Below are 114,207 nucleotides of genomic sequence, written 5' to 3'. Positions count from 1 at the left end.
CTGTAAATCCCAGCGATAGCAACAAGGAAGCCCATATGCCGAAGCCAAGCGGGACGTATTCAACCAGTGACCTCTCACGTAAATCCGGCGACATCATCGCCGAGGCGCTGCGTCATCCGGTGACGATCACCCAGCGGAACAAACCCCGGCTGGTTCTCCTCAATATCGAAGATTATCAGCAACTGATCAGGCAGGCAGACCGACGCACCGTCGGCACTATCGAAACGATGCCCGACGAGCTTTTTGCCGAACTCGAAAACACCGTCGACGCCTATGCCGGCGAGGACGAGGTGGGCCGCTCATAAAACCACGATCATAGCACCGGTTTGACGAAACGATTGACCTTCGCTGCCTGATCCATCTCCTTTCGCCGGAAGTAGATCGCCCGGCCGCAGCGGATCGGACTATGCCCCTGGACGATGATGATCTGCTCGTCCTTCCTCATCGACTGGGTGATCTCGTGCGGCATGATCAGCGGCCGGCGCTGCAAGTTGACGTTCTCGGATCTCCTGGATGCATTGTTCTTCGTGTCCCAGCCGATGTTGCGGGAACTGCCCTTCACCTCCACCGTCATCTCGCCACATTGCGCAGAGACGTTGCGCGCCGTGTCGAGCGCCTTGATCGCTGCGTAGGAGGCGAAAGCGCAGCCATCGATCCATGACGTCGCGCCATCCTTCCCGAAATGCCGCTCCAACTGCCCGACCGACTGGTACATCAACATCATCGAGATGCCGTACTTGCGGCCGCGGTCGCGCGCCTCCTCGAGCACCCTCATGTAGCCAAGAAGATCGACCTCATCGAGCATGAACAGCGCCCGGCGCTGGAAGGCGCCGTCGGCCTGCACCATGGCGTTGATGAGCGAGCCGATGATCACACGAGCGATGCCCGGATAGGAGCGCAGGATCGATGCGGAGATGTTGAGGAAGACGTCCTTCTTGCCCGAAACGATATCACTCGATTTGAAGGCATTGCCGCAGACGAGCGCGGCATAGCTGTCGAGCGACAGCCACTGGGTATCCTTCGATGCTGTGGAATAGACGCCCGAAAACGTCTGCTCCGTCATGTTGGTGAAGACGCCGAGCGTTTCGCGGATGAAGGCCGAACCGGAATGCTCCTGAATGTCGCGCAGCATAGCGAGCACCGAGGGCTCCGGTTCGGAAACGATCTGGCGGAGACTGCGCAAGCTTCGCCGGCCCTCATATTCGGGCGAGAGCATCACATGGGCGAGCAGACCGGTCAGGAGGTTGTGCGCCTGGTTCTGGAAGTAGGATCCCGTCGAGCTTTCGAAGCGAAGGCTTTCCGACAGCAGCATATGGGCAATGCCGACGATGTCCTCTTCCTTTTGCTTGGATGCTTCGATCCCGTCGAGCACGTTGAAGCCCATGATCGGGTTCGTCGGATCGAGCACCATGACCTCGCGCTTGAGGGCGCGGGCTCGGTGTTCGGCCACCATTGGTGCGACCTCGGTGGAGGGATCGAGGCAGATCAACGGCCCGCTATAGCGCAGCGCCGTCGGGACGACGTTGCTGGTGGTCTTGTATCCGCCCGATCCCGCGAAAAACAGCATATGGGTGGAATCGAAGTCCTGTCTGTAGGTGAGCAATGGCGCCTTCCCGCCCTGTCCCCAGGTGCTACGATCGTTTGCATCGAAGGGAAGCGCATGGACGATTTCCTTGTCGACCCGATAGCGCTCACCGACGACGATTTCCCCTTCCGGCGGAAACAGTTTTCCTGCTGCCGTCATGGGCAGCCAATCGGCATCTCCAAATATTCCACGCCGGGCACGTTTTATTTCATCTGGGACGACGACGGAGATGCGGGCCGACATCGCCACTGCCATGAAGCCGGCGACGGCGGCGATGACTGCGACCATATCAAGATAGGACAGCGCTCGATCCCATGTGATCACTTCGGCCTGGACAGCAGGTGCAAGCCGGCCGAATTCGCGCAGCGCATAGAACGCGGCAACACCGAGAAAACACAAAAGGCTTGCCATGGCGACCGGCCTTCGCCGATGCAGCGGCAAGGCCCAAACTGTCAGAAGTCCGGCAAGAGGTCCGAACAGTAGAGGCGGCACAGGTGCTGCGCGCAGGAACCAGTGTTCTATCTTCCCGGACATGCCGGCGGCGAGTCCCGGCCATCGCCAGCCAACAATGTAGATTGTGATCGTGGTGACGGCGATCGGTACCAAAACGAGTAACAGGCTCGGATGCGGTTTCCCTCTTAGGCCCATCTTACTTTCTCCTCGAGATGCGATGAACCGTTCCTCAGCGAGGGGACCTTGAAAGCCTCTTCGCCGATATCGCGCAGCCGCCGATGCTCGATGGAGCCTGGGACGAGCCTTGCCATTTCTATGAGGCCGCCGAGCAGGAACGCCCGATCCGCCTTCGATAGCCCGGCTTTGACGACGATCCCGCCGAGCAGGATCTTTTCGCGCGTGTCGCGCTTGCGGTCAGCCGTCATTTGGAACCTGCCCCTGCGCTCCAGCGCCGCTATCTGCTGGTCGACGCGTTTGAGGAGTGGGGCCAGCGGCGCCTTTCCTTTCCCCCTTCCGAAATCGCGCGGCGATTTCCTCGATGATCCGATCGACCTCCTCGTCGGCGATCTCCATCTCCGCCAGCCCGGTTCTGGTCGCGGCGCGGGCAAACCGCTCGGCCGATTTAACTATCAACAATCGTTTGCGTTCGCGCAGCTTTTCGATCTGGGCGTCGAGATCGGAAATCGATGATTTTGTCGCCATTCCTGGTTCCTTTTCTGCTTTGATGTCGAAGGTGCGATTATACTAACTAGAATAAAATAGTAAAATGCGCTACCGTGCAACCAGAAAAGCGGCATCGGCCCTTCGGTCCGATCTGTTTGAGGGCGCAATATACGTCGCTGTCGCGACGTGCTTGGGCCAGTCTGGAGACGCCAGTGGCGATCATGTTCGTCAGAGCGCAGGTGATTAGCAGGGGAGCGGGACGCAGCATCGTCTCGGCGGCGGCCTATCGTCACCGGGCCCGGATGATGGACGAGCAGGCGGGAACGTCGTTCAGCTATCGCGGCGGAGCGGGTGAACTGATGCATGAGGAACTGGCGCTGCCGGATGAAATCCCGGATTGGCTGCGGTCGGCGATATCAGGTCAGTCCGTCAGCAAGGCCAGCGAAGTGTTTTGGAATGCCGTCGACGCCTTCGAGAAGCGGGGAGATGCACAGCTCGCCCGCGAGCTGATCATCGCACTGCCGGAGGAGCTGACGCGGGCGGAGAATATCGCGCTGGTGCGCGAGTTCGTTCGCGACACTCTGACGTCGAGAGGGATGATCGCCGATTGGGTTTATCACGACAAGGACGGTAACCCGCACATCCATCTGATGACGACGCTGCGGCCGCTGACGGAGGAGGGGCTCGGGGCGAAGAAAATTCCAGTGCTTGGTGAGGATGGCAAGCCGCTGCGCGTCGTCACGCCAGATCGCCCGAACGGCAAGATCATCTACAAAGTCTGGGCCGGCGACAAAGAAACATTGAACGCCTGGAAGATCGCCTGGGCGGAAACGGCCAATCGGCACCTGGCCCTTGCCGGACATGACATCCGCCTCGACGGTCGCTCCTATGCCGAACAGGGCCTCGACGGCATCGCGCAAAAACATCTCGGGCCGGAGAAGGCGGCCCTGGCGAGGAAGGGCAGGGAACTCCACTTCGCGCCGGCTGATCTCGCCCGCCGCCAGGAGATGGCCGACCGGCTGCTGGCAGAGCCGGAGCTTTTGCTGAAGCAGCTCGGCAATGAACGCTCTACCTTCGACGAGAGGGATATCGCCAGGGCGCTGCACCGTTATGTCGACGATCCCACCGATTTTGCCAACATCCGCGCCAGGCTGATGGCGTCGGACCAGCTGGTCATGCTGAAGCCGCAGGAGATCGAGGCAGAGACAGGAAAGGTGTCGGAGTCCGCGATGTTTACGACGCGGGAGATGCTGCGCATCGAATACGACATGGCGCAGTCGGCGCGGGTTTTGTCGGAGCGTCGCGGCTTCGGCGTTTCCGAGCGGAATGTGACGGTGGCGATCGAACGCGTGGAGAGCATCGAGAGCGGCGATCCTAAGAATCCGTTTCGGCTCGATGCAGAGCAGGTCGATGCTGTCCGTCATGTCACCGGTGATGATGGCATTGCCGCTATTGTAGGCCTTGCCGGCGCCGGCAAATCGACGCTGCTTGCTGCCGCGCGTCTTGCCTGGGAGGGCGAGGGACACAGGGTGATCGGTGCAGCCCTTGCCGGCAAGGCCGCAGAAGGGCTGCAAGACAGTTCCGGCATCACGTCGCGGACACTTGCCTCCTGGGAACTGGCCTGGGCCAATGGGCGCGACACGCTCCATCGCGGTGATGTGCTGGTGATCGACGAGGCCGGCATGGTGGCCTCGCAGCAGATGGCCCGTGTGCTGAAGATTGCCGAGGAGGCTGAGGTAAAGGTCGTGCTGGTCGGCGATGCGATGCAGCTGCAGCCGATCCAGGCCGGTGCCGCCTTCCGGGCAATTACCGAACGCATCGGCTTTGCCGAGCTTGCCGGCGTGCGCCGCCAGCGTGAGGCCTGGGCACGTAGCGCCTCGCGGCTGTTTGCCCGCGGCGAAGTCGAGAAGGGCCTAGACGCCTATGCCCGCCATGGCCATCTGGTCGAGGCAGGGTCACGCGAGGAAACGATCGATCGGATCGTCTCCGACTGGGCGGTTGCGCGCAGAGAGGCAGTAGAGCGATCAACGTCTGAGGGCGGGGATGGCCACCTTCGCGGTGATGAACTGCTGGTGCTCGCCCACACCAACGACGATGTTCGCAAGTTGAACGAGGCGCTGCGATCGGTGATGACGCAGGAGGGAGCGCTCAGTGAAAGCCGAAGCTTCCGGAGCGAGCGGGGCGCACGGGAATTTGCCGCCGGCGACCGCATCATCTTCCTGGAGAACGCCCGCTTCCTTGAGCCGCGCGCCAAGCACTCCGGGCCGCAGTATGTGAAGAACGGCATGCTCGGCACCGTCGTCTCCACCGGCGACAAGCGTGGAGATCCGCTGCTTTCGGTTCTGCTCGACAACGGCCGCAAGCTCGCCTTCAGCGAAGACAGCTATCGCCATGTCGATCACGGCTATGCCGCAACGATCCACAAGTCGCAGGGTGCTACCGTCGATCGCACCTTCGTGCTGGCAACCGGGATGATGGACCAGCATCTGACCTATGTGTCGATGACGAGGCATCGCGACCGCGTCGATCTTTATGCGGCCAAAGAAGATTTTGCGGCAAAACCTGAATGGGGACGCAAGGCGCGTGTCGATCACGCCGCGGGTGTCACCGGCGAGCTTGTCGAAACCGGCCAAGCCAAATTCCGGCCTGATGACGAGGATGCCGACGACAGCCCTTATGCCGACGTCAGGGCGGACGACGGAACCGTCCATCGGCTTTGGGGCGTGAGCCTGCCGAAGGCACTCGAGGAGGCCGGCATCCAGGAAGGCGACACCGTGATGCTCAGAAAGGATGGTGTCGAGCGGGTCAAGGTCCAGATTGCCGTTGTCGACGAGAAGACAGGTCACAAGCATTACGAGGAGAGGGAGGTCGATCGCAACGTCTGGACAGCCAGCCAGGTCGAGACCGCTAGCGCACGACAGGAGCGCATCGAGCGGGAAAGTCATCGGCCGGAACTCTTCAATCCGCTCGTCGAACGCTTGTCGCGCTCCGGTGCCAAGACGACGACGCTCGATTTTGAGAGCGAGGCCAGTTACCGCGCACACGCGAACGACTTCGCCCGGCGCCGCGGGCTCGATCATCTCTCGCTTGCCGCAGCCGAGATGGAGGAAAGCCTGTCCCGGCGCTGGGCGTGGATTGCCGAGAAGAGGGAGCAGGTGGCGAAGCTCTGGGAGAGGGCAAGCGTGGCGCTCGGCTTTGCCATCGAGCGGGAACGGCGGGTCGCCTACAATGAAGAACGGAGCCAGACGATGGTCGAAGCGACATCCAGTGACGCGCGAACTGCATCCCACTCCGTCTCGGGCGCAAGTGCTGCTGAAACACGCTATCTGATCCCGCCGGCCACCGCCTTATTCCGGAGCGTTGACGAGGATGTGCGGCTGGCGCAACTGTCATCCCCGGCCTGGAAGGAGCGGGAAGCGGTCCTGCGGCCGCTGCTCGAGAAGGTCTATCGCGACCCGGATGCCGCGCTTGTTGCTCTCAATGCGCTAGCATCGAATCCCGGCATCGCACCGCGCGAGTTCGCCGACGACCTTGCCGCAGCACCGAATCGGCTTGGCCGGCTGCGTGGTTCCGAACTGATTGTCGATGGGCGAGCCGCCCGCAACGAGCGCAGCGTGGCGATGGCGGCCCTGGTGGAACTGCTGCCGCTGGCCCGCGCCCACGCGGCGGAGTTTCGCAAGGGACCCGAACGGTTCCGCGACCGGGAGCATCGGCGGCGTGCGCATATGTCATTGTCGATCCCGGCGCTATCCGAACGAGCGATGGCGCGCCTCCTCGAGATCGAGGCGGTGCGCGCACACGGCGGTGACGATGCCTACAAGACGGCTTTCGCGCTTGCCGCCAAGGATCGCTCGGTCGTGCAGGAGATTAAGGCCGTCAGCGAAGCGCTGACCGCCCGTTTCGGCTGGAGCGCCTTCACCTCGAAGGCGGATGATATCGTGGAACGCAACATCGCCGAGCGTATGCCGGAGGATCTCACGGACAAACGGCACGGAAAGCTAATGCGGCTGTTCGAAGCCGTGCGGCGCTTTGCGGAAGAGCAGCACCTCGCCGAGCGTCGGGATCGTTCGAAGGTCATCGCCGGCGCGAGTGCCGATTTGAGCAACGAGCCAGGGAAGGAGAAAATCATCATGCCGCCCATGTTTGCCGCCGTCACCGAGTTCAAGGTTCCTGTCGACGACGAGGCCCGATCTCGTGCTCTTGCTTCGCCTCTCTATCGCCAGCGGCGCGCGGTACTGGCCGAAGCGGCATACATGATATGGCGCGATCCGGCCGGCGCCGTCGATAAGGTCGAAGATTTGCTCGGGAAAGGTTTTGCCGCCGATCGCATCGCTGCCGCTATGGCCAATGACCCGGCGGCCTACGCGGCCTTGCGCGGTTCCGACCGTCTCGTAGACCGGATGCTGGCCTCTGGCCGAGAGCGGAAAGAGGCGACGCGGACCGTGCCGGAAGCTGCAGCGCGTCTGCGCGCGCTCGGTGCGGCCTACCTCAATGCCCTCGATTCCGAACGCCAGGCTATCACGGACGAACGGCGGCGCATGGCGGTTGCCATTCCAGCTCTTTCGAAAGCTGCGGAAGAGGCGTTGGCGCACCTGACGGTCGAGGTGAGGAAGGACAGCAGGAAGCTGAGTGTTTCCGCCGCTTCCCTCGAGCAGGGCATTGGCCGGGAGTTTGCGGCCGTCAGCCGGGCGCTCGACGAGCGCTTTGGTCGCAATGCCCTCGTCCGAGGTGACAAGGATCTTGTCAACCGCGTGCCGCCACCGCAGCGCCGAGCTTTCGCGGCGATGCAGGAGCGGTTGAAGGTCCTGCAGCAGACTGTCCGTCTGCAGAGCAGTGAGCAGATCATAGCGGAGCGGCGCCAAAGGGCTGCTAGCCGCGCTCGCGGCATCAACCTCTGAGACTCGAAGAAAAGCGGGGTGACGAAATGGTTGGTAGATTGGAAAAGCACTACGACCTGATTGTCCCGAGATCGATTTTCCTTTGGGTGGCGAAGTTGGACGAAGCTATTGTTCGTCGCTTCCGCAGCGGTCGTTGTGGAGGCGATTGCAGGTCTCACCAGATCGCGTGTCGTCTGCGTGACGCCACTCTATAGCCCCCTCGGACACGGACGTGGCCAGAAACAAGCCTGCTTCCAACAGCGCGCGGATGCCACAGAAGGTGACGTGGTCTCGCGCTGAGACCCTGAAGAACAAGCTTTCACTAGTCGGCCTTATGATCGCGCCTCCACCTTCGAAAGCTAGAAACCTGTCAGGTCCCACGGAGACGAGGGATTGGTAGAAGTCCTCGATTTGCGTGCAGATCTTGTCGGCAACGTGCTGCGTGCGCGAGATAGCGACACACGCTTCGGCGACGTGTACGCACTTTGGAACATCTTCCTCACCCGCGAATGATGGCGCTCGTGGCAGGACCAGATGCGCGTTGCCCGGCGGGCTCAGCTCAACGAAGTGACGGACTTCGCCAATCGATTTCTTCATGCTGTTCCTGCCTGTTTGGAGAAAAAAGGCTTTTCGAGATGGCAAAGCGCTGAGGGCTGCTCAACGTGATGGAGCGCTTTCTGCTGACGCGAACGTTGTTCCAGTTGAGGCTCGTGAAGACGTGACGCAGTTGCGCTCACGCGACGGTGAAGATGAGGAGCCGCTAAAGGGTCCAGGATCGCCCCGATAGCCGCCGTGCTTCGGATTCCGGGTAAAGGCGGTAAGGAAGGTCCGCATAGACATATTCTGCCGGAATCGCGGGTGGGGACAGCTTCGATAGGAACAGGTCGAGATTCTGCTGACTGTTGCTGGAGACAAGCGTGTAGAAATTGCCGCTGTTCCAGGTGACGAATGAGTGTCCAAAGAACCGGCGTAGTGTTTCGCTCATCTCCGAAAGGGTGACTTCGTTTCGATCCATTCGCGTCAGCACCGTGTCTTCCTTCGCGCGAATATCTGACGCGCTGAAGAAGCGAGCTTTGAAGCTATGGTCCTTCTGGCGTTCCCGCCGCCGATATTCCTCGTCGTCTTCATGCCTGAACTTCTCGACGAACATGAAGAGCCCGTTGGTCTTGAGATGCTGCGAGACGAAACGGATCTGATCGAAGCGATTTGGCGAATACATCTGGAAAGTCGTGTCCTCGAGGATGATATCGAAACCGCTGCCAAACTTTCGGAGCTCCACGTCTTCTTGGACCCTTTGCGATGTCAAATGATGAAATGGTCCGTGAAAAAACATGGCGTGAGGAGGAACGCCATAGGCATAGAAGCTTCTGAGGTTCTCGACGTTGGGACTGCAGGACAGTGTTTCTATCCTGCCATTACCAAGTTCGCCGATCACACGAGCCATCGTCCCTTCGGCTGTACCTAGCGTGTAGAGCTGCAGTTGACCCTTTCTGGCCCGCGCGTATTTGAGGATCGCGCTGCCTAAACGGCACTCTTCTTCGAGCCGGTAGGGTATGCTGCTCAAGTAGTGCTTATCAAACGGACCTTGGCGCAGCGGATGAAGGGCTGAAAAGCGCCTGAACGTCATGTCCACTGGGAACAAGCGGCGATCGAGCTCAGGCGGACGGATAGGCATTCCGGCCTCACCGGATGCGGTCGTCGAAAAAAACTCAGTAAGCTCGTTAAGACGAGGGGCGCGGTCGCACTCCTCAATGAAGTCGGCAAATTCACGCATGCGAAAGCCTGCCTTTCTCTCGCACCATCGCGTTTTTGGGATTCAGGAGGAAATCGCGCATCCCGAAAAGATTGTGCCGTCAGCGATGATGTCGGCAGAAGATGATCGCGAACATCATGTTTTCGCATCCACGATTTTGATTGGTTTTCATGAAATTGACATGAAATTCGACCTGAGGTTAAAGCCTGGCTTGTTGACAACTTGGGGTGAGGTAGGGTCGCTACCACGCCGGTTTTTCAAGGGAGCAGCTGTCGAGTGGGGATCATTCCATCAATTCACCCCGAGAGGATGAAGAAGTCACAAGGGGAGATCATCCTTCACCAGCAAGGCCATTGGAGCCATGCCCGCGCAGATGTCGTTCGCCGGCGCAGTCTCGGGCGACAGGTTATCGACGTTGTCGCGGATGACCACCTGATCTTCCTCAACATAAGGGGTACGGCGGCATCCGGCGAAAACTTTCTGGACGGACGAAGAGTCGAGTTCAGTCCGCGTCCAGACGGCTCGCTTGTTTACATTCCGCCCGGTTGCCATTGGAGCGGTTGGGATGAAGGGGATGCTGAGGGTTGTTATCTTATGATAACCATGACGCAGGATTTTTTTTCAAACCTCACGACTAAGCTGCCGCGCGTCGGCACCTTGCGTCCGGAGCTTGGATTTAGAGATCTGCCGATCCAATGCTTGGCGCGGCAGATTGCCGGAGAACTTTCACACGACGATTCCATGGGGAGTGTGATCGTGGAAGGGCATCTCGCGGCTATCTTCGGACTTCTGCAGCGCCGCTCCGGCACATCTGGCAGATTGTCTCGAGGAGGATTGTCGCCTACCGTTCTCAAGCGCGTGATAGGGCGGATTGAAGCTCACATCGATCGACCTCCAAGCGTGCGCGCTCTGGCTGAAGAGGCGGGATTGACCTACGAGCATTTTTCCCGCGCTTTCAAGCAGTCGCAAGGCTCGACGCCCTATGGCTTCTATAACCAACGCCGTCTTGAACGCGTGACCGACCTTCTCCGCACGACTGCGATCAGCGTGACCGAGATCGCCATCGCCTGTGGCTACTCCAGCGGGAGCCACCTCTCGACCAGATTTCGCCGAGAGACGGGATTTTCCCCTGCCGAGTACCGGGCGCTCTGGAAGGAGTAGCCTGGTTCTGAACTAGAGATAATATCAAATTCGTGAAAGCCGCCAGCTCTTCAGAAGAATAGCATGTCCCCATGAACCTGCCAGTAGGGAGTGTGGATGAAGTGGGCGCAACAAAAAGCAGCGGCATAGGGTGTTATGCCTCTCGCGGCATCTATCTCTTCTGTGTTCTGGCGTCGGCCACTGGCCGGAATGTCTACTTCGTGCTGGCGGCATGGGTTGCGACAGATGTCAGCAAGAGCGCGAGCGCTCTTGCTATCCTTTTGGCGCTCGGCAGTGCCGCCGAGTTGCTCACCAGCAACGTTGGCGGCGTTCTAGTTGATCGATTTGATCGTCGCTTCGTCTGTATCGCTTGCGATTTATCAAGGTTGATCCTCATATTTTCAACGGGCATTGGTCTGTCGTTCGGTGACCCACTTAGTGTTCTTTGCCTATCGTGGACCATCTTCGCGTTCATCGACAGAACCTATTCGACTGCGCTGCAGGCCATCATTCCAGACATCGTGCGTCCTAAGAACCTCACTCCATTCAACTCGGCGTCTTATATTGCGATGCAGGCGGGCAATCTCATCGCCGCCATCGTCACCGGGTACAGCTTAACCGCCATCGGGATGAATCTGACGTCGATCCTGCCCAGCGCCTTTTTCGGCCTATCACTGTTGGGGCTGCTGGCACTGCTCGGCCGACAGCCGCTTTCTCGTTCTCGATCGGATTTGCAGGCAAAGAGCATTCGTCGGATGGATCTGTTGCCGACGACCTTCGCCGTTCACACACTGAAGACCATCGCCGTCATGTATGCGCTGACCTATGCGATGGGCATGCTTGTGAGTGTGTTGGGCGCCGCATATGTCACCCGTGAACTCAAGGGGTCGGCGCTAGAGTTCGGTTATCTCGAGGCAGGTTGGGCCCTCGGTTCGATTGCGGGCTGTTCAACCCTTCTTCTCCGAAGGGCGCGTTTGCGACGACAAAGCATCCTCTTCCAGTCGGCGCTCGCTGGCATTGTTCTGTTGGGCTTTCCGGTTTTCCAGAGCTTTTTGTCCGCGCTCGTTCAACTGGTGTTGCTCGGCTTCTGCTACAATGTCACGCGGATCCTGATCGATGTACGGGTTCAATCGACTGTTTCGATTGACATGTTGGGGCGGGCGCGAAGCCAGATCCACACGATCTGTGTTTCGATAGGGCTTCTTGCATATGGCACCATCGGGACGATCGGAGACGCAATTCCACCTTCGGGGATTTTCGGCCTCTTCGGGGCGCTGATGGTGACCGTCGCGCTCTTCTTTCACTTTAACATGGATCGGGGAGCGCCGGTGGAAAGGCGGTTCGTCTGAGAATGGAGACGTCGCCCAATAGTGACCTGGTTTCAAAAGGTGAGGTGTTGGCCCTCATTTTTGAATTATTCCCTTGGTTGCGTCAGTTTGAGCAGGCAACGCTGAACGACTACGCAAAGGCGGCCTTCTCGGTTGGATCGGATCGATCGGGGTGCGTCGCGCGAAGCCAGGCAATGTCTTTATTGCGGTCACGCGTGGCGGCCGTCGCGCAACGTCAGGGTTATTCAGCAGAAGCCGCATCGCGCTTTCAAACCGAAATCGAAGTCGCTCCGGTGCTGCAGTGTGGCCCCCACCTCCACCTGTTGATCGAGCCTGACGCATTTTACACCCATCTGTTCTCCCTGATGGGACTTCGCGCGCATGGCAGGACATCCTATATCTCCTACGCTTGCTCGACAGTGAAGTTCGTAGAACGCGGTCGCAAGGGTCCGGCCTGGCTCCACGTCGATGGCGATGCAGTCAATGTCTTCGGCCTGTCGCGCAGCAAAATGATCCCCTACAGCATTCTTGGCAGAAACGGCTGCTACAGGTTCCATCTTCAAAACGTCGACAGGCCCGGTCACGACTCGGAGGCAATTTCGTGCTTGCGAGACCTTTTGCCTCGCGGCGAATTCCAGTCGGCGGCAGAGGCGATCAAAGCGGCAAATCTTTGCCTCTGGAAGCGGTATTCTGACAGCCAGGTCGATTTTCTTCAGCTTGACGATACCGACGTTGCCGATCTGGTCGCGGATCACCTTTCCGATGGCCGGTCCTGGCTGCGAGTCTCGTTGATCGAGGACCGATCATTCGCGATGCGCCTCATCCATTGCATCGATCAACTCGCTGACACGGCTTGGCGAGGCTGGCTGAAAAACTCTACGCATTTTTTCTGGGGCTGCATTGAAGGGCGGCTTGTTCCGCTTTGGCTGGATGGCCAAGTCCTCCGGTCGAAGGCGACCGAAGATGTCCTTGTTGAATTCTCGCCAGCAAGTCTTGTCGAGGCCTTGAAAACTGGCCGGATCGTTCCGAATCTTCTGCTGATGTTCATCGTAACTTCGATCCTGCCTGGCGTGCGTGTCCTGGGTGGAAGCCGGCATACGATCTATTATCCGTTGATGCGCCGGGCATTCTGCGAGGCGTTGAGGAGCAACCGTTATGACACACAGCTTCTCAACGCACTGTCAAAGGACGAACGGCCGGGGGTTTGGGGCCATCGCATCATCTCCTCTCCGTGCGAGCCGTTTTCGCTGTTGAATGCTTTTAGCCGTGGGGGAATTGAAACGCTTCTCGAGCAGTTCGGCAAGATGAGCATTATCGACGCTTGCGGGCCCCTTTCCAGCTTCACCCAGGACCTCCTATGGGCGGAGCTTGCGGTGGCCTATTCCTCAGGGAGAGTGGGCAGACAATCCTGGCAATGGGCGTTCCGCTGATCGCACCTCCTTTGGTTTTCTGACCACTTTACCGCCCGAAGCGTGACCTCTCGCTCTTGAGACAAGTGTCCGCGCGTAAAGCGAAGCTATTGAATTTTGTAAAGAATTCGGTTGCGCGGCGGGCGGATTTCAACTAGGCGCTCGCAGCGAGGCAGTACGCGCTGCCTTGGGGATTAGAACCCCCTACGAGCGGTTGGTGCCGGCCGATTCGGCACCACACTCCTTGACCTTCGGTCGAGGAGCCTGTGGCGTATGTCCAGGTTCCTCGGAACTAAAGGCCATAGGGCCGTCTCGTACGGTGTTCTAACTCCCCGATCAGTGGGTTGAGCGAGTTATTCCGCGGGGGCGCACCGCGTGAAACTCTCCATCGGGGTGTTCACCATGAAGCGCTATGCAGCAGCACAGGTCCGGACTTCGAGGCCTGCGCAAGCCGAACAGTCGAATGTAGCGCGCGAGTTGGTGCATCCGGTCGATCGGCATGTCGGACAGCAAATCCGTATCCGCCGAATGCAGTCGAATGTGTCCCTGGGGGATCTTGGCGCCGGCATCGGGGTCAGCTTACAGCAGGTGCAAAAATATGAAAGCGGCAAGAACCGCGTCAGCGCTTCGATGCTCTACGAGCTTGCCAATTGCCTCAAGATCCCTGTTTCGAGATTTTTCGAAGGCCTTCCAGATCCCGAAACCACTCAGGGCCAGCAATTCATAACAGAGATCGATGAGAAGATTGCCTACATTTCCACGGCGGAGGGACGGCGTCTGATAGACGACGTTTTGCTCCTTTCTCCGCGTGTGCGCAGCCGGGTCGTTGCCCTCGTCAGCTCGATTGTCGATGAAGAGATGGAAGAACACAAGGACGTTTCCCCATGAAAAGACAACAAGAGCGCGGCCGCAAATTGGTCAGCGTTCGTAAAGTTCTCGTCGCGCACTGCAGGTTTATTCCGCATCTAAAAAACGATCTGGCCGACGTTCTTCTCTCGGTCAAGCACAGTGCCAAAACCGGCACTGCGGTCGGCAAGATCGTCAAGGATATCTGCCGCCGTTCCGCCATCGGCAAGCACAGGGAAGGGGAGGCGATCGCGTGCAGGATTCGATAATGCCTCGGTTCCACCGATCACAATGGGACGCAAGCGCACATTTTCCAGCCGTCCGCTAGATTCAAAATTGCAGGTCGCGATGACGCTCCTCCACACCTCCGGCGGGCTCCATTCCTGTTCGTCCTTTTCCGTATGGAAGAGGAAGTTGCCAAGGCCGTAGAAAATCGGCGTATTCCGATATATCTCGACCGCTTGAAGGACCGGAGCGCCATGGCTGACAAAGAGGCCCGCGCCCGCGTTCACGCAATCGTGCGCAAATTCTCGGACCCAGGCGGGGACTTGCTGCCAGTTCGGCTCCCAATGGTGATGATGCAAATACACGATGACGAGTGTGTCGCGGCCCGCTTCTTCCGCGATCGCCGAAAGGTGAGCCGAGGCGCTGTGCCGGTCCATGACGATGCGGCGAGCCGTCTCATCTGATCTGCGAAACACGGTTCCATAGAAATCAATTTCGTCTTGGCCATGAAGATCAGGCGGATCCTCCGGCTGGGCATAATTCGCGCGCTCCAAGGGCGAACTTAGAAGACGGTCCTGAATGGAGCGAAGCAAGTTGAATGTTCCCGCTTCCAGGTCGAATACCCTGGAGACCTTCAGACTATTGATGCCGGGCCTTGCTATCCTGCCCTCAGTTGCGTCCTCGGCGTACATGAAAGACGGGCCTGGCCCGGCATCCATGGCAATCAGCGCAACATTTCGGGATCCGAACGTCATTCTCTGTGCCGTGGAAGCGTGATGCTTGTTGTGGCCGATGCCGGCATGCAGGAAATTGTGTGCCGCAACCTCCTCCAGCGTCGAGAGGATCCCCGGCGGTCCAAGATCGAAAGCATGGTTGTTTGCCAGAGCCAGGCTATTGAAACCGAGCTCCTTCAACGCGGCCAAGACATCCGGCGTTGCAGCGCCGAAATAGCCGCCTTTCAGCGGCCATCCACCATGACGACCATAGATAGTCGTCTCGAGATTGGTGAAGGCAACATCGCTTGCTTTGAGGATCTCGGCGATCTCAGCGAGCCGTGGATCGCCGATCGCTCGAAGATCATGACGGATGAGCGACTGGCCGGTGACAGCAATGGAAAAGGGTGCGGACATGTGGTCTACCTTCGATCTTTGGGACTGCCGACTGCTCACGCGCTATGGCTTCGGGGGAATGCGTGTCGTAGAGCCAGTGTCTAGTGCGATGTCTGCGGCGAAACATCGATCTTGAACCATTGCTCGCTCAGCTGCTTCAAGGTTCCGTCGCTCGTCGCCGCCTCGATGGCACTATCGAATGCCGCAACGAGTTCGCCGTCGTCTTGCCGAAGTCCGACCCCGACCCCCGGGCCCCACAGGCCACCGGAGAGCTGCGGGCCGTAGAGCGTTGCAATCCCGCCATCCATGCTGTCGAGAAAGGCCTTCCAGGTGAAATAGTCGGCAAGGCCGCCATCGATGCGCTCAGCTACGAGATCGAGATGCATGTTGTCCTGGGAATCGTAGCTCCTGATCGTCGCGACCTTTCCGAACAGTTCATTGAGCACCGCTTCCGAATTCGATGATCGCAATACGCCTAAAGTTCTGCCGTTGAGAGCGGCTCGAAGCTCCTCGATCTTTGCCTGCTTTTCAGGGTCGATAGTTGTGAGGTCGAGCTCGGCCGACGTATCCGTGGGCGGAAGATTGAGATCTTTACGTATGACGAGTTGGTTGAAACCTCCGGCGTAGGGCTTGGAAAAAGCGATCGATTTCTTCCGCTTCTCAGTTATCGCCATCCCCGACATGATGGCATCGAACTTTCCAACGGTGAGCGCCGGTATGATTCCGTCCCAGTCCTGAGGCACGAAAGTGCACTCGAACTTCATCCTCCGGCAAAGATCGCGGCCGACGTCGATGTCAAAGCCGGCGAGCTCCCCTTGGGGGGTGATGGCATTCCAGGGCGGCGAAGCACCTTCAGAGGCGATTGTCAGTGTCTTCCTGTCCATTGCTCCCGCGTTGTTGGCGCAGACGACAAGAGACAGGGCAAGCAGAAGTGTTCGTTTCACGACGATGTTCCTTTCATTGCTGAGTTTGATTGTTGGCGTCCGGGATGTGGGCTGGCGTCAAGTTTCAGCCGAGGCGAGAGGCGGCTTTCCGTTCGCTCTTCGAGGTATAGGTTGCGCCGGCGGTGGACGGTTTGCCGTCGGCGTCCAACGCGTCTCCAGGATCTGGAACCCTTGCGTGATCAAGAGGGTAAGCAGCAGGTAGAAAGCCCCCGCGGCAATGAAGACCTCGTATGGGGCGAATGTCTCCGACACCAGCTGCCGGGCCAGCCCTGTCACCTCAAGCAGTGTGATGGTGCTTGCGAGGGAGCTTGCCTTCAGCATTCCAACCACCTCATTTGCGTAGGCGGGAAGAGCGATCCTGAGGGTCAAAGGGAACACGATAAGACGGGCAGTGTGGAAACGGGAAAGGCCCAAGGCTTTGGCCGCTTCAATCTGCCCACGCGGGACCGCCTGGATCCCGCCGCGCAGAACTTCTGTCGTATGGGCGGCGCTGTTCAGGGTGAAAGCAATGAAGGCGCACCAGAATGGCTCTCGCATCACGGCCCATAGAAAGCTTTGGCGGACGAGGGAAAGCTGGCCAATCCCATAGTAAATCAGGAAAAGCTGAACCAGCAGCGGCGTGCCGCGGAACGCATAGGTATATGCCAGCACGGGCGCGGAAGCCCACGGATTTGATGATGCCCGTAGGAAGGCGAGCGGGACCGAGACGACGAAGCCTGCGGCAAGCGATGCGAATGTCAGAACCAAAGTGAGAAGAAGGCCGCGGGGAAGGGTGAGAAACGCTTCGAGCGCGATGGTTATGCTCATCGCCTCAGCCTTTCATTGCTGAGAGCGAGTAGCGGCGCTCCAATAGCCGGAACGAAAGAAGCGACAGGCTTGTGAGGGCGAGGTAGATTGCCGACGCTGCGAGATAGAAGGAGAGCGGAGCGCGCAGTGAGCCCGCCCCAATATAGGCGACGCGCATGACGTCCGTCAGCCCGACGACAGAAATCAGCGATGTATCCTTTATCAAGGAGATGCAAAGGTTACAGAATGCCGGCAGAGCAATCGGGATCATCTGGGGAATGATGATCAGAAACCAAATCTGCGAGTTCGAAAGCCCGAGCGCCGCTGCAGCCTCGCGTTGGCCTGGTGCAACCGCGTTGATCGCACCACGGAATATTTCCGCTGCGTACCCACTGAACACGACGGTCAATGCCGCGACACCGGCCGCAAATGCATTGATTTCGATGTAGCCACCGGCAATCGCGCTCAAAAAGGCGGTTCCGCCGAAATAAGTCAGGAGGATGATCAGAAGTTCCGGAACACCCCGGATGATGCCCGTGTAGGCACGCATGCACGATGAAACCGACTTGCGGGTTGAGTTGCGGAAAACGGCAATAAGCAAACCTAATAGGGTCCCGAGAACGCAGCTCAAGGCAAACACTAAAAGTGTGTTTCTCAAGCCGAATAAAAATTGATCCGCAAATGCATACACTGCAGTTCTCCAATATGCTCGCGAGCGCACCTAAATCATGAAAGGTACTATCCCAACATATACTATGGCGTTGCCAGAATTTAACCGGGGGTAGATTGGATATATCGGTTTAACCGGCGCTATCAGTTCACCGTATTTCAAAAATATACTTTGACTTGCCGTCGTCAATTTATAAGATTCAGGAAGTTTCAATAAGCGCTACTTATGAGGCGCGTCGCTCTATCACTATTGAGATTTCGGCCATGGACATCACCGACTCCGGAGTGAAGATCCGCCACCTTCAAATATTGCGGGAGGTCATGCGCGCCGGCTCGGAAAGGCTTGCAGCGCAGATGTTGCGAATAACCCAGCCGGCGGTCAGCCAGAACATCAAGCAGCTAGAGGAGACTGTCGGCTTCGCGCTCTTCCGCCGGGAAAACAACAGGTTGATACCAACCGTCAAGGCATGGGAATTTCTACGCACAATCGATGCGGCGTTCGCCGGACTTGATCGGATTGGGCCCTCAATCGACTTCCTGCGGAACAATGATACTCGAATGATCGGCATCGCAGCGCCAAGTGCTTTCTCCTTTGCTACTTTGCCGAAGGTGGTCAAAGGGATCCGGGAGAGGAGCCGCTCTTACGCTGTCCAGGTGAAAGCAGGAACGTATCAGCAGATCGCAGATCACGTGTTAAGCGGCCGCTCGGATCTTGGCATCTCCCGATTGCCTCTTGACGAGCGCATCCTTGATTGGATGCCGGTCGGCTCGGCCACCAACGTATGTCTTTTTCCGGCCAACCATCGATTTGCGGCACAGCAGCTTGTCACTGCGGAAGATCTTGCTAGTGAGGCGATCATCGACATCGACCCGCAATTTGCCTCTCACCAAATGAGCGTCAATGCCCTTCGATATATGGGAACCCCTCCTGACATCGCCGTGGAATATGACGCCAATGGCCACGACATTGGCTATGTCATGGCAGGGATCGGCGTTTCGATTACGAACGAGATCATCGCGAGAGAATATGCTGACTTCGGCGTCGCGTTCCGCCGATTTCAGCCAGGGGCAATATATCACTACGTCGTCATCTGGCAAAAAGATCGAAAGCTGAGTGATGGCCTGAGATTTGCGCTGGAAGAGATAGTCGCGGCTTTGACAGATCGGGCTGCTTGACGATTGCATCGAGGTATGACCCTCGCAATGGAGAACAGATATTGCGAGTCAGGCTGAACTGCGAATTATGCGCGAAAACGCTAGAGCGGGATGATTTTAGGTGGAATCGCGATTGGGATTCCCTCTGTTTACTTCTGCGGCGTCGCCCCGGCCGCTGCGAGCCTAAGCCTGCGCAGCCGTCGGTCTTCTCCTCGCGGCGGCGACGTTCCTCGTCTGCTGCTTCTTGCGCGATCGTGTTGGTGCGCTCGAGCGCACGCTGGCCGACGGTCAAGGTTCGTTTGATCCTTGATACCTATCGGAGCGACCGGTGTCCGTCATCACATACCATTCACACCCCGTATCGATGACCACGCCGCGACGATCCCCTCTGTCGAACGTGCGCAGTCGTCCGGGATCGACGGGTCGAGGGCCCCGTGTGCTCAGTGAGCCTTGATTGTGCCTGCCGTATGCGCCCCGCCGTTTTGGGCCAGGCGGTTGGGCAAATTTTAAGCATTGCAACTTAGCGTAGTTGCTCTGTTTAGGTCGCATCAGGGCAGGATATGCTGAGCGAGCAAGATATTGCCTACCTCCGGCGGCGCATTGGCGAGGTACTCCAGGATGGACGTGCAGCAGAATGGCAGCGACAGTTTCTAAGCGACATGCGCGAGAAGTTGGGCCGCTATGGGGTCCGGACAAAGGTGAGTGAAAAACAATTCGCGATACTGAAACGTCTCACGCACGAGCAGTCGCCGAAATTCGAAGTGATCTCTCAAGCCGGAACACTTCCACGTCAGCCGCGCCAAGAGCCTGTGAGCGAAATAAATTCACCACGGGCGCCGCTCCTTCGAACATCACGCCGACGCAATCCTTTCCCTCTCGGCAATCCGCTCCGCCCGAGAAATCCTTTCCGGAGCCGGAATCCCTTTCGCCCACGCTATCCTTTTCGCTCAGTCTCTGGTGCGGGGCGAGACAGCTTGCTGATTGTAATCGGATGCATCCTCGTCGTCGGCTTGATCGCCAGCTTTTTCGGCGGCAACGTCGGCAATATTCAGACTCCAAGTGAACCAAGTACCGTGACCAATGTGCCATCTCCGACTTCAAAAGGTAGAGCGAATTTCACGATCACCGACGGAGACACAATACGTTTGAACAATGGGACACGAGTGAGGTTAGTTGGCTTCAATACGCCGGAGAAGTTCGAGCCGATGTGTTCAAACGAGGCCAAGCTAGGGAACCGTGCCTCTGAGCGGCTGCGGGAACTGGTAGGCCACGCGGCGTCGACCAACGTTAGCTTGGTCGCGTGTTCGTGTAAGCCCGGCACCCAAGGGACCAAGAAATGCAATTACGGTCGGAGTTGCGGCAAGCTTGAGGTTGACGGTCGCGACGTCGGGCAAATCTTGATCAGTGAGGGCCTCGCCGTTCCCTTTGTATGCGGAGCGACCGGTTGCCCCCCAACTCCAAGGCCTTGGTGCGGGTAACTTTAATATGATTTCGCAAAAATATCGTTTTCAAAACGTTGGATTGTTCTGGACCCGCGCGACCAGCTGGCTCTGACAAATCACGGACGATCAGCGATAGTTCGGGTCTCCAGCGGGATTGCAGCATGAGGCCGGCAGTCAATACCAAAGGACATTACTGCGACTTCGCCGAATGCCGGTAATAGACATCCGCCAGAATGTGGTGGTCATGGCGGTAGACTTCGGCCATGATATTATAGAGGCTTGGATCGTGAGCCTCGAAATCTTCTGATGTGGCAATGGTGAGATTGCCTCGGCTGTAAGCCAAGTTCGTATTGAACCAAAATCGCGTGCCCTCGGCCCAATACTCATCGACGTTGTTCTCCATATAGGAACACGCCCAGAGGCCTTTCTCGTAGGCGTGCGAATAGGCACGTTCAACTCGTGCAACGAGATCAGGATCTACCGTGCGCAGCGCGTAGAAAATATTATGTGAGAATTCGTGAACAAGAATGTTCCCGCCGTAATACCGCGTGCCCGGCACGCCCATCAAATTCTCCACAGCTCCCGTAGTGTAGAGCCCGCCCATGCCGCGCGCCCTTTGTGCCCAGTAGTCTCGGGCAGTCATCTTGCCGATCGTGTTGGCGTAATCCCGCCGCTCGTCAGGGGTGAGACGTGGATCATCGGGAAGAGGCTTCTTCCAATCCCGCTGCTCGGGAATATCAGTCGTCGTCTCGTCAATTGCCATGACGCCCACCCGCGCTCCAGCCTGGATTAAAGCATCGCGGACATCACGGCGTTCTGACAACATGTAGAGGACAATGTCACGTGAGATCAATAGTGCCGTGTCTGGAACCTTGTTAGACGAAATAATAGGTATGCCCGCTGCGTCAGCATATTTGGCATAAAATGGATCCAGATTGAGTGATGTCGGTGGGCTGCGAACTATGAAAGTCTCGAAACTCGATACATCAGCCGCGGACAATGGCGAGTCAGATAAAACATTCTCAGCGCCGCCGAGTCTGCCTGCGGATGCAGCAAGAAGGTACCCACCGCACAACACGATCCCCATCGAGCATACGTCAATCATCGTGACCTCTCGTTAACGGCTGTCTTTCGTGAGACGACGCAACAACCGTGCCAGTCACTAAGTAGAATGCCGACGGGTACTTTGTCGAGTACTATCTTGCCGAGCGTTCGCGGGAAAGGTCATATTCCGAAGGGAAGCCGGATTATGACGTTTGGCTGCAGGCAACACGCTTCTCCACGCTGGAAGTTGCATTACTGTCCGATCAGCGCCCTGCGATTATAGCGACCCATGCGCCGTTTTCCGGACAGTCCGGTGGCAATTTTCATTTTCAAGAGAACCCCACATGGGCTTCTCATCCTGACCAACGCTAACGTCCGGCGAGCTGTCGAAACCTTCGGACGAGCAGTTATGTGGCTGGCCGGGCACGTTCATTGGAACCCGTGCCATGTAATTCGAGGGATGCGGCACGTAACGCTTCAGTCAGTTAGCTAAACATTTCCAACTCATCCTGCTCGCGCATTGAGTTATGCGATATCGATATCTATATCGATGACGAAATTGTCATAGATATACATGGCAACGATCCGCTGAAAGTCGTTAGTCCGGGCGTGTCGAACATAGTTTAAAAGGCCTGCCCGTTGTCGATTACAAGTCCATTGCAGTAGATACCAGAAGAGGGTTTCGGTAGGGCTGGTGCTTTCCCTTTTTGAACAGCCGGCGGCATCAGGCGCGGCTTCACCACTACGGTTAAGACACGTTTCCGGTCAAGGATGCACTTTAAGGGCCCGGTGGACTGGTCGCACTTGGTGTTGCAGTCACGCCGCCAGTGACATGTGGCGCAGCCACGGAAAACGGCGGCGGATCGCCTTGAGGACATGGGGTGCGCCGTCGCGATCCTGTATGTCGGCAGCATGGATGAACACGAAGATCAGAAATCCAAGCGTATCGGTGACAATCTGACGCTTGCGGCCCTTAATCTTCTTGCATCATAGCCGGATATTCCGCCGCTTTCCGTGGTCTTGACGCTTTGGCTGTCGATAATCCCCGCCGTCGGTTGCGCCTCCCGTCCCTCGATTTCCCGCGCCGCCATCACCAGAAGCTGGTTGATGCTCTGCCACAGTCCGATCGCGCGCCAAGCATAAAAATAACCGCGCACTGTCGAAACCGGCGGAAAATCGCCCGGCAGCATGCGCCATTGGCAGCCGCTCGAGGCGATATAGAGGATCGCCTCCACGACCGAGCGCATATTCGTCGTCCGACGCCGCCCGACACGACGCGCTGGCGGGATCAGCGGTTTGATCAACGCCCATTCCCGGTCCTTCAAATCACTTGGAAAACGAAGTACGTCTCGGTCATGCCCACGGCGAGCGATAGCAGTCCAGCTCATCGAAACCTCATTTGATTTAGCACCAATAGGAATCACAACTGCCTGTTATCGCTCAACTTCTTTTAAATCGGGCTCTAAGGCGTGAATTCGCAAACGTTCAGGCCAAAGTGAAATGACGCACAATCCACCGGGTCAGTAAAGCAATCGAGCGCGTATCGTTCCCGGAATCTGGCGAATCTCATCAAGGATGTCATCCGCTCTCTGGCCAATGCTCTCGGCCTCAATCACCACATAACCCATCTCGCCGTAGGTCTGCAGGAATTCGCCGACGATATTCAGTCCGCGGGACGAAAAAATCATATTCAAACTGTTCAAGATGCCAGGGCGATTTTCATGAACATGGATGAAACGTGTGCCGTTCGGTCGCGGAGGCAGTTGAACCTGGGGAAAATTGACCGCGCCCAGCGTCGAACCGACGTCCGAATATTCGACGAGCTTCCTTGAGACTTCCCCTCCGATGCGCTCCTGGGCTTCTTCGGTTGAGCCGCCAATATGTGGCGTCAGAATTACATTGTCCAAACCCTGTAGCGGCGTCTTGAAAAGTTCTTTATTGGATGCCGGCTCTTTCGGGAACACGTCCACAGCCGCGCCTGCGAGATGCCCTTCTTTCAAAACCGTCGCAAGCGCCTCAAGATCGACCACGGTCCCGCGGGAATTGTTGATAAAAACGGCTCCCTTTTTCATTCGGCGCAGTTCAGCCTCAGTGATCATGTTTCGCGTTGCACTGGTCTCTGGAACATGCATCGTCACATAATCTGAGATTTCGAGCAGTGCCCCGAGCGTCGCCATCGATTCTGTATTGCCGTGGCGAAGCTTGTCCGAGGGATCGAAATAGCGCACGTTCATGCCCATACTTTCCGCAAGAACGCCAAGCTGCGAACCGATATTGCCATAGCCAACGATGCCCAGCGTTTTCCCGCGCACCTCACGACTGCCGACGGCAGATTTTTCCCATCCGCCTTCATGAGCCGAAGCCGAACGCGGGAAGATCCGCCTGGTCAGCATGATGATCTCACCGATCACAAGCTCGGCGACCGAGCGCGTATTTGAATAGGGAGCGTTGAACACGGGTATCCCGCGTCGGCGGGCCGCATCCAGATCGACCTGATTTGTCCCCACAGAAAAACAGCCGACGGCCATGAGCTTCTTAGCCGATCTGAAGATTTCCTCTGTCAGATACGTGCGTGAGCGAATTCCTACAATATGTGCTTCGGCTATATGACTTTTAAGATCCTTGTCATCCAGAGCCTTCGGCAGATGCGTGAGATTGACGTAGCCTGATGACGAAAAGTAGTCCACCGCGCTCTGACTGATCCCTTCAAGCAGAAGTACGGAAATCCGGTCGCGCGGACGCGAAAGAGGTCGGGACATTGGTTTGCTCTCGATTTTTGGAATTCATTAATATACCGACAATGTGACTGAATCCTGTTGCCCTGTCTGTGAGCTTTTGTGGACTCATCTAGCAAATGATATAGATCTTTGGGCAATGCGGAACTGTCCGCTGGCGAGCCATATGTTCTACCGCCGAAGTCGGTTATGATGTGCAGTTGTCCGTGGATCTGGCATAGACAAAGCGCCGTAGATCTGGCCGTCGCCGCTATTGTGATGTCCCTCGGCTCCTCGTTCTCAATACGTGAGTTCCGGGACAAGGTGGCGACAAACAACTTTCGCTGTTGCTGAGGATCAGGATACGATACCGCCAGCTGCGACCAATGCTTCCATTGTGTCGACATCGTGCAATGCTGAGGGACCGATATCGACTTCTACGACCGGCAGATTGGAGCCTCGGATAATATTTCGTGCTCCAAGGTCGCCCTTAAGATTGGCGACCTCGCCCAAGAGAGACCTGGGAAGGATCACGGGATTCCCGCGAACGCTCCCGCAGGTCGCGACAATAATCGGTCGACAACGATGAGCAAAGAAAGCCTCAATAAGCGAGTTTATGTCAGCTGTTGAAACCCACGGCATGTCGGCCAGCATGACCAGCGCTCCTTGCGCCGATCGCACGTATGTCGCCACCTACGGACTTGGTTTCACCGGCGAGTTCGTCGCTCTGATTAATGCAACGTCTAGGTTGGTTGACCTTCCTCCCCAAGAGCGCGAGCGCCAGCGGTGCTGCAGGTCTTCCCAGACGGAGCCCCACCGGCGCCTTGAGGCTAAGGCGTGAGCGTCAGTGCCAGTTGCCGCGGGTGTTTAATGCGGTCACGCCGCACCTGATGACAAGATTATTGTGTGAGTACCTGCAGACCTTCTTTCTGGCTTATCGCCTGCGATCGGATCGCCGTTTCTTATGGGTCCGAAGCTTTCAATATTAGACCTGATGCCTTATCTATAGTGTGAACCATCATCAATTCGGCCTCGTCCGATGAACAATTTTATAAAGCTGCCCATGAACATTGCGTCCTCACCCGATGTTGAAAAACCCCTGTTAATGCAGCGGCAATCATCGGTTCGTCGGACCATGGAAATTGTTTTCGAGACCTGGAACTTCTTGATTCTTCGAGAAGCCTATTTCGGTGTGCGTCGGTTCGACAAATTTCAGGAGCGTTTGGGAATTCCACGGCAAACGCTTTCGTCCCGACTCTCGAGCCTTGTGGCAAATGAGATCCTCAGCACCGGAAAGCGGCCCAACGAGCCGGGGCAACAGTATTTTCTAACCCTCCGAGGTAAAGATCTTTTTCCGACGATGCTTTCGCTCACGGAGTTCGGCGACAAGTGGTTGACAGGGGGCAACGAAGCCCCGCTACAGTTGATTCTAAAGAAGTTGCGCCTCGCGACGGACCGGGCGCGGGGTATGCTCCGGTCGAGACGCGCCCGACATCTCGCAGAAGCTCAGATTCGACACTTTTGGAAAGAGTGCGGCCATGCTCCGTCGCGCGGACGCTCGCGATCATTGGCGATCGTTGGAGCTTCCTCATTCTGAGAGAAGGCTGGTTCGGTGTTCGCCGCTTCGAGGAAATGCGGGAGAATCTCGGCATTGCGACCAACATTCTCGCGGACCGTCTCGCCCGGCTCGTACAGGCAGGGGTATTGCGCAAAGTTCCCTATAATGCGGGCGAACGCTTCGAGTATCGCTTTACGGAAATCGGCCTCGATCTGTACAAGCCCATGCTCGTCATGATGGCTTGGGGAGACAGGTGGCTCTCAGATGGCAAGCCACCGATGCGGCTTCGGCATAAGGCCTGCGGGCAGGATTTTTCCGCCATTGTGGTCTGCTCCGAGTGCAAGAAGCCCATCTCCTCCAAGGACACCGACTATATCCTGAGGTACCCATTTGACCTTTGAAGGGTCTCTTGTCCCAAAGGGGTTTCCAAAAAACGCGATGTTCGGGGTCAATCCGGCGCATCGGGGAACAGTCTCTTATGGCGAAGCATCTGGAAAATGCGCTCTGGAGTAACTGGCAGCGTTCTACCGACACGCCGAGGTGAGAAAGCGCGTCCGAGACGGCGCTTGCGATCGCCGCCGGCGCGCCGATCGTGCCGCCTTCGCCCATGCCGCGAAAGCCGCCGATATTATTCGGCAGATTTGCTTCGGTATGGACGATACCGCCAGCTCGGCCTCGATCAGTTCGTCGAAGGCCTGACTGGTCGCGGAAAGATCTTTCAGTCGATCGCTGATGAACTTGATCGGCCGCTTCAGCTTTCGTGCCAGCGCACAGACAAGGATTTCTTCGCCGTAGAGCGAGCCCTTGCCGCCGAAGCTGCCTCCCACATCGGGGGCGACGACGCGCATGCGTGTTTCCTGGGAGGCCGAGGCAGCCCGAAAGCACATCGCGGATCACGCCCGGAATATTGGAGGACGTGTAGCGTGAGCGATTGTTTCCGGCTCTCCCATTCGGCGAGATAGGACCGGTTCTCCATGGCAGCCGCGGTCTTCCGCGTCATCCGGAACTTGCCTTTCACGGTGACCGCTGCATCCTTGGAACGCCGCGTCGACGTCGCCACGCTTGAACTCGCGGCGGATGATCGTGTTGGTGCCTGCCTCCTCATGCAGGAGGGGTGCATCGTCCTTGACCGCATTGATAGCGAAGGGCAGTGGCTCGTACTTGATACTGATATGTTCAAGCGCGTCTTCCGCCGCGTACCGGCTTTCCGCCACAATGGCGACGACCGGCTCGCCTACATATCGAACCTTCCCGCGTGCAAGTGGCCATAGGGGGGTGGCGTAATAACCAGGCATACGCGAGGTCGGTATGGCAGGTTTGATCTCTCCTTCCAGGTCGCTCGCGTCATAGATCGCGACGACGCCGGGCACCGAGAACGCATCGCCGACATCGATGTTCAAGATTCGGGCATGTGGCTGGTCGGAGCGTCGCAGTGCGATATGCAACATACGGGCCGGCGCCATGTCATCGACATACTGACCAACACCCGTCAGCAGACGTGGATCTTCGGTGCGCTTGACCCGCTTGCGACAAGTTTGGGCCGCAGCTGGACGGAGTGGTCCTGCTGGCTCATTCGTAGAACTCCACATCCTTTCGCAACCCTTGCCACTGCGCGTCGTCGTGGCCGGAAATGATGGTAGCTCCCCGCTCCCGAAGAGCTTTCAGGCAAGCGAGTGCCTCTGCGGCCAGCTCGTTGTTCCAAGTATTTCTTGGAGCGATACCGGTGTCGACGTTCGCCTGGAGCGGCGCAGCATCTGAAGCGAGTATAAATGAACCATCTTTTTCCAGCTCGACACGGGCGACGGTCATTCCGGGGGTATGACCCGGCATCGGCAGTAAGACGATGCGCCCGTCGTCAAAGACGTCATGCTCCGCATTGAAGGTCTGGAAACCCTGGGGCTGGTCCCATTCTCCTCGAAGATAGCCTTGATTTTCTGCATCGCTTGCCGTGGCGGCCTGCGCCTCCGCTTCGTGGCAGAGGATCGTTGCGCGCCGAAAGTACGAGTTGCAGCCGCAATGATCGGGATGGAGATGTGAACAGATCACAACATCTATGTCCTCGGGATCTAGACCAAGAGTCTTCAACTGATGAACGACCGTCCGCTCTGGTGAAAAGATCGGAGTCATAACCTTGCTTAACCCGCCCCATCGCGCGCCTGGATCGATGGCGGCCTCCGGACTGCATCCGCTGTCGAACAGCGCGTTGCCTTGGGGATGGCGCACCAGGGTGGCGTGAACCGGCAACTCGATCGCTTCTTCCTTCGGTGCCCCGGGGACGTAGATGGACCGGCGCATACGGAGCCGGCCGCCTTCAAGAAAATGCATCTTCATCTCAGAGGTCCTCTCTCCCTAGCCAGTTCGCGGACGGCATTGACGATGTTTTCATATCCCGTACAGCGACAGATGTTCCCCGACAGCGCTTCCCTGATCTTCTCATCGGTTTCCAGCGGATGGTGGCGAAGAAGGTCGATGATCGCCACGATGAAACCGGGCGTACAAAATCCGCATTGCAGGCCATGATGCTGGCGGAACGCTTCTTGGATTCGTCCGAGTTTATCGACGCTTCCCTGGCCTTCGATGGTTTCGATTTCGCTCCCGTCGCCTGCACTGCAAGCGTCAGACAGGAGCGTGCGCTCCTTCCATCGAGAATGACGGTGCAGGCACCGCAAACGCCATGTTCGCACCCGACATGGGTTCCGGTCAGGCAAAGGTCCTGGCGCAGGAAGTCGCTCAGCAGCGTTCGTGCTTCGATCGTGCGCGTCATATACGCTCCGTTGACGCTAACGGTGATCGTCTTCTCACTCATCTCGCTTGAAGCCTTTCGTGGTTCGCGCGGCTCCAGGCGGCGCGAAGGGCCCGTTTGGCAAGGACGCCTGAGAGATGCCTGCGGTAATCTGCAGAGGCATGGATATCCGTGCTGGGCGTGAGGATTCCAGCCAGGCGATCCGCCACCGTATCGAGAACCGGCTCGGAAACATCCGTCCCCTCGATGATGCCCTCGATCTCTTCAAGCCGCAGCGGGGTTTCACCAACGCCCATCATGCCAACGCGAACGTCAGACGCCCTGATAGGAATGTCAAGCAATGCGATTTCGCCACTCGAGGGCGGCAACACCCAACCGTCAGGTGAGGAGATGGCATCGTAAACTAACGGAAATTCGATTTCGATGTCCGATCACGGGCTATGACACACCGTGATCCGCTTTACCGTCGCATCGCTTTCCCGCCGAGGTGATCGCTCATGCCGTTCGGCTGTATTTCCGCTTTCCTCTCAGCCTACGGATGGTCGAGGACATGCTGGCAGCCCGCGGGATCATTGTCTCGCATCAAACGATCCGACCGTGGGCGGAGAAGTTCGGCCGAGCCTTCGCCAACGACATACGCCGTCGTTCGGTCGGAGCGCTTGGTGACAACGCGCGGCGCCCAAAATCCCGCGGCCCTGCTCGGATGGATACGATCTCTCTGAGCAGTTCGAGGTTCTCGCCGGTCATGGTGGCGACGTCTTCGATCGTGCAGATATGCATCGAACGAGCCATCAGGCGGCCTTTTGCGCAGTGGAGACCGTCGGGAGCATATTCCACGGCAACAGGTCTTCAAGCCTATCTACCGGTGAATCTTTGATCTGGGTTAGGACGTCCGTGAGGTAGCTCTCGGGGTTGCGGCCATGCAGTTTGTCCGTTTTAATGATGGTCAAGATATTAGCGTTGCGCTATCCCGTTCGTAATTTGCATGGTGTAAGTCTTCACTCCCGATGCTCGTTCTCGGGCCGCGCCGCGCAAGGCGCGGCCCGTCTTTCGGGTTTCTCAACCCGGTAAATTGCTACTCGGATTGATTGATTATTACGAGATTATATGCAACCTTCGGTACGATCGCCGACGGTCGGCGCACATCAGGAGGAAAAACCATGATCCGTACTACTGCAGTTGCAGCACTTGTGTTTGCTGTAGCAACCTCAGCTCTTGCTTTCGATGCAAGCAACTTCAAGGATTTTTCAAGCATCGCATCGGCTTCCAGCAGTTGGCAGAACCGGTCCGGCTCGACGATGATCATTCAAGTCGACTCGTTCGGAAATGTCTCCGGCCAATATGTAAACAGAGCACAGGGCACCGGATGCCAGAACTCGCCCTATCCGCTAACAGGAAGGGTAAACGGGACGTTCATCGCATTTTCGGTCGGCTGGAACAATTCGACGGAAAACTGCAATTCCGCAACCGGATGGACCGGCTACGCACAGGTCAACGGCAACAACACTGAGATAGTTACGAGCTGGAACCTCGCTTACGAAGGCGGCTCCGGACCGGCCATTGAGCAAGGACAAGACACTTTCCAGTACGTGCCGACGACTGAGAACAAAAGCCTCTTGAAGGACTAATCTCCTCTGCCCTGCCGGCGCTGGCCCGTCGGAGATTGTGGAGCAAGAATTCATCGAATAAGGCCAAAGGCTTAGACGAAGCTGCTTTCCCTGCCGAATAAAAGCGCCGCGTGCTCGTCCGCGCGGCGCAAATCCTATTTGATGAGTTTAATGCGGCCAAAACGGCAAGCTTTCCGGACAAAAGTGAGCATCCGAGGATGCGCCGCCTTGAGCGCGTGGGATGAATCTGTCGTTTTGTCGCTATGGACAGGCATATGGACAGTTTTCGGACACCGGTGAGCCGGCTTGAAATCATCGACCCAGGGCGTCGGCGGCGCTTTACCGCCGCGGCCAAGCTCAAAATTCTCGAGGAAGGCTTTTCTGGCGATGGTCGCCAGGTTTCCGCGACGGCGCAGAAGCATGGGGTTTCCCGCGCACAACTGTACCGCTGGCGGCAGTTGGCGCAGGCCGGCAATCTTGGCAGCAATCGGATCGAGGGCTTCGTGCCCGCGCTGATCACACCGGACGTGCCTACGCCCGTGTCGGCTCCATCGACTCCGGTAGTGGGTAGCCGTCGCATGGAGGTGCGGAGCGCAAACGGCCGGCGCGTCCTTGTCGACAGACGTCGACGTCGATGCGCTGCTGCGAATCCTGCGCGGGCTGGAGACACTGCGATGATCCCGATCCCGACACGGCAAGAGTGGCCATCCGACTATCAAGCGGGGCTATCTTGCGATTGATCCCGTCATCCGACGCGACAAATCGCTGAAGCGGGCTTTCACTTGGAGCGGCGAACGGGACCCTGAACACGCGAAGGATACGATCATTCTTACTTTTTCATCTCGACGATTATGGCGAACCATCTCAGGTGACATGCCGAACGGCTTTCCATAGGACCATGTATATTCCTAGTGTCAAAGGCAGTTCGATAAATATGCTTACGCCACTGACCTAGGGGGGCAACGGTTCTGGCACGGCGAGAGTTGCCGAGGCTAGCGTCCGGCTGGTTGCTATGGCGTTCACGGTTTAGGCCACGAAGATCGCATAATGATTCAAGCGTAATTGCGGCACATGTTTTCCGCCTCCGCTCAGGAATCTTTGAGGGGAGAGAGGAAATCAAGATCAATTTGCTGGCTGGTAAACCACTCGCGAGCGCTAATGGAGTCCGGTGTCACGACCCTAAAAAGCGGAACGGCGCGCTCAAATTCTTCCGGCCAATTGAACTTCGAAGACGCTGCGACGGAGTCGAGTTCTTCTTTATCTCCGTTGTCGTAGCCTCGAGCCGTGCTTCTTCGTCAAGCACCGCAAGAAACTGGATCTCAGCCCCTCTTGTATTGAAATCAGGAGATGCTGAGACTCGAATGCAACGAAGCGATCTGTAAACTCGCCCAGAATCAGAATTCCTTTTATGCTTGTCCTTCGATTGGTTGCGGATCGCAATTAAGGGTCCATCAATCCAGGGCGTCGGGAAATGCGAAGCGGCCGTACCGACTCCAAGGTCTGAGCGAACGTGCAGCGTGTTTCATCGCTATTGAAGCCTATGGCGCGTCTCATGCCTGCAAGGGCCTTCTTTTGGACGGCACAGAGTTTCGTCAGGTCAACAACGAGGTTCTCCCCGGCGAGTTCTCAAGTTGGGCCGCAGCGGGCGTCGTGCCTTTGGCAACGGCCTGCATCAAGCCCAGCTTGGCTTTGACTAATGGTGCAACAGCAACAAGATCGCGTCCTTCAGCGAAGTTCACGATATCGCATGTTTGAGTCAGAACCACCCAGCCCTCGACCCTGGCCACGTCCATGGAACCATGTTCATTTACGAACATGGTCGGGAACTCGCGCGCGTCGAGAGTGTAGTCTCCCTGACGCCACGATCTGAGTATGTCCTTTCGTCTTCTAAAAGGCTAACGCAAAAGCGCATGATCTGCAGGGAGTGCGACACGACGGTAGCGGGTCAGATGCCGACCCTGCCGATCGAACGCGGCAAGCCCGGACCGGGATTGCTCGCCCATATCATGGTCGCCAAATTCGACGATCATATCCCTCTCTACCGCCTATCCGAGATGTACGACCGGCTGGGAATAGACATCTCTCGCTCTGTCATGGCGGACTGCGTTGACCTGTTGCGAGCTGAGACTGGATGAAGCTCGCGAACTCCTTCGCGGGATGCAGAAACTCTGCATGAATAACGAACACGAGTCTCTCTACATGGCGCTCTGCGGAGAGCTATCAGCGATCGAGCAGGACCATGAAAAGACTGTGCAGTACCACGAACGAGCATGGATCAAGCCCCGGGCGGTGACTGCGCCATGCACCGCAGAAATGGTGCATGCGATCGCCGTGAATAGGGCGCTCCTCGGAAACGCGGACAAAGCGGCAGCTTGGCTCGCCTTGGGGGAGCAGGCCGACTTCGTGCAACACTTTTGCGGCATTCGAATTACCTTGGTCAAGGCTTGGCTGGATATCCTCGCGGTAGACGGAATAGCCTCCGGTGTGAGATTTGTGGAGATCGAGGACGCCATCTTTAATATTCAGGCGCCTGAGTTGCAGATAGAGATGTTGGAACTCCTTGCACGTGCGGAGGTTAGGGGCATATATGCACCTGCGCGGATCAAGAGCTGGACGATTATTTCCGGTCGGTCAGACCATTGATGCTCTGCCCTAAGTTCGGATTGAGCCGTGTGAAACACGAGGCCACCCGACTCGACCTTGATGCGGGAGCGCGAGCCCGCCTGCTGCAACGGTCCACGTGGGCGAAGGATTGGGGGAACCGAGCAGTCGAGCGAAGAGATTGTTTCCGGAGGGATCCGCAATGAAAGCGCTGGTGACCGGATTCGACGCGTTTGCCGGGCTTCCGTTTAACCCATCCGAAGAGATTTTGAAAAGCCTAAGACGGCATCCCCCAAACGACCTGTTCGATCTGATCGAGTTTTCGGTCCTTCCAACTTCATACGCGGGAGTCGACAACTGGCTAGAGCGAAGCCTCGATCTCGCCCTGGACGCAGATCTAATCCTAATGCTTGGCCTGTCTGTGTCGACAGATAGGCTTAAGCTTGAGCGCTTTGCCATCAACGTAGCCGATTGTGGCGTAGCGGACAATCGCGGCGAGGTTCGCAGTGGAGTCGCGATTGTCGATGGCGGCCCCCGCGCATACGGGACCTCTGTCAATCTTGAACGTGTCGGAGCGCAGCTGGCGGTGGCTGGCATCCCCTATTGCGTGTCGAACAACGCGGGCGACTACGTCTGTAACTATATCTATTACCGCGTACTTAGACGCTTAGACGAAGTGGCGTCGACCGCGAAGGCCCTGTTTGTCCATATACCTTGGGCTTATCCCGTGACGATACAGGAGCATTTCGATTTGCCGCAACGGGACAGGCATCTAGCAGCCATCGGAAAATTACTGCTGGCATGCCGGATGTATCTAGATGAGTGCTGAACTGCACGGCTGTGGTTCGGCGTTGACGGATGACCCCCGTGGTTCACGTGGGAGGCGCAGGCGATCAGATCTTGGACCACCGCAACGGGAACTTGCACCCCGCGCATGGGCGGAGGCGGGACAACGGCAGGGAAAACTCGTCATCCATTTTGTGGCCAGCAGTGACCGACGCCCGCAGTTCCGACCGGGCAAACAGCGACGCACTTTCCCCGGTGGCCTTCACTGTCTGGATGAGACTATTTCCGGTCTTCCGGATGCGGAGGGTGAAGCCGCGGTCGAATAGTTTTCGATCTGCCGTATCGAAATATGTCGATGTTTGCTGAAGGATACTCGTCGGTTCGCCAAGCAGGCCGGAACCAATAGCGGCCTCGACAGCTTCGGGTGTGAGTTCCAGCTTCAGTTCGATCTCGGAAGCCAACATTTCCTCCTGCTCGTTCGCTTGATAACGCACCGGCCGCTCGGATGGTTCGTCTTCATGTTGTGCAACTAAATCTACGGTACAAGGATGCATCCCAGACCAACCGCTCCGCAGTACAAATTCGAACCCATCGACGCCAGGCCATGGCCGCGTGGGAAGCCGTAAGTGCACGGCCTGCCTGAAAAGCGCCGTGTCGGCTCACGTGGCCACATTTCAAAAAACGTGACAACGCCGCCTAGCCGCATACGCGTACTTTTACTGGATGATTACTAAGCTGAGGTCATTGGCCATCAGGTCTTATCCGGTTCGTTAGGATTATCAATATAGAAACCGCTGCCGTTTTCGCTCGCCACCCAGTCGATTGTGCTTCCATCAAGATAGTATGCAACGTCCGGCGAAACTGCCAGTTGCCGCCCCCCCGTGGAAATTACGATATCGCCATCTCCGGGCCTGTCGAAATAAAGTTCGTAAGCAAAGCCTGAATCGGCACCTCCGATGATGTCGATTCTTAGCGGCATGTCCTCCGGCAGGCCGGCTTTGACAGCAAATCCTTTAATCAACAGCCCAGTTTCAAAAGACAGCTTGAGACGTAAAGACGCCATGATTCGCGCTCCTAAGTGTGGCTTCGACATAGGCGCGTTTGGGCGCGCAATAGCTATCAACGTCGAAAAAGCCTTTCGCCTTATTCCAGGCAAACATTGCACTGCCGCCCTGGCAAAGTTCGTAGATCCAGCATTGCCGGCACTCAGGCATCAGAATGACGCGACTCTTGCAGGCGAGGAACGCGCTTTTCACCTTATCTGAGCTCCAGGCGACAGCGAGATTTCCGGGCAGGTAGCGGCCGAGCCTGAAAGGGTCTGCGTCGAGGTAGGCCGTGAAGAACAGCTCGCCATCGGGGGTCATCCGGAGGGTCCGGTCAATCGGTTCGGCGACTGACACACTGCCGAGAAGGCGCTCAGGGAAAAAGCGAAGGTTTGGCGCCTCGACTTCCGTCGTCCGCGGGCGCGCCATGACCGTGACCAAGTCTGCGATCAGCGCCTGCTTTTGCGATACCGTCGGCGCGAAGCCGTCTCCCTGTCGCTTGGCGCGGCCGCGGTTCTCAAGTAGGGAGATGTATACGCGTTTGATCGCGTGGCGCTCGGCCCAGTCGAACACAGCTTGGAGTTCGTTGCAATTGTGCTGCATTGGCGAAAAGCACAGGGTAATGCGGTGACCGAGGCGACGTGTGAGCAAACGCTCGATTGTTTCTGTTGTTGTAGCGAATGATCCCTTACCACGGATCGCGTCATGGGTTGTTGCGTTTGCCGCCTCGAGGCTAATATCGATGGCGATCGGGTTGTCTGTTAGGAAATCGAGATCCTTGTCGAGAAAACGCGTGCCGTTGGTGATGATCTCTGTGGCAAGGCCGGCTTTCAGCGCAGCCGAAAGGATGTCGCGCCAGCGTTCGTGCAATGTCGGCTCTCCACCGCTCAGCGTAAAACGGACGCCGCCCGTCTCCTTGAATTCCCCGATTGCGGCTTCGACCGTCTCATAGCTGAGCTGCCGCTGGCGACCATCACCGGCTTCGATATAGCAATGCGGGCAAGCGAGATTGCAGTTGCTCGTCACTTCAACGAAAAGGTGGCTTGGCAAAGGTACCGTCATTAACAAGGCGATCTTTCTTTCCGGCGGAGCGAATCACGCTTGATTTGCAGGACAGGCAATCTGACCGTACGGCTCGGTGTCTCCGATTGCCGCTCTTCGATACGCAAAGTGCCGGGATCCCTTTTGTTGCTCGGTCGGGGCGGTACATACCCGTTCGGATGCTTTCCGAAGCGCAGCCAAGGCGCGGATGGCGGGTCTTTTAGCTTTCCCGCCATAATCGCTTCGGTGAGTGCTTGGGCCTCCTCGAAAACCGCTCGACGAAGATAGTCGCGTTTAAAGTTCTTGGTAGAATAAGTGGGATTGCTCCAGCGGTAGTCTTCCCAGTCTTGCGTCTCAAGAGTTACCCCGTACTTCTCGAGCCCCAGATAAAGGGGCGTACCCGGGTAAGGCGTCGTGATCGAGAGGTAGGTGCCGGCGCCTTGTTCGCGCATTTCGCGCATCAGCTTTATCGTCGCCTCCATCGATTTGGGTGTATCGTCCGGATGGCCGACCTGAAACGTGAACATAGGCTGCATCCCAAGATTGAGAATAATGTCGGCAGCGCGGCGGACCTGATCAATTTTGATATGTTTCTTCATGTTGTCGATCACTCCAAGATCGGCAGATTCCACGCCCAGCTCAATGCGGTAGCAATTGCCAGAGGCGAGGTCCTGCATCAGCTGCGGGGTTACGTAGTCGACCCGCGAGACGCAATACCAGCCGACCGGCAGGCCAGATTCGCGAATCATCTGGGCGATTTTGCGCGCGCGGCCGCGATGTGTTGTGAATACGTTATCGACGAAATAAAAGTCGTTGACGCCCCATGTATTGTACATATGCTTAATCTCGCCAAATACGTTCTCAGGGCTCCGATACCTGTAGGCGTCCTCGAAGGTGGAGGCGACGCAAAAAATGCATTTCAGGGGGCAGCCGCGGCTCGACATAATGGTGCCGGGGCGCAGATACCGGTTTATCGAGAACAGGTCCCGCGCGGGATAGGGAAGCGCATCGAGCGTGCGCTCCCGTTCGCGCGTCGGCGTCTTGATCAGCGTTCCGTCTTCTTCGAGAAAGGCAATCCCGGCGATATTCTTGAGCTTGCCCTCGCCGCGCAGTTGCACGTTCGCGACTTCTACGGAGGAGTACTCGGCTTCGAAAATGAATACCACGTCAAAGCCTGCTCCGCGCAGTGCGTGCTCATACTCATAACTAACATGCGGTCCGCCTGCCCATGCAATTGTATCCGGGCACTGCACCTTCGCGAGTTTCAACAATTTCTGCGTGAGGTAGTAGTTCTGTGTCAGCAAATAAAAGCCCATGATTTTTGGCTGCGTGCGCCGTAAGAAGTCGATCATGTCTGGAACGGGATTGTGGCTCACAGCTAAATCAATCGCCTCGACTGTGTGGCCAGCGTTGCGTAGCATGGCGGCGAGATAGCCTATCCCAAGGGGCGGCGCCATTACAGAGTATTCGGAATGTTCCGCGGGCGATGGGGTCGGCGGGCTGATGAAGGCAAGATCGACCATACTCGGTACTCCCTTCTTAGCTTGGCGCTACCACGCCAAGGCATCTCTGACAGACTGGCTCGTTGAGAATGCCAGCGGCCATACAGTTTCGAGTTCGTGTCATACGAGTTCCGTTCCAGAGCGCCTCTATACTCTGCTTTGACAGGTCTCCAAGATTGACGGTATTTTCGTAATCAAGATTACAGAATGAGACTGAGCCATCTACAAATACGACCATCTGCTGAAACGGGCTGTTGTAGGGACATTGTCCAAATCGCGTCGGCCGGACCTTCCGCCCTTTAGGCAGAGTAACGTTGCCGAATGAGCAAGCTGTCTTGATCGTCAAATTGACGCCATACCCCAAGGGAATGCGGAAGCTCGGATCGAGGTGCGGCGACAGTGGATTCGCCATGTCGACCATCTGGAGCCGCGGCAAGCTACGGAATGAGACGTTTTGGTGGCGATGTATAGAACGATTGATTGCGAGCCAGCGCCTGAAGAGCCGCCATACATCTTGGGTAGATTGCACCAAGCCTTCGCCGCGTACGTTGTCGCCTTTCGACGACATATATTGGATGTCGACCGCAGTTTTGAAGCTGCCTGCTTCAGCCCGCTCACGGAGATAGGATTTCACCCGCTCGTGCTGGTCATTTAATGTGTCTTTCGTGCCGAGCTTGGCATAACCTAACTCAGTGGGGGTATTGACGCTCAGCGTCACCAGTTCCGGCGCAGCCTCAATCAGTTTGCCTATATTCTGCCTGTTGATCATCGTCACATTAGTGAAAACCGCCACAGCCAGTCCCGCTTCATGAGCGAGCTGCACCACCCTTTGCAAACGTGGATGCAGAACCGGCTCGCCCATGACATGCAGGAAGACCATAGGTCGGAACTGTACATAGGCTTCGCCCAGAGACTGAGCGGCGATGTAATCGGCAATTTTCCGAAATACGGTCTCCGCTAGAGCCAGGCTCATGTGCTGGCGGGGTCGCAGTAGGTCCTTGCTGGGACAGAAAGGGCATTTGAGATTGCAGATGTTGGTGATCTCGACATAGAACCATTGCGCTGGCGGGGTGAGCGTTTGTTGCCAATGGACGAACGCGCTCTCACCGCAGGTCACCGAGATCATCCGCCTGATGGCCGGCGAGACAGCACGGTTTTCGACGAACAGCGCCAGACTAGCTCCGGGTCGCGGCAGGCGGGCTCCTGTGAAATCCCGCGCTACCGGATTGGCTTGCGATCCGGTAAGTACGACGCTTGTATGGTCCAACGTCGACAAATCGATCCGCAGCTGCCCGATGCTGCCGCCGAGGCTAGGCTCAAACTCCCATTGCGCATAGATTTCGCCCTCGATGTCGCCGAGGCTGACTTGGAGAGCTAAGGGGCCTGCGGGCAGCGCAATCTCCGCTACCTCGTCCCATGTGATCCCACCGGTATCGCGTCGGCTTAGCGCCTGGATGGTCGCCGGTTGTAGCATATTTTTTCAGCTCTCTGGTTTTTGCGGTGATAGGTTTTCCTTTGAAATATCTTCAGGATAGAGGATGACGAGATCGCTTAGCGCTGCACTTAGCAGAAAATCTCCGATAACAAGGCGGAGCTCTTTTCTATCGGGGCTGCCGAGCTTCTCAGCAATGTCCGTTATGATGTCCGTCGTCTTGACCTTTCCCATTGCGCTCCAAAAGAGGCTAGCCGGGGGCCAAAGCGTATATTGCAAGCCCGAACGGCGGATATGCACGACGTCGTCTTCTTCGTAGTAAATGTCCGTCTTGCGTTGAGGCATCGTGATGTCGAGTTCCCGCAAAATGGCCTCTATTATGAATGGGGGCATCATTTCGGCCATGGTCATCAGACTATAAAAGGGGGAGGGGCCGACGGATCCCGTGTGCGGAATTGCGGCTGCATCGCCGAACGTACTGTTCGGAGTGACGGCGAACGCCCCACGCGGGGACATTGCCATGTTCGGAGTGACGGCGAACGCCCCACGCGGGGACATTGCCATGTTCGGAGTGACGGCGAACGCCCCACGCGGGGACATTGCCATGTTCGGAGTGACGGCGAACGCCCCACGCGGGGACATTGCCATGTTCGGAGTGACGGCGAACGCCCCACGCGGGGACATTGCCATGTTCGGAGTGACGGCGAACGCCCCACGCGGGGACATTGCCATGTTCGGAGTGACGGCGAACGCCCCACGCGGGGACATTGCCATGTTCGGAGTGACGGCGAACGCCCCACGCGGGGACATTGCCATGTTCGGAGTGACGGCGAACGCCCCACGCGGGGACATTGCCATGTTCGGAGTGACGGCGAACGCCCCACGCGGGGACATTGCCATGTTCGGAGTGACGGCGAACGCCCCACGCGGGGACATTGCCATGTTCGGAGTGACGGCGAACGCCCCACGCGGGGACATTGCCATATTGGGGCTTGCCGAAAAGCCCATCCGCGGGAATTGCGGGCTGCTACCGGTTGGTTCTGCCATAGGTCTTTCCTCTTTCCTAAGTTTTGGTGAAGGATGCAAACTCGAATGGCTTCGCACGACCGCGGCAAGCGCTTCCACTTGCACACGCGTACGCGCACCGACAATAACCATTTCAAATTCGGAGCGGTCAAAGGCGAAGCGTATGGCGAAGGAAAGGGTGCTTTCACCATCGCGTCGAAACTGCCTCCAATCTCGCCTGAAAGCCTCTACCCGACTGCGTAACGACAAAGGCCACGTAGCGCGCATATCGTCAGCGGGAAAGCGATGGCCGTCCGGGTAGCGATTCGTGAAAAGCCCATTCATAAGAACTTCCCGGGCCATCAGCCGTTTACCAGCCGCCGCCAGCCGCTCAATCAGGTCAGTTCCGTCTGCCGCGATGACGGGATTATATGGAAGTTGCACAACCTCAATCTCATCGAAGTCGAGCAGGGTCGCGGCATCTTCGTAGAAACGTACGGAGACGCCGAGTGCCTTGATGTCGCCGCTGCGTTTGTATTCCACAAGTGGGGCGAGAAGCTCAGCTCGTGAGAGTAGTTCCGGCGGGGGCGAATGAAGGAGAACCGTTGGAGGTGAATACGCCGAAAATCTGGTAAGAGACACGTCGAGCTGCCTGGCAATGGCCGAAGCGTTGTCCAGAAAGCATCCCGTCCCCGTATCCCATCCACACTTGGTCACGATGTTGAAATCGTAGCGATGCAGACTAGCCGTTTCGCTAAGCACGCGTTCGATCAGCCCATCGCCATATGCCGTTGCTGTATCGATCAGCTTGATGCCTAAATCGCCTGCCAGATCGAGTAGCACAGCGGCGTCACGCATTGTTGCTCCACCATAGCCTAGCATGCCGTCATTGCCCGACATTGGCCACGTTCCGAGGCCGATTTGCGAAAGCGTGTCAACACGGAGTAACTCTGTCTGGGCTTGCTTTACCACGTAGGCTCACTCCGAACGCGAGATTGAGCTATCATTTTGACTCCGCGTGATGAGCGGGTTCACGGGTCTCCGGATAGCCGAAGCATTATTCGTGCCAAAGAAAAACCCTCTTATAAATACAACGGGCTTGGCCGAAGCGGATATGTTGCATGCCAAACATTTGTCGGGCACCGGACATGGTCTGCATCAGCGCAACGCGGCTTCCGCTCGATTGAGGCGATCGACACCACCACGCCCAGGCCGCATGATGATGCACGTCAACTGAGTGACGGCGACCCCGGCTTAGTGCGTAAACCGCAGTCGCAGAAGAGGCAAAGCTGGCAGGTGAATAGCGCGACAGCACTCAAGCTTAGCAAAGACATCTTTAGGCCGGCTTTGGTGCATGGATCGTTCAGGAGCTTGAGTGTGAGCGCTACGAACAGCCCACCTTTCCTTTTGTGATCGAGGCCGGGAGATAAGCTCCTTTCACCGATAGGAGCGGAACGGGATGGTTGGAGATCGCGCTGATGCCATGCTTGAAGTCATGGATGAAGGCATGCATGAAGTCAGGCATGAGGGAAAATATCGTCGGATCGAGGTCATCAGCGGTCGCCGCCAGCGGCGGAATTGGACTGACGAGGAGAAGGCGCGCATCCTTGCGGAAAGCGCGGAACCTGATGTGAACATCTCGGCCGTTGCTCGGCGCTGGGGCGTCAATCGTGGTTTGCTGAATGTTTGGCGTCGGGATGCCGGGCTGACCTCGGGTCGCTCGGCCAAGGTCTGCACGCAGCAGGCGATGTTCGTGCCGGTTACGGTGGTTGGCGATCCAGCGGCCCACCAGGGCTCTTCATCGGATGCCGCCCACTTCGCCGCAGGTCGGATTGGCGCATCGGCCGCGAGGAAGCGGGCCTCGTGTTCGACGACGATGAGCTGTGAGGCGCCGATCGGAGGCGACTAGTCGCCTCCGATCTTTGCTTTGTGGTGGGGGAGCGTCTGGACCAGCACTCGACGGCGGTCAACCAGGAACATGATGTCGGAACGAAGTGAGGATGCCGCAATTCCACAGCCTTTGCCATGGCAGGAACGTGCGGCTTCCTGCGTGGGCGGCTCCTGCGTCAGAGTAACAACGCCGTCGACAAGGTCACCCTTGAGCGGCGCAGTGCCGGGCGGCCGGCTCTTGTTGCGGCAAAACGCCGTCTATACCTTCCGTCATAATGCGCTCCTGCCAACGTCAGACGCAGGTCTTCGACTTAGCCGTCGCCTCCATGATCGCGGCCGCTTCCGGGCCTTCGTCGCCGAATCAGATGATCTTCGCTCGCCAGACATGCTTTTGCGGCGAACTGCCTGCCGAGATGATTGCGTTCAGCCGAACCCGGTCGGCAGAGGAAACCTCAAATGTGATACCTGAGCGCATGCAAGATCGTCGCATATGCAGGCAAATGGGAATCCTCTTTGTCTCGATCAATCCAATAGCGTCCCGCAGGCTTCTAATAGCGCCATGACGCGTTGTTCCCTGCGGTTAAGGTGAGGAACGTTCTCATGTCCTTAAAAGCCTCCAGGCCGTCGGAAGATATGGGCCGGTTCAAAGGTAGGGCGCCACCGATCACGGCTCCGGCGGCTACCCCAGCCGTGCCGACCAGCGGGCTGTCGATCGATCGTGTTGGTAGAACGGGCAGGACGTGTCGGACCCGGGTAACTATGAAAGTCGCAGCGGTCGCAATATCTTGAGGCGGTCGTCGCCACGCGACTGACGGCGGATCTCGGCAGCGGCGACAAGGTCTGTATCACAGAGAAAACGGGCTGGCCTGCATCCAGGAACGATGAAAACAAGCGTTCAACGCAAGGTGATCAGATCGTTTGTGGAAGGCATCGGCGCTGATCCTTTAGATGTTTAGCCCGGAAATTGATGGATTGGACTGAGTTGTTCAGGCTCGTTTGTCTAGCATTTGCAAATGTATTCGTGGGGTGTGAGGCCTTTCAGGGTTTTGAGGCGGTGACCGAAATCATGAGCTGAGACGAAGTCAGCAAGGTGCTGGCGGAGTTGCTCGTGGCTCGCAGGGACAGCGTTCGACGGTAGCTCCTGATCGTCCGGTTCATCATCTCGGCCTAGCCATTGGTCCAGGGATGTTTTCGGCTTGGTTGTCCGGTGTTCGATATCGGGTAGGAGCAGGCATTTTGAAGGCATGTGCCCAGATGATTTCGCCAGCCGTCATAGCTTCCTTGATCAGGGAGACGGCCGAGCCGCCGCAGAGCCGTTGAAACAGAGGCCCCCGAAGGTGCCCCTGCATCTCCTTGCAGGTTTTGCGCGATTGGAATTTTGGCGGCCGCAGGGGAGCTATCGAAGATTCGGCCAACCCGATGCTCGAGGATTACTCGGCAGCCTCTTGAAAGGTCGACATGAGCCTATTCGAAAGAGAGACGAAATTCCATTGTTGAGCAGGCGAGCCGTTAAACTGGAATAGCCAGATCCGATTGCCGGTACTCGTTCCACGAGCGTCGTTGTCAATGCACAGCCGGTTGTCGCCGTTGCTAAGGATGAAGCCTGGTTTCTTGAGCAACTCCCATCGCTGCTTCTCGTCGGTGGGGTTGTAAACCTTGAGCGAAAGCTGAGCTTGTGGGTCAAGGCGATCGGATCCAATCGCCAGATTGCCAGCGCTCGAGTTCAACGTGATTGCGCCACTATCAGAGTTCAGATCCCAGAGAGCGTGGCGATAAACCGTCGAGTCTTTTTCGCGGAGTACAACCTTAGCGCCCTCCTTCTGGTCGTCAACCCCGAGCACGAAGTCTGGATTCTGTTTAAACTCGATTACGTACTGTCCCATTTCTTGCCTCCTGTTGATTTGTTGGCTTCGTGAAGGCAGGTCTCCGCCCGACGGTGTGACACACTCGGGTGTGTGAGCCTTCACCGTGGTCTGAGCAAGGTATGTGCCAAATCGTACTATTTCCTTCGAAAGGGAATCCATGCGCGCCGCAAGGCAAGTGTTGCGGTGTTCGCGAAAGCTTTCTGTGTTCCTGCATGCCATGTGTACATCAGGCGAAGCGGTCAGGTGGCCGGCGCTAAGGCAAAGGGAACACACGTGACCGATATACCCCTCAGGGCCTGCTGACACCAAGAAATCGCCCGAACAGGGTCGGTGGCGCAGTTAAAACTAATCCTCACAGCGCGAGTGCCTGATCATCAAGGTAGCCGGAAATCCCACTGTGGTCGAGACATCCTATTCAACGCTATGAAGAGGCAGCTACAAAGCTGGCTTCCAAGAGAACTTTTAGCCTAACCATCAATTCTAAAAAGCTAAAAAGCCAGGTTGCCCGCAACGCGATCACAACTCTCGCAACGTTGTCACCCGAATTCCAAGGGCCATCTTCGGCGTCAACGCCGGAGGCCCTATCTGACTTCAAAGCATAGAACTACGTCAGGTATTGGACATATGTGTGAAGAATCCGACACGGCACTGGCCTGTGCGATCATGATATGGAGGCCGCAGCCCAACGACAATTATCGATCATGTCCCAGCACGTGGTGTAGGTGGCGGGAGATAGCAAAGCCGAGTGCCCGCGCGCTTCTCGTTGCGCTGTTTGCGGGCGGCCATCAGTGTTTTCCGCTAGGGTCGGGTTGTTCAAGACCAACCTGACGGAAGACCACCGATGACCAATGACATGATGAACGTGCGTTCGCTTGTTGAGAAGAGCGCGGATGCAGATTTATTGCGCGAGATGATCGGCTTTGCGGCCGAGCGGCTGATGGAGCTGGAAGTAGGCTCGGCTACGGGTGCAGAGTTCGGCGAGAAGAACCCCATGCGGCTAGCCCAACGCAACGGATACCGTGACCGCGATTGGGAAACGCGAGCTGGCACGGTCGAGCTTCGCATCCCGAAGCTGCGCAAAGGCAGCTACTTTCCGAGCTTCCTTGAACCGCGCCGCATGGCGGAAAAGGCTCTGACGGCCGTTATCCAGGAAGCGTATATCCAGGGAATCTCGACCCGTTCTGTCGACGACCTGGTCAAGGCCATGGGCATGTCTGGCATCTCCAAAAGCTAGGTGAGCCGACGTCAAAGTGAAGGCGTTCCTCGACAGGCCGATTGAAGGTGAGTGGCCGTACGTCTGGGTGGACGCGACCTATCTCAAGGTCGGGCGTGGCGGCCGCATCGTCTCAGTCGCCGTCATCATCGCGGTGGGTGTCAACAGCGATGGTCGGCGCGAGGTCCTGGGTATGGAAGTTGCCACCTCGGAGGCCGAACCGATCTGGACGGAATTCCTTCGCAGGCTGACGCGCCGCGGTCTACGCGGGGTGAAGTTGGTTGTCTCTGATGCACATGAGGGCATCAAGGCTGCCGTTTCCAAGGTTCTCAATGCGATATGGCAGCGGTGCCGGGTTCACTTCATGAGGAACGTGCTCGCGCATGCTGGAAAGAGCGGCAGGCGGGTCGTATCCGCCTTCATCGCGACGGCCTTTGCCCAGGAGAACCCGGAGGCAGCAAGCGCACAATGGCGCAGTGTCGCCGACCAAATCAGGCCGAAAGTGCCGAAGCTTGCCACCATCATGGACGACGCTGAAGAGGACGTGCTCGCCTACATGACCTTCCCGAAAGAGCACCGGGCAAAGCTACACTCGACGAATCCAATCGAGCGTCTCAACGGCGAAATCAAGCGACGCACCGAGGTCGTCGGCATCTTTCCGAACGACGAAGCGATCGTCCGTCTCGTCGGCGCACTGCTGCTCGAACAGAATGATGAATGGGCCGTCCAGCGTGCCAGGTATCTGACACTTGAGACGATGGCCCAAATGAGCGATGATCCCCAAATCAGTCTGCCCGCTGTGGCACGCTGATATCCCCTCCGACCCAAGTCGGAAAGCACGGCAATCAGCCGTCAGCTACACCACTCCCGTGGACACGATCGACGCCAAAATTAACAAGGCTTTTCGAGGGTTGGAAGCTGTCCGGCATAATTTGACGAATCCTCATCTGCGGTGGCTAATCTTGGTATAGGTGAGTCGACTGCTTCAAGTATCTCATAGAGCTCTAGGCTGAGGGAAACCTTGTGGGAGCAATGAAGCGGACAGGGCTAGATGTGGAGCCTCAACAGGTTGTCCTCGATCAGGCCGAGTCTACTGACGGGCGGTTTGGATTGTAGGCTGCCGTGCGGGCGATGCCAATTGTAACGGTGGAGCCAGAGCGGCAGGTCGGCGGCGCGCTGCTGCGAGGTTTCGTAGGCCTTGGCATATGCCCATTCGCGCAGTGCGGTCTGGACGAGGCGTTCGGCCTTACCATTTGTCTTCGGCGTATAGGGTTTGGTGCGGATGTGTTTGATGCTGAGCCGCCGCAGCGCCTTGGCGTATCGATGGGAACGGAAGCTTGTGCCGTTGTCGGTCATGACGCGCTGGACCTTGACTTGAAGAAGCGCATGGCATTGAAGAGAAAGCGCAGACAGGAGCGTCGCGTCTCGTTGGGTAATATTTCCAAATAGGCCAGGCGTGAGTGGTCGTCGATGGCCAGATGGACGTATTCCCAGCCGATGCCGCGGCTGTTGCTCTGGCCGGTGCGATCGCCGGTGATGCGGTGGCCGGTTCGGTTGAATTTGCCGAGTTTCTTGATGTCGATGGATGAGTTCGCCGGGCTGGTCGCGTTCGTAGCGCCGCACCGGCTCGGCCGGGGCCAAGGCCTTGAGCTTGTTCAGGCCAAGGCGCTTGAGGATGCGGCTGACTGTGGCCGGCGAGACACCCGTCTCCTTGGCGATGTGTTGGCCGGTCATGCGCAGGCGGCGTAACGCCTCGATCTGGACGGCGGTGGCCTGCGGCGTCGGATGATACAGGCGGTGCGGTCGGGAACTGCGATCATTGAGACCGGCCTCGCCCTCCCGTCGATAGCGCCTTACCCACTTATAGACGGTCTTCACGCAGACGCCGAAAGCCGCAGCGACGGCCATCGGTCGCTGTCCTTCCATCAGCACGCGGTGCGCAATTACCGCTCGACTGAGCGGCGTGAGGCGGGCATTCATATGGATGTCCATTCGGTCCCCCGAGAATCACTGAAGCTTCGACAACCTCAGCTTTCCCGGTACGGATCGAATGGACAACCTATTGGAAGCTCACAGCTAGAGCAGTTACCAGAGTTGTGCGAAGCGTTGATATGCGATCACTTTACGAGATGGTTTTGACGAAGGCAGATATATGCATATTTTGCAGGAAGTCTCACGTGGCTTTCCGTAGCGTGGAGCATATAATTCCGGAATCTTTAGGTAATTTATCCGGTAGACATCTCCTCCCCAAGGGTATTGTTTGCGACCCATGTAATAATTATTTTTCCCATAGCGTAGAGGCTCCGATCTTGAGCCACATATCGTTTCAAAAATATTCGCGGGAAGTTTCAAATACCTACCAAGCGTCGAAAAATACCTTTTGTGAAAGGGTATGCAATGGGCACCGACGTCGAAGTAGGCATGCGGTTGGACAAAAGATCGGGAAGGCTGGAAGTCACCAAAGATAGTCAGAAATCGGAATTCGAGCGTCTGAGGCGACTTGACGCCCTCTTCATTCGAAAAAATGTTTATGTTTTTCCGATGGTGACCACCGCAAAAGGAGATGTCTCGGTTCTTGGCAAAAATGGCTCTTGAGGCGATTTTTGCGAGATTTGACTTAGTTTCTGGGACCGAATTTGCTTTAGAAATGATCGCAACGGAGCACTACGACAACATTCGGGAGTGGGCTAGGTACGGCAACAATTTCGACGATTGGCCCTATCATTACCGGGCATACTTCCCGGAAGACACGTTGATGGAGCACAGGCAAGTGGGTTCAGTTTGGGTTCGGTTATGATCTACTTCTCACGGGTCACCCGGAAATATTTTTCATATTTTCATATCATGGCCACGAGTTCGCGATCAATCTTGGCGGCCCGTCCATCAAAGGCTACAAGAGCTGGCTCGCCGAAAACAATTACGTTAGTGCCCTTGTGGAAAAAAAGGGTAGTTATGTCCATTCGTTGATTGAAAAGGGTGCAAAAAACACTTTCTCGTTCCTGTTTTGAAAATACCTTTGGGTAACGGCAACTGATCGGCGACGTTTTTGACAACTACGTTGCGCTCGACGTGTCACTCGGACTCCCCTCGATCGTCTTATTCGCCTAGGCGACCTTAGAGATTAGGCCGTTGTCACCGTGAGGCGCAAGTTCGTGAACGTGATAGGGAATACCGGCGCTGCGGCACTTCCGGCCTAGAAATTCCGCTTCAGCGCTATCGTGCGTGGAGAGAATGACCTGATAGCCAAGCTCGCGGACCATTTGGCGTAGCAAGTCCATGAAAGCGCTGGCATGAATCACGTCGTTGTGCTGGAGAGGATCGTCTAGCAGGAGGGCCCGCCACCGTGACCACCCGAATGTGGTGCTCGCAGCCATTAAAGCTGCGACGCTCAATGCCGAGAGCTGGCCTTCGCTGAAGTAGAGGTTCGGATTCATTTCGAGCTGCGTAGTTGAACCATCAATCCCACTCCTGACGATACCCGGCCGCAACTCTGATCGTGTCACATGATGTTCCGCACGATAGATGATTGAAGCGTCCGACCAAGTCATCAATGTGCGCGCGAAGCGCTGAATGGTTGCATTCAGCGGCACGAGCACCTCATCGGCATAGAGGTCTGCCCGCTGCTGCATTTGTTCTCCGACGATATCGATACGCTCGCGAGCGGATTGTGCAAGCTCGAGGTCGCGGCGTGCTGCCTTAGCTCGACGCTCCAGTTCTTGGCCGACCTCGAATTCTGTCGAGGCAGCCGCTTGGCGCATCATCTCCGCAATCTGGTTTTCCAGTTTGCGGAGCTGCTCGTCATTCATCCATTTCCGATATCCGATCACCAACTGCTGCTGGACCGCGCGCACCCGCTCCACTTGCGCAGAGCGTTCGACATGGCGAGAGCGCTGCTGGGCAACCCTTCCACCATCCGGTTCTCCGGTTTGACCTGCTTCAATCCAACGGCGGGCGAGTACCGCGCGCACGCCTGCGAGCCCATCGAGCCGGGCGTTGGATCTATCACGGGCTTCCGTCTCGCGGGCCTCCGTTTCACGAAGGCTGTCACGGGCGTGCTGGGCATTGTCGAGGTCGAGGCTGGCGCTCGCAACCTGTTCGTTCAGACCCCTGAGGCGGTCCTCGGTCCCGGCTTGTTCGGTGTTGATGTCGACCAAAAGTCCCAGCTTTTCATCCCACAACTCCGGATGTTGCCGAAGAGTAATGCGAGCTACATCGATCTCTTCTTGTGTTGCATCGCTCACGCGCTGCAACGTCAAGTGCTTGATTGATTCTGCTTTCAGCAATGCTTCCAGTTCCCCAATACGCGCAGCAATTTGCTCCGGCGTTTGCGCTTTTGAGAGCTGCTCGTCCATGCTCGCCAGCTGGTTTTCCAGAAGACGCGTAGCCGATTGATCATACTCCCCGTCGGCGGATCCTCCTGCTTCAACAAGCTGTTGACGATGCTCCTGTTCGCGAGCACGCAGGTTTCCAATCGTTGACTGCAACTGCTCAATTTCCAGGATTGCTCGATCGATCTCGCCTATCTCCCGTCGCAGATTTTCACCGGTGACCCGAGCTGTTGCAAGAGACGTTGCCAGTTCGGAGGCAGGCCGTTCGTCCGATTCACTTTGTGTGCGCACGAACTCGGCCAGGAACCCGGGAGCAAACTCTGTCTTGCAGACCGGGCATGTGACATCATCGTGTACCAACCGGTGTGCGATAGCAGAGACCGCCTCGGCGATTGTCCGGACCCGGTCGTCATGCTGTCTAAGGGCCGCTGAATATCGCGCAACCTCATCAGCCGCGGCGGTAGCCTCGTCGGCCAGCCTGGAACGCTGCTCGCGAATATCGGGTGCCAGCTTTCCGGCAAGAACTGGCATTAGGCGATCAATCTCGGCGCGGGTAGCTGCAAGCGTCAACGAAATCTGCTCACGCCGCCGGGCGAAGGTGACCTGATCTGCCATCGCCCTGCGCTCTGACCGCTGCGCCATCGAGTTCGACAGTTCGCCTTGCAATGCTTCGATCCGAGTCTCAACTCTCGCGGTTTCAGCTACAGACTTTTGGAGTTGCGCTGCGGTTTCCATCTGACGAGCCAGCAATTCGTCCAACTGTCGCGCCGCGGCGCGGACCCGAGAGAGCATGGCCACACGGTTCTGTTCTTGCGCCGTTTGCCTTTGACACGACGCCAATTTTGCTCTCGCCTCGAGAAGCGTCGCTTCGGCCTCGATCAACAATGCGGCGGCCGCCAGGCGGCGTTCCTCGATGTCGTTCGCCATCTTTCGTGTAGCGAGCGTTTCCTTTCCGGCGTTATCGAATTCCGAAGCGATTTCCGCCAGCATCTCTGCAGCTTCTATGTCTTTGACATTCAACTGCTCGATGGTTCGCAGCAGAGCACCAAAGTCTTCAAGGAGCGCTTCGGGGAGTACATTGGGGTCCGCTGGTAGCCAACGAACACCAGGAAAAAGGTTGACGACCTGGCCCGCAAAGCCTTCGATGGTCGAGCGCAAGGCCGATGGCTGAACTGCCTCATCAGAGGATGAAAGTTGGTGTGCACGTTTGCTCTCGGCGAGGAGGTTGCTCCAAGCAACCATCGCATTTGACGCGTCTTCCAGCTTCTTTGTTCGCAATTCGATGGCGCGCGTGAAAGCGCGCCGAACGCCTTGGCCGCTCATGCGTTCACGAAGCGTGTTGATGCGATCGACGCCGGCCGGTCCTTTTAGGGCCTCCCATTGCTTCTCGGGTTTTCGCAATGAGAATCGCTGCGCCGCGGACTGTCCGAGGAAGTGGGTAATTGACAGATAACCATGGAGATTGGTGATTTCACTCCACTCAGGACGTTTGAGCAAGCGCGCTATCGCTGTCTCGTCGGTCGGAAAACCCGCACCACGGTCGATCGGCATTCCATCAGAAAATTGCAGGCTGACCCGATGACTGTTTACCGGCGCGCCGATGCGGGTGAGAGGATCAGACTCTCTACGACGCCCATCGACTGCAATGTCCTGGAAGCGGCTGACCTGATCTGTCAGTGCCCATTCCACGCCGTCAAAGAAGCTGGTCTTTCCAAGACCGTTGGCTCCCGTGATAAGCGTAACGCCCGGTCCGCTGGGCAACTCAAAGGCGTAGCTGTCTCCATAAACACGAAAATTAGAAAACTCGACGCTCCGGAGATAAAGTTCACTCATGGTGTCGCCTCTCCTTCAAGTTCGATGAGTCGCTCAGCAAGTGCACCGAAGTCGAGGTCGGGATCTTCGATCGCCTCTTCCCAACCGCCAGGGAGCGATATGTTCGCCATACTATCGAGTTGCTTCGTCATTTGCTCGACAGGCCACGGACGTGCAATGAATGTGCGCTCGAAGAACCGCTTTGCATCGTCGATGGTTGGCTCGTTCTGATATAGCCAGACCAACTTGCGGCAGGTGCGATCATCAGCTTCGATTTCTGCCGCCAGCTGCCGCCATATCGGATTGAGGAGTGCGCCGCCGGGTCCCAAGATGAAAAGCTGAAGATTTGGCGCTTCCGCGCCGAGCCAAGATCGAGCGATCGTTGCTTGGTTTCTGTAGCGACGCATCTGCTGATCTACGTTTCCCTTTAACGGGGCCCCAATCAGGGATCCAAAGAGGATCGGAACCCCGTCTAGAATAGCCGCAGCGACGCGCTGTGGAAGTTCGGATTCGTTCCGGCTGACGGTGCCTCCCGAGATCGCCTCACTCAGAACCTCCGAGTTGAACCGAGCTCCACTCAGCTGCGGTGGAGCCTCGCCGATTGTCGCACCGATTTCGACCGCCGCGTCCAACATGAGCTGGAAGAGTTCGGGTGCGTCACGCGGCGTCATCGTTTACCTCCTCTAGCGCCTGGGCGGCAGCCCGGGACCGCCACTCGAAAATCGACCGTAAATATTCCCGCATCGTTGTTTCTCCGGCCTCAAGCGCCGTAATGAATACGTCGTCAGCCCCAATGACTAGCGGGTCCTCGGCAGGCGAAATCCGGCCCACACTTGCGGCATCGGAGATGTTGCGATCCATCCTTAGATCGCCTTCCATCATAAGCGCGGCCTCCCTGAGCTGCGACAGCAATACGACACCAGTCGTCCAACCTTGCTCCATCGCTGCCCGCGTACCCAACATGCGTTCGTTGATCCAACTGATGCCACATGAATGTGCAGTCAAAGCCTCAGATGCGATATTGCCAGGGCGTTGGGCGGCAGGGGAAAGCACTAGACCCGAGCAGGCCGCAAATGCGAGCGCGAATATCGTTGATTTCGTCATGAATGGCCGTACGGTTTTCGGACCGATGCCGACCAGCGCCGCTTCGTCGGGGATCTCGCGATCTTTTTCAGAGACCAACAATCGAAGATAGCGGCGGCACTTGGCGCTGTCGGCCGCCAACGCAACATACCATTGTTGCCACAAGTCCCATAACTTTGCGCGAAGGGCGGGCTCGATCGGCCATCCAATTTGTGCCGCCGCCGGACCGAGAATCTCGTGAAGCGCGACATGCAACTGACGCAACACCTCTCCATCGAGCTGCCCGTCGATTGTCGCGGCGAGTGTTGCGATACTGTGCTGCGTCATTTGGCCCGGCGCTGGGGCGATCTGGAGATCGCTGACAGGGCATCGAATATCGAGGTCGGGACCGGGCAGCGCTTTGCCTGCGCATAGCGCCCCCAAGGTCGTGCGCCAGCCATTGTGCGTCGTGTGAAGCATGAATCCGGTTGCGTGAGCCCCAAGCCTAGCGATCACGGGTGCCAATACCCCGATCTCCACGGTGGGAATGTCGCAGTATAGCGCGAGGGTCCGGTTCGTTGACCAAACTTGCCCAATTGTACCCGGATCGAGATTGCCCGACCATGCCACGTGTCCTGGGGCTGCCAAGGACAGAGTGAGTGCTATTGCATTTACCGCAGGCGCTGCGGCGACCGGTGTTACTGCTGGCGCCGGCGGCGGTGCAAGCTGCAGGGCGGTGAAACGAGCGTGGGCGCTGGCTGTTAGGGTTGGGGATTCGGGCCTAGTTGCGGATCGCGGCGCGTTGATTGCACCAGGATAGTGATCGAGGAGGTCTTGGAATGGTTTGAGATTGCTCGCCGCATCGGGACCTAGACGAAGGAAGCGCCGCAAAGGATCAATCGCATCTTGCCCAACTATCCGGACTTCGCCGCGCTTGGGAATGGGGCCATCAAATTCGGCATTCGTAGTGACCGTGATTGCGTTCCGCCCGAGCTCCAGATCAGCCTCGAGTATCAGATACACTGCAAGCCGATTATGCAAGGCTGTCGTCCTGCGAAGAAGCTGCGCATCACGAGTGTGAAAATGTATCAGCATTGCGGGACGCAGCTGACCGGCAATTTCCTGCCAGACAGCCAGTGGAACAAGTGGACGCAGTCGCGCTCGATACTCCGCAAGCAGATCAACCGTGGCGCCCGGTGCCCAAGCCTCCTGCTCTATCGCTTCGATTTCGGCGCGCGCTGCACCGAGATCGAGCCCCATTAGCATCGCACAGATTTGATGGTGCTCAAGCGCATTGAACGCGGCCATCGTAAAGTCGACAAGCCCGCCGTCACCGTTGCCAGATATGAACAGTATGGGATTCGCGACCTGCGTATGAATCGGCCCGGCGAGCGCCGAGGGAGACCAATAGGACAGCGTCTCGCCGTCAAGATAGGCCTCTAGCCCGAAACCGATCGCGAGTATCACGACGTCGTAGATTCGTCCGATTGCCGTACTTTTATCGACGACGACGCGGATCGGTCCGAGGCTGCTCGGGATGAGCCCCGTTACGGCCTGATCGTTATAGAGCGTCAGAATCGTCTTATGGCACTCGGCGTCAAATTCGGCGCGTAGCGTGGCTGCAACGTCCCCCGCAGCGCCGGCCGTCCAGTTCATGAGCGGTAGACCAGCATCGTTGCGGTCGGAATCGGCCGCCGGCCAATCATAGAAATGGGGGTGAAGAAATCGCCTGCTGCCATGTTGGAGCGAAAGCACGGCTGAATTGCGCTCGAACAAGTCGAGCCTTTCTAGGTTCGGGCTTGTTCTGGCAAGAGCAACTGCCGCGGTGATGCCCGCTGCGCCGCCGCCGACGATTGCAACCTTTCCGCCATTGGGTCGAACCAGATTTTCGGAAAGAATCGCATCAACGAGATTAAGCGCCCGGACCTGCTGCGAATACACGGTCACCCGCTTCTCGAAGCTGCCCAACACTAGCACGCTGTTTGTGCCCGGTATCCTGGCCTCCGCTATAATCTCCTGGGGAGTCACAAATTTTGTACCCCGAGCGCTGGGGTGGATCCGCGGAGTCTACCTAACATCTTGTCCTAAGCTCCTCCCTCTCGCGCCCGAAAACTCCGGACACAAGAGGCAAGATTGTTAGATCAAATTCTACCTTTGGTATAGAGGAGCAGACTGAGGAAGTGAACGCAAGAAGCTCTCGTCGAGCGGTTCAAACCTGTTGTGTGACGACGACTTGGCCGCGCCGAGCCGGGTTAACCCGGATTGTTGCCGTGGATGCTGAAGAAGCGTTCGAAAAACACGACAGGCACTCCGCGTAATTGCTGCCCACCAGCTCGTTAGAGGCTGACCGGAACACTACGTATCCGGTCAGCTAAGGTCCATCTCCACAGCGACCATAGAATGAGAATATGTGGCCAACGTAAGGTGGCCTGAATACAGGAGTTTTTTAGCTGGCGGGCGGCCGCGGCATCTTCACGCTCGTGAGCTTGGCAAATCGTTGAAAATGCCGAGATTTGTCGCGCGGTTCGGGAAATTGATGGTTCATATCCTTCAAGGCGCTCACGACCGGTACAATGAGCCGGTCGCTGCTTACCCACCGACCGAAGAGACGGGCGACCAGGCGCGAACTTGCAGAGGGAAGGCGACCCTCATCCAGTCAATTTGTTCGATAGTAGGCGAGAAGTCGCTCGCGCCCCAGGCTTCCCCGTTCCAAGGGAAGGAAACGAAGTGCGTTGCGACGGAAGATCTTGTCGCAAATATAGTCCGAAAGACCGCAGTCGGTGCGCAGAAATGCGTTCACGCTTTCGATATAGTGACTATAGCCTGCCTCCTTCCCAAGCATGATCCAGTCGCTTCCGTAACGATGCGATCGTAATCGCTGTCGAATTTTTCCAGCCATTTGTTGAAGGACCTCGCAAGGAAGTCTCGTTCTTTCGAGCCGGCCGAAAGCACCTCGGAAAAATAGCTGATGTCGGCGATCACGTTCCGGCCAGGATTTTCCTTGATGAATTCACCCAGCCGCCATTCCCAACTGCCATCCGGCAAAGGCATTCCTTCCCGTCCAGCCGACCGTGCGCTGAAACGACCGAAATGCGCGATACAAACCCGTAGCTTGGGGAACTCCTTGAACACGGGGATCCAGTAGGCGGGATCGCCCCGCTTTGCATAATCTGGACCGGAACCGTTCGACGAATAGCCATGAGCCAATATTGGGGCATCGACATTGACACAGAGCTTGTAGAGGTCGCCAAGCGCAGCATCGAGCTCCTCGTTGGGCTCAAATCCCAGGCTCTTCACTGTTCGCTCCGGATATGGTGGCTGGTTGCCCGTGGGACGAAATCCCATCGGCGGGTAGAGCTTGATGCCGATGAAACCATGTTACATCAAAGCCGAATTGGCAGTCGCAAGCGAACTTACCCTGCTTTTCCCTTTCCGGAATGCCACTCCGCGGAGAGGATCAAATCCCATGTAGCCGTGGACGACGGGACCGGATTTCGCTTTCGCCATGCACTGCGAAATCCGATCCATCACCACCATCTGCCGCGGTAGGGGCGAAGGGTCTACATCTTCATAGAGCCACTCATCATAATCGACGAGCGCCGGCGTCAACAGGACCGGATTGAAGCCCTGTGCCTTGCTGTCAGCAACCAGGCGATCGACAAGGACGTGCCGGTAAAGGCGAAACAGACTGAACCAATTGAGATAGCGCCCCACAGGATCTTACCTGAGGAAAGCGCGCTGGCTGGCTCCGCGGGCTTCTCCGATCGTGAGTGGTTCGTTCGCGCGCAGAGCCTTGATTGGATCACCGAGCATATAATTGAGGAACTTTTCCTCGGAGGGGATGATCGTGTGGCCAGATCGCCCGGGGCTGCGATCGTAACCATCCGTCGCCTCTTCCGATCGAGTTCCAGGAGATGCTGGCTTGTGTCTTCGACCGCCGCTGCGCGCGCTTTGTCGACCGTCAGAGAAGCGGCTTTTCCGTTCCGTCCGGTGTCGAGAAACGCGATCTCCTCATCCGCCGTCGGTGCGCTACCCGTGCCGAGTAGCTTCAGAAGAAGTGCGATAAATTCGTCTGTCACGTCGGGATCACGGACCGCGAGAATGCGGGCGGCTGACTGCTTGGGAAAATCTTCGAAAACGACCTGTCGCAGGAAGCGGGTGGTCGGCAGATCCGACGCATTGAAACGTGGCAGTGAGCGTCGACCAACGGGACGCCTTCGCCCGGTACCGACGGGCTCGGTCGTCCGCAACCCGCAGTCAATGCGACAGCAGACAAAGATGCCTGCGTTAGAAAAGCTCGACGTAACATCACCATCCCCCAATTCGGCCTCGATGCAATGCAGACATGAAATGCCCGCCAAGCGTTCTGATCGTCACAGACGAGGGTTCAAAAATTCAGCCGGGCGATCATCGCGCAGTGATCCGAAATCGCCAATACCTGGTCTTTCCCGTTCGGGGTGCCTGCTTTGTTGCCACCAAGGTTTCCGATGCTCAAATGTTCGGCCGGGCCGTCGCTTTTGATTCCGGGCCCGACGAGGATGTGATCAAGGCCTACCGGATTGCGGCACCCGAGATAATTGTCCGAGGCGAGAAGCTGTGTTTCCGGCGGGGTCAGGTCGCGGATTTCGGCCTGGGTGCAAAGTGCTTGCCCGGCATCGCTGATCTGGCAATGCTCGTCGAGAACTTCGAGATTGGCAGCCGCCGACTGACCATCGGCGACTTCTTCTATGAGAGACCGCGACAGCACGCCCGCCGGCCGGGGCGATGAGGTTCCGCTGGCGTCGGTCCTGGCCGGCCGCTGGTCGCGCAGTTCGTGCCAGAGATTGCGGTTGAAATCGCCGAGGAGAACGATCCTGGCGCCATCGGCCGCCGAGCGCTCAATCCAGCTTTCGAGCGGGTCGATCTGTTGCTGCAGGATCATGCAGTGATTACCACTTCCCTCCAGATTTCCACCGTCGAATGGCGACACGCAGCTCGACTTGAGGTGGACATCCATGATGCGAAGCAGTTTTCCATCGATCTTGAGTGTGACCGCAAGACCAGGGCGCGGCCGCTTGTCATCGGGGTTGGCGGGAAGGCTAAGCGCCTCTTCGATGGCACAGGAGACCTTTTCGCCCAGCGTTTTTTTCCAGGCGATGACCAGGCGCTGCACCTTGTAGCCCGTCACGGGACAGAATTCGTAGTCGCTACCACCGTTCGGAAGCACTTCCCGGACTGACTGCTCGCCACTGACTTCTTGGAAGCCAATGATGTCGGCGGGTATGGAACGAGCGATGAAGTTCGCGATCTGCTCCTGCCGCTTGCGGTAGGCCTCGAAATTGACGCGAACGGTTCCCCCGGCGAAGTAGACATTGCAGACGGGGAGGCGGCTGACGTCCCATCCCTCGATCTTGAATGCGTCGATGTCCCATCCCGGCTTGAACCCGGCCTCTTGGGATGCTTTGAACTTGCCGGTGGCCGGATCTTCGACATAGTTCTTCGAACATTCGCCGATCCACTGCTGGACCGTTTCCAGGTCCATGTGCCAGCCGAGGTTCCAGGTGGCGATCGTCACCTGGCTTGCCAGGGCCTCGACCGATCCGAACAAAACTATTAGGCATGCTGCCAGATACCGGATCATCGACGCCCCCCTCGCCTCAAAGTTGATCGAGAGGAGTGAATTACAATTTGCTAATCTGCGCAAGAGTTCGGGTAACGCGCGGGCAGCTATTTTTAAACATTCTCACGATCGGCAGCCGATTAGGGTGGCGCTGGAGTTATTCCGGTCCGGCCGACCCGCTGCACAGAAAGGGTGCCCACCGGGAGCGGCTTGATCAACGACTTTCCGGAAACAGCGGGGTCAAGCCAATCTGCCCAGGAGCCGCGTTCCAGGATGACGATCTGCCGATCGTGAGGGGCGAGTCCGGCCCCGGCGCCATCGTCAGCATGGTGAAAGCCTTTCCGACCTCCGGCGTGTCGCGCCAGATCCCGGCAATGCAGAAGATCGGCTCGTCCTTCTTCGTGAACAGCCACTTGTCCTTGCGCTTCTTTTTCGGGTCCTTCGGACCCGTGAACTCGTAAAAGCCGTCGGCAACGATCAGGCAGCAATTGGAAGCGAACTCCCGACCTTCCGACGGGAAATCATACACCGGCCGCTAGTTCGGTCCGGGCCAACTCCAGCGCCGCTGCACGAGCTCGGCCTCATCGCGGGCTCCGTCGATCGTCCTGACGATCGGGCCGATATCGGTAATCTTGATGTCCTCGCGCGCTTCGAGCTTCGGCGCGCCTTCACAGCAGATGCTGCAGGTTCCAATGGACCGGCAGGACCAGACAGCGCCAGACGTCCGGCTTGATCTCTCGATGGAAACTCTGATCTGCACGGCGTTTGCGGCTTTGAACCTTGCCCGAATGAGTAAGGTTGGCGGAGATCGTCAAGAAGGCCGCCCGATTGTGGCACTGTATTGGAATTGGATCGTCCCCTGACGGCGATCTCTGCCGGCTTGCGCAGCCTTCGAGGCGTACTATCTCTGGTGTAACCCAGAAATGGAGCATTGCCATGGATCGAAGCGCGGCCGATACGCTGTCGGAATTCTACATTGAAATTCTTCCGACGGACCGCGAAGAGATGTGCGCGTCGGATGCAATGACCTGTCCGTGTTGTCGAAAGTCACGTCCGGCATCGAGCATGGATGACGATGGCTGCGGGATCTGCGACGAATGCCTAGCACCATGACCGCCGGCTCCAAAACACCGCTACCTCGTTTGGCGACCTTCGAAGACGCGCTTGCAAAATTGCCGGACGGCTATGTCGACGGATATTTTGGTGGCCGGCCATGGGGTGTGACCGCCAAGCGGTCGGAGGATGGCAAACGGATCTGGCTCTATGGCGAGGAGCTTGGCGGAAAAGATATCGTCAGCTTCAACCTCTATCGATTGGCTGAACCGGGGTCGATACTGAAACCGTGCGAAATGTCCTCCGACAAGGTGATCGAATTCGTTATCGGTTTCGAGCCCAGCACGGGAAAGCTGCGTCTCGAAAATAGTGGCCGAAAATAAGCAAAGGATTTATGTTGCGTTGCAATAAATGCATAGCTGTACTGCAATCTGAGCGCTGGCGGTCGGAGCAGCCTCTGGTATTTTCAGATCATCGAAGCGATGCACCTCCTCCCGCAAAGCTTCGGGTTTCAGGCGACCACTCCTCCTCCCAAAGGGCGCCTGACAGAACAGCGGCGCTCCTCCTCCCAGCCGTTGTTCAATTCTTTCGAAAAGCCTGCCGCACCTCCTCCCGCGGCAGGCTTTTTCGTTTGTCCATACAATCAAGCTCTGAGTTCAGGCGTCAAAGCAGACTGCCCTGTTCCACCGGCTCTCCGGATGTCGAGACGATCGTGGATCCGTACGGCTCGCGCGAGGAAATGGTTAGCGCGTCGTTCGGTAGAGGCCGTGCGAGATCCTTGGCCTCATCCCAAGGCGCCCGCATCCAGGTGTCGGTCTCCTCCTTCGTCAGCAACAGGACGGGCATGGCCTTCTCGTGGATCAGCTTCACCAGGCTGTTGGAATCTGTGGTCAAAAACCCATAGAGGTCGTCGGTGGTCAGGCCGTCCCTGACCTTTCGGACACTCTGCCATTGCGGCACATGGATGCCAGCGAAAAACATCAGCGACTTTTGCTCGTCGCGGGCGAACCAGGCATTTGGCACCTTACCACTTCCGCTTGGCTGGCTGGATCCGGTTCCGCGAAACTGGTGACCGGGACGAGGCATCTATTTTCGACGCCGAACCATCGCTTCCAATGCGGAAAATTGAGCTTGCGCACATTGGTGGTGCCGCGGTCGGCCTCCATGCGGATCAGCTCTTCGAGATCGAATGGCTTGCCCTTGGCCGCAAGTTTCTCGGCTTTCGCTTTGGCGGCCTTCTCGAGCGTGAAGCGCGGGGAGGGCAGTCCCCAGCGCGCATGGACCAGCTGCTTCTTCCCGTCCGCGGTATTGCGGACGATCGGCCCCATCTGATCGCGGTTCATCTGGTAGGCGGGCATCAGGTTGATCAGGCTTTCGGCGTCCTGGGCCCACTTCGCGACCCAGTCCCTGTCTTCCATGCGATAAAGATTGCACATTGCAGGCTATCTACTCCGCTGAGCTCGACTGGCTGACAATCTAGCCTATGGCGCTGATTTCGCTAGTCGAGCCGGAAGACGTCGGCATTGTCCTGGCGATCGCGCAAACCCTTGTAGGATGGATGGCGAAGTTTCCGGTCTGTCGTCCAGGCACGAAACTCGATCTCGGCAATCAGGGTCGGCTCGACCCAAACAATATCGGCACTTCCGGAATAGGGCAGGGGCGGCTGCTTTCGCTTCCAGCGCAGCTTGTCCAGCATCTTCCGCAACCGGACGGTTTCCGTTTCCTTGAAGCCCGTCCCGACACTTCCAACGTGGACGAGATCGGCTCCGCGATAGGCAGCAAGCACCAACGAGCCAAAGCCGGCAGGGGATGCCGATGACTTCTCATAGCCGATGATGAGGAAAGCCTCGCTCTGGACGCATTTGATTTTCACCCAATCCCCGGTCCGGCCGGAACGATAGGGCCGATCGAGGTGCTTGCCGACGATGCCTTCCAGGCCGAGGCGGCAGACATGCTCAAGGAGGACGGCTGGTTCGACGTCGAGTGTCTCCGATAGCCGAATGCCACCGTCTTTGCCGGTCAACAGGTCATCGAGGAGATGCCGGCGCGACCGGTATTCGACGCCGCGCAGATCGTGTCCGTCGAAATAAATGAGATCGAACGCGTAGAAGATGGCGCCGGAAGCTCGGTTACCCGCTTGTTTGCCGGATGCGCCGAGCGACTGCTGCAGCAGCCCGAAATCCGGCCGCCCCTCTGCGTCGAGCACAACGGCCTCGCCATCGATGATCATCGTCGCCGGCCCGAGCGCGCGGGCCGCTTCTAGGATCGCCGGAAACCGGCGCGTCCAGTCATGGCCGCCGCGGGTGAGGATCCGGATATCCTGCGGCTCGATATGAACGGCGAGGCGATAGCCATCCCACTTCACCTCCCAGCTCCACTTGTCTCCCTTCGGAGCATGGCTCTTCAATTGCGCCAGCGCGGGCTCGACACGGTCAGGCATCGGATCGAAAAGCAGCTGTGGCTGGGCCGGATTGCGCTTCTTGCGCGGCCGCGAACGAATCGGAGCCTCGGTATCACGAAGGAGCGGCTTTGATCTCGGAGGCTTCGTCATCGTGGCAGTTCAGCAGAAAAACCTTAAAGACACTGTGACGATACGGCATTTGTCCCCGTAATCCACGCTGGAGATGTGCAGGCGCTGCGAAAAAAACTCAGCCGGTCGCTACCGGCCTGATTCCCATGGATATTCTTCTGATTCCTCATGTTCAGGATAATATTCCCATCATTCCGGTTGCTTGACTCTTCAGTTCGGCGGGAACAGAAACAGAACATCCGCATTTTGCTCGACATGATGTCGGCGGCCAACACGAGGGAGCCGTGAACGATGACTGCTGCCCGCGAAAGGGTGATTTCCGATTTGCGCGAGCGCATCGCCTCGCTGGAAGGCGTGTCAGCCAGAAAGGCTGGTTGTCTTTCCTTCGGCGTGCCGGAAATTGATGCGGTCCTCCCAGGCGGTGGTCTTGCCTATGGCGCCCTGCATGAGTTTGCCGGCGGCGGGCAAGGCACGGTGGATGGTGCCGCGGCGGCGCTTTGCGCAGCTGGCATCGCGGCGCGCACCAAAGGTCCTGTGGTCTGGTGCCTGACGCGGCCGGACCTGTTTTTTCCCGCACTCGCTGAGGTCGGGCTGCATGCGGACCGGGTGATTTTCGTCGAGTCCGACAAGGAAGAGGATGTGCTCGCCAATATGGAGGAGGGGCTGTCCTTCGGCGGATTGGGTGCTGTGGTCGGTGAACTCGTCCGCCTGCCGATGGTCGGCTCGCGCCGGCTCCAGCTGGCGGCCGAGAAAACAGGGACGATGGCGCTCGCCGTCCGACGCTGGCGCAGGCAGACGGAGGCGAATGATCTTGGCCAACCCACGGCATCGACCACAAGGTGGCGGGTCAGCGTCATGCCGTCGGAGGAGCTGCCAGTGCCGGGTGTCGGAAGGCCCCAATGGTTGCTGGAATTGATGCGCGTAAAAGCCGGTGAATGTGCTGAATTTCTCGTAAGGGCGTGCGATGACAGGGTTGTCTCGATCTATCTCCCGGACCTGCCGACGGATCGCATTCGTCGCGCCGATCCGTCCATTCCGCCTGAACAGCCAATCGCCGTGATTGCCAGGAACGGCTCGAAGCGCTGGGTGTCGGCCGCCGACGTGGCCGCCAGACAAGCCGGCGTTCATGTCGGCATGCCGGCGGCGAAAGCGCAGGCGTTGTTCCGCGGCCTGATGCTGGTCGATGCGGATCCTGCAATGGATGCCGCAGCACTCGAGCGGATCACGCTCTGGGCTCTGACGCTCTATTCCCCGATCGTCGCGGTCGATGGGATCGATGGCATTGTCATGGATACCGAGGGTGCCGATCACCTGCAAGGCGGCGAACTGCCGATGGTGACGAAGATCGCCAATCAGTTTCTGGCCAGAAAGCTCACGCCCCGTGTCGCTGTCGCCGACACCTGGGGAGCAGCTCATGCCTGCGCTCGCGCCATCAGTCGGGATACGGTTATCGTGCCGATCGGTGAGACAGTGCGGGCCGTCGAAAAACTGCCGATATCGCTATTGCGGCTTTCGGGGAAGGTCGTCAGCGACCTTCGTACGCTCGGCTTTCAGACGATCGGCGAATTGGCCCACACGCCGCGCGCGCCGCTGACGCTATCACGTAGCACGTTGCAAAGCGGTCCGCTTCACTCTCCTCGTCGCGGCTTTGTTGCGCCGTCCAGGCCCGATCATCGTGGCCAGAAGCGTATGACCGACTTCATGTGCAAGGATCCGTTCGATCGCCCGGAAAAAGAATACGTCGCCGGCGACCAACCTATCGGACTGGAGGTCGGGTTTCGGGAAATAGGTGTTCCATCGGTGGCCCCGCGGCCTGGCCAGCGCCCTCGCCTCGTGGATGAAATGGTAACCGGGCTCCGCCTCCGAACCTTCCACGAAACCCAAGCGAGTCTCGCCGGAGCGACGGGCGTTGAACATCGCTGCACATAAGCGACCGATGCCCTGCGACATGACCCAAAGGCTGGCAATTCCGTGCCAGTCCGCCGTTACCGAGGCCTCGCTTGGCTTGCACTTGAAAAGCATCGATGAGTGCGCCTCGGTGAACTCCAGATTGGGAGGAGGATTAACGCTGGACGCTGCGACAATTCTATCGAAGATCGCTTGGATCCTTGCTTCGTAGCCAAGAAGAGGTCTGAAAAATTCGGCCGCGTGTCGCCCACAAATATCCCGTCTTCCATGGCTTACTGCTCCTTGGTTATTTCTGGGGCGCTTGAGTCCGCACGTAAAAATTGGCCGATCCACCATTGTCCAGCAAGATTTCGGACGGCCCCTCGGTAGAAAGCCATAATCGTAGCACGCTGCGATCATCTCTCTCTGGAGCAGCTGACTGGCCGCCGCCAAGGAAGGCTTCCTGCTCGCGTTCTGTCAATTCCGCCCAAAAGCCATCGGTGGCAAGAAGAAGCGTGCCGCTGGCCTTTTCTTCTGCGAGGACGTCTGGGGCCATGAACTCCCTGGAACGAAAACTCTGGGTGAGAAGGTGCCTCGTGGGCGATTTTGCGATGGAATCGAGAGGCATGTCCGCCAGGGCGTTTGCAAGGGTATGGGGCGTGACTTGCCAGTGTACCTGGCCGTCGTGCCTGCCAAGCAGGCAGTCTCCTGAGTGGAGGACCGTCAAGGAGCCTGTGTCCATTACGTGAAAGAGGACAATGCTGGCGGAACCCCTTGGAAACGATTTGCGAAGGGCTTGATGAATCTCCCGAAGCTTGGCTTGCGTGAGCTCGTGGCCCCACGCATCGTCGGTTCCGGCAAACCAGTCGACGACAGCTTCGACGATTGCCCGTGCATATCCCCCGTTGTTCGAGCCGTGCGTGGCGCCATCAGCCAGGATAGCAAGGAATTCGCCATGTCTTTCCGCGATCCCCGCATGATCGCGATTGTCGTCGGTGCGCGTTCCTTTTTGACTCAACCATCGGGCTTCGAGCTTCATTGTGCCGGGCCATCCGCACAATGGCTTATCGAGACAAACCTGTCCCGGACGATTTCTACACGACCGGCGGGCCCGCGGATATTGCCATCGATTAAATCGTCGAAGTCACCTTGATCGAGAAGCGCACGAAACTGTCCGGCGATGAAATCTCGAACGTCGTTGTCGGCCGCCGTGACCTCGGCAAGGAGCTCCTCCCTGCCGTCGACAATAAGGAGGATGTCTTCCGCGTCACGGCTCATGATCAAGTCGCCGTTTCCCCTTCCGGCATAGGCCTCGAGCTTCGTTGCAAGAAACATTGGCGGCGTCAGAATCCGGATCGTGAGGTCTTCCGAGAGCTGGTAGTGCTGCGCCGTCTCGATTCCGCTCGTACCATCGATTTCCGAATCCGAGGATAGCCGGATCATCGGGCATGAAGTCGACCGTAAGCTTGCCGAGACGCATGCGGCAGACCACCTCCTCGTCAGCAGCCTCCATGAAGCCCCGGTGTCGAAGCTCTCCCTGGAGCTGGGCCCAGGCGGGACGGCCCGCCAGGTCAACGATCAGGTCGATGTCGTCTGTACGCGCACATCCTCGAGCGTGACCGGATCAGTGATGAATAGCGCGGTCGTGCATCCGCCGACGAAGACCAGACGCAAACGCAGGTCTTCGCCGAGGGCCAAGGCAACGGCTTTCATCATTTCCAGCAGTTGAGCGCGGATCGCTGTCATTTGCTCATTATCCTTGACTTGAGGTGGTCAGCCGCGAGACCAACTTCCCGCTGGTTCCCGAGCCTGATCGCATCAACCAACGCGAGGTACTCATAGAGTGCATCGTCTTTCAGGGCCGCGTCCGGCACGGTTCTGAAGAGCGGCTCTACCGCCTGCCCCATCTCCCTTCCGTTGCCATAAGGCCAAACGTAGTTGTACGTCCCTCCGCTGATCAGGAGTTCCGTGAGCATAGGTGCGGCGAATGTGGTCGGGACACCGCGCTGCATCGGCCCAACTTGGGCGGGGAAGACGAACTTTAGTCCGGTGGTAATAAAGCCGAACAGGTTCCTTCGGCTTGGCCTAGGCTCATTCTTGCTATTGTCTTTTCGCGCAATGCCTGACGCGACGCTGCGCTTGATCGACTGCGCTATTTCGGTCTTGCTGATACCGAGTTGCGCTTCTAGGTTCCGAACGGAATATGGATCTCCCCCCACGGATTCCGATCGCAACCGATCGACGCCCTTGGTGAGTTCCTGATCTTGCAGGCTTACCAGCTTCAGCAGGACGACGATATCTTGGCGCTTCATAATAGTGTCCTCTGTCCTAGGACTGAGGACACTTAGCCTAAAGCAATTGGTCCTGTCAAATCTGTGGACATCGCCCTTAGGGTTGATCGTCTGGAGCAAAGAGCTCGATGTACCTCACACTAAGTGCTTGGGCGATTTGGTAGATGGTGATGATCGAGGGGTTTCCGAATTGATCAAGACCAGATTTCCAGCCGAAGCAAAGGCGCCTGACCAATCTCTCGCTGGCACCGCCCCAAATAATGTCTAAAATCGCGGGAAAAGCGGAATGGCATTAGCTCGAGATAACGCATACATTTTGCGAGAAACCTACGGGAAACCCTGACCAGCTTTCGGCTTTCACTGAGGTGATTGCCACCGCTGTTATGACATGATGAAACAAAGGTTGGATGACGACCCCACATGTCGAAACTAGAGAATCATATAATCTCGACACAAGCTGTTCTATCAAGATCTCATTTTGCCAAATCACGGTTCAACGGTTCGATTCCCATCAAGGCGAGGGATGAGTTGGGTATGCCGCTCCGAATAGTCCCATTTGTCACATCACTGAAAAACTTCTGACCTAACGAGGCTTTCGGGGCCTCCGCTCAGGGTGCGGCCGTCGATCAGGAGTGACGAAATCATGTTGGAACGTGTTGGCAGCGGATCGAAAGAGGTCGAAACCCTGGTCGTGGACCTCGGCCAGAAAGACGTGACCGGCCGTTCTGCATCGGCAAAAACCATCGACGCCAGCGAAATACGCAAGATCGCGCCGAGCGGCAACGGGCAGGCTCTCGACATCTCTGCTGCGCGGGGCTTCGTCGGGTTTACGCCGAGCAAACGCGGCGGCGCCGCGATCCTGGTCGATGCAAAGGCGAGCACGCCCGAAACCGACCCGGGCACCGATCTCAAGATCGACCTCGACGGTTTCTCGCCGCTGCCCTCCAGCAATCTCGCCAGCTATTCGTTCAACGACGTCATGGCGGCGATCATGATCGGCACCGGGCTGGCCGGCAAGGGCATTGCCGCCAACGGCTCAGGCGACGGACGCTTCTTCGCCGGCAGCGGCGGCGACGCCTGGATCGCCGAGCGCATGTTCGCCACCAAGGATAATGGCTGGAGCAAGACCATCCAAAGTCTCGATCTGCCTTATATCGACAGCGACTATCTGACATCCAGCCTCAAGAAGATGGACCTTGTCATGTCGGGTTCGGATGCCATCGAGCCGGTCGTGGAGCGCCCGATCGACGAGGACGACATCCTGGAAAGCAAGGTGCTGCGCGGTTACGCTCCGTCGACCGCCTATGAGCCGACGCTGAAGAAGCTCGACGAACTCAAATACGGCATTCTCGGCGACGCCGTGAAGGACGTGAACCGGGATTTCGTAGCGCCCCACAATATGGACCACCTCGACCAGCTGGCGCCGGAACAGAAGGCAACGCTGCTCTACGATCTCATCGAGATCAAACAGCAGTTCAACGGCTATATGAACCAGTACGGCGACAGCGTGCCCGATGGCGAGCGCGTCGGCAAGGACCTCGACGCGCGGATCGAAAAGCTGACGGCTGATCCCGCGACGCAGCAGCATCTCTCAGATATCTTCGCAAGCGGCATGAAGGAATATCTGCAGCAACCGGAGAATTCCGATCTGCTCACCAACATCGAAGACGCCTATCTGATCGATATCGGCGGCGGCAAGGCGATCGACCGGGCGCTGAGCGACGGCAAGAGCTTCGAAGATGCCCTGGAGGATTATTATTCCGAACTCAACACGCTCGTCGATCTCCTGCCCCAGGATTATATCGACGCGCATCTCGACGCCGCGAACGTCACCTTCTCAAACATCATCAAGGAACATTATATCGGCGACGGCCAGGGTGTCGATCTCGAGCAGTTGCTGTCGGGTCCGGATGACACATTTGTGCCCGGCGCAACGAATGACGCCATCAGCCAGTTGGCAAACACCTTCGCCGAGGATTTCATCAGCAAAAACGGCCCGGCAGATGGCGGCGAAACGCTGAAACAGAATCTGGCGCAGGACATAGCACGCGACGTCGACGGCGTTCTGCGCATGGTGCGCGGCGGCATGAAGCTCGACGCCGCGGTCGCCTCCTTCAAGGATTCGCTCGACCTGCCGCGCCAGACCCGCACGCCTGCTGGCATCGATGTCGAAGTGTACAAGGCCGGCCTCGTCCATGCGGTCCAGATGCTCAGCATGTCGAGCGTGCTGGTGGCGCGCGGCCTCGGTGTGGGCGGCAAGTGGACGCCGGCCGATATCGCCGCTGCGGTCGGCTCGGCGACGCAGATCGTCGGCATGACGATGGAGGGTCTCGGCAAGAACCTCGACGTTGCCGGCAAGCCGTTCAGCGCCTTCGGTAGTCAGCCGGGCAGCTGGGGCAAGGGGATCTCCATGAGCTTCTCGCCGAAGACGATGGAAGCGGCGGGCAAGATCCTCGGTGCAGCAGGCGGCCTCGCCATGGCCGGCCTCGGCTTCTATTCGGCGTCGCGGTCGATGAAGGACGGCGACCGCGCCAAGGGCGCGCTCGAAATCATCGGCGGCATTGCCGGTACCGGCAACGCGCTTATCGGTTTCTCCGAAGCGATGCTTTATCTGACCAATGTCATGTCCCGCGCCTTTTCCGGACTCGAAACGGTGGCGCCGGAAGTGGTGACCATCTTCAGCAACGCCGCCAAAGCCGGCCTTGCGGCGGCCGGACTGGTCACCGGCCTCGTTGCCTCGGCCGTCGGGCTAGCACTTGGCCTGTGGGATATGGCAAATGGCGTGAAGAAGCTCGACAAGATGGAAAAGCAACTGAACGAGAAGCTTGAGCGCTACACCGGCGAGTCCGTGGATCTCGAATTCAGGCCGGATCCGTCATTCATCTGGTAAAGGCATAGTCGGCGGCAACGATGACCGCCACCCCGGAAAAGCCTGGGAAATGCCCTGCGAGCCCTCGGTAAAAATGTGATTTTGATCTCCCCGCGCGAGGTCGCTGCATTTATGCAACCGCGATGTCGCGATCGGGCTTGAATTATCGCGCAAAGGTCGATCTTATGCCTAACGTAAGGTAAACGACCTCATCCGCGAAAAGCGGACAAGAAAATCAAAGGGAACGCATGTCATCGATCGCACCAGCATCTTCGGATATCGATACGGTTTCATTTCTCCGGCTAAACGCCAATTCCGATCCGAAGTCCGAAAATTCGACAAGCCAGGGCAAGACCGCGAGCACCACGGTCAAGAAGGCATCGCCTTTTACCTCTGACGGGACGACGACGGCAGGCCTGACGATTCTCTCCTCCACATCGGCGCAGACGAGTAGCCCGAAGTTCGTTTCGCAGGCCGCCACGTCGAATGGCGATTCCAGCCCTACCGCACCGATCCAGCCGGTCATCGATCTCCTGTTCAATTCCGATTTCATGAGCGAGATCAATCAGGGCTTCATGGAAGGGCTGAAGGACAAGGACAAGTCCTTCGAGAGCATCGACGTCGTCAAAAACCCTCAGAATTACACCGCCGAGCAGAAACTGATCATGTATCTCGATCTGCTTCAGACTAAGGCGACCTTCGGCAAATACAAGGACAGCCTCGGCGACAACCAGCGCGGCATCTACAACGACCAGGAGATCCTGAAGGATCTCGACAAGTCGATCGCCATCCTGGGCTCGGACGCCGACGTCAACTCACAGATGACGGAGAAGGCGCTGAAGGCCTTCAAGCTGATCTTCTCCGGTTATCGCGTCGCGCCGGCCGATACCAACAAGGACGCTTTCGAGATCATCAACGACACGATCACCCGTGACGAGAAGATGAAGGACCTGCGTACGAAGGTCGAGGATGCCTTTGAGCGCGACATCGTCAATGGCGGCCTGCTGAATGACGGCCTGAAATCCGGCAAGGACGTCACCACCATTCTCAAGGAATATAATGCCGCCCTCGGCTTCTATTCCATGGTGCTTCCCGACGATTTCGTAAAGCAGCGCTCGGCGATTGCCGACAAGACCTATGCCGAATTCTTCGACAAGAACGTGCTGCCGACGATCTCCGATCCGACGACGGCGCTCGATGGCCTGATTCGCATGGGACTGGCCGGCAACAAGACCGAGCGGGAGCTGAGGGGGCTCGGCTCCATCCTGCCGGTTGTGGATTTCGACCAGTCGCTCGGGCTCGGCGGCAGTCTGTTCCCCGATCTCAAGATCGACCTCGACGGTTTGAAGAAGGTTGCCGCTTCCGAATTCGGCAGCACCGTGCCCAACAACATCACCCACCTGTTCAACCCGACCATCCAGGCGATGGCCAGCCAGTTTCACGGGGAGACAGCCCCGAGGTGCGCGATCAGTTCAAGGCCGATGTGAAGGCGCTTCTCGGCCCGCTGCTCGACAAGATCGGGGCCGGAGAAATCGGAGTCGGCGATCTTGCCGGCAATCTGGAGCGCATCACCTCGCAGCTGGCCGCCCCCGGTGGCAAGGAGGTCTGGGGCTACCGCCATGCGGTGCAGACCGCGCTCGAAGGGCTCGTCATGGGCGCCAGCCTTGTCTCGAAGATGTCGGCCAATGCTGAGTGGGACAAGAGCGTCTCGCCGCTGCCCTCCAGCAATCTCGCCAGCTATTCGTTCAACGACGTCATGGCGGCGATCATGATCGGCACCGGGCTTGCCGGCAAGGGCATTGCCGCCAACGGCTCAGGCGACGGACGCTTCTTCGCCGGCAGCGGCGGCGACGCCTGGATCGCCGAGCGCATGTTCGCCACCAAGGATAATGGCTGGAGCAAGACCATCCAAAGTCTCGATCTGCCTTATATCGACAGCGAATATCTGACATCCAGCCTGAAGGACATGGGACTTTTCATGTCGGGGCTGATGAAGACGCTGATGCCCGGCACGGATGTGATCGATCCGATCATCGTCGACGGCAAGACCGCCGAAGAGGCGATCAAGAAGATCATCGCTCCGAGCCTTGATGCGCTGGCGGAAACACTGTTCAAGGGCAATGCCGAGGCCATGGCGCAATACAAGACCAATTTCACGACGATCTTCACCGCGCTTTGGGCGACGATGCGCCCGGGCGGCAGCGTCGAAACCATCAAGGCCGACCTTGCCAAGCTGATCGACAAGACTGCGACGGCAGTGCCAGCGGGGGTCGATCCTGTCAAATACAAGGCGGCGCTCTCTTCCGGCGTGATGTCGGTGCTCACAGCCTCCCGGTCCATCTATGCCGGCCTCAACGTGACGAGCCCGACCTGGGACAGCATCGGCATCGTCGTTCTGCACGCCCTTGGTGCGCTGGCGCATATGGGCAGTGCGCTCGGCTCGGCGATCAAAGCCTCGAATTTTTCGCTGCTGGATGGGATCGGCTCGCTCGTCGGCGTCTCCGACGAACTGGCGCGGGCGCAACGCAGCGTGCTCTCCGCCTTTTTCAAGAATACCGGGACGACGGTCGGCGCCGTTGCCGGGGTCGCCTGGCTGCCGGTGGAATATTACCAGTTCCTGCAAGGGCTCACGAGCGGCAAGGGCGACCCGGTCGATCTCATTTTCATGGGTATCGGAACGGTAGCGGACACGGTCGGCGCGATCGAAGGCATTGCAGGCGTTGCCAACATGCTGGTGAACTCCACCTTCCTCGGGCGCACGGGTGCAACGGTTGCCCTGGTCTCCGGCGCCTTCTCGCTCGGTTTTGCCGTTGCTTGCGCGGTGTCCTGGGCGGCCTGGTCAGGCTTTACCATCTACCAGAGCATCAAGCAGGAAAAGGCCTTCCACAAGCAGACCGACATGATGAACGACATGCTCAAGCGCACGGTCAACGACACGGTCGGCATCTACGCCAAGACCGGGCCGATCGTCGGCGCCAAGGGCGGCGTCACCCCCGCGCCCCGCGACCCGGAACAGCGCGAGCTTACGCCTGAGAACTGGGACGCGATCACCGCCGATGTCGAGAAGCGCCGCGGTACGGCGGTGGGCTGATCCGGGACGCTTTCGCAACACCAAATATTTGAGTGTTCACAGGCCCGTTGGCGTAGAGGCGGTCGGGCCTGTGAACATTCGAACAAATTTAAGTATAAATTTCATTGCGCAATCTGGATATCTGCTGCGTTTTATGGATAAAACGTCCCATTTTAATATAAAGATCGCTAAATTTATCATAGCCGACTGTACGTTTTGGAAATTAACCATCGGTTAAGTTTAAACAATTGACCAGCCGTTTTTTTATCCATATCAAATCATGCATTCATTTTGATAATTCCTTGATGGAAGTGCTCATATGGCCGTAGATGCGGTGAATTCCGACCTGAACTTAGCGCCTGCAAACCCTGTCTCGGTGGAGCTGACGACTGATAAGACGGGTTCCACAAGCACCACCGGCAGCACGACGAAGAAGGTCGATCCGAACAGCGAGAGCGAGGTTCTCTCCGCTGCTGTGGACGCATTTCTGCCGGGCATGATTTCCAACACCCTGATGCTGAACAATTCGCTTTTCAATTTCGCCAAGGAGGCGATCGACGAAGGCAGCGACGAGTAGCGTTCCTGTTCATCGTTTGCAGTTGACATGTACCGAGTTGAGGAATTGCAATGAGTGGAGAAGTACTTTCCGGCCGCGCCTTCACGCCGCCCTTCGATGGCGTATCGACGGGCAATGTCCTGAAGACCTCGGAGATCGTGGCGGAGCGGATCGGGCTGCAGCCGGCGGATTTCGCTGGCATTCGGCCAACCGAACTCACCTCCATTCCCAATACCCAGGGCCGCAAGATCGCGCCTGAGTCCGACGCCGTCCTGCCCTCCTATTCACCGGAAGGCAATCCCACGCCCTCCAGCATTCTCGACCGGCTGTCGGCTTTCTTCATGCCGGGGGCAGGAAACGGCCAGCCGGAGACGCCGCTGGTGCGATTTGCCGCGGACAAGGATCAGAGCGGCCCGAAGATCGAAGACATCACGACATCAATCGACCGGCTGGAGAAATCACAGCAATTCGCAACCGGCACGACGCTGCTGTCGTCGCTCACCCAGTCGGTGATGTCGTCATCCAAACGGCTGACGCAGGGCCAGTGAACATCATGATCACATCGGCCCTTTCGAGATCATCGATCTCTTCGCCCGCGCGCAAAGTCCTTCCGAAGGCCGCAATGCTTGCCCTCTGCCTGTTCCTCGCCGCCTGCAGCCAGGACGTGCTCACGGGGCTCGATCAGCGCGATGCGCTGGATGCCCAGGTGCTGCTCGAACGCGCCGGCATTTCCGTCACCATGAAGAGCGAAAAGGGCGGGACCTATGCGATCGCCGCTGACTCAGCCGATCATGCCCGGGCGATCGAGTTGCTGGCGGGCGCCGGGCTGCCGCGTCAGTCGTTCGGAAATGTCGCCGAACTCTTTCCCGGCAACGGCTTCCTCGTGACGCCTTACGAACAGAAAGCCCGGATGAGCTACGCCATCGAGCAGCAGCTTGCCGAAACGCTTTCGGGGCTTGACGGCGTGGCAACGGCGCGCGTGCATGTGGTGCTGCCGGAGGAGAACGGCCGCGGGCTCATCAAGGAGAAGGCGAGGGCAGCCGCCGTGCTGCAATATCGCCCCGGCGCCAATCTCAACGAGATCGACATGAAGAGCCGATCCGTTCTGGTCAACAGCATCCGTGATCTCTCTTACGAAGATGTTTCGGTGGTGGTCAGTCCCTGGTCGGAGGTCGGTGCGCCGGCGGCTCCGGCGGCAGCGCCCGCCCCGGTGACGCCGGCACCCGCTGCAGCGCCATTCTCGATGGTGCAAAGCGCTCTCTCGGCTTTCAAAGGCCCCAATCTTGTCGTGATCGGCGCCATCATCCTCGCCATCGGGGCATGCCTGCTGCTGCTGTTTCCGCAGCGGAAGGAGCGCTGAGCATGCGCACGCCGCGTGCGGACGGCGAGGCGATCTCGAATGCGGCGAGGATCCGCAAGGCAGCGCTGCTTTCCGCGGATATGCTGGCGGCCGCCCGATGGGATGGGATCGCGCCGCTCCTTGCCGATGGATCCACCCTGTCGCCGCGGCTGCATTGGCGGCTTTTCACTGAGATAGCGGAAGCCCATGGCGATCCCGCCACGTTTGCCGACGGCGCCCGCCGCCTGACTTCCATGGCCACGGACGGACGCGCAACGGCCGCGCTCCGGGCGGGCCTCGCCTATCATCTCGCAGCCTTCTGCCCCGCGGTCGATCGCCCGACCCTTATGAGGCTCAGGGCCGCCTACGGCGACGAAGCGGTCGCATTCGCTCTCGGCCACATCAATCTTTCCGCGGCAACGCCGCCGCTCGATCTGTTGAGCGAGCAGGCAAGGCAGGTCATCGAGGCCGATGGCTGGTCGATGCTGGCACTTCTCGCAGACGAATACCGGATCTCCGCGGCTTGGCGGGCGGCGGGCTGGCGCGACATGGCTGAAAACGGCTCGGCTTCCCTCTTAAAGGGCCCGGCGCTCGCCCTGGCGGCGGCAGCCGTCGACGAGGTCGCCGCCTTAAAGGAACGCGCCGGACGATGAGCTCGGGATTTGCACGCCACGACCGCATCATTCCGGCGGAGAGTTTCGGCCAGATCACAGAGGCGGCGCAAATCCTGGAGGCTGCCCACCGGGACGCCGCCCAATCTCAGGCCACACTTGCAGCCGCTAGCGAGCAGGCCGCCCAAAACGGCTATCGCGACGGGTTCGAACAGGGCGTTCGCGATGCCGCCGCACGGCTTGCCGCCTCGCTCGGAAAAGCCGAACAGGAAATTGCCAATCTCGACAGCTGGGTCGAGGCGGTGGTTCTGAAATCGGTCGGACTGATCCTCGGATCGATGGAGGCCGACGAACGCACGAGGCGATTAGTCCGCCACGCCATATCCCAGACCGCTGAGGCGCAGGAGATCGTCCTGCATGTCGCCCCCGACGATGCCGCCATGATCGCCCGGGCAATTGCGGACATCGATCATCGCATCACCATCGAAATGGATCCGCTGATGTCTGCCGGCGAGATTACTTTGGAGACGTTGGCGGGACGAAGCCAGATCGGCTTGAAAGAACAGCTCGCCACCGTGACCGAGGCCCTCGTCCATGGTTGACGCGTTGCTTCGGATGGAGCGGACACTCGAACAAACGGACGTGCGGCGGCAGAGCGGCCGCGTAAAGAGTGTGTCGGGCCTGCTGGTGCGGGCGCTCATCCCCTCGGTCAGGATCGGCGAGCTTTGTGAACTGCATGAGCCGGGCAGGGGTCGCATCGGCCTTGCCGATGTCGTCGGCATCGACGGCGAGACGGCGCTTCTCTCGCTTCACGGCGAAACCCGCGGCATCTCCCAGCGCACGGAAATCGTCCCGACCGGCCGGGAACCGGCGGTCTCCGTCGGCAGTTTCATACTCGGCGCGATCGTCGACGCACACGGTAATGTCCTGCGTCCCTCCGCCAATCCCGGCGGCGAGGACGCGCGCTTCCTGCAGCCGCTCTATGGCCAGCCGGTCGATCCTCTGTCGCGCCGCCCCATCCGCCAGCCGTTTACCTCGGGAATTGCTGCCCTGGACGGATTGCTGACCTGCGGCCAGGGCCAACGCATCGGTATTTTCGGCGCGCCCGGCGCCGGCAAGTCGACGCTGGTGTCCCAGATCGTCGCCAACAGCAAGGCCGATGTGATCGTCTGCGCCCTGGTGGGCGAACGCGGACGCGAGGTCGGCGAATTCGTTGCCGGCAACATGCCGGAAGGCGTTCCGTCGAATGTGGCGCTGGTTGTCGCCACATCCGATCGCCCGGCGCTGGAGCGGTTCAAGGCGGTGATGACAGCAACGGCGATCGCCGAATATTTTCGCGAGCAGGGAAAACATGTGCTGCTCGTCATCGACAGCGTCACCCGCATGGCCCGCGCCTTGCGCGAAGTCGGGCTTGCTGCCGGCGAACCGCCGGTGCGGCGCGGCTTTCCGCCTTCCGTTTTCGCCGTCTTGCCGCAGATCTTCGAGCGCGCCGGCAACAGCGCAAACGGCACGATGACGGCTTTCTATACGGTCCTCGTCGAAGGCGAAGAGCAGGACGATCCGATTGCCGAAGAAACCAGGTCGCTGCTGGACGGCCATATCGTGCTCTCCGACAAGATTGCCAGGGCGGGCAATTTTCCGGCGATCGATGTTCTGGCCAGCAGAAGCCGGACGATGAGCGCGGTGGTGAGCGAGAGCCATCGCCAGGCAGCCGACAGGCTGCGCGCCCTGCTTGCCCTCTATGACGAAGTGGAACTGCTGATCCGCGTCGGCGAATATCGCCAGGGGCGCGATGCCGCCGTTGACGAGGCCGTCGCCAAACACGGCCTCATCCAGCGCTTCCTGTTTGACGGCCAGGGCAAGCCGCAGCCGTTCGGCGCGATCGTCGAAGCCCTCGATGAGCTTGTCCGATGAATGTCGCCGCGCCCGCATGGCCCCACGCATCGATGGCCGGGAACTTCTTTTCCCGTTCGGGCACGATGATGCGCGCCGCCTGGCAAATTCCGGTCCGGGAGCAGACGCTTTCCGTTCGCCCGCTGGCCCCCGATATAGCAGCCGCGCGGACCACCGATCCGGTCGGCATTCTCTGCCGCGTCGGTGAACGGGAGCAGATGCTGATTGCGTCGGCCGGCGCATTGCGACTGCTGGCGGAAAGACTGGAACCGCTGCTCCTATGGGAAAAACTGTCGCCGTCTGAAAAGGCGGCCGTGGTCGAACACCTGTTCGCCGAGGCTTTCGAGGCAATCGAGAATAGGATCAGCATGAGCCTGTCGCTGCTGCAGATCGGCGCCGAGACGCAGCCGGATGTCAGCGGCAATTTCGGCTTCGACATCGGCTGGAACGGCATGAGCCTGCCCTTGAGCGGCCGCTTCGATGAAACCGCCCTTGCCGGCCTGGTCGGCTGGGCAAGCCGCCTGCCGCGCCGCACGCTCAATGTCCTGACGACGGCGGTCAGCATCCGGCGCGGTTATGCCGTGCTGTCGGTCAGTGAAATCAAATCCCTGCGGTTGGGGGACGGCATCGTCATCGATGGCGGGGCACCGGAGACCGTGGTCGCGATCACGGGTGAACGTTACCTTGCAATCTGCATGCGATCGGACAAAGGCGCGGTCCTCACCGGACCACTCCTGTCGACGCCAACCGGACCAATGAGGCATTTCATGACAAATGAAACCGTCGATCAGGAATTGCAGGGCGAGCCGCGTTCGTCGCCTGTCGACAGCATCCCGATCAAGCTGGTCTTCGATGCGGGACGGCTGGAGTTGCCGCTGCGTACACTCGAAATGATCGGCGAGGGTTATGTGTTCAACCTCGACAGGCCATTGTCGGACGCCGTCGATATCATCGCCCAAGGCCGCGTTATCGGACGGGGCGAAATCATCTCCGTGGATGGATTGAGCGCCGTTCGCGTCACGGCGCTGCACGACTGATGGAACAGAGCTTTCCTCTTGCCCAGAGCCTCGTGGCGATGGCGGCGATCTCGATGCTGCCGGTTATTGCCGTGATCGCGACCTCCTTCACCAAGATTTCGGTCGTCCTGCTGATTGTGCGTAATGCGGTCGGCATCCAACAGACGCCGCCGAATCTCCTGGTCTTTGCGATTACCATCGTGCTCTCGGCCTTCGTGATGAACCCGGTGCTGCAAAACAGCTGGCAATTGCTGCTCGCCCATAGCGGCGATTTCGGCACGGTCAGTGGCATGGTGGACGGCATGATCAAGGTGGCGGCACCGCTGAAGGATTTCATGCTGAAATTTTCCGACGCCGAGGTGCGCGACTTTTTCGTCCAAGCGTCGCAGAAGATCTGGGCAAACGCGCCGACAACCCCCATTGCCTCCGATGACATCACCGTGCTGACGCCGAGCTTCCTCGTTTCGGAACTGACGCGGGCCTTCGAAATCGGATTTCTGATCTATCTGCCCTTTCTGATGATCGACTTTGCCGTTTCCGCCATTCTGGTGGCGCTCGGCATGCAGATGATGTCCCCGACCGTGGTGTCGACACCGCTGAAGCTGCTGCTGTTCGTCTCGATCGACGGCTGGCGGCGATTGCTGGAAGGTCTCGTGCTGTCCTATGCGCAGTGAGCATCGCCCCTTCACGAAAGCCCTGGATCGGGTGTCTGCCGCGCCCACGCGAAAGGCCTGCCGTCATGGGTGAAGACCAGGTCGCAGCCGAAATCGGCATGTCCGTCATGGCGACCTTCGCCTTGGCCGGCCCCATTCTGGGCCTGGCCGCGCTTCTCGGGCTGATCATCGCCATTTTCCAGGCGGCAACGCAGATCCAGGAGCAGACCATCGCGCAGATCGTCAAGATTTTCGTGATCTCCATCACCCTGCTGCTGTTCGGTCGGGTGCTGGCAACGCCGCTGATCGAACATTCCGTTCATATCCTCAACGACTTCCCGACCATGGTTCAGTGAGGCAAGGCGGATGGGGCCGGATCATCTTCCGCTCGTCGGCATCGAGGTCGCGGCACCGGCCGCAGCCATGCTCGGCGCCGCCCGTGCGCTCGGGATCCTGCTGATCTTCCCGATCTTCTCGCTGTTCAGCATCGTCGGCATTCTGCGTTTCGGCCTGGCAATCGGCCTTTCGGCGCCCTCCGTCGCCTTCGCCTATTCGGTGCTGGCTCTCGGAGATACGTCCTGGTTCGATCTGGCCGCCCTTTCGATGAAGGAGCTTTGCTTCGGGGCGCTGATCGGCATGGGGCTCGGCATTCCCTTCTGGGCGGCCCAGGCGGCGGGCGATATGACCGATGTCTATCGCGGCGCCAATGCCGCCAATCTCTTCGACCAGATCAACGCGCTGGAAACCGCGCCGCTCGGCTCGCTGATGATGTCGATCGCCCTGGTGATTTTCGTCAGCGCCGGCGGTATCATCGATCTGGTCGCGATCTTCTACAAGTCGTTCGAGCTCTGGCCGCTCTTCAAGCTCATGCCCACTATCCCCGACGATCCGCTCGACATGATATCAGGTGTTTTCGGCCGGCTGTTCAAAGCGGCCGGGTTACTCGCCGCCCCGTTCATGATCGTCACCTGCGCGCTTGAATTATCGCTGGCCTTCGTCGGCCGCTCGTCCAAACAATTCCCGCTGAACGACAGCCTGCCGGCCATCAAGAACTTCGCGGTCATGGTCATCCTCGTGATCTACACGGCCTTCATCTCCAGCTATTTCCACGATCTCTGGATCGATGGATTCAACGAGGTCAAAGCCATGCTGGAGGTGACCGATGGCCAAAAATGACGATACCGAGGAAAAAACCATGCCGCCGAGCCGGGTGAAGCTCGATCGTCTTCGGCGCGAGGGCCAGGTTCCCCGCTCGAAGGAAATCCCGGTTGCGATCTCCGTCCTGGCCATCGCCGTCTACGTCACCTGGGGCTTGCCTGATATCCTCGAGGATTTCACCCGCAGTTTCGATGCCGGCCTACACTCCGCCGCGCGGGCCGACCCCTTCGACGCCGTCACTGTCGGCTTGAGCGAAACCGGCGTGGCGCTGCTCGATCTCATCTGGCTGCCGCTTGCCATGGGTCTTGCCGCAACCATCCTGGTCGCGATCCTCGACGGGCAGGGGTTTCCCGTATCGTTCAAACATATGAGCTTCGATTTTAACCGGCTCAATCCGTTCGAGGGCATCAAGAGGCTTTTTTCGCTCGCGAGCATCGCTGAGTTCGTCAAGGGGCTCGTCAAGTTTGTCCTGCTCGCGGCGGCCGGCGGCGGTGCGATCCTCTATTTTCTCAACAGCATCTTCTGGTCGCCTCTTTGCAGAGAAGCATGCACGCTCTCCGCGGCAGCCCATCTCCTCGGCTCGATCCTCGTCATTGCCGCCGGCATCATGGTAGCGGCGGCGTTTTTCGATATTCGCATTTCGCGCGCGCTGTTCAGGCACGAACACCGGATGACCAGGACGGAGGCGCGGCGCGAATACAAGGATACTCAGGGCGACCCGAAGCTGAAATCGGCGCGCCGGCAGATCGGCGCGGAAATGCGTAGCAGCTCGCCGCGCAGACAAGGGCCTGGCCGGCAATGAAAAAGCGGGAGCCTAAGGCGCCCGCTTGGTCTCAATTTGCGATTCCAGTCGTCGGGCGTCTCAAACGCCCGATTGATTGTCACCCACACGCGTACAATTCTTCACATCGTCCAGCGTGATCTCGGACAGGAACGTCGCGCCGGCAAGCGAGCTGTCGGTGCGGAAGACGTTGCTGCCGTTGGAGAACGCCCCGCCATCGATGGTGACGTCGCCGGCGCTTTTTACCGTCAGCGCATCCTCGCCGACATTCTGCCAATTGACGTTTTCGAGCGTCGGGCCGCCATAGACGTGAATGCCGTCGGTGCCATTCTCGCCGAGATTGACATTCTTGAGCGTCGCGCCGTTCTTGAAAATGAACAGCGGCGATTGGGTTTCGGACTGGCCGCCATCGCCGAGCTTGGACGAGGCCGTATAGGTCGCCCCCTTGCCGTCGAACACGCCTCCATCCACGACGATCGGCTCATTGACCACGATGACGCTGCCCTCTTTCGAGAGGTGCGGCTTTTCCGTCGTGGCCTGTTTCTCGTCGGATGGATCCACCTTCTTGGAGTCTGACTGCCAGTTGATGTGCTTGCGCAGCACATCCTTGGGATCGGACTCAGTGCCGTTTTCCGACGTTTCCCGCGACTTCGGCACATAGGAAGTCAGCATCGGCGGGTTGCCGGAGAAATCTTCGAAGGGCGAAACCTTGCGGGTTCGGATGGCGGTGAAATCCCGTGTCGGCCCTATTGCTGCCGCCAAGGCAACCGGACTCAAGGTCGAAACGGGAGGTTCTGTCGAAGTCTATGGGCCTTTGTCCATCTACGCCACACATTGCATTCACCCCAGTTGGTCTCGTCTACTTCACCTGCTCTATGAGCCTGGCCTCTGTTTGGAGCCGGCAGCGTTCCGGATTTGCCCGATCTCTCCGACGGTTTCGATCGTTATATCCCTGTCGATCTCCGCCGCCGCCAGCACCGGAATGCGGCAGTTGTGGTGGATCATCAGCGTCTGGGTGAGCAGGCGCCATTCGCCCGGCACGATGATGACGGGATCGTAACCCCGCTCGTTGGTGTCCTCGAGAGCCTGCCTGGCTTTCTCGGCCAGCAGGCGCAGTCTTTCGGCTATCTCGATCTTCTCGGTCGCTCCAGCGGCATCATAGGACCGGATGAAGTGGTCCCATTCGGCCGGAAGCACCAGCGCCGGCAGCAATCCGCGCCGGTCGAGAAGCCCGAAGGCGATCTGCTTGACCAGCGCGGCGCGCGCCATTTCGGCCACGGCATCCGGCGCGTGATCGGTGCCGGCCTGCAGCATCACTTCCAGCAGTCCGCGCGGCTGGGAAAGCGTCACGCCGGAATCCAGCAGGCGCCTGACGACCGCGACCGTCAGCATCAGCGGCACCTGGGTGGCGACGTCGATCGCCAGTTTGCCGAGACGCGGTTCGAGGCTCCCCAGCCATTGTGCCGCGTCGTCGACGCTGAACAGGGCGCCGATATGGCGGCGGACGATGCGCACGATGTCGTCGGCAATCTGTTCGGCCGTCCGTTCAGGACCGCAGTTGACGAGGCCGGCGGGCACATTTTCGACCTGAAGATGGATCAGATCCTCGGCCATGCGGGGATCGGCGTTGAACGTCGGCACTGTCACGGAGACGCCGGCGGCGCGCGCCGCCAGGCGAATCCGCCCGTCCAGCATTTCGCCGAGCCGCATCGCCTCAAGCCGCGCTAGCGTTTCCAGCGCGACGGTGGCGATGACGGGATCGCCATATTTCGCCCTGTCGAGCGGATAGGAATTGGCGCTTTCCACGGCATTCGCCGATCCGGCTGCGGCCGGGCCCGCGCGCCGGCGATGCACCATGAAGGCTAGGCCCGCCAGACACAGGCCGATCGCGGCGAGCACGCCTGTGGGAAATCCCGGGACGAAGCCCGCGCAGATCGCCAGCGCCGCCGCAATCGCCAATGCGCGGGGCTCCCGGAAGAGTTCGCGGCCGATATCGCTGCCGAGACTGCCGTTGCCGTCATCGGACACGCGGGTCACGACGATACCGGCCGAGACTGCCATCAGAATCGACGGAATCTGCGACACCAGACCGTCGCCGATCGACAGCAGCGTATAGAGATGGGCAGCCTCGGCGAAGCTCAGCCCCTTCTGGAAGATACCGATCGCCAGGCCGCCTATGAGATTGACGGCGACGATCACCAATCCTGCGACCGCATCGCCCTTGACGAAGCGCATGGCGCCGTCCATCGCGCCGAAGAACTGGCTCTCCTGTTCGAGACGCGACCGGCGCTTTTGCGCAGCTTCCGTGGTGATATGGCCGTTGCGCAGGTCGCTGTCGATGGCGAGCTGCTTGCCCGGCATGGCATCGAGCGTGAAACGCGCGCCGACCTCGGCGATGCGCTCGGCGCCCTTCGTCACCACGATGAACTGCACCAGCGCCACGATCAGGAAAATGATCAGCCCGACGACGACATTTCCCGCAACGACGAAATCGCCGAAGGCCATGATGATCTCGCCGGCATCGGCATCCGCCAGCACGAGCCGCGTCGAGGAAATCGTCAAGGCCAGGCGGAACAGCGTGCCGATCAGAATGACCGCGGGAAAGGTCGAGATTTCAAGCACGCTCTTCAGATAGGTCGTGGTGATCAGCACCACGAAAGCGAAGGAGAGATTGAAGGCGATCAGCACGTCCAGAACGATTGTCGGAAGCGGCAGCACCATCATCGTCACGACGGAGGCGCAAAACACCGCAAGCAGCATATCGGTGCGCCGCGCAAGCATGGCGATGGCGGATGACCTTACCTTCATGATCCGGCTTCCGACGCCATCGCCTATTCTTGTTCGCTGCTGGAAATTTCGGCGAGCTTCGGTTCGGCATTGCCGGCGGAGACGAAATTGACCGTATCGTCCTCACTGTCGCGGGAAACGATCATCTGGTCGTTGCCGATCTCCTTGATCCGCCAGCCGCTCGCAACGACATCGCCTTCCTCGTAGCGGCGGCCGTCGGAGCCGATGATGAACCTGACGGGCGTATAGCCGGCGGCGGCGACGAAGCCGTCGAGACCGGAAGAGAGGGCGGTGAGATCGACGATGGAAACGGAACCGCGCCGGCTCATCGAGGCGATGATGCTACGCATCTTGGTCTTGTCGGGCAGGCCGAGAGGCCGCGATCCTTCGCCGATGCGAATTTCGTCGGCGGTGGCGACGATGCTCAGATCTTGGGGAATCTGAGCCATACGAATGGCCTGGCGGATTTCGGCAGCGATCGCCGCCGATGACGGCGCCGGTTCGGGTGCGGCGGAAACCCTGACGGGCGGGCCTTCGTGAGCCGGCGCATCGCTGTTGTAAAGGCCGACCAGCAAAAGCATCGCCGCCAGCCCGAGAAGGCCGGCAGCCGCAATCCGGCGTGGCGCGAACCGCCCGCGCCCGGCGCCGAGACCTTCGAGTTCGCAGGCCGTGCCGTCGAAGGAGATGGTCTGCCTCTTTGTAAGGCTCATCGTTCGATCACGCGGGATGGAATGACCATCGATCACCACGTCATCCCGCAGCGCGGTCAACGACACCGCGTCGGAGCCGCGGGAGCGCTGCAGACTAATGGCAAAGACGGGTTCCGGTTTGGCGCCGAGGATGATCAGGTCGCAATCGGCGCTGCCGCCGACCACCTGCCGCTCCGCCGTCAACGGCAGAATGGAGCTGCGCCCGGCGCGCGTGATACGCAAGACCGGTCCGCCGCGGCCTGACGCAGCGTTGCCGGCGTTACCTCTGAATGTCGGCGAAGAGGGATCTAGATCCATAGCCATCTTGTTCCCGAACCGTCCGTCGAGCGGCTTTTATTGTCTTCGAGAGCGGGGAAGCGAGACGGGCGAACCCGTCTCGCCATTGTTTCAATCAGCCTGGGCCGATCTTCTTGATGGCGTTTGCGACGCCGTTGATCTTGGTGATTTCAGTTGCAACCTGGAGGCTCTGCGCGGTCGCTTCGTTCTGGGCCGACTTGAAGGCGGAAATCGCCGAGCCGATACCCGAATCAAGTGTCGAAGTACTAGTGCTGGTAGCCATGTCTTGAACTCCTTGCATGGTTTTGGCGGCCAAAACCTTGCAGAATTCCGGATCGAATTCAATAGCTTATGTTAAAAAGTTATTAATTCGCGATATGTACAACAACTGCGCGAAATGGATATTCGTCCTGTTCCCAGCGGACCGGTGATCTGCAACAGTAGATCAGATAATTATTAACAGACTGGATTTCGCAGCCCCCTGATTTCCTTCGTTCATTAGTTGTCGGGCGGCATCCGGATCGTGAGGTAAACTCAGATGTTTGCGCGTTTTGTTTACATGGCCGCTATCGGACTGCTGGTCTCCTTTCCTCCATCAGCCGGCGCCGGCGAGCGGGAGGTGCGCCTGGATGTCGTCTCCCTGCCGCTTGGCGATGTCGTCCAGACGCTGTCCTTCATGTCTGGCATCCCGGTCACGACAGTCGGGACGCTGAGCGGCAAGGTCGAGCACTGGTCCGTCCGAGAAAGCGGAGCCAAGGCCTTCGTCAAGCTTGGCGATGCCAGCAATCTCTTCGTCGCCTATGACGGCAGCCGCATCATCATCGCGCCTAAGCAGGAGGTCTCCACCGTTGTCCTCGATCGCGGCGACCGCAGCTGGAAGACCGAGCAAAACGCCATTCGCGCGCTGTTCCCGCTACTGCCGGACGATGCACTGCGTGAAGATCCCGCCAGCGGCTTGGTGCTGGTGCGCGGCCCCTCCGTCTTCACCAAGGCCGTCGAAGACGTGCTGAGCCGGCAGGAAGCCGACAGCATCAAGGTCATCAAGGGCGGCCAGCTGGAAATCCTGACGACGAACAACGGTGCCTGAGCGGCTGATATGAAGGCGCTGAAGTCTCTCAGGCAGTTACTGGAGATCCGCAGCCTGCGGGCGGACAATCTTTCCCGCAGCCTCTCCGAGGCGCGGGCGGACGCCGAAAACGCGCGGGAGCGGGAAGCGAAAGCCTCCGAAGCGCTCGACATGGCAGCAAGCCGGGCCGCAGGCAATCCTATCGTCGACGAATTGCGCAAGAGCGGCGTTATCTCCGCCGCCAAGCTTCAGGACGCGTTGATGCGACAATCCGTATTGCGCAGCCATGAAGCCGATGCCGGCCGATCGCTTGCGCAGCGCAAAGACGCCCGGTGCGCCGCGCAAGAGCGGGCAGAACAAGCCGCCGCCGATTTTTCGCGAGCACAGAAGGCGGTATTGCGCGCCGAATTTTCGCTTGAAGCAGCGGAGAAAGTCGACCGGTAGAGAGCTAAGAACCAGCAGATGAACCAACCGCCTTGGCAGCGAACCAGCGTAACCACTGTCCTGATGCAACGTTCCGCGTCATCGCTTGATCATTGATGTTCAGCCTCAGCTTGAAATTAGTGCTCACGTTACGAATGCGAAACCTACCCGGGCTCCCCTCTTGTTCAGCAATGGCTGGATGGTGAACTTCGAGCGCATCACGATACGGAGTTGATCCGCGGCGTCGACCGGCCGTAATGGCTCCGCAGCTGGTGTCTTAAGCCAGGGTCCGAGTACGGCACGCTCATTCCAGCGCGTTTCCTCCGAGCGCCATCTGTTTTTCTCCCGCCAAGCCTGTTTGCTCATCGTAGCTAGGAACTGCTCAACGGCCATGCCAATGATAACGCCCTCAAACAGCGCGGCGATTAGCAGTTCAGGAATTTCGAAGTCTGCAATGGCTATACCGCCCGAAGCGCCTACTGCGGCAGCCCGATGATCAGCCGAGGTGCTGCTCACAGCACCAACCTTTGGCCATATTGCATGCCCCTCTCCGGATTTCCCGCCACGATAGTACAACGCGCGTACCATATCCAAAAAAATGAGGCCTCGACCGCATGAAGCTTCCCCGAGAAACCGATATTGGCTCTAGAGGACAGTCGACATCCGCTTCCGCTCAGGACGTTCCTACGTCGTGGCACGGCGCGATTTCGAGGCCAGCGCTCCGGCTTGTTGCTATGGAGCTCACGTTTTGGACGAAGATCGCATAATGGATCGTCGGGGACGGCGTGATCGCGCTGCTTGTGGGGTCGATTCGGATCCAGCCGGTGGGATTCGGGTGGCGGAAGCGCTCGCGCACTGAGAGCCTGCGCAATCGACAAAGCTAAAAGCACCTTCGCGGGCCGAAGGAACCTGTCTTAAGGAACGGGCGGGCCCGGCATTTCTCGCCTCGGTGGAGGTGGCGAATATCCGCCAGTTAGGTTCCTATTGCGGCGCGCATATCGCGCTTGTGAAATGCAATTAGCGGAGGCACGGAGACTTCCGGTTTCAACGGCGATTTTAGACGGGAAGCCGTCATGCTTGACGAGCAAGAAAAATATGCATTAGGCCTTGCTTGACAGAAGGGCAGCTCCGGTCTTTCATGGCGGCATTCACCAGGGGAGCCCGGCAAGGGGCTGAGATACTGCTGAACAATAAGGTGTTGCTTGTTGTGGCGCAGTGACCCGTTGAACCTGATCCAGTTCATACTGGCGTAGGGACGGTGCAAGCGCTCCAAGGCTTCGGATTCACGCGTGGAATCCATGCCGGCGTCTTTTCATCATTCCGGCTGACTGGGTCTCCAACTTTCAATTTGGAGCCTCAAACTATGACATTGCCGCAAAAAACTTCACCCCAACCGTCACCACCGGCCCGCTGCCAGTGTCGCGGAAGATCCATACCGGGAGTTATCCACAGTCATGTCCGCGTGCCGATGCGCGGAATCAGCGTCCATCCGACCGCCGGCGAGCCGCCTTTCGTCGTCTATGATTACTCCCATCCCGACACCGCCCGCAGCTACCGTGACGAGACCTTGCCGAAGGAAGCGCACAAGGTGGCGCATTTCTGCTCGATGCGCATATCGCACAACATCCGCGCCGAGGCGCAGAAGGAGGGGCTGGACGCGATGGCGGCGAAATACCGACAGGGCGGCGATCTTTACATGTCGGTCGTAGAGGCCGCTAAAATACCGATTGGAGGATGACCATGCGCGTTCTTGTCAAGGGGGCCGGCGTTGCCGGCCTCACCGTGGCCTGGCAGCTTTATCGCCAAGGCTTCCGCGTCACCCTTACGGAGCTGGCCGACAAGGTCGGGGGCGGCGCCTCCGGCCTTGCCGGCGGCATGCTCGCCCCGTGGTGCGAACGGGAAAGTGCGGAGGAACCGGTGCTGACGCTCGGTCGTAATGCCGCCGATTGGTGGGAGGCAGCATTGCCCGGCCACGTCAAACGCCGAGGAACGCTGGTGGTCGCGGGTGGGCGAGATACCGCCGAGCTGGACCGCTTTTCCCGCCGCACAAGCGGATGGGAATGGCTGGACGAGGCGGCGATCGCAGCTCTGGAGCCTGATCTCGCCGGCCGCTTCCGCAGGGCGTTGTTCTTCCGGCAGGAAGCGCACCTCGATCCACGGCAGGCGCTCTCGGGACTTGCGGCAGGACTGGAGAACGCCCGCGTGCTTCTCGTGTTCGGCGTCACGGGCAATGCGAACGTTGCCCATTATGACCGGGTGATCGACTGCACCGGTGCCGCCCAGATTGGCCAACTGCCCGAATTGCGTGGTGTTCGAGGCGAGATGCTCTGCGTCGAAACGCGCGAGGTCAGCCTTTCTCGCCCCGTCCGCCTGCTGCATCCGCGCCACCCGATCTATATCGTGCCGCGCGAAAAGAACTGCTTCATGGTCGGTGCGACGATGATCGAAAGTGACGATGCGGGGCCGATTACCGCGCGTTCGCTGATGGAGTTGCTGAATGCTGCCTATGCGATGCATCCCGCCTTCGGCGAGGCACGCGTCACGGAAACAGGCGCAGGCGTGCGGCCCGCTTATCCCGATAATCTACCGCGCGTGACGCAGGAGAAACACACCCTCCATGTCAACGGCCTCTATCGCCATGGCTTTTTGCTGGCGCCGGCCATGGCCGGAGAGGTGGCGCGGCTTCTTCTAACAGAACAAACGGAAAGGAGGGCGCCATGACCTTCATCATCAATGGCGAGGAACAACAGGTCACGGCCGCGACGCTCGCAGATCTGCTTCTCGCTCTGGACTACGAAGGCGGGTGGCTCGCAACCGCGGTGAACGGCGAACTGGTACACCGCGAGGATCGCGTCGATTTCATGCTTGGCGAGCGCGACCGCATTGAAATTCTCTCACCGATGCAAGGAGGCTAAGATGCTGAAACTTTACAGCGTCGAGGTCCATTCCCGGCTGCTGCTTGGCACCGCCCGCTACCCGTCTCCGGCCGTGCTTGCGGAAGCAGTGAGACGATCGAAGACCGAAATTGTAACTGTTTCGCTTCGGCGCGAGGCCGTCGGCGGCAAGGCGGGCGGCGCCTTCTTTGAGCTGATCCGCGAGCTTGGTGTGCGCGTGCTTCCCAACACGGCCGGATGCCACAGCGTGCAGGAGGCTGTGCTGACGGCGAAGATGGCGCGCGATGTTTTCCGCACCGACTGGATCAAGCTCGAAGTGATCGGCCATCACGATACGCTGCAGCCCGATGTTTTCGGCCTCGTCGAGGCGGCACGCATCCTGACCGGCGAGGGCTTTCACGTCTTCCCCTATACGACCGACGATCTTGTCGTCGCCGAAAGGCTGCTGGACGCCGGCTGCCGCGTCCTGATGCCTTGGTGTGCGCCGATCGGCTCTGCCATGGGAGCGGTGAACCCGATGGCGCTGCGGGCATTCCGAGCACATTTTCCGGATGTGCCGCTCATCGTTGATGCCGGCATCGGCCGCCCATCTCATGCCGCCGCCGTCATGGAATACGGCTATGATGCCGTTCTTCTGAACACCGCCGTTGCCGGCGCGGGTGATCCCGCCGCCATGGCCGAGGCCTTCGCGTTTGCCATCAATGCCGGCCGCATCGCGCATGGCGCCGTGCCGCTGGAGCCGCGCGACATGGCCGTTCCTTCCACTCCCGTCATCGGAAAGGCCGTCTTTTCATGAAGCTCGATCCCTTCTATCTCATTGTCGACAGCGCCAACTGGGTCGAGCGTCTCGTGCCGCTCGGCGTCAAACTCGTCCAGCTGCGCATCAAGGACCAGCCAGAGCCGGTGCTTCGCGAGGAGATCCGGCGTGCGAAAGCCGCCTGCGCGGCAGCGGACTGCCGATTGATCGTCAACGATTACTGGAAGCTCGCGATCGATGAGGGATGCGATTTCATCCATCTCGGGCAGGAGGATCTGGCGGCAGCCGATCTGGCTGCAATCGGCCGCGCCGGCCTGAAGCTCGGCCTTTCCACGCACGACATAGCGGAACTAGAGACGGCGCTGGCCGCCCGTCCGGATTACGTGGCATTCGGACCGGTCTGGCCCACGGTGGTCAAAGAGATGAGATGGACGCCACAAGGCGTCGAACGCGTTGCGAACTGGCGGCGGCGTGTCGGGCCGATGCCGCTCGTTGCCATCGGCGGGATCACCGCCGAGCGCGCGCCGCTGGTACTGGAAAACGGCGCCGATACCGCTGCCGTGGTCACCGATATCACCCGCAACCCCGATCCCGAAGCCCGCACACGACAGTGGCTGGCCGCGACCGCGCCTTGGCGGTCCGTGACTGAGAGGCCGCACCTGGGCTCTCCACAATGAAAAGGCAACAATAAAGAGGACCAAAAGGCGGATGCGTCAGGGGCTCGCGACCACCGCTCGCTGGTTCAGACGCTGACTGAGGCACCATCGGAAGGTTACTATCGAACATCGGATCTTTGCAACGCAACGATGCCGCAGTGGTTCAGTGATCGGGCTGGCCGAGGGCGGGTCGAAACTTTGAAGTAAGGCTCTCTTCATAGAGTTAGCGCTCGCTGCAAATCATCGTGCTCGAACGCACTGGCCATACGGTTGATCTCGGCTGACCGCGCACCGACCGCCTTTGCGGTCTCGCGCCACCTTGCTGTGGAGGTCGCGACTTCCTTAATGATCGCGCGAGCCTGGGCGAGCGTGAGGGCGAAGAACCCGGCAGTTTCTTCCAGCAGATCAAGGGAGCAGGTGCCCTCATCAAGATCTATGTTGGTCGTCAGGACGCGCGCCTTGACGTCAGTAGGCACTGGATTGAGGTCATAGGCAGGGGACAACGACCAGCCGGCTTTGCCGAGCCACAGAAAGCCGTGATTTCTCAGGTGGTCATCGACGTTGGAAATCAGCACATTGAAGGCGACGCGGCGATAAAGCGCGTGCGCATCGGTCTTTCCCTGCGCGCCGTGTTCGGCCAAGGCGTCTACGATCTCCGGATAGCTTCCACGTTCGCCGTCCTTTGCGCCCATCATCGCCATCGCGGACAGGAAGGGGATCCGGACAGCACCATCACGGTCGAAGCGACGCGAGAGCATGACCTTCTTGCCGGCGACGTCGATGAGCTCGTGGAGGGGCGTGACAATGCCGGCTTGTTCAGCCAGTTGCAGAGCGACCTCTTCCCATGTCTCCATGCTGTAGTCGTCGGTTTCCTTAGGAAACTTGGCGATCGAGAGATGGCCATGTTGATCGATAACAGAAGCCTTCGGACGCGCTCCACCAAGCGAGGAGCCAGGCGCGAAGATAAGTTGGAGGTCTTCGTCGGTTTCCTCATCGCGCAGAATACGTTCGGTGATCTGCAGTAGGCGGCCGAGCTCGATGAGGGCGGGAACGCCGGCACGGATCGGCGCCTGGAATTCCTCGTCGCCAACCCGGCGGAACCGGAGCGCGCCGAGCCGTGTCTCGTCGGCGACCCCAAGCAGATAGTCGCTTTCGGCCAGCGTGCGAACGGCCCGGCCATCGCGCTCAGCCATGCGCCTTTCCGAGCGTTGCATGAGGCGTCGGCCCCATGTATCGGGTGCCGAGTCACCAATAGAGCCAAAGTTTGCGAGGCCGGCGGGTGGGGCGAACGCTCCCCGGCTCAGAGCTAGAGCGGGCTCCAGCGAGAAGCGGCCGGGGTCCTCTAGCCAGGCACGGTCATACTCAAACACGATCGTTTCGGCACCACGGACGCGATTGCTTCGCGCCAGTCCGATCGGACGGGTGTGACCGTGAAGGTCGAGCTGAACTTCAAAATCAGCCATCGCGTGACGATCCCGGCGATCGCTTTGGGTGAGCGTGCTTGGGCAACTCCGCACTGGCCAAAGATTGGCCGACGCTGTCGTTACTGATGTCGGCGACTTGGCTCAGCCCAACTAGCAGGCCGAGTGCCTGGAGGACGCCTGCATAGATGCCGATGCTGACATTGGTGTCGCCGGCCTCGATCTTTTGAAGCGTTGAGCGTGAGGTGAAGGCACGTTCGGCTACTACCGCCATAGGCAGGCGGCGACGTCGACGTGCGTCGTGAATGTCTGCGCCCAGTTTGCGCAGCGCGCGCCGCACAGCGGCCGGAGGGTTATGAGGTGTAGGCATTTGTCACCTTCGCACTGCAGATAGGCCTAATATGTAGCACGAAGATGACAATTTTGCCAGAGGGATGGTCAGGTAGAAAAGCCGTTCGTCGAGCGCCACCCCGTCTGGTTCGTTTGCCGAGCAATCCTGCGAATAACTAGCGGTGTCCAATTCTCACCCTAAACTTCATCAGCAAGCAAGCAAGCAAGCAAGCAAGCAAGCAAGCGGAAAGTGAACCGTATCTTTGGCAACGTCAAAGATGGTGGAGTCGATATCGTTCGGCGTCCCGCTTGCCGCCAGGTCCCCCTTGTCCCTGATAAAGTTGCGAACGTTCGCATAAGGTATCAAAAACGCTCTTCCGGGCTGTGCAAAGCAAATGACCGGGAACAACGAAAATCGCCTCAGCGGTCATGCCGAGCGGGCGCTGCTCCATGACGGCCGCTGCGGAGGGAAGCTTCGGCCAGAGATGCATGCGGGTTTCGGAGCCCATCGTCTCACGCACGAAGGAGATCATGTCTAAAGCCGGGATCCAGGGAGCACTGGGACGCCCGTTTAATCGCCAAGCAGCGAAGATCGGCCGGCTGCACCTCGCAAGCGCCCGGACATTGCGCCTAAGTGGCATTTGGTTGCTGACGTGGCCGGAGAGATAGGCTTCCGCCGCTGCACCGGTATGCCATTCCTTCAATGTTACATCTCCGTTACGATCCCCACCGCATCTTGTCCGGTTCACAACAATGCTGTCCTCGATTAATCCTTCATAGGCTAGCTAAGAAGATGAAAACATTACAGATTCCGTGTTCCGAACCTCACCGGAGGAGACTGGCATGAGTCTTGAACTCCTAGAACTAAGCAGCGAGCAATCCCCGTGGTGGAACGTGTCGCGTACGGTCGAAGTCTTTTGAATCTTGAAAGGGAAATACATGGCAGGTCTGCGTCAGTTCGCACTCTACGGAAAGGGGTATCGGCAAGTTCACGGCCTCTCAAAATACGCCCGCTGCCCTTGTCGACCTCGAGAAGCTGATTCCACCCGCCTAATTCTAAATCCGAAAGCCCAGGACACGGTGTTACAACTGGCGGCGAATAGGTCCGGTTGAGGATCTGGAGTTCGCGGAGAAACATACCGCCACTGAAATATCGAGACGGAAATCTCGCTTGTGAAGCGCTTTTCGTCAACCCCGTCGGCGCATGCCAGCCGCTTGCCGGTGTAGTTGCGGCCGCCCGGCTTCGAGGGGCCATGTCTTTCGTCCGGGCCAAGTTGCGTTTCGCCACAGGTCCCATTTGTCGCACCATTTTAAGGAAGGTGTTATCGGAGGCGGGTGTGGCCGCAGTTAAACCGCATCCAGCACTCAGGAGGATTTTAAGCTGATGTCAAACGTCGCCCCTGTCCCCGACAATGCTCGATTAGATGAGAAAGACGCTCTCGGCACGCCTTTCGTTAAGTGTCTCTTGCGACTGATGCGTGCTGAAGACACCTTTGAATTGTGGCAAGAAAAATCGGACGCTGATTTGGTCTGTGATTTCATCGTGACGAGGCAGCAGCGTAGGGCGATTCCTCTCATCGGGGGACCTGACCTGGAGGTGCAGTGGCGGCTTGAGATCTTCTATGCCGCTGTGGCACTTGCTATAGAGGAGCAGTCCGGACTGATCGCGTCACCGGTGTTGACTGTGAACCATGAGGGATTCGGTCGGATATTACTTACGGCTGGGCGGCTCGTCGTACTGTCGAAGACGCTCCGCGACGTGCATCGATTTGGCTTCGACAACCTGCGAAAGCTTGCCGAGGCGGGAACTGGCCTGGTCGATAATGGCTTAACAACAATTAAGACCTATTCAGATGTAGCGCGCGTTTGAGTGCGGTTAAAATGGCTCACATAGGGCGGAATTCTTCGCTAATCTGGCCAGCAATCAAGCGATCAAAGGGGACCTTAGAGCCCGATTTAAAAGAAGTTGAGCGATAACAGGCAGTTGTGATTCCCTATTGGTGCTAAATCAAATGGGGTTTCGATGAGCTGGACTGCTATCGCTCGCCGTGAGCATAACCGAGACGCGCTTCGTTTTCCAAGTGATTTGAAGGACCGGGAATGGGCGTTGATCAAACCGCTGATCCCGCCAGCGCGTCGTGGCGGGCGGCGTCGGACGACGAATATGCGCTCGGTCGTGGAGGCGATCCTCTATATCGCCTCGAGCGGCTGCCAATGGCGCATGCTGCCGGGCGATTTTCCGCCGGTTTCGACGGTGCGCGGTTATTTTTATGCTTGGCGCGCGATCGGACTGTGGCAGAGCATCAACCAGCTTCTGGTGATGGCGGCGCGGGAAATCGAGGGACGCGAGGCGCACCCCACGGCAGGGATCATCGACAGCCAAAGCGTCAAGACCACGGAAAGTGGCGGAATATCCGGCTATGATGCAGGCAAGAAGATTAAAGGCCGCAAGCGTCACATTGTCACCGATACGCTTGGATTTCTGATCTTCGTGTTCATCCATGCTGCTGACATACAGGATCGTGACGGCGCTCCCCATGTTCTCAAGGCGATCCGCCGCCGTTTTCCCTGGCTGCGCCACATCTTTGCCGATGGTGGCTACGCCGGCAGCAAGTTGAGGCAAGCAATGTGCGGCCATGGTGACTGGACGATCGAAATCATCAAGCGTTCGGATCAAGCCAAGGGCTTCGTCGTCCTGCCCAAGAGATGGGTGGTGGAAAGGACTTTCGCCTGGCTTGGACGCTGCCGCCGTCTCGCCAAGGATTGGGAGAAATCGATCGAAAGCGCAACCGCGTGGGCGCAAATCGCTTCAATCCGAATGCTCACAAGGCGCATCGCAAGATATTGGATATACGAATGAACTTTTGAATCGGGCTCTTACAGCTATTGGCGCGGGGGGCGACATGGAGGAGCCCGCATGACAGTGCGTTCACTACTCGTTACGGCTCCTCTTGGCTCCGGCGTATCTTACAAGCACGGATCAAGCGACGTGTATTGGCTGCTCAGCCCATTCGGCAATGGCGCTTCGGGCATTTGGCGGACGAGGAAGAGGCTTTGGTTGACCAGCTCGTCGCGCATCTGCCGTTGAAGCTCTCGATATAAGCGTTTTGCATCGGCTTCCCGGCGTGATGTCGTGCCACTCGACCTTATGATCTTTCGACCGGGCAAGGGTGGCATTCGAGGTCTTGTCCGAGAAATCATTGCGAGTTTGCCGCGTCGTTCGATGAGGGTCGTCAGCTCTCGAGCGACGCGACGACGCAAGATCGAGGTGTCCGGGATCGCCGCCAGGCATTCGCGTGTCACATCGTCGACGATGTTGAGCACGCGAAACCGCCTTCCGCAAGCGAACTGGTCGTGAACGAAATCCAGCTACCAGCGGGCATCGGCTTTCGCTTCGACCAGGACCGGGGCGCGCGCGCCGACAGCATGCCGCCTGGCTTTCCGGTTGCGAACGAAAAGTCCTTCTTCGCAATAGAGAGGGTAGATGCGGTTGACCCCAGGCGGCTCTCCCTCCCGCCGAAGCAGACGAACAGTCGCCGATAAACCATGACGTTCGCAACCGTTTTTCAACTTGGACAAAATCCCAGCTTCGAGCCGACATGGCCTACACGGATCAAGACCTTTGCGCCCGCCACAATCGAGCGTAAGGACCATCAGTTTTCAGCAGGTCAGCGTGCTTTCCCTCCTCGATGACCCGCCCCTTGTCCAAGACCACAATATTGTCCGCCCCACGAACGGTCCTCAACCGATGAGTGATGACTATGATGGTCTTCCCAGCGCGAGACAGATCCTCAACAACCCGCAGCACAAATTCTTCGGCTGCCGAGTCCAGGGAGGAGGTCGCTTCGTCAAGGATTAGAACGTCGGGATCCCGGTACAGGGCCCGAGCCAATGCGAGGCGCTGCTTCTCGCCTCCGGAGAGGCGAACCCCGTTCTCGCCCAGATGGGCCTGGAACCGCCCGGGCCAGCGCTCGATGCACTCCCGCAGTCCTATTCGATCACAGATACGTACGATCTTATCGAACTCCGGTTCGAACTCGCCCAGGGCGATGTTCTCGATCACGGAACCGGAGAAGACGTCTATCGATTGCGGTACTGCAGCCATGACCTTGTGCAGTGATGCGCTCGAGAGGTCCTGGAGGGCATATTGGCCGATCCGAATGCATCCATCCTCAAGCTGGTAGACATTCTGCAGCAGAGCCGCAAGGGTGCTTTTGCCCGAGCCGCTCTCACCCACGACGGCCGTCAACTCTCCTTGGCGAAAGGAGACGCTTAGATCGCTGAAAACCTCCGCCTGCGCGCCATAGCGGAACGTGACGTTCTCCAGGCGAATATCTCCGAGATCGGTCTTCGTGGCATCGATGCCGCTGCTGCTTGCCGACTCCAGTTCAAAGATCTCGAAAAGTCTATCCGCCGCGATAAACGCGTCTTGAACGATCCGGTTGGTCTGGATCAGGCGGGCGACCGGCCGGGTGATATAGCCAAGCAACGTATAGCAGGACAGCAATTCGCCGGGCGTGACGGCCTGTTCGAGCGCAAGCGTGGTTCCAAACCACATCAGCACGATGGTGAACAGGACCGACAGGAACGTCGAGGCGTTGTCGCCGCAGATTAAGATCAGCCCGGAGCTGTAAACGGAATGCAGCATCTTTACGAAGCGGGTCTCCATTTTGAAGTTTGCGAAGCTCTCGACGCCGGAAGTCTTAATGGTGAAGACGGCTCCGAGTGATTCTACCAGTTGCGCCTCGAGTTTGGCGTCATTTTCCATGATGACACGTTGGAGATTTCTGTTCATCCGATTGATGGCCCAATATGCCAGGATGTACATTGGAATGGCGAGCGCCACGATCAAAGCAATATCCCAAGAATAGATGAACATCATCCCGAACGAGAACAGTATCATTAAAACGTCAACAAACATATTTATCGAAACGTCGTTCAGGAAGCTCCTGATTTTCACAGCGTCGTTCATGCGCGACACGATTTCTCCCATGCGCATGCTGTCGAAGAACTTCTGGGGCAGGGCCAGGATGTGATTGTAATAGCCGAGGATCAAGCAGACGTCGATCTTCTGCCCCGTCTGCAGGACGAGTCGGCCTCTTAGGAGGTTGATCAGGATCTGTATCACTAGGATCAGCAGCATTGCGATGCTCATCAAGTTGAGCAGGTTGCGGTTTCCCGCTGGGATCACGTGATCAACGATCTTCTGAACGTAGATCGCCGTCGAGAGACTGAGGACGGTCGTCACCAGCGCGCCGGCGAGAGCCTGCGCCATCACCGTGCGGTGTGGCGCGAGTAGGCGGGCGAATCGGGCGAGGGGCGACGTGGTCTCGTCTCGGCGATTGAATGTGTCTGCCGGAACCAGCAGAACCAGGACGCCGGTCCATTGCTCCATGAATTCCTGATGCGGCACTTTGCAGATTTGGCCAAAGGCCGGGTCCATGACGATAACCCACTTGGCGTCGATCGCATGGACCACTACGAAATGGTGCAGGCCCTCCTTGACGACGTGCGCGATAGCGGGCTTAGGGATCTTGTACAGGCTGTCGAAGCCACCTTTGACGCCTTTCGCGATGAAGCCCAGCTTCTGCGCCGCCTCCGTGAGCCCCAGCACGCTCGTACCGGAGCGGTCGGTCGACGCATACTGGCGGATGCGCGCCAATGGCAACTTGTAGCCGTAGAAGGCTGCGACAGAAGCAAGGCTGGCGGCGCCGCAATCCGTGATGTCACGCTGCTTGAACTTAATGGCCTTACTCGACATGGAGGCTCGCTGACTGTTGGGACAATATTAGCGCCCCGCCAGCATCGGGTTGAGCCAATCGTCTGCCCCGTCGTAGAGCAGTTGCAGGAGAGTGCGATTGGCCAACAGAAAGCGAGCCCGCACGGTCATGCCTTTCTTCAGGTGGCCGATGGCCCCGCTCTTTAGCGCGAGATCGCTGCGAGAGAGCGCGCACTGGACCTTGAAGACCGGGGTCCCGTCATGCAGAGTGAAGTCCTGCGCCACCTCGAGCACCCTTGCTTTGATGACACCCCATTGGTTGTAGTTAAAGGCATCCACTTGGAGCCGCACCGGCTGACCAGCCTGCACAAAGCCAATGTCGTTGGGGGAGACGTAGATTTCCGCCACCAGATCGTCGTTCGGCGAGATCCAACCAACGGTTTGCCCGATCTGAACGTAGCTTCCGTGCGCGAGGCCGGAGAACTGCTCGAGAGCACCCGATACTGGGGCGCGGATGCGGTGCAGGTCCCGTTCGTGCTCGAGCTGATGCAAGGTGGCCGTGAGTTCCTTTAAGCGCAGGTTAGCATCAAGGAGCTTCTGGTTCCAATCAGCGGTTTTGCGTCGCACGAGGATCTCCCCTTGGACCTCGATATTTTGGAGAGCGAAAGCCTTCTCGTCAACGGCCTTCGCCGGCGCCGCAGCAGCCGAGACAAGTCGCTTTGCGCGGTCGAGTTCCGCCGCGGCGTTACTGCGCGCATATTGGTTCTCGCGCAGCAAGTTGAGAAAATGCACCCTTTCAGCCGTCGCGGATTCGGTTTGGAGGGGGGACGAGACGCTGATCCTTGCGCCGGAAGAAATCAGCGTTTGGAAGTCATGGGCAAGATCGCTCTTGGCATGAATGTCGGCTAAAACGCCGCTGAGCTTTTCCTCGATTACATGATCGTCAAAGGCGATTATTTCCTTCCCCTTAGCAACGACATCGTTCTCAAAGGCAAGGACACGGGAGATGCGTCCGGAGACGGGCGCTATCAGGGGCGTCTTCTCCACGATCGGGCGAATAGTACCGGCACTCTGCATGGAGACCGGTATGGTGACGAGTGGCAGTGAGCCAAATGCCGCGACGACGAAGAGCAAGATCGCCCTATAAATGCTCAGGGATCGTCCTGATCGTCGCGACAGTATGCTTTCTGCGGTGCAGCTGGCCGTTTCAGCAGAAAGGGGAACTGCTAGTCTGTAGTCATTAGGAGCCATCGAGAGCCAGCTCGCTTTGTATCAACCAAACAAGTGCCCGTAACGTCGCAAAAACAAGTAAACCCAAAAATACAAACCTCCGGAGGTTTCAGCTGCTTCTTGAGGGGTTAATTCAGTTACACGATAGGCCGCCATGTTGTTCATCATTGGTGTCTCCGTTCAGAGCTGGATTGAGAAGATGCCAAGGCCCCCGTTGGGAGCTCCTATCGGCGCGCAACAAAAAGGTTCAAGATTCGTGCCAATGCAGAAAGAGCGAAAAGCATCAGAAAACTGTTCTGAATGTTATTCAATGGCTGCCCTAGAGCGCCGAAACGTGCCAAAACGCACATCACGCTGTCGCAAGCACGACAAACCGAGTAGGGTTCTGAATGAACGTCTTGAACAGGATCGACAGCTCCGAAGTTCGGTGGGGGCGGTACAGTTGAGGCCTAGAACCTCGGCGCTCAGTGAGCACCCCAATCCGCGTGGCCCCCCATCGAGCTTGCGGTCGATTTTTGTTGTTGCTGATGCACCCTGAAACCTGTGAATTGTTAACGGACTGTGGCCCTCCGCACGATAGTGGGTGCGGATGCGCCGCTTCTGGTGCCGCAGGCCTTGTCCCTGTTAACAGATGCTATGGCCGCATGTGGTGCGGGCCGTAAGGTTTGTCCCTACGACACGTATCTGTGGTCAAAAGTGCCGTTATCGCTGTCCGTGAGCGACTTGGCCGCCAATAATTGGCGGGCCCGGCGTCTTGATGCCGGTGGCCGACCTCTCGAAAACTCATCATTCTTGAAACTGATTTGTGGGCGTCGCATTGTGCGCATCGCTTGCCTAGGACCTTGCCATGCACGAAAAGTTCCGCGCCTATACGGAAGCTCTTCATCCAAAATTCGAGGCTTTGATGGGAATGAGCCCTGTCACCACAGGCACCCTACCTCCTGAGATGAAGGGCGCGGGCGTCTACATGTTCTCAGAGAACGGACGTCACCTCTATGTCGGGCGGACCCGCAACGTCCGTAGTCGGTACGGCCAGCATACTCGGACAGGCACTGGCCACAACAACGCTCCGTTCGCCTTCAAACTGGCGCGAGAGACGACCGGGATACTGAAGAGCACCTATAAGAGCGACGAAACATCACGAGCCAATCTGATGCTCAACTCGGACTTTCTGGGGGCGTTTAACAACGCGCTCGCACGGATGCGAGCGATGGAATTTCGCTTCGTCGAGGAAACAGACCCACCGCGCCAATGCCTTTTGGAAATCTACGTGAGCGTTGCTTGCGGCAGCCCCTACAACGACTTCGACACGCACTGAAGCTATTTGTGCTGCTTGTGCTGCGCCCAGAGTGACGGCGAAACCGTAAAAGCTGTGGTCAGTTAAATACGCAACTACCATTAGGTCGCCAGTTGCTGCATCCTCCCCGTCGGAGGCTTGACATTGCAACTACGATTCTGGGCATCACTCGTCGTATTCATTGGTTCATATTTTCCACTGAGCCTGATCCTGCTCGTCCAGGATTTTAAGTATGAGGTGTTGTGGGCTCCAATATGCTGGCCTCCGAACGGCAATACCTGCGCGCTACCACTTCGAAATGGCTCGCTCTCTTTGAGCATCTTTGTACTGAGCCTAATTTGCGTATTCATTACACTCGGCGTGCTCTCAACGGTTCGCCCGAAAACGCCCATTCGGGTGCATGAGGCAAAATACATCCCAGCTGAACTGATGAGCTACACGCTTCCGTACGTCGTCTCTTTCATGAGCCTTGACTACAGGGACACTGGAAAATTCGTGGGTCTTCTAATCTTCCTCGGCTGGATGTTTTTGATCACTTACAGGTCCGGACAACTCATCCTCAACCCCCTACTCGCTGTTTTTGGATGGCGATTGTACGAAGTCTCGCTTTCTTACCCTGGTGATGAGAAGCGATATCCCGTCCGAGCAATGTCGAAGGACGACCTGCAGCTACCGGGGCCGGCAGATGCTGCGACCATCCAAGATGTAATGCTGATTAAATCCAAAAGGCCGAAGGCAGACGATTCATGACCACTTTACAAGATTTGAAAGCCCTTGACCTTGCTGGTGCACAGGTCACGCTTTGGACAATTAAAGGGCCTACAGGGCCAGCCGCAAACGCGCCGAAATTCTCCGGCCGATGGGTCGAGACCAGCGATGAAGTCGATGACGCCCTGAAGGCTACGTTGGTCTCTGAAGTGGCCAAAATTGAGGAAGTGCTTGAATACAGCCTGCTTGCCCAAAACAATGAAGCTAGTGCCCTCCAAATTCCTGCCGACGAGACGCATGCCGATCAGCTGCTGCAGGAGATCGCCGCCGAGTTGCCTGGGAAGAAGGCCACCGAGACAAAGCATCTTCAGAATTCCGCGTTCTACGCAGCGAAATTTGTTATAGGCGAACAGGTTGTATGGGCACTCAGAAAAACAGAACCAAGCTGGAAGACGAAGAAAGCTACATCTGTCAGGAATTTATTCTTCTCTGATCAGCAGCTTGCAATTGATGATCGGCCCCACTTCGAGCTGGGGAAGACTTTCGACTTCATAATTTTTAGCGATAACATCCTAGTCCGAAATAAGGGGGCGTTTGAATCGATCCTTCGCTACAAGAGCACTCAGCGGGACGATTTCGCAGAACTTCAGGCTGAGGGCGATTTCCTGGCGGTTTTTGTCAGCGTTGCTCCCCTTGTTGAGTACGTTGGAGACAACAAGATTCAGTTGCGGCGCGCTTGCGCGATCAAAGATAAAGGACATTACCGCGACCAGGCCTTCATGCAAAGGCTGCGAGACAATCAAGCCGAGTACGGCTTCAATATTGAGTTTGACGGAGGCGGTAAGATCGTAGCGACCGTGGAAACCTGCCCACAGATCATGAAGGCCCTGCTAGACCACCGACTGAAATCAGGTTTCTCAACGCTAGTCTACGACGTTCAGGATACGACGCGAGTTGCTGTCTGACCGCCAACAGTAGCCACTCGTCCCGGGTAAAGGTACCGGTCCCGTAATGGTAAGAAGGACGCTATTCAGATATAGGTCCCCCACGGGCCAAAAAATCTCTCGCCTCATTTGTCATCTGTGATCGTGAAATCTTGACCGAAAACTCGTGGCCGCCGTCGTTTACCGTGAGCGTCCCAGCGGCGCGCAGCCTTTCAAAGAAACGTCTTAGCTCCCCGTCTTTCGGAATAGTGACGATGTTGGCAGACATCTCGTCTTGCTCCCTGGGATTTCTATCTTCTTCACTCATAACTCTCTCCCATAAGAGGCGGCACGGAACGCAGTCCCGAGGGGATAACGCCCGTTAATCGTGTATTAACCATTATTGTGGACTTTGCTCGCATTTAAAATGAAGTGCGCTTTCCATGACCACCGGATACTTACTCGATACATGCGTTTTGAGCGAAACCAGCAGGGTTAAGCCCAATCCGCAGGTACTCCGGTTCATAAAAAGTGCGCCGAACCTCGTCATCCCAGCGGCTGCAATCGTCGAGTTTCAACAGGGGATAATGCAACTTTGTTCTCGCGACCCTGTCAGAGCCGTTAGATTGACATCCTGGTACCAAGGGGTTGTCGCAAGTGGCATGCCCATCCTGGAGACAGGAAAGGATGTTGCCGAGGTGTGGGGGAATCTGGCTGCCGATCCCAGGCTCCGCAATCTCATGGTATCTCATCCTGGAGCCAAACGAATTCGCTTCGGACAGGACCTCCATATCGCGGCAGCGGCTCTGGTGAGTCAATTGCCGATTGCAACCTTCAATATCAAAGACTTCCTGCTGATCAATAGCTGCTACCCCCTTCCTGGCATTTACAATCCCCAAGATGACACATGGCACGCTCGGTCACTCATGTCTCCTCCTCTAGCAGAGCGCGCTAGCTCTTCTCCATAAGATAGCTCACTTTAGAACTTTCTCCACATGTACGTTAGCTGCATCACCAGCACCGCTGGTGAGATGTTTCGGGTTCTCCTGCTTAGCGGCCAACACGAGACCTAAGCCGCCGAGGGCCAAGATTCCTCGTGCCACCACCTGGGTGACCGTGTGTGTCGTTCGTTGCCGCCCAGTTCGAACCGCCAGTAACTCCCACGCGCACGAAAATAAAAGTGATGTCCGTCTAGCCTTCTCTCTGCCTGTACCGGCGTCCAGCCCGACAGGTGGTGCAATTCGAAACCCCTGAGCCATTCCAGGGCCCCTCGGGTATCAACTGGGAGATGCAGCCGTTGGAGGTCGAAGGGAGCGTCTTCCGGATCGTCAAACTCCAGGCCGAAACCAGCGTTGGCCACGGCGCGGAAAAAGTCTAACATCCTGCCTGCCACTCTGGGCGGGGCCCAAATGCCGTCATTGCGAATATAGCCCGCCTCGTCGGCGAGTAGCTCGACCTCTCGCCTGTCTTCCGCCGACATCTTTTTGAAGGTGATTGCGTAGATGCAGGAGCCGTTGCTCCAGAGTGGCTTTAGAACCAGCTTGCTGGACATTTCGATTTACTCCTTTGGGTACAGTCACATCCGTTCGGGTTCAAAGCTCGATCACGAATCCATGGCGATACCCGTTTTTGCCACGTTCATGCCGATAGCCGAGTGGGTTGCAGATCACCCGGGTGTGCCCCTCGACGTAGTCTTGAAACTGGTGGATGTGGCCGTGAATCCAGGCATCAGGTCTCCCGGTCTGGATGACATCAGTGAGATCGCTGGCGAAAGCAGCGTTGGTGGCATCACCCTGGTACTGTTTCAGCAATGATCGTGGAGACGGCGCATGATGCGTTAGGACCACGGTCTTGCCGGTCCAAGATTTTGCCATTTCACCAGAGATAAATGCCCTGCTCTCTAAATGCCTGGCGATGATCTCGCGGCTTGTGATGAGCCGAGGCATTCCTTCACGAAACGGAGGCGAGCCATGGATTTCGCGGAAATCGAGCATGCTTCTTCGGCAGAGGTAAACGGCGGCTTCAGCACGATCAGGAAGCGGCAACTCTTCGTCGATGCCCCATGGGACCTGATAGTCAGTCCAGAGCGTCGCGCCGATGATCCTGACATGACCGATTTCGAGCGTTTCGTTTTCCAGAAGATGGATGTTGCTTTCGCCGGTGGCCTTTCGCCCTTCCGACAGGGCACCGTCGATGGTGTTCCCATAATAGTCGTGGTTCCCAAGCACCACGACGACCGGAATCGTTGGAGCGATCCGCCGTTTCAGGAATTCGAGGCCGAACGCGAGGAAACCAGATAGGTCGCCTGCGCAGACGCAGATATCGGCTTGAGGGATGTCAATTTCGGTAGTCATATCGGCGTGCGTGACGTGCATGTCACTGATGATCCATGCTTTCATGGCTGTAACCTTCAAGGATGTGAGGGAAAGGGGCGAGCGGGATGCAGACGCATCACTCCCCGCAGAAGAATGCGAAGCTTCAGGCCGAGGTCGCTATGCGTGGCAGTGCGTCGAGCTTAGCGGCCATCTTTGCGACGTGATCAGCAGAAACCTTCCCCTTCGCCTCCAGCTCATCGGCAATAGCCTCAACGAGTTTCAAGTGACTGCGGACAACCTGCTTCGCCCGCTCGAATTCGGTCCGGAGAACATCGTCCACCCAGACGGCGACACCAGGGTCGTGAAGTCGAAGTGTTTCAAGGTCGCGGTCGCTCTTCGCGAGGCTATGTCGGAGGCGATTACCCATGCCCATGCCACTTTGTAGCATCGTGGCGATACGGGTGGCTTGGGCGAGATCAGAGTTCGGGCCTGCGCCAGCTCCATCACTCACCGCCCCAAGGAGCACCTCCTCGGCAGCAATCCCCGCAAGCAACACTGCAATTCGATCCCTGTAGGTTTGGACGGTGCGGTAGGCGACGTTGGGTACCTCGAAGTATGCCCCACCACCCGGCACCGTCTCACTGTCGTTGCGCGTATGATCGATGATCATGGCACCGTAGAACTTGGCATGATCGAGCGCGACGACTGCAACGGTGTGGCCCGCCTCATGAACAGCAAGCGCCCGCCGCAATTCGCCTTTGATCGCCACCATTTCTGGCAGCGATTTCGCAATGTCAGCCATGGTGACATCCCGTTTGGCCCGTCGGGCAATACGCTTCGCATCTCGGGCCACCTTGGCGAGATCGGCTCCGGAAAATCCGTTGGTGGCTGCCATCAACTGTGGATGATGCTTTCTCGGCAGAGGCTGACCGAGTTGTTGCTGGAGGATGGCGATCCTGTCTGACGCAGTCGGGAGGGGAATAGCTACATGTCTGTTCAATCGCCCGGGTCGCAAAATGGCAGGATCGACACGACCGAGAGCATTGGTTGCGCCGATCACGACGACGCCTTCACGCCCGTCGAGCCCGTCCAAAAGCTCCAAAAAGCCATTCACCACCTGCGTGCTGTAGTCTTTGTTATCGGCTGCGAAGGAATTGCGGTCGCCAAAGCTGTCCAGCTCGTCACAGAACAGGATGCAAGGCGCGCTTTCCTTCGCTTTTTCGAAGTCACCTCTCATAGCCTTCAGCAGGTCGCCAAGGTGACCTCTTGACTGCCACCTCGCCAAGGATGTCGCGATGATCGGCACATTGCACTGCCGGGCCAAGGCTGCGGCAAATTGCGTCTTTCCAACCCCTGGCGGTCCTGAAAGAACGATCCCGGTGTCGACTTCCGACCAATCGATCTTGCGTCGCTGCCAGTCGATCAAGTCCTGGGCAAGCTCCATTCCCCAATCCTTGGCTTGGCCATAGCCGAACATGTCCTGCAACGGCGGCAAGCTTTCGCTCTTGGCAATCGACGGTTTGGCATCGAGGGCAGACGCCTCGGCCAGACGCGCCAACGCGTTCCCGATTGGACGACCTCGCCGCAATGCCGCCCAAACATGCGGTAGCGGATAAGACATCGCCGCTTCCGCTTCAGAGGGACTGACGTCGATCTGATACGCAATCCGGCATCCGATCCGAAAATCCATTGTCGAGATCGGCGGGATGTCGACTTCGACGTCAACTTTCAACGAGACTAGAAAAGGAAGCTCGGCACCCTGTTCCCTGAAAATGAGAAGGCGGCGCTTTCGGCTGAAGTCTCCTTCCATCCTCTTGAGGATAGTCCTTGGCTTGTCGGTAGCCGCGATCATCATGTAGGCCATGTCGTCTCGATCCGAAGAAAATCGAAGCAAGAGATTCTCGGCGCACGGGTCATAGTCCTCGCCAGATCGGTCTGACGGAACATTCAGCAGGACCACGCAGTCAGCGCCTCTGATGAAATCAGGAGCCTTCCTGAGTGTCCGTTTAAGCGTGCAGTACAACGCTGCGTCTTGTGGCGTTTTCAGGGAATGCTTTGTTTTAGGCACAGTTATTCTCCTCGCAGCCTGAGGCGCGAATTTTCGAACAGGGAATGTTGTGGTGATGGGTCAGCCGCGATAGCGGCGAACAACGGTCTCTGGCCCGATGAGCGCAGTGTCGAGATCGATCTCGATCAAACGCGCAGCGACCATATTGGCCAGGCCACGTATCGGCGTGGTTTCCTGGAATACGGTGAGGCTCTCAGCCAGGGTCAGGGATGAATGTTCATTAAGAACGGAGAGCAATCTAACCCGGTCCCCCAAGCTAACTTCACCGCCAGAGCATTGAAGCAAGTCTTTGCAATTCTTCAGACGGATCGGATCGATGTCTCCACGCGACATGGTCCGGTATGTGAACCCTTCGCGGACGATTGCCTCGGCAACCCATGGGGGTGGGCGTCGCTGCCCAACGGCATCGATCACTAGGATATCAGACGGACGTTCGGCGACAAAATCGGGAGAATAGGTATCAAACCCATTGCGGAGCTGCAGAGATCGGCAGTTCCAGCTCGAAACTGCTTCTTCGAATTCCAACAAGCACGCCACATCACGCGCCAGTTGGTCCGTGGCGATGAAACGGCCTACGCATCGACTAAATTTGGGTTGGGAGAGAATGGCTTGCGACGTACGTGACGTCTTGCCAGAGGGCAGCGACTGAATACTCATCTACACAACTCGAATATACACGCAATTTACGACAGCCTCTCGCGAGGCGGCGGATCAGCGGGATATTCGTATGTTGTATAGGGTCACGTTTTTCATAAACAGAACAGATACAGAACATCATAAAAAGTGTCAATGGTCTTTTGCGGTGGAGGCGATGCGGACCGTGAGCTTATATCCCAACCGCGTTCGCCAGAGCCTCCTTCAATTCAGGCATCGTCAGGCTTTTCACATGCGCTGCACCGTAGTGGAGCACGTCATTATCCACCTTTAAGGCGGTCCTCGCGTCCATGCTTGGCTGCAGCTTCAGCCGCCCCAGCATCGCACCAGTCGTCGGGTCCGAGAGGCATATACTGACGATTGCGCCCTGTATCGCTTTCAGAACTGGGTGGGCCATTTGCTTGGATGTGCTGCTCAAGGGCTTGTAGAAAAGCCAAACCTGCTCATCGTTTCAGATGTGCAAGGCTGGACAACGCTCGACGGCGAACCCAGAGCTGCCGTGGACTGGACCTCGGTTGATTTCGCCCCATCGCAAATGTAGCCAAGATTACCGGGGAGCGCACAAACGGCATCGCTCACCCGGAGCATGCGCAGAGAACCGGTGATGTAATTTAGGCAACCTGGAAACTCCCGTGCCAACACCTTCGGAGCCTCATCGACGGTCGGATTGATGGCGTTGTCGGAGCAGATAAACAAGCGGTCGGCTCCCCGCTCTAGCCAGAGTGACTGATCCGAGAATTTCCGCTTAAGGTCTGCAAGATTGCCGCTGGGGCATCCCAACGTTGTCTGAAAATCGATCTTGATATGTGGCGCACTGCCGAATTCGCGTCCGAACCACTCATTAAAACGTTCGACGCCTAGCCCGATGTATTCCGAGCAAATCGCTCCTAGTATGAACCCGCCCACAGCCCAGGCCGTTGTCTTGATGCTCATGGGACCGGGGCAACCATGTACGCGATCCGGGCTCCGTCTACCGGAATTTCCAGCCTTAACCATCCGCTAGATTCGCTTACCCGGCACACAACTCCGCCATCGCCATCCTGAACAAACCCGCGTTTCCCCCCGACGAATGCAGTCACGCAATTGGCAACCAGAACGTCATTCTCCTTCAATCGGCTGGCGACAATCTCGGTTGCCTGGTTCAGATTGACGATGCTGCCCTCCACCTCCGACACTTTGATGAAATTGTCGAACCTACTGCGCAGGATATTCACCAGTCCAGGCGGGCTGTCCGCGTTACCTAGAAGTTCAGCCGAGGTAGACTGAGGGCCTTGAAGGCTCTCCACTACCAAATCGCACCAGTTCTGCTCGCGGACTTCGGTCGACCAGCATGCCGATGCGTTCTTCACCCACGCGCCATCCTCAGGTGGGTCGTCCGGATTAAGATTGCAGGTACACTTCTCGCGAGTTGGATTTTCCGCCCTCGCTTCGCTTACCGGTCCCGCCAAGAACGAGAATGCTATCAGCAAGTACAGTATCCGCATATCGTTTGCCCCCAAACCAACGGCAATCCTACAAGGAACACTTGCAAACGCAACGTGCTGAACAGCCAGCACGAATGGTCAAAGCAACAAACGGTGCTGCCTGTTAGGCAACAGGCGAACCCGCGCTATGCCCTCACCTCGAAGCGGGAAGGCCCCATTCGTCAGCTTCAATCGGCAAGCGCCGTCTCGTTCGCAACTGCTATGACGTTAGACGCCTCGCGATTGGGGTAATCGACGGTATCGATGACGTGAGGGCCGCGCTTAGCCCTGCATCAAGCGTACACAAACATGAGAATAGCCTCGCCATATTGTGCAATGAAAATTTATATGCAATTTATGCAACATGAGAGGACGCCCCAAACGACTATCCAACCCGACCCTTTGCGCTGCCGTTGAGCAGCGGCGAGTCAAACTAGGCCTATCCCTTTCAGAAACCGCCGCCCTTATAGGAGTTCATCCGTCCACTCTTATACGCTCTCTGCGGACCAAATCGCTGTCACCTGATATGATGACGGCAGTGCAGCGATTTCTAAATAGTCCCGCCACTTCCTCCTCTACAGACACAGATGAAGCAATGCGTGAAGCGTTGCTTTTATTGCAAAAATTAAATAGGATGTCCCCAAGACTTCAAGCGGCCCTTGAAATTGTTCTCAATGGTGTGCAGGTGGTAAAATAGGAGAATAGCCATGACCGTCACCAAGCACCTGATTGCAATGATACAGAGCCATGCTGCAGGCGATGATGATCGATTTTTGGCAATCGCTGAAAACATTGCTTCTGACGCAGACCGCTCCGGTCGCGTCAGGGTTGCTGGAGAGATTAGGGGAGTTGTAGATCGCGTCCGGCGTGACAAGACCTCGCGTCCGGCGAAGGGGCCAATTCCGATTGCCTCCCCCCGGGGTGAGCTAGCTGGATTGGTGCGAGCAACATATCCAGAAATAAACCTAACTAATCTGGTTCTCAATCCAGACCTCAGCCGTCGTATCAGGGGTATTGTTCGCGAACACAAAGACCGTCACCTGCTGGAGGCGCGAGAACTTAGTCCCCGTCGAAAGTTTCTGTTCTCTGGACCACCAGGCACAGGGAAGGGAATGACAGCGGCAGCCATCGCCGGAGAATTGGGGCTTCCCCTATTCACAATATTGCTTGACGGGGTCATCACCAAGTTCATGGGCGAGACGGCATCCAAGCTTCGCCTCGTTTTTGAATCCATGACTAGCGTTCGCGGAGTGTACTTTTTCGATGAGGTGGATGCGCTGGCATCCCGTCGCGACGCCGATAATGACGTCGGGGAAGCCCGACGGATGCTTAACTCCTTTCTGCAGTTCCTCGAAGACGATAAATCCAGTAGCGTGATTGTGGCGGCGACCAATCACAGAACGCTTCTCGATCCAGCGATTTTCAGGCGCTTCCATGCTGCTTTTTCCTACGCTAGGCCAAGTGCTGAGGAAGCCCAGAGAGTGATTCGCAATCACATGCTTCAGTTTGACTTGGAGAGCGTCCGTTGGGAAACATTGGCTGTCGGAGTGGACGGGCTTAGCCAAGCCGATCTGGTGGCGGTTGCTGACGATGCCGCTCGGGACTCCGTGCTAGACCACGACGGCAAAATGTCGACTGAAATCCTGATGCGAGCAATTACTGACCGGAAAGCTCTGCACAACGACTGATTGAGAGTTGACATCAAGAAACCACCGTCGCATCTATCTGTTTAATATAGAGATACGATGGTTATCATGGCACTTCTTCCTCACCTGCATGCGCATAACATCGGTCTCGCTTCGAAAGAATTTCGCGCTGTTGGCCGGGGCGGCACGAAAGAGCCGTCTCCAGTAGAGAATAGACGTGAGCACGCGCAAAAGCTGCGTTCCGATTTAGAGCTGGTAGCCTCGCAGCTGGACGATATTCGGAAAGAACAAGCCAGTATCAAGGTGCCGCTCAAACAGCGTGGTATGGCGATTGCCATCGAAAGCCGGGAAGACGAGCCACTCTTTGTCAGCGCTACAGCGAGATCGACTACCCAAGGCCTCAAGTTGCTGACACTTCAAGTTAATCCGGAAAAGCTGCAGCAGCGTAATCAGCCTGCTCATGACTTGGCGAACTTCTTTGTTTCGCGCGACAGTTTTAAGTCGCTTCTAAACGCACTTGGCAAGTACGAACAATGGACTGACGAGGACGGCGACTTTGCCGACCTTCTCGGAAATGAAGAAACTGAAAGCTCGCGGCGTCCGGCGAATTTTAAGTTGTTTGAAAGCGCCTCGCTCATCCGAGCTGCTAATCTGCGAGATTTCTGGACCGATGACATTGATAAATTCCCCCGCAAAAAGAGCCAAACAACCTGGGAGGTCTGGACACGCCTTGAATACGAGGAAGTATTCTCCAAAACCCTAGACGCACTGGAGATCAGTGGCGAGGGTCGTCCTACGCAGTTCATCGAGACCGCAGTTCGCAACATAGTTGCCACACCAGAAGCGATGCAAAATCTCATTCGGACGAGTGGGGCGGTAGTGGAGTTGCGGAGCGCTTCTTCATTCGTCTCGGACTACATGAACGCACTACCAGACGCGCAGGGGGGAATAGTCACGGAGCTAGCCAGACGGGTTGTGCCCGCGCCAGCTTCGGCTCCCCGGATAGCTATCCTTGATACGGGTGTTAATCCAGCCAACACCCTCCTTACCTCATCGCTGCCTAGATCGAGATGCTACACAGTCAGCGACGACTGGGCAGTAACTGATCACGATGGGCATGGCACAAAAATGGCTGGGGTCGCGCTCTTCGGCGACTTAGCAAATGCCGGTTCTGGTACTTCCCCAATCCAGTTGTCCGCTTCATTGGAGTCTGTGGTCGTTACAGCGCCGGTCGGCGGTGGCGATGTTCCCGCACACGATGCTATTCAAAAGGCTATTGAGCTTGTCGAAAGTGAAGAAGCCGCGCGGGTGTTTTGCTTAGCGCAAACCGCTGCTGGAGAACCTGAAGATGGACGGCCGACATCTACATCAGCAGTAATTGACAAATTAGCCTATGCCGACGGTAAGAATACGCGACTGATATGCGTTGCTGTTGGCAACGTTGACCATTCTGACAGTGAGCCATATCAGGTTGCCGAGTATATCGAGAGGAACCGTCGGCACGGCATTCAGTCTCCGGCACAAGCTCTAAACGCTCTTTCAATTGGGGCATTCACCAACAAAGCCAACGGCACGATCCCTCTGGTGGCCCCGGCTGGCGACTTGTCACCGACATCTCGTACATCACAGGAATGGATTGCACGCGCCGCAAAGAAACCAGACATTGTAATGGAGGGCGGCAACTTTCAAATAGATCGCGGCGGAATCTTCTCCCGGGCTTCAGCTCGGAATCTTGTGCTGACGACTTCACGCGCTGCTTCTGCAAGCCCTTTGGCAATGACAGGGGAAACCAGTGCAGCTACTGCTGCAGCAACTCACTTGGCATCCCGTTTGATGGCGCGTTATCCTTCATTCAGAATGGAGACCATCAGGGGAATGATGGTCCACAGCGCTGAGTGGACACCAGCTATGGTCGCGCAGTTAACGGACTTGGAACGTTCGAACTCGGTCAGTGACCCTTGGGCGACGTTGTTAAGCCGCTTCGGTTGGGGCACGCCCAACGAGGAACGTTTGTATAGTAGCACCGAAAGTGACATGACGCTGATCGTAGAAGACAGTCTGCGACCATATGAGCTAGGCGACAGTGATCAGTTGCGCTTGAGAGAAATGAAATATTTCAAGTTGCCGTGGCCGACTGCAGAATTGAGAGCGCTCAATCAAACCGAGGTCGAGATGCGATGCACGCTCTCCTACTTCATCGAACCCGATCCCAATGCGATTGCGCGCAATCGCTACGACCGCTACCCTTCTCATCGCCTCAAATTCGATCTCCGTAGGTTCGGAGAATCGGATGCAAAAGCTCAACTGCGTTACAATGCTCTTGCCGAAGATGATCTTAGTCTGGGCGCAACCGATGATGGTTGGATCGCGGGGAAGCGCCTCAGTGGGAACGGAACGCTGCAACACGATATATGGAGAGGACCGGCGTACCGACTTGCGGAGCGCGATGGAATTTCGGTGGCACCCGTCAAGGGCTGGTGGTCTGACATCCGTCAAAGTGAACGGTATCGGAGGAGGATACGCTTCTCCTTGATGGTCTCTATTCGCGTACCCCAGGGCACTGCCAATATTTACCAACCAGTGAGCGTAGCACTTCAGAATCTGGTGACTGTCTAAGAAACGTTAGCGGGCAGCGTCCTGCGTTTAGGCTCGCGCCATCACATCGCCATAGAGCACATAGGCGAATGACGTTGTGGACGCACCGCGAGACGCATCTCGCGACCTTCGCACCGACTCCGCGAGGGTTTCACCACTGCGGAGGAAAAGGTCAAGTGAGCCGATTACCAGCTTGCTGGCGTGTTCATCACGAACAGCCCAGAGCGGAGCCAAAACTCCTCCAAAACCGTTGTTGGTAAGCGCGCTTGCCCATCCGCTCGCCATTCCTAACTCTAAAGTGGAGGCACCGACTTCACAGGCATTGAGAATAAACAAACTCCGGTCCCTGCGACCCAGCTTAACACCGCTCTGGCCAACTTCCTTGACGGTGACGTGTTTCCCTTCGGACATCTCAATACTTGACGGGCTGTCCGCGTTTCCGCATTTGCCATGACCAGCAAAGTGGACGACCTTGACCTTTGCTTCAGGTGGTGACTCCAAGAAATTCAGGAGCGCATCATGCGTGGGCTCATGCTCGACGGCTTCAAGGTTATCTCGCAACCACCGCCCCTCCTCGTGGGCCGCAGGTAAGTCTCGGTCCTGATAGGAAGGGACAAAACTCGCGACAATCCCGTCCGTAAATGATTGAGCCAGACCTGTGTGAGAGGAACTGGGCCACCGAGCAACCGGGTGGCTGAAGAAAAGATGATCTTTCCCTTCACCATCTATTTTGGGACACATCATCTCCCACGGTACGTACGGTTCATCTGAGTAAAATTGGATCGGGAAACAAGGCCCAATTTCTGCTACCAACGAGAGGTAATGTTCCTGAAATGCCGGTGGTGTCCGCCCCCAAATCTCTTCACCAATTGATTTCAACGTTCTTGCATGATTGCCCGGCTCCAATGTTGGGCAAAGCTTGAGTAGGCTTTCGGCGTACTTCCGGGTAGACTGACCCAGAGTGATCTGACCGTTCGACTGACGCCTGCCTGATCCCAGGCGGTTTGAGTAAGTGACCCATCGGTAGGTGCCATCTAAATCAGTGCCTTCGCGATTGATAGATACGACGAAGTCTGATGCATCGAGCGAAGCCTTGATTTGTGCCGGTGCGGTGAGGTTGGGGGTTCGGCTCGCATCGTCGCCGCTCAATTGCACGTCTGGACGGCTTTCGATTTCTGCTGCCTTCTCTTTCTCGCGCCGAACGAGAGGAAATGTCCGCCTGGCAAAGCCACATCTTCTTCCTTCGTAGTAAAACTGCGCCGTAAGCTGAGCAAATCCAGATGCTTGCGCGCTTTGGTCCACTTGCGCATGGATCATCGCGGGCGACGATCTCTGGCCTCGGCGCAATTTCACCTTTGCGCTTGCCGTCTCCTCATCGAAAACGAGCTGCGCCGAGTCTACGACGACATCAACGTTCAGTGTCTGCCAATGTGCCGGTACGTTGTCGATGACAGAAGGACCACCATCCGTGAATTCGTCCGCCTCTTCTTCTAGGTAAATAAGAACTACGACATCACTGCCCACATTGAGTTCGCCCTTCACAGAGATATGTGGGTATCGCTCCAAGGATAGCCGCTCCTCGTCCGGTACTGAAGCGGTTTCCTGATGCCAATTGTCGAAGGCGGCGTCGGCAGCATCCCGACCAGCTGAGCGGAAGGGTGCCTTGATCTCGATATTCTCTTCGACGCGCTCCACGTGGGGGTGCCGCCTCACCAGCGCGAGTAGGAACGCCGCAGAGTTCACTGAGGCGACCTGCGCTTCCAACTTCGCTACGCCCTCAGAAAACTCAATCTGCAAGGAAAGCAGCGAACCGATGAACTCGCCCTCGAATACATCGATGATGTAGTGCCAGCTGTCATCCGGTAGGGATACGATTGGCGAGCGATAGTTAGCATTCCGCAACGAAGGATCAGTCATCAACTTAGCCGTTCTTCAACAGCGCCAACGACAACAAATACGTCTCCCGCCGTATGCAATCCATCTCCGCTGACGTTTACAGTATATTGGCCAGGTGCCAGCGAGACTGAGCAACTGTAAGTTCCGTCCCGAGGATACATGAGCGCTTTTTTGCTCTCGCCGAGATCACCTTCGCGGATAAAGGTCGCAGTCAAATTTTGCCGATACGCGTTTAAGGTAGCCGAGATCACAATCGGCCCATCGGCGTCATAGACGTCGCCCACGTTGATTGAAACATTGCCTGGGTCATTGGATACGCGGAATTTCCCTAAGTCGATTGTTGTTCCTTGTATGACACCTTTCAAGTGGGTCATCGCAGTCTCAGCATTCGGCAAAACTGCGTGGGTGTTGGCAAAATAGACCCCAGCAGCCGAAGCGTTATCATCGTGAATAGCAGAAACCCGGGGGACCGTACCGTCACCACGCATGTCTCGACCTTCGTAGGCATGTAACAGCTCAACGCGGCCGTCAACTTTAAGCCGGGCGGACTGGAACGTCGGCTGATCAATACCCACTATAGGAACTATTCTGACCTGCTGACTAACGTAAACAGTGTCTCTGAGATTTGCCGCATACGCATCCAAAATTTCATCATGAAATTTTCGCGCTTCGATAGCGCGCTGAAGGTCCATATTGGGCAATTCTACCTCATACACTCTCTTAAGTGGTCCACCTCCGTCGTTAACGACGGGGTATATTGGGAGCAATTGATAGAGAGATTGAAATGACCGGAATGCGCGAGACCCGTCGGCAAGGGTAACGCCGCCCACCGACTTTTTAAGACCATTGCATATCCCGTCGACTGCGTTCAGGGACCCTCGATAGGGTGTGCCCAAACTAATGAGCATCCGAGTTTCTTTCCACCCCTCCAAACATTCAATGAAATAGCGCGAGACCAGCCCGCCCATAGAATGGGCAACAAGCGTGATCTTGGCCTTTTCGTTCCCGCTTTTTTGTCGCCAAGAGGAAAGTTTTTCCCGGCAAAATCGTGCCAGCTTCCTTGCGGAAACACGGTTGTCCCGTCGCCAGTCATAGGGAAACTCAAAATAGTTCACGTTTTTTTCGAGAGCTAAATTAGCAACGAGGTTTTGTGAAACAATGGAGTATCCTCCAATCTTCCAAAGCCCTGGCACCACCTTAATATTGGAAATTAGGGCTGTTGCCTCTATCCCATCGCCAAGGTCATCGTCGCCGTTGTCCGAACCGGTGATTTCGAGAAGATCGAGAGAGTCATTTGCTACCATGTCCCAAAGCGACTTGGCAGAATTGCCCCAGATGACGTCACCATCCTTCATAAGGACGGAACCGGTAATTCCGGGAAGAAAGACAATAAGATCAGGATGTTTGGTCATATGAAGCCAGAGCCGATTCTATACA

At 57.9% G+C, this 114,207-nt stretch carries 96 protein-coding genes, 22 pseudogenes and 1 riboswitch; of the genes and pseudogenes, 55 read left to right on the top strand and 63 right to left on the bottom strand.

Annotation, left to right across the window (positions count from 1 at the left end; genetic code table 11):
• Positions 1-35: 35 nt before the first annotated feature.
• On the top strand, positions 36-305 hold the full coding sequence (locus CO657_RS23150; protein WP_054185341.1) for a type II toxin-antitoxin system prevent-host-death family antitoxin: 270 nt from the start codon (positions 36-38) through the stop codon (positions 303-305).
• A gap of 8 nt (positions 306-313) precedes the next feature.
• Here CO657_RS23150 and traG read toward each other — a convergent pair whose 3' ends face one another.
• Genes traG through CO657_RS23135 form a run of 3 tightly spaced genes read right to left on the bottom strand, consistent with a single transcriptional unit; the run spans position 314 to position 2,740 of the window.
• Positions 314-2,233 carry a Ti-type conjugative transfer system protein TraG gene (gene traG, locus CO657_RS23145; protein WP_054185340.1) on the bottom strand — a complete coding sequence of 640 codons (1,920 nt, stop codon included), beginning with the start codon at positions 2,231-2,233 and terminating at the stop codon, positions 314-316.
• Positions 2,224-2,463, bottom strand: coding sequence for a conjugal transfer protein TraD (locus tag CO657_RS23140; RefSeq protein ID WP_054185339.1), 240 nt, complete (start codon positions 2,461-2,463; stop codon positions 2,224-2,226). Before CO657_RS23140 ends, traG begins: the two co-directional genes overlap by 10 nt.
• Entirely contained in the window at positions 2,453-2,740 is a 288-nt protein-coding gene (locus CO657_RS23135) for a TraC family protein (RefSeq protein WP_004676102.1), read from the bottom strand. The genes CO657_RS23140 and CO657_RS23135 overlap by 11 nt, the downstream gene beginning before the upstream one ends.
• 173 nt (positions 2,741-2,913) lie before the next feature.
• Here CO657_RS23135 and traA point away from each other — a divergent pair, with 173 nt between their 5' ends.
• Positions 2,914-7,599 (top strand): Ti-type conjugative transfer relaxase TraA, encoded by a 4,686-nt coding sequence (gene traA, locus CO657_RS23130; RefSeq protein ID WP_054185338.1) that lies wholly within the window; start codon positions 2,914-2,916, stop codon positions 7,597-7,599.
• A gap of 105 nt (positions 7,600-7,704) precedes the next feature.
• On the opposite strand, the gene rctB is transcribed toward traA, so the two are convergent.
• A complete protein-coding gene (rctB, locus tag CO657_RS38265; RefSeq protein ID WP_425349963.1) occupies positions 7,705-8,001 on the bottom strand; it encodes an SMa0974 family conjugal transfer regulator in 297 nt (98 codons plus the stop codon).
• A 337-nt stretch (positions 8,002-8,338) separates the two neighbouring features.
• Positions 8,339-9,352: a class I SAM-dependent methyltransferase gene (locus tag CO657_RS23120; RefSeq protein ID WP_054185336.1), complete on the bottom strand. Its 1,014-nt coding sequence runs from the start codon at positions 9,350-9,352 to the stop codon at positions 8,339-8,341.
• Here CO657_RS23120 and CO657_RS23115 point away from each other — a divergent pair.
• The 5 genes from CO657_RS23115 to CO657_RS23095 all read left to right on the top strand — a co-directional run bounded on the left by CO657_RS23115 (position 9,351) and on the right by CO657_RS23095 (position 14,096).
• Positions 9,351-9,644 (top strand): hypothetical protein, encoded by a 294-nt coding sequence (locus CO657_RS23115; RefSeq protein ID WP_054185335.1) that lies wholly within the window; start codon positions 9,351-9,353, stop codon positions 9,642-9,644. The genes CO657_RS23120 and CO657_RS23115 overlap by 2 nt on opposite strands.
• Entirely contained in the window at positions 9,641-10,492 is an 852-nt protein-coding gene (locus CO657_RS23110) for a helix-turn-helix domain-containing protein (protein ID WP_245293021.1), read from the top strand. Before CO657_RS23115 ends, CO657_RS23110 begins: the two co-directional genes overlap by 4 nt.
• Before the next feature lie 71 nt (positions 10,493-10,563).
• A complete protein-coding gene (locus tag CO657_RS23105) occupies positions 10,564-11,820 on the top strand; it encodes an MFS transporter (RefSeq protein WP_054185333.1) in 1,257 nt (418 codons plus the stop codon).
• Positions 11,821-11,822: 2 nt separating this feature from the next.
• Positions 11,823-13,229 (top strand): hypothetical protein, encoded by a 1,407-nt coding sequence (locus CO657_RS23100; RefSeq protein ID WP_054185332.1) that lies wholly within the window; start codon positions 11,823-11,825, stop codon positions 13,227-13,229.
• Positions 13,230-13,610: 381 nt separating this feature from the next.
• Positions 13,611-14,096: a helix-turn-helix domain-containing protein gene (locus tag CO657_RS23095; RefSeq protein WP_054185331.1), complete on the top strand. Its 486-nt coding sequence runs from the start codon at positions 13,611-13,613 to the stop codon at positions 14,094-14,096.
• A 77-nt stretch (positions 14,097-14,173) separates the two neighbouring features.
• Here CO657_RS23095 and CO657_RS23090 read toward each other — a convergent pair whose 3' ends face one another.
• The 4 genes from CO657_RS23090 to CO657_RS23075 form a co-directional block, all read right to left on the bottom strand.
• Entirely contained in the window at positions 14,174-15,409 is a 1,236-nt protein-coding gene (locus CO657_RS23090) for a CapA family protein (protein ID WP_054185330.1), read from the bottom strand.
• A gap of 80 nt (positions 15,410-15,489) precedes the next feature.
• Positions 15,490-16,332, bottom strand: a complete 843-nt coding sequence (locus CO657_RS23085) for a transporter substrate-binding domain-containing protein (RefSeq protein WP_054185329.1) — start codon at positions 16,330-16,332, stop codon at positions 15,490-15,492.
• A gap of 57 nt (positions 16,333-16,389) precedes the next feature.
• Positions 16,390-17,139 carry an ABC transporter permease gene (locus CO657_RS23080; protein ID WP_054185328.1) on the bottom strand — a complete coding sequence of 250 codons (750 nt, stop codon included), beginning with the start codon at positions 17,137-17,139 and terminating at the stop codon, positions 16,390-16,392.
• Between the two features lie 4 nt (positions 17,140-17,143).
• Positions 17,144-17,809 carry an ABC transporter permease subunit gene (locus CO657_RS23075; RefSeq protein WP_054185327.1) on the bottom strand — a complete coding sequence of 222 codons (666 nt, stop codon included), beginning with the start codon at positions 17,807-17,809 and terminating at the stop codon, positions 17,144-17,146.
• Positions 17,810-18,051: 242 nt separating this feature from the next.
• Here CO657_RS23075 and CO657_RS23070 point away from each other — a divergent pair, with 242 nt between their 5' ends.
• Complete coding sequence (locus tag CO657_RS23070; protein ID WP_054185326.1) at positions 18,052-18,963, top strand: LysR family transcriptional regulator; 912 nt, start codon at positions 18,052-18,054, stop codon at positions 18,961-18,963.
• 539 nt (positions 18,964-19,502) lie between these two features.
• Positions 19,503-20,420, top strand: a complete 918-nt coding sequence (locus tag CO657_RS38085; protein WP_342585732.1) for a thermonuclease family protein — start codon at positions 19,503-19,505, stop codon at positions 20,418-20,420.
• A gap of 154 nt (positions 20,421-20,574) precedes the next feature.
• On the opposite strand, the gene CO657_RS23060 is transcribed toward CO657_RS38085, so the two are convergent.
• The 4 genes and pseudogenes from CO657_RS23060 to CO657_RS23045 form a co-directional block, all read right to left on the bottom strand.
• Complete coding sequence (locus tag CO657_RS23060) at positions 20,575-21,489, bottom strand: hypothetical protein (RefSeq protein WP_054185325.1); 915 nt, start codon at positions 21,487-21,489, stop codon at positions 20,575-20,577.
• Between the two features lie 770 nt (positions 21,490-22,259).
• Positions 22,260-22,816, bottom strand: a pseudogene (locus tag CO657_RS23055) (IS5 family transposase); the annotation flags it as partial.
• A 132-nt stretch (positions 22,817-22,948) separates the two neighbouring features.
• Complete coding sequence (serA, locus tag CO657_RS23050) at positions 22,949-24,187, bottom strand: phosphoglycerate dehydrogenase (protein WP_128715589.1); 1,239 nt, start codon at positions 24,185-24,187, stop codon at positions 22,949-22,951.
• A gap of 312 nt (positions 24,188-24,499) precedes the next feature.
• Positions 24,500-24,823: a nucleotidyltransferase family protein gene (locus CO657_RS23045; protein ID WP_280950521.1), complete on the bottom strand. Its 324-nt coding sequence runs from the start codon at positions 24,821-24,823 to the stop codon at positions 24,500-24,502.
• Positions 24,824-25,205: 382 nt separating this feature from the next.
• Between CO657_RS23045 and CO657_RS37420 the strand changes: the two genes are divergently transcribed.
• Positions 25,206-25,739 carry a winged helix-turn-helix transcriptional regulator gene (locus CO657_RS37420; RefSeq protein WP_245293106.1) on the top strand — a complete coding sequence of 178 codons (534 nt, stop codon included), beginning with the start codon at positions 25,206-25,208 and terminating at the stop codon, positions 25,737-25,739.
• Positions 25,673-26,101, top strand: coding sequence for a winged helix-turn-helix transcriptional regulator (locus tag CO657_RS37415; RefSeq protein WP_245293105.1), 429 nt, complete (start codon positions 25,673-25,675; stop codon positions 26,099-26,101). Before CO657_RS37420 ends, CO657_RS37415 begins: the two co-directional genes overlap by 67 nt.
• Positions 26,102-26,356: 255 nt before the next feature.
• On the opposite strand, the pseudogene CO657_RS37155 reads toward CO657_RS37415, so the two are convergent.
• The 4 genes and pseudogenes from CO657_RS37155 to CO657_RS23020 form a co-directional block, all read right to left on the bottom strand.
• Positions 26,357-27,273: pseudogene (locus tag CO657_RS37155) on the bottom strand (xanthine dehydrogenase family protein molybdopterin-binding subunit); the annotation flags it as partial.
• A complete protein-coding gene (locus CO657_RS23030; protein ID WP_054186242.1) occupies positions 27,270-28,031 on the bottom strand; it encodes an N-acyl homoserine lactonase family protein in 762 nt (253 codons plus the stop codon). The gene CO657_RS23030 and the pseudogene CO657_RS37155, both read right to left, overlap by 4 nt.
• A pseudogene (locus CO657_RS37150) lies at positions 28,028-28,506 on the bottom strand ((2Fe-2S)-binding protein). Before CO657_RS37150 ends, CO657_RS23030 begins: the two are co-directional and overlap by 4 nt.
• Positions 28,503-28,784 (bottom strand): FAD binding domain-containing protein, encoded by a 282-nt coding sequence (locus CO657_RS23020; RefSeq protein ID WP_245293104.1) that lies wholly within the window; start codon positions 28,782-28,784, stop codon positions 28,503-28,505. Before CO657_RS23020 ends, CO657_RS37150 begins: the two are co-directional and overlap by 4 nt.
• 99 nt (positions 28,785-28,883) lie before the next feature.
• Here CO657_RS23020 and CO657_RS37410 point away from each other — a divergent pair.
• A pseudogene (locus tag CO657_RS37410) lies at positions 28,884-29,092 on the top strand (IS6 family transposase); the annotation flags it as partial.
• Between the two features lie 142 nt (positions 29,093-29,234).
• Here the strand turns inward: CO657_RS37410 and CO657_RS23010 are convergent.
• Positions 29,235-29,408, bottom strand: a pseudogene (locus CO657_RS23010) (transposase domain-containing protein); the annotation flags it as partial.
• Positions 29,409-29,603: 195 nt separating this feature from the next.
• Between CO657_RS23010 and CO657_RS23005 the strand changes: the two are divergent.
• Complete coding sequence (locus CO657_RS23005) at positions 29,604-30,071, top strand: avidin/streptavidin family protein (RefSeq protein ID WP_054186240.1); 468 nt, start codon at positions 29,604-29,606, stop codon at positions 30,069-30,071.
• Positions 30,072-30,205: 134 nt separating this feature from the next.
• Here CO657_RS23005 and CO657_RS37405 read toward each other — a convergent pair whose 3' ends face one another.
• Positions 30,206-30,472 carry a hypothetical protein gene (locus tag CO657_RS37405; RefSeq protein WP_054186239.1) on the bottom strand — a complete coding sequence of 89 codons (267 nt, stop codon included), beginning with the start codon at positions 30,470-30,472 and terminating at the stop codon, positions 30,206-30,208.
• On the opposite strand from CO657_RS37405, the pseudogene tnpA (CO657_RS23000) reads away from it, so the two are divergent.
• Positions 30,362-30,728 (top strand): annotated as a pseudogene (gene tnpA, locus CO657_RS23000) (IS66-like element accessory protein TnpA). The gene CO657_RS37405 and the pseudogene tnpA (CO657_RS23000) overlap by 111 nt on opposite strands.
• 914 nt (positions 30,729-31,642) lie before the next feature.
• On the opposite strand, the gene CO657_RS22995 reads toward tnpA (CO657_RS23000), so the two are convergent.
• A complete protein-coding gene (locus tag CO657_RS22995) occupies positions 31,643-31,867 on the bottom strand; it encodes a hypothetical protein (RefSeq protein ID WP_054186238.1) in 225 nt (74 codons plus the stop codon).
• A gap of 15 nt (positions 31,868-31,882) precedes the next feature.
• Between CO657_RS22995 and CO657_RS22990 the strand changes: the two are divergent.
• The 3 genes and pseudogenes from CO657_RS22990 to CO657_RS22980 form a co-directional block, all read left to right on the top strand.
• A pseudogene (locus CO657_RS22990) lies at positions 31,883-32,173 on the top strand (IS66 family transposase); the annotation flags it as partial.
• A 49-nt stretch (positions 32,174-32,222) separates the two neighbouring features.
• Positions 32,223-32,693 carry a hypothetical protein gene (locus CO657_RS22985; RefSeq protein ID WP_128715588.1) on the top strand — a complete coding sequence of 157 codons (471 nt, stop codon included), beginning with the start codon at positions 32,223-32,225 and terminating at the stop codon, positions 32,691-32,693.
• A gap of 160 nt (positions 32,694-32,853) precedes the next feature.
• The gene (locus CO657_RS22980; RefSeq protein WP_007636071.1) at positions 32,854-33,480 is read left to right on the top strand and encodes a pyroglutamyl-peptidase I; all 627 of its coding nucleotides are present in this window, start codon (positions 32,854-32,856) and stop codon (positions 33,478-33,480) included.
• A 64-nt stretch (positions 33,481-33,544) separates the two neighbouring features.
• On the opposite strand, the gene CO657_RS22975 is transcribed toward CO657_RS22980, so the two are convergent.
• The 6 genes from CO657_RS22975 to CO657_RS22950 form a co-directional block, all read right to left on the bottom strand.
• The gene (locus CO657_RS22975; protein WP_245487171.1) at positions 33,545-33,931 is read right to left on the bottom strand and encodes a CYTH domain-containing protein; all 387 of its coding nucleotides are present in this window, start codon (positions 33,929-33,931) and stop codon (positions 33,545-33,547) included.
• A gap of 257 nt (positions 33,932-34,188) precedes the next feature.
• Positions 34,189-34,500: a HesB/IscA family protein gene (locus CO657_RS22970; protein WP_063856478.1), complete on the bottom strand. Its 312-nt coding sequence runs from the start codon at positions 34,498-34,500 to the stop codon at positions 34,189-34,191.
• A complete protein-coding gene (locus CO657_RS22965) occupies positions 34,469-35,542 on the bottom strand; it encodes a radical SAM protein (protein WP_054186233.1) in 1,074 nt (357 codons plus the stop codon). The genes CO657_RS22970 and CO657_RS22965 overlap by 32 nt, the downstream gene beginning before the upstream one ends.
• Positions 35,542-37,044, bottom strand: a complete 1,503-nt coding sequence (locus tag CO657_RS22960; protein WP_054186232.1) for a B12-binding domain-containing radical SAM protein — start codon at positions 37,042-37,044, stop codon at positions 35,542-35,544. The genes CO657_RS22965 and CO657_RS22960 overlap by 1 nt, the downstream gene beginning before the upstream one ends.
• A 16-nt stretch (positions 37,045-37,060) precedes the next feature.
• The gene (locus CO657_RS22955) at positions 37,061-38,497 is read right to left on the bottom strand and encodes a radical SAM/SPASM domain-containing protein (RefSeq protein WP_054186231.1); all 1,437 of its coding nucleotides are present in this window, start codon (positions 38,495-38,497) and stop codon (positions 37,061-37,063) included.
• Between the two features lie 6 nt (positions 38,498-38,503).
• Entirely contained in the window at positions 38,504-40,432 is a 1,929-nt protein-coding gene (locus tag CO657_RS22950; protein ID WP_425375996.1) for an aldo/keto reductase, read from the bottom strand.
• Between the two features lie 487 nt (positions 40,433-40,919).
• On the opposite strand from CO657_RS22950, the gene tnpA (CO657_RS22945) reads away from it, so the two are divergent.
• Positions 40,920-41,369, top strand: coding sequence for an IS66-like element accessory protein TnpA (gene tnpA, locus CO657_RS22945; RefSeq protein WP_245293098.1), 450 nt, complete (start codon positions 40,920-40,922; stop codon positions 41,367-41,369).
• 83 nt (positions 41,370-41,452) lie between these two features.
• On the opposite strand, the pseudogene CO657_RS22940 reads toward tnpA (CO657_RS22945), so the two are convergent.
• From CO657_RS22940 to CO657_RS22935, 3 genes and pseudogenes are all read right to left on the bottom strand, one after another.
• Positions 41,453-41,825: pseudogene (locus tag CO657_RS22940) on the bottom strand (IS630 family transposase); the annotation flags it as partial.
• A 525-nt stretch (positions 41,826-42,350) separates the two neighbouring features.
• A pseudogene (locus CO657_RS37400) lies at positions 42,351-42,569 on the bottom strand (integrase core domain-containing protein); the annotation flags it as partial.
• Between the two features lie 211 nt (positions 42,570-42,780).
• Positions 42,781-43,233 carry an RICIN domain-containing protein gene (locus CO657_RS22935; RefSeq protein WP_054186203.1) on the bottom strand — a complete coding sequence of 151 codons (453 nt, stop codon included), beginning with the start codon at positions 43,231-43,233 and terminating at the stop codon, positions 42,781-42,783.
• A gap of 823 nt (positions 43,234-44,056) precedes the next feature.
• Between CO657_RS22935 and CO657_RS22930 the strand changes: the two are divergent.
• Positions 44,057-45,239: pseudogene (locus CO657_RS22930) on the top strand (IS256 family transposase).
• Positions 45,240-45,475: 236 nt separating this feature from the next.
• Here the strand turns inward: CO657_RS22930 and CO657_RS22925 are convergent.
• A pseudogene (locus CO657_RS22925) lies at positions 45,476-46,420 on the bottom strand (IS481 family transposase).
• 119 nt (positions 46,421-46,539) lie between these two features.
• Between CO657_RS22925 and CO657_RS22920 the strand changes: the two are divergent.
• Entirely contained in the window at positions 46,540-46,896 is a 357-nt protein-coding gene (locus CO657_RS22920; RefSeq protein WP_082366410.1) for an HNH endonuclease, read from the top strand.
• Positions 46,826-47,023, top strand: a complete 198-nt coding sequence (locus CO657_RS36855) for a hypothetical protein (RefSeq protein WP_054186202.1) — start codon at positions 46,826-46,828, stop codon at positions 47,021-47,023. The genes CO657_RS22920 and CO657_RS36855 overlap by 71 nt, the downstream gene beginning before the upstream one ends.
• Positions 47,024-47,532: 509 nt before the next feature.
• Here the strand turns inward: CO657_RS36855 and CO657_RS22915 are convergent.
• From CO657_RS22915 to CO657_RS22890, 7 genes and pseudogenes are all read right to left on the bottom strand, one after another.
• Positions 47,533-50,589: an AAA family ATPase gene (locus CO657_RS22915; RefSeq protein ID WP_054186200.1), complete on the bottom strand. Its 3,057-nt coding sequence runs from the start codon at positions 50,587-50,589 to the stop codon at positions 47,533-47,535.
• The gene (locus CO657_RS22910) at positions 50,586-51,239 is read right to left on the bottom strand and encodes an ABC-three component system middle component 1 (protein ID WP_054186199.1); all 654 of its coding nucleotides are present in this window, start codon (positions 51,237-51,239) and stop codon (positions 50,586-50,588) included. The genes CO657_RS22915 and CO657_RS22910 overlap by 4 nt, the downstream gene beginning before the upstream one ends.
• Positions 51,226-53,601, bottom strand: a complete 2,376-nt coding sequence (locus tag CO657_RS22905; protein ID WP_245487170.1) for an ABC-three component system protein — start codon at positions 53,599-53,601, stop codon at positions 51,226-51,228. Before CO657_RS22905 ends, CO657_RS22910 begins: the two co-directional genes overlap by 14 nt.
• Before the next feature lie 825 nt (positions 53,602-54,426).
• A complete protein-coding gene (locus tag CO657_RS37395) occupies positions 54,427-54,975 on the bottom strand; it encodes an amidohydrolase family protein (protein WP_245293096.1) in 549 nt (182 codons plus the stop codon).
• Positions 54,976-55,008: 33 nt separating this feature from the next.
• Complete coding sequence (locus tag CO657_RS37390; protein WP_245293095.1) at positions 55,009-55,344, bottom strand: hypothetical protein; 336 nt, start codon at positions 55,342-55,344, stop codon at positions 55,009-55,011.
• 673 nt (positions 55,345-56,017) lie between these two features.
• Positions 56,018-57,250 (bottom strand): endonuclease/exonuclease/phosphatase family protein, encoded by a 1,233-nt coding sequence (locus CO657_RS22895; protein WP_054186197.1) that lies wholly within the window; start codon positions 57,248-57,250, stop codon positions 56,018-56,020.
• A gap of 119 nt (positions 57,251-57,369) precedes the next feature.
• Positions 57,370-57,899: pseudogene (locus tag CO657_RS22890) on the bottom strand (SOS response-associated peptidase family protein); the annotation flags it as partial.
• Between the two features lie 439 nt (positions 57,900-58,338).
• Here CO657_RS22890 and CO657_RS22880 point away from each other — a divergent pair.
• Positions 58,339-58,665 carry a hypothetical protein gene (locus CO657_RS22880; RefSeq protein ID WP_342637200.1) on the top strand — a complete coding sequence of 109 codons (327 nt, stop codon included), beginning with the start codon at positions 58,339-58,341 and terminating at the stop codon, positions 58,663-58,665.
• A 280-nt stretch (positions 58,666-58,945) separates the two neighbouring features.
• On the opposite strand, the pseudogene CO657_RS22875 reads toward CO657_RS22880, so the two are convergent.
• Both CO657_RS22875 and ligD read right to left on the bottom strand, forming a co-directional pair.
• Positions 58,946-59,718: pseudogene (locus CO657_RS22875) on the bottom strand (SOS response-associated peptidase family protein).
• A gap of 62 nt (positions 59,719-59,780) precedes the next feature.
• Positions 59,781-60,833 (bottom strand): non-homologous end-joining DNA ligase, encoded by a 1,053-nt coding sequence (gene ligD, locus CO657_RS22870; RefSeq protein WP_054186384.1) that lies wholly within the window; start codon positions 60,831-60,833, stop codon positions 59,781-59,783.
• A gap of 270 nt (positions 60,834-61,103) precedes the next feature.
• Between ligD and CO657_RS37065 the strand changes: the two are divergent.
• Both CO657_RS37065 and CO657_RS37145 read left to right on the top strand, forming a co-directional pair.
• A pseudogene (locus CO657_RS37065) lies at positions 61,104-61,855 on the top strand (ImuA family protein).
• Positions 61,856-61,868: 13 nt separating this feature from the next.
• A pseudogene (locus CO657_RS37145) lies at positions 61,869-62,411 on the top strand (Y-family DNA polymerase); the annotation flags it as partial.
• 595 nt (positions 62,412-63,006) lie between these two features.
• On the opposite strand, the gene CO657_RS22850 reads toward CO657_RS37145, so the two are convergent.
• The 3 genes and pseudogenes from CO657_RS22850 to CO657_RS22840 all read right to left on the bottom strand — a co-directional run bounded on the left by CO657_RS22850 (position 63,007) and on the right by CO657_RS22840 (position 65,011).
• A complete protein-coding gene (locus tag CO657_RS22850) occupies positions 63,007-63,738 on the bottom strand; it encodes a PP2C family protein-serine/threonine phosphatase (RefSeq protein ID WP_054186352.1) in 732 nt (243 codons plus the stop codon).
• Positions 63,735-64,445, bottom strand: a pseudogene (locus CO657_RS22845) (hypothetical protein). The gene CO657_RS22850 and the pseudogene CO657_RS22845 overlap by 4 nt, the downstream one beginning before the upstream one ends.
• On the bottom strand, positions 64,442-65,011 hold the full coding sequence (locus CO657_RS22840) for a hypothetical protein (RefSeq protein ID WP_054186353.1): 570 nt from the start codon (positions 65,009-65,011) through the stop codon (positions 64,442-64,444). Before CO657_RS22840 ends, CO657_RS22845 begins: the two are co-directional and overlap by 4 nt.
• A gap of 622 nt (positions 65,012-65,633) precedes the next feature.
• Here CO657_RS22840 and CO657_RS22835 point away from each other — a divergent pair.
• The 13 genes and pseudogenes from CO657_RS22835 to CO657_RS22775 all read left to right on the top strand — a co-directional run bounded on the left by CO657_RS22835 (position 65,634) and on the right by CO657_RS22775 (position 78,957).
• Positions 65,634-67,880 carry a hypothetical protein gene (locus CO657_RS22835; RefSeq protein ID WP_128715586.1) on the top strand — a complete coding sequence of 749 codons (2,247 nt, stop codon included), beginning with the start codon at positions 65,634-65,636 and terminating at the stop codon, positions 67,878-67,880.
• Positions 67,881-68,107: 227 nt separating this feature from the next.
• Positions 68,108-70,950: pseudogene (locus CO657_RS38080) on the top strand (hypothetical protein).
• A gap of 298 nt (positions 70,951-71,248) precedes the next feature.
• Positions 71,249-71,506: a hypothetical protein gene (locus CO657_RS22825; RefSeq protein ID WP_054186175.1), complete on the top strand. Its 258-nt coding sequence runs from the start codon at positions 71,249-71,251 to the stop codon at positions 71,504-71,506.
• A gap of 50 nt (positions 71,507-71,556) precedes the next feature.
• Positions 71,557-72,033, top strand: a complete 477-nt coding sequence (locus tag CO657_RS22820; RefSeq protein WP_054186176.1) for a hypothetical protein — start codon at positions 71,557-71,559, stop codon at positions 72,031-72,033.
• Positions 72,030-72,845 carry a type III secretion system inner membrane ring lipoprotein SctJ gene (gene sctJ / locus CO657_RS22815; protein WP_054186177.1) on the top strand — a complete coding sequence of 272 codons (816 nt, stop codon included), beginning with the start codon at positions 72,030-72,032 and terminating at the stop codon, positions 72,843-72,845. The genes CO657_RS22820 and sctJ overlap by 4 nt, the downstream gene beginning before the upstream one ends.
• A gap of 2 nt (positions 72,846-72,847) precedes the next feature.
• Positions 72,848-73,477: a hypothetical protein gene (locus CO657_RS22810; protein WP_054186178.1), complete on the top strand. Its 630-nt coding sequence runs from the start codon at positions 72,848-72,850 to the stop codon at positions 73,475-73,477.
• Entirely contained in the window at positions 73,474-74,037 is a 564-nt protein-coding gene (gene sctL, locus CO657_RS22805; protein WP_054186179.1) for a type III secretion system stator protein SctL, read from the top strand. Before CO657_RS22810 ends, sctL begins: the two co-directional genes overlap by 4 nt.
• A complete protein-coding gene (locus CO657_RS22800; RefSeq protein WP_054186180.1) occupies positions 74,030-75,349 on the top strand; it encodes a FliI/YscN family ATPase in 1,320 nt (439 codons plus the stop codon). The genes sctL and CO657_RS22800 overlap by 8 nt, the downstream gene beginning before the upstream one ends.
• On the top strand, positions 75,346-76,365 hold the full coding sequence (locus CO657_RS22795) for a FliM/FliN family flagellar motor switch protein (RefSeq protein ID WP_054186181.1): 1,020 nt from the start codon (positions 75,346-75,348) through the stop codon (positions 76,363-76,365). The genes CO657_RS22800 and CO657_RS22795 overlap by 4 nt, the downstream gene beginning before the upstream one ends.
• The gene (gene sctR / locus CO657_RS22790) at positions 76,365-77,018 is read left to right on the top strand and encodes a type III secretion system export apparatus subunit SctR (RefSeq protein ID WP_054186182.1); all 654 of its coding nucleotides are present in this window, start codon (positions 76,365-76,367) and stop codon (positions 77,016-77,018) included. Before CO657_RS22795 ends, sctR begins: the two co-directional genes overlap by 1 nt.
• Before the next feature lie 65 nt (positions 77,019-77,083).
• Entirely contained in the window at positions 77,084-77,353 is a 270-nt protein-coding gene (locus CO657_RS22785; RefSeq protein WP_004672590.1) for a flagellar biosynthetic protein FliQ, read from the top strand.
• A gap of 10 nt (positions 77,354-77,363) precedes the next feature.
• Entirely contained in the window at positions 77,364-78,173 is an 810-nt protein-coding gene (locus CO657_RS22780) for an EscT/YscT/HrcT family type III secretion system export apparatus protein (RefSeq protein ID WP_054186183.1), read from the top strand.
• Entirely contained in the window at positions 78,160-78,957 is a 798-nt protein-coding gene (locus tag CO657_RS22775) for an EscU/YscU/HrcU family type III secretion system export apparatus switch protein (protein WP_054186184.1), read from the top strand. Before CO657_RS22780 ends, CO657_RS22775 begins: the two co-directional genes overlap by 14 nt.
• A 60-nt stretch (positions 78,958-79,017) precedes the next feature.
• Here CO657_RS22775 and CO657_RS22770 read toward each other — a convergent pair whose 3' ends face one another.
• The 4 genes from CO657_RS22770 to CO657_RS36850 form a co-directional block, all read right to left on the bottom strand.
• The gene (locus CO657_RS22770) at positions 79,018-79,698 is read right to left on the bottom strand and encodes a pectate lyase (RefSeq protein WP_245293092.1); all 681 of its coding nucleotides are present in this window, start codon (positions 79,696-79,698) and stop codon (positions 79,018-79,020) included.
• Between the two features lie 111 nt (positions 79,699-79,809).
• Entirely contained in the window at positions 79,810-81,744 is a 1,935-nt protein-coding gene (locus tag CO657_RS22765) for a flagellar biosynthesis protein FlhA (protein ID WP_054186185.1), read from the bottom strand.
• 23 nt (positions 81,745-81,767) lie between these two features.
• Entirely contained in the window at positions 81,768-82,655 is an 888-nt protein-coding gene (locus CO657_RS22760; protein ID WP_245293093.1) for a SctD/MshK family protein, read from the bottom strand.
• 169 nt (positions 82,656-82,824) lie between these two features.
• Positions 82,825-82,992 (bottom strand): hypothetical protein, encoded by a 168-nt coding sequence (locus CO657_RS36850; protein WP_164918683.1) that lies wholly within the window; start codon positions 82,990-82,992, stop codon positions 82,825-82,827.
• Positions 82,993-83,247: 255 nt separating this feature from the next.
• Here CO657_RS36850 and CO657_RS22755 point away from each other — a divergent pair, with 255 nt between their 5' ends.
• Entirely contained in the window at positions 83,248-83,796 is a 549-nt protein-coding gene (locus tag CO657_RS22755) for a hypothetical protein (RefSeq protein WP_054186187.1), read from the top strand.
• 9 nt (positions 83,797-83,805) lie between these two features.
• The gene (locus CO657_RS22750; protein ID WP_054186188.1) at positions 83,806-84,219 is read left to right on the top strand and encodes a hypothetical protein; all 414 of its coding nucleotides are present in this window, start codon (positions 83,806-83,808) and stop codon (positions 84,217-84,219) included.
• Between the two features lie 144 nt (positions 84,220-84,363).
• On the opposite strand, the pseudogene CO657_RS22745 reads toward CO657_RS22750, so the two are convergent.
• Positions 84,364-84,698: pseudogene (locus CO657_RS22745) on the bottom strand (DUF2726 domain-containing protein); the annotation flags it as partial.
• Between the two features lie 643 nt (positions 84,699-85,341).
• A riboswitch (TPP riboswitch) is annotated at positions 85,342-85,472 on the top strand.
• 260 nt (positions 85,473-85,732) lie between these two features.
• Here CO657_RS22745 and CO657_RS22740 point away from each other — a divergent pair.
• The 5 genes and pseudogenes from CO657_RS22740 to CO657_RS22720 all read left to right on the top strand — a co-directional run.
• Positions 85,733-85,936 (top strand): annotated as a pseudogene (locus CO657_RS22740) (phosphomethylpyrimidine synthase ThiC); the annotation flags it as partial.
• 2 nt (positions 85,937-85,938) lie between these two features.
• Complete coding sequence (thiO, locus tag CO657_RS22735; RefSeq protein ID WP_007635991.1) at positions 85,939-86,919, top strand: glycine oxidase ThiO; 981 nt, start codon at positions 85,939-85,941, stop codon at positions 86,917-86,919.
• The gene (thiS, locus tag CO657_RS22730; RefSeq protein ID WP_054186191.1) at positions 86,916-87,113 is read left to right on the top strand and encodes a sulfur carrier protein ThiS; all 198 of its coding nucleotides are present in this window, start codon (positions 86,916-86,918) and stop codon (positions 87,111-87,113) included. The genes thiO and thiS overlap by 4 nt, the downstream gene beginning before the upstream one ends.
• A 1-nt stretch (position 87,114) precedes the next feature.
• Entirely contained in the window at positions 87,115-87,888 is a 774-nt protein-coding gene (locus CO657_RS22725; RefSeq protein ID WP_054186192.1) for a thiazole synthase, read from the top strand.
• The gene (locus CO657_RS22720) at positions 87,885-88,526 is read left to right on the top strand and encodes a thiamine phosphate synthase (RefSeq protein ID WP_054186193.1); all 642 of its coding nucleotides are present in this window, start codon (positions 87,885-87,887) and stop codon (positions 88,524-88,526) included. Before CO657_RS22725 ends, CO657_RS22720 begins: the two co-directional genes overlap by 4 nt.
• A 194-nt stretch (positions 88,527-88,720) precedes the next feature.
• Here the strand turns inward: CO657_RS22720 and CO657_RS22715 are convergent, their stop codons facing one another.
• The 3 genes from CO657_RS22715 to CO657_RS22705 form a co-directional block, all read right to left on the bottom strand.
• Positions 88,721-89,968: a type II toxin-antitoxin system HipA family toxin gene (locus tag CO657_RS22715; RefSeq protein ID WP_054186194.1), complete on the bottom strand. Its 1,248-nt coding sequence runs from the start codon at positions 89,966-89,968 to the stop codon at positions 88,721-88,723.
• Complete coding sequence (locus tag CO657_RS22710; protein ID WP_007635986.1) at positions 89,961-90,296, bottom strand: helix-turn-helix domain-containing protein; 336 nt, start codon at positions 90,294-90,296, stop codon at positions 89,961-89,963. The genes CO657_RS22715 and CO657_RS22710 overlap by 8 nt, the downstream gene beginning before the upstream one ends.
• A 232-nt stretch (positions 90,297-90,528) precedes the next feature.
• Positions 90,529-90,789: a hypothetical protein gene (locus CO657_RS22705; protein ID WP_128715585.1), complete on the bottom strand. Its 261-nt coding sequence runs from the start codon at positions 90,787-90,789 to the stop codon at positions 90,529-90,531.
• Between the two features lie 406 nt (positions 90,790-91,195).
• Here CO657_RS22705 and nifH point away from each other — a divergent pair.
• From nifH to CO657_RS22690, 4 genes and pseudogenes are all read left to right on the top strand, one after another.
• Positions 91,196-91,388: pseudogene (gene nifH, locus CO657_RS37375) on the top strand (nitrogenase reductase); the annotation flags it as partial.
• Between the two features lie 16 nt (positions 91,389-91,404).
• Positions 91,405-91,574: pseudogene (locus tag CO657_RS37370) on the top strand (nitrogenase molybdenum-iron protein subunit beta); the annotation flags it as partial.
• Between the two features lie 66 nt (positions 91,575-91,640).
• The gene (locus tag CO657_RS22695; RefSeq protein WP_054186195.1) at positions 91,641-92,126 is read left to right on the top strand and encodes a NifX-associated nitrogen fixation protein; all 486 of its coding nucleotides are present in this window, start codon (positions 91,641-91,643) and stop codon (positions 92,124-92,126) included.
• Positions 92,127-92,279: 153 nt separating this feature from the next.
• Positions 92,280-93,116 (top strand): IS5 family transposase, encoded by an 837-nt coding sequence (locus tag CO657_RS22690; protein WP_116275258.1) that lies wholly within the window; start codon positions 92,280-92,282, stop codon positions 93,114-93,116.
• Between the two features lie 129 nt (positions 93,117-93,245).
• Here the strand turns inward: CO657_RS22690 and CO657_RS22685 are convergent.
• The 4 genes and pseudogenes from CO657_RS22685 to CO657_RS37930 all read right to left on the bottom strand — a co-directional run.
• Positions 93,246-93,835 (bottom strand): annotated as a pseudogene (locus tag CO657_RS22685) (integrase core domain-containing protein); the annotation flags it as partial.
• A 34-nt stretch (positions 93,836-93,869) separates the two neighbouring features.
• Positions 93,870-96,017, bottom strand: coding sequence for a peptidase domain-containing ABC transporter (locus tag CO657_RS22680; protein WP_054185923.1), 2,148 nt, complete (start codon positions 96,015-96,017; stop codon positions 93,870-93,872).
• 27 nt (positions 96,018-96,044) lie between these two features.
• The gene (locus tag CO657_RS22675) at positions 96,045-97,130 is read right to left on the bottom strand and encodes an HlyD family secretion protein (protein ID WP_054185949.1); all 1,086 of its coding nucleotides are present in this window, start codon (positions 97,128-97,130) and stop codon (positions 96,045-96,047) included.
• Positions 97,131-97,247: 117 nt separating this feature from the next.
• A complete protein-coding gene (locus tag CO657_RS37930) occupies positions 97,248-97,373 on the bottom strand; it encodes a hypothetical protein (RefSeq protein ID WP_280950513.1) in 126 nt (41 codons plus the stop codon).
• Positions 97,374-98,052: 679 nt separating this feature from the next.
• On the opposite strand from CO657_RS37930, the gene CO657_RS22670 reads away from it, so the two are divergent.
• The 3 genes from CO657_RS22670 to CO657_RS22660 all read left to right on the top strand — a co-directional run bounded on the left by CO657_RS22670 (position 98,053) and on the right by CO657_RS22660 (position 100,175).
• On the top strand, positions 98,053-98,523 hold the full coding sequence (locus CO657_RS22670) for a GIY-YIG nuclease family protein (protein ID WP_054185924.1): 471 nt from the start codon (positions 98,053-98,055) through the stop codon (positions 98,521-98,523).
• 123 nt (positions 98,524-98,646) lie between these two features.
• The gene (locus CO657_RS22665; RefSeq protein ID WP_054185925.1) at positions 98,647-99,252 is read left to right on the top strand and encodes a hypothetical protein; all 606 of its coding nucleotides are present in this window, start codon (positions 98,647-98,649) and stop codon (positions 99,250-99,252) included.
• Complete coding sequence (locus tag CO657_RS22660; protein WP_054185926.1) at positions 99,249-100,175, top strand: Kiwa anti-phage protein KwaB-like domain-containing protein; 927 nt, start codon at positions 99,249-99,251, stop codon at positions 100,173-100,175. Before CO657_RS22665 ends, CO657_RS22660 begins: the two co-directional genes overlap by 4 nt.
• A 61-nt stretch (positions 100,176-100,236) precedes the next feature.
• On the opposite strand, the gene CO657_RS22655 is transcribed toward CO657_RS22660, so the two are convergent.
• Positions 100,237-100,461 (bottom strand): hypothetical protein, encoded by a 225-nt coding sequence (locus CO657_RS22655; RefSeq protein WP_054185927.1) that lies wholly within the window; start codon positions 100,459-100,461, stop codon positions 100,237-100,239.
• 115 nt (positions 100,462-100,576) lie between these two features.
• Here CO657_RS22655 and CO657_RS38260 point away from each other — a divergent pair, with 115 nt between their 5' ends.
• Positions 100,577-101,101, top strand: coding sequence for a PIN domain-containing protein (locus tag CO657_RS38260; protein WP_082366392.1), 525 nt, complete (start codon positions 100,577-100,579; stop codon positions 101,099-101,101).
• A gap of 101 nt (positions 101,102-101,202) precedes the next feature.
• Here CO657_RS38260 and CO657_RS22650 read toward each other — a convergent pair whose 3' ends face one another.
• From CO657_RS22650 to CO657_RS22625, 6 genes are all read right to left on the bottom strand, one after another.
• Positions 101,203-101,685, bottom strand: coding sequence for a hypothetical protein (locus CO657_RS22650; RefSeq protein ID WP_054185929.1), 483 nt, complete (start codon positions 101,683-101,685; stop codon positions 101,203-101,205).
• A 40-nt stretch (positions 101,686-101,725) separates the two neighbouring features.
• A complete protein-coding gene (locus CO657_RS22645; RefSeq protein WP_054185930.1) occupies positions 101,726-102,532 on the bottom strand; it encodes a metallophosphoesterase in 807 nt (268 codons plus the stop codon).
• 79 nt (positions 102,533-102,611) lie between these two features.
• The gene (locus CO657_RS22640) at positions 102,612-104,312 is read right to left on the bottom strand and encodes an AAA family ATPase (protein WP_128715584.1); all 1,701 of its coding nucleotides are present in this window, start codon (positions 104,310-104,312) and stop codon (positions 102,612-102,614) included.
• A gap of 264 nt (positions 104,313-104,576) precedes the next feature.
• The gene (locus CO657_RS22635; protein WP_128715583.1) at positions 104,577-105,173 is read right to left on the bottom strand and encodes a hypothetical protein; all 597 of its coding nucleotides are present in this window, start codon (positions 105,171-105,173) and stop codon (positions 104,577-104,579) included.
• A gap of 411 nt (positions 105,174-105,584) precedes the next feature.
• Positions 105,585-106,103: a hypothetical protein gene (locus tag CO657_RS22630; RefSeq protein ID WP_054185933.1), complete on the bottom strand. Its 519-nt coding sequence runs from the start codon at positions 106,101-106,103 to the stop codon at positions 105,585-105,587.
• Positions 106,100-106,519, bottom strand: a complete 420-nt coding sequence (locus CO657_RS22625; RefSeq protein ID WP_128715582.1) for a hypothetical protein — start codon at positions 106,517-106,519, stop codon at positions 106,100-106,102. Before CO657_RS22625 ends, CO657_RS22630 begins: the two co-directional genes overlap by 4 nt.
• 478 nt (positions 106,520-106,997) lie before the next feature.
• Here CO657_RS22625 and CO657_RS38255 point away from each other — a divergent pair, with 478 nt between their 5' ends.
• From CO657_RS38255 to CO657_RS22615, 3 genes are all read left to right on the top strand, one after another.
• Positions 106,998-107,330, top strand: coding sequence for a helix-turn-helix domain-containing protein (locus tag CO657_RS38255; RefSeq protein ID WP_425349967.1), 333 nt, complete (start codon positions 106,998-107,000; stop codon positions 107,328-107,330).
• Between the two features lie 10 nt (positions 107,331-107,340).
• Positions 107,341-108,321 carry an AAA family ATPase gene (locus CO657_RS22620; protein WP_054185935.1) on the top strand — a complete coding sequence of 327 codons (981 nt, stop codon included), beginning with the start codon at positions 107,341-107,343 and terminating at the stop codon, positions 108,319-108,321.
• Between the two features lie 66 nt (positions 108,322-108,387).
• On the top strand, positions 108,388-110,895 hold the full coding sequence (locus tag CO657_RS22615; protein ID WP_164918682.1) for a S8 family peptidase: 2,508 nt from the start codon (positions 108,388-108,390) through the stop codon (positions 110,893-110,895).
• Positions 110,896-110,922: 27 nt separating this feature from the next.
• Here the strand turns inward: CO657_RS22615 and CO657_RS22610 are convergent, their stop codons facing one another.
• Positions 110,923-112,791 carry a CHAT domain-containing protein gene (locus tag CO657_RS22610; RefSeq protein ID WP_054185937.1) on the bottom strand — a complete coding sequence of 623 codons (1,869 nt, stop codon included), beginning with the start codon at positions 112,789-112,791 and terminating at the stop codon, positions 110,923-110,925.
• Positions 112,791-114,182: a lipase/acyltransferase domain-containing protein gene (locus CO657_RS22605; RefSeq protein WP_054185938.1), complete on the bottom strand. Its 1,392-nt coding sequence runs from the start codon at positions 114,180-114,182 to the stop codon at positions 112,791-112,793. Before CO657_RS22605 ends, CO657_RS22610 begins: the two co-directional genes overlap by 1 nt.
• Positions 114,183-114,207: the final 25 nt, after the last annotated feature.

The organism is Rhizobium acidisoli (genome assembly GCF_002531755.2).
GTDB classification, from domain to species: domain Bacteria; phylum Pseudomonadota; class Alphaproteobacteria; order Rhizobiales; family Rhizobiaceae; genus Rhizobium; species Rhizobium acidisoli.
The sequence above is the reverse complement of the archived record's forward strand: the minus strand, read 5'-3'. Positions and strand labels throughout refer to the sequence as shown.

Excerpts from the sequence above, each read along its gene's own strand:
- CO657_RS23135 (WP_004676102.1), bottom strand. The coding sequence starts at position 2,740 with ATGGCGACAAAATCATCGATTTCCGATCTCGACGCCCAGATCGAAAAG.
- CO657_RS22895 (WP_054186197.1), bottom strand. The coding sequence starts at position 57,250 with ATGATCCGGTATCTGGCAGCATGCCTAATAGTTTTGTTCGGATCGGTC.
- CO657_RS22995 (WP_054186238.1), bottom strand. The coding sequence starts at position 31,867 with ATGTTCGTAAATGAACATGGTTCCATGGACGTGGCCAGGGTCGAGGGC.
- sctR (WP_054186182.1), top strand. The coding sequence starts at position 76,365 with ATGGAACAGAGCTTTCCTCTTGCCCAGAGCCTCGTGGCGATGGCGGCG.
- CO657_RS22605 (WP_054185938.1), bottom strand. The coding sequence starts at position 114,182 with ATGACCAAACATCCTGATCTTATTGTCTTTCTTCCCGGAATTACCGGT.
- CO657_RS22645 (WP_054185930.1), bottom strand. The coding sequence starts at position 102,532 with ATGAAAGCATGGATCATCAGTGACATGCACGTCACGCACGCCGATATG.
- CO657_RS22935 (WP_054186203.1), bottom strand. The coding sequence starts at position 43,233 with ATGGGACAGTACGTAATCGAGTTTAAACAGAATCCAGACTTCGTGCTC.
- CO657_RS22800 (WP_054186180.1), top strand. The coding sequence starts at position 74,030 with ATGGTTGACGCGTTGCTTCGGATGGAGCGGACACTCGAACAAACGGAC.
- CO657_RS22630 (WP_054185933.1), bottom strand. The coding sequence starts at position 106,103 with ATGAGCATCAAGACAACGGCCTGGGCTGTGGGCGGGTTCATACTAGGA.
- CO657_RS22850 (WP_054186352.1), bottom strand. The coding sequence starts at position 63,738 with ATGAAGCTCGAAGCCCGATGGTTGAGTCAAAAAGGAACGCGCACCGAC.
- tnpA (WP_245293098.1), top strand. The coding sequence starts at position 40,920 with ATGGTTGGAGATCGCGCTGATGCCATGCTTGAAGTCATGGATGAAGGC.
- CO657_RS22970 (WP_063856478.1), bottom strand. The coding sequence starts at position 34,500 with ATGGCGTCTTTACGTCTCAAGCTGTCTTTTGAAACTGGGCTGTTGATT.
- CO657_RS37395 (WP_245293096.1), bottom strand. The coding sequence starts at position 54,975 with ATGGGATTTCGTCCCACGGGCAACCAGCCACCATATCCGGAGCGAACA.
- CO657_RS38255 (WP_425349967.1), top strand. The coding sequence starts at position 106,998 with ATGAGAGGACGCCCCAAACGACTATCCAACCCGACCCTTTGCGCTGCC.
- CO657_RS22980 (WP_007636071.1), top strand. The coding sequence starts at position 32,854 with ATGAAAGCGCTGGTGACCGGATTCGACGCGTTTGCCGGGCTTCCGTTT.
- CO657_RS22825 (WP_054186175.1), top strand. The coding sequence starts at position 71,249 with ATGGCCGTAGATGCGGTGAATTCCGACCTGAACTTAGCGCCTGCAAAC.
- CO657_RS38085 (WP_342585732.1), top strand. The coding sequence starts at position 19,503 with ATGCTGAGCGAGCAAGATATTGCCTACCTCCGGCGGCGCATTGGCGAG.
- CO657_RS23060 (WP_054185325.1), bottom strand. The coding sequence starts at position 21,489 with ATGATTGACGTATGCTCGATGGGGATCGTGTTGTGCGGTGGGTACCTT.
- sctL (WP_054186179.1), top strand. The coding sequence starts at position 73,474 with ATGAGCTCGGGATTTGCACGCCACGACCGCATCATTCCGGCGGAGAGT.
- CO657_RS23070 (WP_054185326.1), top strand. The coding sequence starts at position 18,052 with ATGGACATCACCGACTCCGGAGTGAAGATCCGCCACCTTCAAATATTG.
- CO657_RS22785 (WP_004672590.1), top strand. The coding sequence starts at position 77,084 with ATGGGTGAAGACCAGGTCGCAGCCGAAATCGGCATGTCCGTCATGGCG.
- CO657_RS23150 (WP_054185341.1), top strand. The coding sequence starts at position 36 with ATGCCGAAGCCAAGCGGGACGTATTCAACCAGTGACCTCTCACGTAAA.
- CO657_RS23115 (WP_054185335.1), top strand. The coding sequence starts at position 9,351 with ATGCGAAAGCCTGCCTTTCTCTCGCACCATCGCGTTTTTGGGATTCAG.
- ligD (WP_054186384.1), bottom strand. The coding sequence starts at position 60,833 with ATGACGAAGCCTCCGAGATCAAAGCCGCTCCTTCGTGATACCGAGGCT.
- CO657_RS22705 (WP_128715585.1), bottom strand. The coding sequence starts at position 90,789 with ATGATCTCCTTCGTGCGTGAGACGATGGGCTCCGAAACCCGCATGCAT.
- CO657_RS22610 (WP_054185937.1), bottom strand. The coding sequence starts at position 112,791 with ATGACTGATCCTTCGTTGCGGAATGCTAACTATCGCTCGCCAATCGTA.
- CO657_RS22920 (WP_082366410.1), top strand. The coding sequence starts at position 46,540 with ATGCGATCACTTTACGAGATGGTTTTGACGAAGGCAGATATATGCATA.
- CO657_RS22765 (WP_054186185.1), bottom strand. The coding sequence starts at position 81,744 with ATGAAGGTAAGGTCATCCGCCATCGCCATGCTTGCGCGGCGCACCGAT.
- serA (WP_128715589.1), bottom strand. The coding sequence starts at position 24,187 with ATGTCCCGACCTCTTTCGCGTCCGCGCGACCGGATTTCCGTACTTCTG.
- CO657_RS22620 (WP_054185935.1), top strand. The coding sequence starts at position 107,341 with ATGACCGTCACCAAGCACCTGATTGCAATGATACAGAGCCATGCTGCA.
- CO657_RS22695 (WP_054186195.1), top strand. The coding sequence starts at position 91,641 with ATGTCAAACGTCGCCCCTGTCCCCGACAATGCTCGATTAGATGAGAAA.
- CO657_RS22955 (WP_054186231.1), bottom strand. The coding sequence starts at position 38,497 with ATGCTACAACCGGCGACCATCCAGGCGCTAAGCCGACGCGATACCGGT.
- CO657_RS22660 (WP_054185926.1), top strand. The coding sequence starts at position 99,249 with ATGACCACTTTACAAGATTTGAAAGCCCTTGACCTTGCTGGTGCACAG.
- CO657_RS23080 (WP_054185328.1), bottom strand. The coding sequence starts at position 17,139 with ATGAGCATAACCATCGCGCTCGAAGCGTTTCTCACCCTTCCCCGCGGC.
- CO657_RS22915 (WP_054186200.1), bottom strand. The coding sequence starts at position 50,589 with ATGAGTGAACTTTATCTCCGGAGCGTCGAGTTTTCTAATTTTCGTGTT.
- CO657_RS22640 (WP_128715584.1), bottom strand. The coding sequence starts at position 104,312 with ATGGCCTACATGATGATCGCGGCTACCGACAAGCCAAGGACTATCCTC.
- CO657_RS22880 (WP_342637200.1), top strand. The coding sequence starts at position 58,339 with ATGACCGCCGGCTCCAAAACACCGCTACCTCGTTTGGCGACCTTCGAA.
- CO657_RS22710 (WP_007635986.1), bottom strand. The coding sequence starts at position 90,296 with ATGCCTACACCTCATAACCCTCCGGCCGCTGTGCGGCGCGCGCTGCGC.
- CO657_RS22965 (WP_054186233.1), bottom strand. The coding sequence starts at position 35,542 with ATGACGGTACCTTTGCCAAGCCACCTTTTCGTTGAAGTGACGAGCAAC.
- CO657_RS22715 (WP_054186194.1), bottom strand. The coding sequence starts at position 89,968 with ATGGCTGATTTTGAAGTTCAGCTCGACCTTCACGGTCACACCCGTCCG.
- thiO (WP_007635991.1), top strand. The coding sequence starts at position 85,939 with ATGCGCGTTCTTGTCAAGGGGGCCGGCGTTGCCGGCCTCACCGTGGCC.
- CO657_RS22615 (WP_164918682.1), top strand. The coding sequence starts at position 108,388 with ATGGCACTTCTTCCTCACCTGCATGCGCATAACATCGGTCTCGCTTCG.
- CO657_RS37405 (WP_054186239.1), bottom strand. The coding sequence starts at position 30,472 with ATGCTTCTGCGCCGTCGCGGAAACCTGGCGACCATCGCCAGAAAAGCC.
- CO657_RS22910 (WP_054186199.1), bottom strand. The coding sequence starts at position 51,239 with ATGACGCCGCGTGACGCACCCGAACTCTTCCAGCTCATGTTGGACGCG.
- traG (WP_054185340.1), bottom strand. The coding sequence starts at position 2,233 with ATGGGCCTAAGAGGGAAACCGCATCCGAGCCTGTTACTCGTTTTGGTA.
- CO657_RS23030 (WP_054186242.1), bottom strand. The coding sequence starts at position 28,031 with ATGAAGATGCATTTTCTTGAAGGCGGCCGGCTCCGTATGCGCCGGTCC.
- CO657_RS22960 (WP_054186232.1), bottom strand. The coding sequence starts at position 37,044 with ATGGTCGATCTTGCCTTCATCAGCCCGCCGACCCCATCGCCCGCGGAA.
- CO657_RS22775 (WP_054186184.1), top strand. The coding sequence starts at position 78,160 with ATGGCCAAAAATGACGATACCGAGGAAAAAACCATGCCGCCGAGCCGG.
- CO657_RS23005 (WP_054186240.1), top strand. The coding sequence starts at position 29,604 with ATGATCCGTACTACTGCAGTTGCAGCACTTGTGTTTGCTGTAGCAACC.
- CO657_RS22750 (WP_054186188.1), top strand. The coding sequence starts at position 83,806 with ATGAAGGCGCTGAAGTCTCTCAGGCAGTTACTGGAGATCCGCAGCCTG.
- CO657_RS23140 (WP_054185339.1), bottom strand. The coding sequence starts at position 2,463 with ATGACGGCTGACCGCAAGCGCGACACGCGCGAAAAGATCCTGCTCGGC.
- CO657_RS22835 (WP_128715586.1), top strand. The coding sequence starts at position 65,634 with ATGTTGGAACGTGTTGGCAGCGGATCGAAAGAGGTCGAAACCCTGGTC.
- CO657_RS22780 (WP_054186183.1), top strand. The coding sequence starts at position 77,364 with ATGGGGCCGGATCATCTTCCGCTCGTCGGCATCGAGGTCGCGGCACCG.
- thiS (WP_054186191.1), top strand. The coding sequence starts at position 86,916 with ATGACCTTCATCATCAATGGCGAGGAACAACAGGTCACGGCCGCGACG.
- CO657_RS23100 (WP_054185332.1), top strand. The coding sequence starts at position 11,823 with ATGGAGACGTCGCCCAATAGTGACCTGGTTTCAAAAGGTGAGGTGTTG.
- CO657_RS23105 (WP_054185333.1), top strand. The coding sequence starts at position 10,564 with ATGAACCTGCCAGTAGGGAGTGTGGATGAAGTGGGCGCAACAAAAAGC.
- CO657_RS22655 (WP_054185927.1), bottom strand. The coding sequence starts at position 100,461 with ATGAGTGAAGAAGATAGAAATCCCAGGGAGCAAGACGAGATGTCTGCC.
- CO657_RS23095 (WP_054185331.1), top strand. The coding sequence starts at position 13,611 with ATGAAGCGCTATGCAGCAGCACAGGTCCGGACTTCGAGGCCTGCGCAA.
- CO657_RS22635 (WP_128715583.1), bottom strand. The coding sequence starts at position 105,173 with ATGAGTATTCAGTCGCTGCCCTCTGGCAAGACGTCACGTACGTCGCAA.
- CO657_RS22725 (WP_054186192.1), top strand. The coding sequence starts at position 87,115 with ATGCTGAAACTTTACAGCGTCGAGGTCCATTCCCGGCTGCTGCTTGGC.
- CO657_RS22690 (WP_116275258.1), top strand. The coding sequence starts at position 92,280 with ATGAGCTGGACTGCTATCGCTCGCCGTGAGCATAACCGAGACGCGCTT.
- CO657_RS22680 (WP_054185923.1), bottom strand. The coding sequence starts at position 96,017 with ATGTCGAGTAAGGCCATTAAGTTCAAGCAGCGTGACATCACGGATTGC.
- CO657_RS22720 (WP_054186193.1), top strand. The coding sequence starts at position 87,885 with ATGAAGCTCGATCCCTTCTATCTCATTGTCGACAGCGCCAACTGGGTC.
- CO657_RS37930 (WP_280950513.1), bottom strand. The coding sequence starts at position 97,373 with ATGATGAACAACATGGCGGCCTATCGTGTAACTGAATTAACCCCTCAA.
- CO657_RS36855 (WP_054186202.1), top strand. The coding sequence starts at position 46,826 with ATGGGCACCGACGTCGAAGTAGGCATGCGGTTGGACAAAAGATCGGGA.
- CO657_RS37420 (WP_245293106.1), top strand. The coding sequence starts at position 25,206 with ATGAACATTGCGTCCTCACCCGATGTTGAAAAACCCCTGTTAATGCAG.
- CO657_RS22840 (WP_054186353.1), bottom strand. The coding sequence starts at position 65,011 with ATGAAGCGCCAAGATATCGTCGTCCTGCTGAAGCTGGTAAGCCTGCAA.
- CO657_RS23110 (WP_245293021.1), top strand. The coding sequence starts at position 9,641 with ATGAAGAAGTCACAAGGGGAGATCATCCTTCACCAGCAAGGCCATTGG.
- CO657_RS22810 (WP_054186178.1), top strand. The coding sequence starts at position 72,848 with ATGCGCACGCCGCGTGCGGACGGCGAGGCGATCTCGAATGCGGCGAGG.
- CO657_RS38260 (WP_082366392.1), top strand. The coding sequence starts at position 100,577 with ATGACCACCGGATACTTACTCGATACATGCGTTTTGAGCGAAACCAGC.
- CO657_RS23120 (WP_054185336.1), bottom strand. The coding sequence starts at position 9,352 with ATGCGTGAATTTGCCGACTTCATTGAGGAGTGCGACCGCGCCCCTCGT.
- CO657_RS36850 (WP_164918683.1), bottom strand. The coding sequence starts at position 82,992 with ATGGCTACCAGCACTAGTACTTCGACACTTGATTCGGGTATCGGCTCG.
- CO657_RS22820 (WP_054186176.1), top strand. The coding sequence starts at position 71,557 with ATGAGTGGAGAAGTACTTTCCGGCCGCGCCTTCACGCCGCCCTTCGAT.
- CO657_RS22670 (WP_054185924.1), top strand. The coding sequence starts at position 98,053 with ATGCACGAAAAGTTCCGCGCCTATACGGAAGCTCTTCATCCAAAATTC.
- CO657_RS22985 (WP_128715588.1), top strand. The coding sequence starts at position 32,223 with ATGAATAACGAACACGAGTCTCTCTACATGGCGCTCTGCGGAGAGCTA.
- CO657_RS22755 (WP_054186187.1), top strand. The coding sequence starts at position 83,248 with ATGTTTGCGCGTTTTGTTTACATGGCCGCTATCGGACTGCTGGTCTCC.
- CO657_RS23090 (WP_054185330.1), bottom strand. The coding sequence starts at position 15,409 with ATGTCCGCACCCTTTTCCATTGCTGTCACCGGCCAGTCGCTCATCCGT.
- CO657_RS22650 (WP_054185929.1), bottom strand. The coding sequence starts at position 101,685 with ATGTCCAGCAAGCTGGTTCTAAAGCCACTCTGGAGCAACGGCTCCTGC.
- CO657_RS22795 (WP_054186181.1), top strand. The coding sequence starts at position 75,346 with ATGAATGTCGCCGCGCCCGCATGGCCCCACGCATCGATGGCCGGGAAC.